This is a genomic window from Faecalibacterium sp. An77 (assembly GCF_002161315.1).
Lineage (GTDB): Bacteria > Bacillota > Clostridia > Oscillospirales > Ruminococcaceae > Faecalibacterium.
Window position 1 is genome coordinate 1 of record NZ_NFHK01000002.1, and the last position, 113,429, is coordinate 113,429.

Here is a 113,429-nt window from a genome sequence, read left to right on the forward strand (position 1 = left end):
TACGGGTTGCAGTGCGAGTGATGCAAGAGACGAATCATTCAGTGCCTCTTGAGAGGCTTGCCGGTATAATGCCCTTCTAGGGCTTACTCAAGCCCCCGGCTTTGCCGGGGGTCATGACTCGCAGACCGCGGCGTCAGGCGCCGGGTCAGTCTTCAGAAAAGGTGTTGATCTGTTCCTGAACCTCTGTGAAAAACCGGGACAGATGGAAACCATCCGCCACCGCATGATGGATGTTCATGGTCAGGGGCATGATCAGACGGCCCTGCTGGAGCTCGTATTTGCCCCAGGTAACGACGGGAGCCAGAAAGGTTCCCTCGTCGAACACATGCACGTCGAAATGGCGGTAATGGACCCACGGCAGACAGGACACATCAAAAAAGTTGGGCGGCTGATGGTCCACAATACCGCGGACATCCCGGTAGGTTTCCTGATCCCGCAGAAAGCGGGCGTGAAACTCCCAAAGATCCTCGCAGAAGGGTGTGACCAGCTTGGTGCATTGCTCGTCGTTTTTGTCAAAAACAGCGTAGCTGGGGGAGATGGAATCCCACCGGATGAGATGTCCCTCCGGGTCCCAGCTGTATTTAAAGTGGTCGTGGGCATTGACAACTTTTGAAACCACCCAGATCATGCAGGGGTAAAACCGCAGCCCGTTTTGTCTGGCGTATTTCACCAGAGGCGTCACGTCCACATCCACCGTCAGGCTCATCACCACCCGCATCCGCTGGATGTAAAACTGGAACAGTTTGCCCCGCTCCCATGCGTTCAGATCAACTCTTTGAAAATTCATATGGATTCTCCTTTGCACCTGTATCGGTAAGTCAAACAGACGTGCAAAGCTGTGGGGATAGAAACGGCTTCCCCATACAAGTCTATCCCGTCAAGCCTTGCATGGAGATGCTGCAATGCAGAGTTTCATTTCATCGCCTCCTTTTCAAGGGATAGATTCATTATAAATGCTGCCGCACGGAATGTAAAGCCTCCGCTATTTGTGTAATTTGCTCAAAATGGGTTTACTTGCCGCGGCGGTGCTGGTAAAATGGAACCAGAAAAAGAACCCCGGACAGGCATCAGAAAGCAGGGAGGCACGCCGGCCCGGGCCTCAGAAGGAGTTGATCTTGCATGATTGAAACCATCCAGCGGGTTGCCATTGCCATCGCGGTGGCGGTCGCGGTGACAGGAGCGGTTCAGGACTGGTCCAAGGATGTTCCGTCGGTGACCACCAATTACTACGAACAGACCCAGACCGGCGGCGCCATCGAGGAGAAGTACACCGCCATGGGAGAATACGACGTCTCCTATACCGATTATCCGGCCCGGGATTTTTTGATTGAGCGGTACGAAGTTTGGTATCCCTCGGCTCTGAAAGAGGAGAGCGGCAAGCAGTGGCCGGTGGTGGTCATGGCCAATGGCACCGGAGTGGCCGCTTCGCGGTATTCGCCGATCTTTCAGCATCTGGCATCCTGGGGCTTTGTGGTGATCGGCAACGAACAGCAGAATTCCTGGAACGGCAGCAGCTCCGACGGCGCTCTGGACCTTCTGGTGGAGCTGAACGAGGATGAAGAAAGCGTCTTTTACCACAAGCTGGACCTGGAATGCGTCGGCGCCGCAGGACATTCCCAAGGCGCCATCGGCGCCATTAATGGCGTGACCAATCAGAAAAACGGCTGGCGGTATAAGGCCCTCTATACAGCCAGCACCCCTTCCAGCCGGTATGCCTCCACACTGAACTGGGAGTACGACGTCTCCAAAATTGAGATTCCCTACTTTATGGCCGCAGGCACCGGCCTTTTGGATGCCGGAGAAGCAGGCGTGCCGGAAGTGGTAGAGGACACCCAGGAGGTTTCCATCTCGCCCCTGTGGTCCCAGGAAGAAAACTACAGCGGCGTCCCGGCATCCACGCCCAAACTGCGGGCCCGCCGTACCGGCGCCGACCACGCCGAGATGCTGCCCTGGGGTGACGGCTACATGACCGCCTGGTTTATGTACTGGCTGCAGGGGGACACCGAGGCCGGCAAAGCCTTCTTTGGGGAGGACGCCGAAATCCTGTCCAATCCCTGCTGGCAGGACATCGAAAAAAATCTTTGACCCCGGCAAACCGCGCCTGGCCGTTCTTTTGGACGGCCGGGCTTTTTTGCGGTCAAAATTTTGGATTGACAATTCCCTTGCAGATTGGTAGACTAAATACGCATTCCATGCGGGAGTGGCGGAATGGCAGACGCGCTGGTTTTAGGCACCAGTTCCGAAAGAGTGAGAGTTCGACCCTCTTCTCCCGCACCATACAAAGACCCCCGGTCCCTTTCCAGCAGGAGAGGAACCGGGGTTTTGTTTTTGGACAAAGACTATTTAGGCTGTGCCGCACGCCGGGTCATTTTGGTCATCATTTTGCCGATATATAAAGGGTGACGATAGGAAAAAGTGATTTGAAGGGACTGTAATGCAGAGTGACAAATCACAAACTTTTTTGACCAAAGATGATCGGCCAGGCCGTATCCTACTTTTTGTGCGTCGGCCTTGAATTCTTTCGGGACCGGCAAACCAGCCGCTGAGGCAGTATTTGTCAAAGGCGGATGGAACAGATGAAAAGAGATACCGAAATCGGCGTTTTCAATTTCCAGACATTTGGCCAGCGATTCAATTGCACCTTTTGAGGAGGCATAAGGAGATATGTTTTCAAAACCTGTAACTCCCACACCGGAACTTGTAAAAATGATGCAGCCTTTTTTAGCCTGACGCATATAGGGCAAAACGGATTTTGCAAGCCGCAGAGCACCGAAGAAATTGATATCCATAACCTTTTGATAAATGGAGTAATCGCTGTCCGGTTCGCTCTGAAATGTACAGAGGCAAGCATTGTGGATGGCAGCATCTATATTTCCAAAAACATGGATAGCCTGATCCACTCCCTTTTGAATGCTGGACAAATCCTGCGCATCCGCTGTCACAGGTAAAAGTGTTTTGGGGTAATCCTTTTGTAAATGTTTTAGATTCTTCACATTGACATCCAGAACAGTTACAGAGTGTCCCTGCTCTAAAAGTCGTTTTACCATATAGTACCCAATTCCTTGGTTAGCACCTACAATGAGAACGTTGGCCAACAAAAGTCCTCCTCTCAAATAGCGTTTATGGGATGTACGTCAAATGGAAAAGCGCTTCAAACCGAGGATTGTTTTTTGAAGATAAGCGCCATCGATATAATAATAGCAAAGTGCTGTCAGGAAGTCTATGTATTTCGCAGATCAAAGATCTGTCGAAACAGCAATTCCTTGGAAAGACATTTCCTGTTAAAACAATTGATCTCGAACAAAAACAGGCCACCCTGCGGGATGGCCTGTCTTGCGTTTCGGAGACAAATCGGAGAATTATTGTGCGTTGAAGACGTACCGATCCAGACGGTCAAAAGCCTCCTGAATGCGGGAGAAGGGGAGAGCCAGATTCATCCGCACCGAGCAGGGCCCATGGAACATCCGCCCGTCCTGAATGGCGACACCCACCGCCCAGGCCGCTTTTTCTACGTCGTCGATGGTTTTGCCATGGGCGCTGCACCAGTCGGTGCAGTCCACAAAGAGCATGTAGGTGCCCTCGGGCTTGCTGACGGTGACGCCCTGGAAGTGGTCCCGGATATAGTCACAGGCGTAGTTGATGTTGTTGGACAGGACCTGGCACAGCTCATCCACCCAGACATAGCCCTCCGGCTTGTAGGCGCCGATCAGGGCGTGCATGGAGAGAACGTTCATGTCGTTGTAATGGCACTTGGAGCTTTTGGCCACGCAGCGATCCCGAAGATAGCTGTTGTAGATGATGTGGTAGCTGCCGACCAGACCGGCCAGGTTGAAGGTCTTGCTGGGGGCATAGAGGGCGATGGTGCGGTTGCGGGCGTCCTCGCTGACGCTCTGGGTGGGGATATGCTTGTGCCCGTTCAGAAGGATGTCGGACCAAATCTCGTCCGAAATGACCACACAGTCGTTGGCCTTGTAGACCTCCATGGCCTTTTCCAGCTCCCAGCGCTCCCAGACGCGGCCGCAGGGGTTGTGGGGGCTGCAGAGGATGGCGGTGTGGATGTGGTACTTTTTCAATTTGCGGTCCATGTCCTCGTAGTCCATCCGCCAGACGCCCTGTTCGTCCTTGACCAGGGGGGTATGAACAATTTTGTAGCCGTTGTTGGTGAGGGACTTGGTGAACCCAATGTAGGTGGGGCTGTGGACCAGAACCGGGTCGCCGGGGGCGGTGCAGCAGGTCAGAGCGCTGACCACGCCGCCCAGAACGCCGTTTTCGTAGCCGATGCACTCCCGGGTCAGCAGGGCAGGGTCACAGCCGTTGCGGGTGACCTGCCACCGGATGATGGAGTCGTAGTATTCATCGCTGGGCGAAAAGTAACCGAATGCGGGGTGCTGGGCCCGCTGGATGATGGCCTCGGTGACGGTGGGCACCGTGGGGAAGTTCATGTCGGCAACCCACATGGGAATGGCGTCAAATCCTTCGCCGGGAGCCTCGGGAGCAAAACCGGGGTTGCGGCCCAGGCTGTCCACCGCGATGGCATCCTTGCCGTGCCGCTCCAGAATCGAAGTGAAATCGTACTGCATGTCAAATCGTCTCCTTTGGTGATGCTTTTGGGCGTTTGGTATCAGTGTAGCACACTGTGCCCGGCGGGTCAATGCCGCCTCTTGAGCGGGCGGGGCATGATATTCCGCGGCCCGGCGGCGCATACTATAGCGTATCGCAATTCAGGTCGCTTTTTGTTCCGGCATGGATGAAAAAACGGCTTTCCGCGTACAATCAAGATGTTTCAATTTCTTCTGCAAGGAGGCGGAAATATGGCAAGCCGTGGCCGCACCCTCAAGTATCTGGCCGCCGCGCTGCTGGCGGCGTTTTGTTTGGCCTTTGCCCGCACCGACACCACCGAAAAAAGCATGGTCCGCGCCATCCTGCTGGAGCAGGGGGAGACAGACTGGACCGTCGGCCTTCTCTACCAGGCCCCCGAGGCCTCGGCGGATTCCTCTGAGGTATCGGATGGCATCGGTTTTGCGGCGGCCCAGGGACCCAACCTGGAACGTGCCCTGAACAATGCCGCCTCCCTTTTGCCGCTGGACGCCAATTTCCGCCTGTGCGACTATCTGCTGTTGCTGCCGGGCAGCAGCTGGCAGACCATCAGCGAATACGAATCCCTGGTGCTGACCCGCCAGTGCGGCCGGACCAGCGCCCTGATGGCTGCCTGCGATTTTACCTGTGAGGATCTGTCGGAAGCCACCGAGGAGAGCGGCGAACTGCTGACCGCCCTGCTGCAGACCCTGAAACAGGCCCAGCGTTCCTCACCGCGTCTGTATGAAACCCGGACCGACGGGGGCCTGCTGCTGCCTCTCCTGGCAGTGGAGGAAGATGTGCTTTCCGTCCAGCCGGAGGGATGGTTTCTCTCCCAGACCGAGCAGACTCAGTGGGACGCCCAGAAAACGGCGGTTTACCGCCTCCTGACAGGCCGGAGCGAGGAATTCACCTTTTGGATGGGGGAGCACCCCTTGACGCTGCGCCGGCCGCTGCTGAGTGTGGCGGTGGAAGGTGACGGCAGCTTTGCTGTCCGGCTGGACTGCCAGACAACGTCTGACAGCGCCGACCCCACTCAGGAGGAACTGGCCCAGCTGGGAACCCTGTGCACTCAGCTTTTGCAGGAGCGATGGCAGGCCGGGCAGGACCTGATTGGTCTGGGGGCCTGTGCCGCTCTGCGGGACGGCAGCGCGGCCCGTCTGGCCCCAACAAAAAACGCCTGCCCGCAGCTGCGGACAGACGTTGCCGTTTATTGAGGTTTGGATTCAAAGGTGATCGTGACGGTGGTACCCTGGCCCAGCTCGCTATCCAGCGTGATGCGGGCCCCGTGGATGCGGGCAATCTGCTTGACGATGGCCAGACCTAGGCCGGTGCCGCCGGTGGCTTTGCTGCGGCTCTTGTCTACCCGATAGAACCGCTCAAAGACGCTGGCCTGTGCCTCCTTGGGAATGCCGATGCCGTTGTCCTGAACCATGAGGTAGGGACAGCCTTCCTCGTTGTGGCCGGTCTTTAAGAGGACCCGGCCGCCCGGCTGATTGTACCGGATGGCGTTGTCGCACAGGTTCTGGCACAGTTCCTCCAGCAGGTTGGGGGAGCCGACGACCTGAACCCCTTCGCCCTGTACGTTCAGGGTGACGTAGGCGCGGCGGGCGTTCATCTTGAGCCGGTCGGTGCATTCCTTGGCGAGGACCGACAGGTCCACCGGCTCCATGACAGGGGAGTCATGGGTGCCGCCGGAGGAATCCAGGTGGGACAGCTGAATGATGTCGTTCACAAGGCGGATCATCCGGCTGGCCTCGCTGTGGATTTTCTGCCCGAAAGAAACGATGTCCTCGGGACGGGCCAGCCCGGTCTCGATCATTTCCGCATAGCCCGAAATACTGGTCAAAGGCGTCTTGAGTTCGTGGCTGACGTTGGCGGTGAACTCCTGGCGCATTTTTTCGTTGCTCTCCCGCACGGCGCGGTCAGAACAGATGGCGTCCGCAAAGGGAACCAGCTCAGTATAGGGAACGTTTTCCTGGATGCGGTCCAGATCGTGGGCCATATTCAGCATGGGGCGGACCAGGCGGCGGGTGAGAACCCTTGCCAGCAAAACCCCGATGCCCAGAATCACCAGACAGCTGAACAGAATGGCCGGCAGCGCTTCATTGTACAGGGTCCAGATGGTCTGGGCATCCTGGCCGATGCGCAGGACGTTGCCGTCCTGCAGGAGAACTGCATAGTAGTAGGTCTCATAGCCGGTGGTAGCCGAGTCGCGGATGTCCTTTCCCTTGCCGGACGAAAAGGCCTGCTGGACCTCGGGGCGGGAGAGATGGTTTTCCATCTCCTCCTGCTCGTCGGCGTCGGTGGACTCATAGAGGACGGTGCCGTCGGGGGAAATCAGGGTGATGCGGACGCGGTCATAGGCGAAGTTGCTCAGGCTCTGGGTGTCGTGTTCGTACTGGGACACCAGGATGGCGGATTCGTTTTCCAGAGCCCTCCAGGCCTGCATGGTGAAAGCGCGGTGAAAGACAAAGATGCAGACCGCCGCCGCCAGCACCACGCCCATCAGCCCCATGGTATAGAGCCGGCGGCTGATGGTTTCCTCCATGCTGCGGGTTTTCATTCCTCGCTGCCCTCCTCGCTGTCGGCCAGCTTATAGCCGACCTTGCGGACGGTGAGAATGTAGCTGCCCGCGCTGCCCAGCTTTTTGCGCAGGGTGCGGATGTGCATGTCCACCGTCCGGCTTTCCACCGAAATGTCGGTGCCCCACACCACCTGCAGGATGGTCTCGCGGGTCACCACCAGATTGGTGTTTTCCAGCAGCAGACGCAGCAGGCTGTACTCCTTGTAGGTCAGATCCACCGGGGTGTCGCCCACCGTGACGCTGTGGCGGGCGTTGTCCAGCAGCAGCTCGTGGAAGGAGTAGACGTTGGGTTTGGCCGGCGGAGCCGAGCGGCGGAGCGCCGCCCGCACCCGGCTGAGAAATTCCATGATGCCGAAGGGCTTGGTGATATAGTCGTCTGCGCCGCAGTCCAGACCGCGGACGGTGTCCAGCTCGCTGGACTTGGCCGTCACCATGATGATGGGCAGCTGGCGCAGGGTGGGGGAGTTGCGCAGCTTCTTCAGGATGGAGAAGCCGTCCTCCCCCGGCAGCATGACATCCAGAATGACCAGCTCCGGCTCCGAGGTTTTCATGGCGTGCCAAAAGGCCTCCGGTTCCTCGAAGGAACGTACATCGTATCCGCTGGACTGGAGTGCATACTGTTCCAGTTCCCGGATGGATGCGTCATCCTCTACAATATAGATCATGCGTTGCCTTCCTCCTTTTGGGCCTTGTCAGCCTCTGCAGATTTCTTTTCAGCAGCAGCTTCGTTGGACCCAGGGAAGGAATAACGTGCACGGTAGCGGTCGACTCTGCGCTGGAACGCTTCGCTCTCCTCGGCGGCGCGGTTGTGCCGCAGATCCGACAGATAAGCGTGGGTGTCAAAGCTGTCCTGCGCGACCTCGATCTGGGCCACGGCGATGTTGCTGCAGTGTGCGCTGATGCGGGAATAGCTGGTCAGCAGGTCATCCAGCACAAAACCATAGGTGATGGAGCAGCTGCCGGCCTGCAGACGGGCGATGTGGCGGGCCTTGATGGCGCGGACCAGCTCGTTGACCACCGACTCCATCGGTTCCACCTTGCTGGCCAGGTGCAGGTCGCCCTGACGGAAAGCCTCGGTGGTGCGGTTCAGCAGATCCTGCACCACATCCTCCAGGACGCTCAGTTCCTCCTGGGCGTCCACCGAGAAGGTGATGGACTTATCGTGGATTTCCTGGGCGGAGTTCAGCAGGTTGATGGAGTAGTCGCTGATCCGCTCAAAGTCGCTGATGGTGTGCAGCAGGGTATTGACCTGCTGGCTGTCGTCGTGGTTGAGCTCGTAGCTGGACAGTTTGACCAGATAGGTGCCCAGCGCGTCCTCGTAGTTGTCCACCTGCTTTTCTTCTTCCTTGACCTTCTGGGCCAGGGTGGCGTCCCACTTGCGGGTCAGGCTCATGGCCTGCAGCACGCCGATGCGGGCGGTCTCGGCCATCTTGGAGGTGACGGAACGGGCCTGGTCAGCTGCCACAGAGGGGGTGTTCAGCAGACGCTCGTCCAGCAGGGTGAAGCGCTCCTTCTTCTCGTCGTCGGGGATGGTCAGGTAAGCCAGACGCTCCAGCAGACTGGTGAAGGGGAGCAGCAGGGCGGTGGCGCCCAGGTTGAAGGCGGAGTGAACCACAGCGATGCCCCAGGGCTCGATCACGTCACCGATGAAGGAGAACTGGAACACGGCATTCAGGCCGTAGAACGCCACCAGGAAGACCACCACGCCGATGATGTTGAAGTACAGGTGGACGATGGCGGCACGGCGGGCGTTCTTGTTGGTGCCCACCGAAGAAATCAGGGCCGTAGCACAGGTGCCGATGTTCTGGCCCATGATGATGGGGATGGCGCTGCCAAAGGTGATGACGCCGGTGGAGCTGAGAGCCTGCAGAATACCGACGCTGGCGCTGGAACTCTGGATGACGGCGGTGACCAGTGTGCCCACCAGAACACCCAGGATGGGGTTGGAGAAGCGGACAAACAGCTCGGTGAACCAGGGCTCATTCTCCAGCGGAGCGACCGAGTCGGACATGGCGGTCATGCCGGTCATCAGGATGGCGAAGCCCACCAGGATGCCGCCGATGCCCTTCTTGCGCTCGCCGCCGAACATGAACATCAGGATGCCGATGAACGCCAGCAGGGGGCTGAAGGTGGAGGGTTTCAGCATCTGGACCAGCAGGCTGTCGCCCTCCAGGCCGGTCAAGCTGAGAATCCAGCTGGTGACAGTGGTGCCCACGTTGCTGCCCATGATAATGCCGATGGCCTGGTGCAGCTCCATGATGCCGCTGTTGACGAAGCCGACCACCATGACGGTGGTGGCGCTGGAACTCTGGATGACGGCGGTGACCACCAGGCCCAACAGGAAGCCCTTGACAGGGTTGTCCGTCAGGCGGCTGAGAATTTTCTGCAGCTGGCTGCCAGCCTGCCGCTCAAGGGATTTGCCCATCAAATCCATTCCGTAGAGGAACAGAGCCAGGCCGCCAAGGAGAGAAAATAGATTTGTGATTGTCATACATATCCTCGTTTCTGCGGTGTGTCCGGTTCTCAAGGAAAAGCAGCGCACGTATCATCCAACTGGCCTGCGCGGTGCTCAGCATTGAGATGTTTCTTACAAGAATTTTACTTGTACTTGATTTAAGTATAGTGCGGCAATGTAAAATGTGAAATCGGCAATATGTAAAATCTACGTAAAGGCCAGTTTACATAAAGCGATGGTTCACGTCCGCCTTCAACAGTATACAAGAGAATGGGCTCAGACGCAATAAGACAAAAATGACCTTGTGGGAATTGTAATCCCAACCGGTTTTGATTATAATATAAAAAATGGGAAATTTGCGCACAGCCTGCAAGTCCCGACCGAAACGGACGGCTGCCGGACGCAGCCGGTCACAGGGAGGAAATAAGGATGGAAAATTTTACCGTATCACTCGCCAAACTGTCCGAGCGGGTCAATATGGAGGTGGTCTACAGCCCCCGGGATCTGAGCGAAATCAACGTTGAGATCGCCGAGGTCAACCGCCCGGGCCTGTTCCTGGCGGGGTACTATGAGTACTTTGACAACCTGCGTCTGCAGATCATGGGTCTGGCCGAGATGAACTTTCTGTCGGTCCAGACGCCCGACCGCCGCTATGAGGCCCTGGACCATCTGTTCGGCCAGATGCCGCCGGCGGTGATTGTCTCCCGCAGCGATGAGCTGACCCCGTTCCCCGAGATGCTGGAGCTGGCTCAGAAGTATAAGGTTGCGCTGCTGCGCTCCAACGAGGCCACCTGCGTTCTGATGGGCAGCCTCATCAGCTATCTGAACATGGAGCTGGCCCCCCGCATCACCCGGCACGGCGTTCTGGTGGAAGTGTACGGCGAGGGCATCCTGATCCTGGGCGACAGCGGCATCGGCAAGAGCGAGCTGGCCATCGAGCTGGTCAAGCGGGGCCACCGTCTGGTGGCCGACGACGCCGTCGAGCTGCGCAAGGTTTCCAACCGTCAGATCATGGGCACCGCCCCCGAGAATATCCGCCACTTCATCGAGCTGCGTGGCATCGGCATCGTCAACGTCGCCCGCGTGTACGGCGTGGGCGCCGTCAAGGTCACCGAGACGGTGGACCTGGTGGTCCAGCTGGAAGCCTGGGACCCCACCAAAAACTATCAGCGCACCGGTCTGGAGACCGAGTACTATGAGATTCTGGGGGTCAAAATCCCCAGCACGGCCATTCCGGTTTCTCCCGGACGCAACCTGGCCGTGGTGCTGGAGACAGCCGCCATCAACAACCGCCAGAAGAAGATGGGTTACAATGCAGCCAAGGAGCTGCTGATCCGTCTGGGTCTGGACGATACGGTAGACTGAGAGGGCAGAGCCTTGGAACAGAACACCATCGACGCATTGAGAGCAGGGCTGGACGCAGCCAGCGTTCCCTATCAGGAACAGGAGCCGCTGTCCGCCCATACCACCTTTAAAATCGGCGGCCCGGCAGCTTTTTTCATCCGGCCCACCCGGGAAGAAGAGCTGTGCAAAGCCGTCACCCTGTGCAAATCCCTGTCGGTGCCCTGCTATATTCTGGGCAACGGCAGCAACATCCTCTTTGGGGATAAGGGCTGGAACGGCGCCGTCATCTGCCTGGCCGGCATGAAGGGCGAAATCCAGCAGGAAGGAGACACCCTGCGGGCTCCGGCCGGCATGCCTTTGAGCATGCTCTGCATGGCGGCCCTGCAGGCCGGGCTCACCGGTCTGGAATTTGCCTACGGCATCCCCGGTACCGTGGGCGGCGCCGTGTATATGAACGCCGGCGCCTATGGCGGAGAGATGAAGGACGTTCTGGTCTCGGTGCGGCACCTGACCGCCGAGGGCGAGATCGTGGAGACTCCCGCCGCCGGGCTGGATTTGAGCTATCGCCACAGTATCTTTGAGGACAACGGGGACTGCATCCTCTCGGCCCAGGTGCGGCTGACGCCGGGTGATCCCCAGAAAATCAGCGACCAGATGAACGAACTGATGGGCCGACGCCGCGACAAGCAGCCCCTGGATAAACCCAGCGCAGGCAGTACCTTCAAGCGCCCGGTGGGCGCTTTTGCGGGCGCGCTGATCGAACAGTGCGGGCTGCGGGGCCACCGCCACGGCGGGGCCGCCATCAGCGAGAAGCACTGCGGCTTTGTGGTGAATCTGGGCGGGGCCACCTGCGCCGATGTGCTGGCCCTCTGCCAGGAAGTCCAGACCATTGTGAGGGAACAAACCGGTTTTACTCTGGAAAAGGAGATCCGGGTTGTAGAATGTTGAAGGAAGTAGGGGAGCGGTTATGGAGCTGTTGATTGTAAGCGGACTTTCGGGGGCGGGCAAATCCGTCTCGATGAATGCGCTGGAGGATATCGGGTATTTCTGTATGGACAATATCCCGGCCTGGCTGCTGCCGAAAATCGTGGCATTTTCCCGGGCCGGCGACAGCCAGCTGGACCGGGTGGCCATCTCGATGGACGTGCGGGGCTGCCGCACCCGGGAGGAAATCCGGGAGGCGCTGGCCCAGCTGGACCTGCAGCAGACGCCCTATAAAATCCTCTTCCTGGATGCCTCGGACGAGGTCCTCTGCCGCCGCTACAAAGAGACACGCCGCCGCCACCCCATCAGCCAGGCGGAGGATATCCCCACCACCGAGGCCCTGGCCCGGGAACGGGAAATCCTGCAGCCTCTGCTGGACCGTGCCGACTACGTCATCGACTCCACTTTGCTGTCCACCGCCCAGAACAAGGAGCGGATCTGCGATCTGTTCCTGCCGGGCGGCGGGGCCAAGGCCGCCATGCGTCTGAACGTCATGTCCTTTGGGTTCAAGTTCGGCCTGCCGGGAGAGGCAGACCTGGTGCTGGACGTGCGCTGCCTGCCCAACCCTTTCTATGTGCCGGGCCTCAAGCATAAAACCGGCATGGACCAGGAAGTGGTGGACTATGTGATGCAGTTTGCCGAGTCCAGGGAGCTTTTGAAGCGGATTGAATACCTGCTGGATTACGCCATCCCCCTGTATGTCAAGGAAGGCAAGAGCGAGCTGACCATTGCAGTGGGGTGCACCGGCGGCAAACACCGCTCCATCACCTTTGCCCGCAAGATCGCCGAATACTGCGAACAGCTGGGCTACGCCGTCAGCATTCAGCACCGGGACGCCGCCCGGTAAACCTATTACAAAAAGGAAGGAACAGAGCATGAGCTTTGCCTCCGAGGCCAGATGCGAGATCGCCGGGCGGGAGCTCACCGGAGAAAATACCGTTCGGGCGGCCTGCTATGGGCTGGCCTGCTTTGCAAAACATTTTGATGCCAGGGGCCTGGTGATCCAGACCGAACAGGCCGAGACCGCCGACTATGCCCGGCAGTGCTTTGCACGCTGCGGCATCCGCGGTGAGGTCCGCAGCCGGGATCACGCCAGCGGCCCCATGTATGAGTTCAGCATCAGCCAGCCGGAACAGGTGGGCCAGATGCACGCCCTTTTCGGGACCAATGGCAATGAGACAAGCCTCCAGATTGACCCGGCCCTGATCCGCAGCCCCAAGAGCGTCAGCGCCTATGTAGGGGCTGCATTTCTCTGCTGCGGCACCGTCACCGATCCCCAGAAAGGCTATCATCTCGAATTTACCACCCCGCGCACCAATCTGGCGCGGGATTTTGAAGCTCTGCTGGCAGAGCATGAGTTTGCCCCCCGGCGCAGCCGCCGCAAAGGGGTCAACGTCGTTTATCTCAAGGCCTGCGCCAACATTCAGTCCCTGCTGGTTTTCATGGGGGCAGAAAAGGCCGCCGGCCTGATGAACACCGAGCGGGCCGTCAAGTCGGTCCGCAATCAGGTCAACCGCTACACCAACTGCGAGACCGCCAACCTGGGCAAGATGGTGCGGGCCAACGCCTCGGCCATCAAGGCGCTGCGGTATCTTCAGGAGCAGGATGCTCTGGAGACTCTGCCTGAGCCGCTGCGGGAAACCGCCGTCAAGCGGCTTCAGTACCCGGAGCTGTCTCTGGCGGCCCTGTGCGAAACATTTGAGCCGCGGCCCAGCAAATCGGGCCTGGCCCACCGGCTGAAACGCCTGGAGGCGATGTCGGCTGACCTGCGGGCCCGGAAAGAGGGGGGAAATCCACACCGTGAGTGAATCCACCGCCGCACAGCGCGGCTTTGTGCACCTGCATCTTCACACCGAATACAGCCTGCTGGACGGCGCCTGCCGGATTGACCAGCTGATGGACCGGGTCAAGGAATGCGGCCAGACTGCCGTCGCCTGCACCGACCACGGCGTTATGTACGGCTGCGTGCAGTTTTACAAGGCCGCCAAAAAGGCCGGCATTCAGCCCATCATCGGGTGCGAGGTCTATGTGGCCACCCGCACCCGGTTTGACAAGGTCAACAAGATCGACGGCAACAACCATCTGATCCTGCTGTGCAAGAATGAAACCGGCTACAAAAATCTCATCAAGATGGTGTCGGCCGCCTTCACCGAGGGCTTTTACTCCAAGCCCCGGGTGGACAAGCAGCTGCTGGAACAGTACCATGAGGGCTTGATCTGCCTGTCGGCCTGTCTGGCGGGCGAAATCCCCCAGGCCCTACTGGCAGGGGACTATGAGCGGGCCAAATCCGCCGCCCTCTGGTACAACGACCTGTTTGGACAGGGGAACTACTACATCGAGCTGCAGGACCACGGCCTGGCCCAGGACGAAACCGTCCTGCCCCAGCTGATCCAGCTGGCCCGGGATACCGGCATCCCCATGGCGGCCACCAACGACGCCCACTACCTCCGCAAGGAGGATGCCCGGGTTCAGGAGATCCTGCTGTGCATCCAGACCGGCAAGACCATCCAGGACGCCGACAAGATGGAGTTTCAGACCGACGAGTTCTACGTCAAAACCACCGATGAGATGTACGATCTCTTTTCGATGGTGCCGGAGGCCTGCGCCAATACCGTCAAAATCGCTGAGCAGTGCCAGTTTGATTTTGACTTTGGCCACACCAAGATTCCATACTATAAGGCCCCCGACGGGATGGACAACCAGGCTTACTTTGAAAAACTCTGCTGGGAAGGTCTAGAACGCCGGTACGGCCCTGATGTTCCCGAGGCCAACAAGGAGCGTCTGGCCTATGAAATCGGCGTCATCCGCTCCATGGGCTACACCAACTACTACCTGATCGTCTTTGACTATATCAATTTCGCCAAGAGCCAGAATATCCCGGTGGGACCGGGACGTGGTTCGGGCGCCGGCAGCATCGCGGCCTACTGCGTGGGAATCACCGACATCGACCCCATCCGGTATAATCTGATTTTCGAGCGGTTCCTCAACCCCGAACGAGTCAGCATGCCGGACTTCGACGTGGATTTCTGCTACGAGCGCCGCCAGGAGGTCATTGATTACGTCAACCGGAAATACGGCTCGGACCATGTGGCGCAGATTGTCACCTTCGGTACCATGGCCGCCCGCAACGCCATTCGGGACGTGGGACGGGTGATGGGCCTGCCGTACCAGAATGTGGATACGGTGGCCAAGCAGGTCCCCATGGAACTCAAGATGACCCTGAAACGGGCTCTGGAGGTTTCCAGCGAGCTGAAAAAGATGTACGACGCCGACCCTCAGGTCAAGGAACTGATCGATACCGCCGCCAAGGTGGAAGGCATGCCGCGGCACGCCTCCACCCACGCCGCCGGCGTGGTCATTACTCCGGAGCCGGTGGACTACTATCTGCCTCTGGCCACCAACGACGGTCTGCCAGTCACCCAGTTCAACATGACCGAAATCGAGGAGCTGGGCCTGCTCAAGATGGACTTTCTGGGTTTGCGCACCCTGACGGTTATCCGGGACGCGGAAACTGCTGTCCAGAGGAAAGAGCCCGGCTTCACCATGGCTCATCTGGACTACGACGATAAGGAGACCTATCAGATGCTGGGCCGCGGTGAGACCGAGGGCGTGTTCCAGCTGGAATCTTCGGGCATGCGTCAGGTCCTGATGGGCCTGCAGCCGGAGAACCTGGAAGACGTCATCGCTCTCATCAGCCTGTACCGGCCCGGTCCCATGGACTCTATCCCCACGTACCTGCGCAACCGCCACGAGCCGGACAAGATCAGCTACAAAACGCCCCAGCTGGCCCACATCCTGGACGTCACCAACGGGTGCATCGTCTATCAGGAACAGGTCATGCAGATTTTCCGGGAGCTGGCGGGCTTCTCCTTCGGCCAGGCCGACAACGTCCGCCGGGCCATGAGCAAAAAGAAGCACGACGTCATGGAGGCTGAGCGGGAACATTTTGTCCATGGATGCACCGAGCCGGGGCACGAGTGTCCGGGCTGCGTGGCCAACGGCATTTCGGAGCAGGTGGCCAATGAGATCTACGACGAAATGTCCAGCTTCGCGTCCTACGCCTTCAACAAGAGCCATGCGGCCTGCTATGCCTATGTGGCGTACCAGACCGCCTACCTCAAGTGCCATTATCCGGCCGAGTTCATGGCGGCCCTGCTGACCAGCGTTCTGGACAACACCGACAAGGTCATCGAGTACACCGCCGAGTGTTCCCGGCTGGGTATCCGGGTTCTGCCGCCGGATATCAATATTTCGGGCGGCGGCTTCACCGCCGACGGCACCGGCCAGATTCGCTTTGGCCTCAATGCCGTCAAGAACGTGGGCCGCAACCTGATCGAGAACGTGGTCCGGGAGAGGGAAGGGAAACCATTCTCCAGCCTCTACGATTTCTGCAAGCGGATGCACGGCAACGAACTGAACCGCCGGGCCGTGGAGTGCCTCATCAAGGCGGGTGCCTTTGACTGCATGGGCGCCACCCGCCGCAGCCAGGTGGAAGCGGTGGAGGGCATCCTGAAAAGCGTCGAGAACGACGCCCGCCGGAATCTGGAAGGCCAGCTGGACCTGTTCGCGGTTATGGCCGGCGGAGAAGAGCCGGTCTCGGATGGCTATGAGCTGCAGAACCTGCCTGAATATCCCCACGGCGACCTGCTTAAAATGGAGAAGGAGGTCAGCGGACTGTACCTTTCGGGTCATCCGCTGGACGCCTACCGGGAGCAGTCGGCCCGGTACGCCTCCCACAGCATCAAGATGCTGACAGGGGAGGACGCCCATCAGCTGGACAACACCAAGGTGCGTATCGTCTGTACCGTGGTCAAAAACCGGATGATGACCACCAAGAACAACTCCATGATGGCCTTTACCAGTGTGGAGGACCTGACCGGCACGCTGGAAGTCATCGTGTTCCCGCGGGTGCTGGACACCTTCCGGGATTCTCTGCAGGAAAACGCCGTCGTGGTCATCGACGGCCGGCTGTCGGTGCGGGAGGACGAACCCGCCAAGCTGATGGCCGAGTCCATCATCCCCATCGACCGGTACAACCCGGCCGCACCGGAGGACTATCACCCCGATCCCGTCAAGGAAGCGCCCCGGCGGCTGTATATCCGTTTGCCGTCCCGCAGCAGCCGGGAATACGACAAGGTCATCAACCTGCTCGAAATCTTTGACGGAAATATTCCGGTTATTTTGTATTTATGCGACACCCAAAAAAAGCTCGCTGTACCGCGCCGGCTGTACACGTCGGGGCATCCGCTGCTTTACCGGGAGCTGGAACGGCTGCTGGGCAAGGGAAATGTTGCAACAAAATAACATGTATGTGAGTGAATCGAGACGGGTGCACTGTTTTCAAACTGGACAAAATGTGCTATAATGTCTGTAATACGGCACAGGCCCATGGGTCTTTGCTGCACATCGGCCGGGACGGCAGGGTCCCGGCTGAGGCAGACTTCCCCCTCAAAAGGGCAGGGAAGGAGCCACTGGGAATGAGAAGGATTGAAACATTTATAAAAGGGAAAAGGCATATGTGAATGGGAGGATTTCCACTATGGAGAGACAGATCAAATCCATTGGCGTACTGACCAGCGGCGGCGACGCACCTGGCATGAATGCAGCGGTGCGTGCAGTCGTTCGTACTGGCATCCACAAAGGTTACCGTATGATCGGCATTCAGCGCGGCTACAACGGCCTGCTGAACGGCGAGTGCTACGAGATGAACCTGCGCAGTGTCTCGAATATCATTCAGGACGGCGGTACGATCCTGTATACGGCCCGCTGCCTGGAGTTCAAGACCAAGGAAGGTCAGGACAAGGGCGCAGCCAAGTGCCGTGAGCTGGGCATCGATGCCCTGGTTGTCATTGGCGGCGACGGCTCCTACCGCGGCGCCCGTGCGCTGGCTCACCGCGGCATCCCGATGATCGGCCTGCCCGGCACCATCGACAACGATATCGCCTGCACCGACTACACCGTCGGCTACGACACCGCCATGAACACCGCCATGGAGATGATCGACAAGCTGCGCGACACCACCCAGAGCCATGACCGCTGCAGCGTTGTCGAGGTTATGGGCCGCAACGCCGGCTACATTGCTCTGAATGTGGCCATTGCTTCGGGCGCTATGGCTGTGCTGCTGCCGGAGTACGAGTTCGATATGCAGCGGGACATTCTGGACCGCATCGAGATGACCAAGAAGACCGGCAAGAATCACTTCATTATCATTGTTGCCGAGGGCGTCGGCCATGCACAGGAGATCGCCAACGAGATCCAGGCCCGCACCGGCATCGATTCCCGCGCCACCATTCTGGGCCACGTGCAGCGCGGCGGTTCGCCCACCCTGCGTGACCGCGTGAATGCTTCGGCCATGGGCTATCGCGCCGTCTGCCTGATCGAAGAGGGCAAGTTCAACCGCATCGTCGGTATGCGCGGCGAGACTCTGGTGGACTACCCTGTGGACGAAGCTCTGGAGATGACCAAGTCTCTCGACCCCGTCCTGATCGACGTCTGCAACACCATTTCGATCTGATTTCTGAATCAGACCCAGCGTTACATTGACTGCAGCGCACCGCGGCAGGTTCATCCTGCCCGGTGCGCTGTATTTTTTTTGCCCACCGGCAGAATCGAGTCTAAAAACGCACGTACCAACGCACTATAAAATGACGATAATACGTTTTGTATATTGTCGAGAGATTTACAGTCAACTGCACGGGGCTGTCATCCGTCCTTTTTCTTGAAATGATAATATTGTGCTATGAACAAGAATTCTAACGGAGTGCGGACATTTTTTGCAGTTTGAGACGGAACGGGCGACACTTTTTGTCGTTTGTTTTTGCCTGTCGGTCGTTTTCATGAAACGCAATTTGTGGTATGATGTGGATGTGCCCCGGCGTTTCCCGGGGACCCCACCAAAGGTAGGAGAGAAACTATGTTGGAACTGGAACAAGCAAAAAAGCGCGCCGAAGAACTGCGCGCGATCATCGAGTACAATAACCGGTTATATTACGACCAGGATGCCCCCGAGCTGGAAGACTTCCAGTATGACGCCCTGACCCGTGAGCTGCGCCAGCTGGAGGCGGATTTCCCCCAACTGGTCACCCCGGATTCCCCCACCCAGCACGTGGGCGGCACCCCCAGCGGGCGGTTCGCCAAGGTCACCCACGCCGTCAAAATGGAAAGCCTTCTGGACGCGTTCAGCTTTGATGAACTGAGGGACTTTGACCGCCGCGTCCGGGACGCAGGCGTGGAACCGGAGTATGTAGTGGAAATCAAGATCGACGGCTTGTCCTGCAGCCTGGAATACGAGAACGGCCAGCTGGTGCGGGCTTCCACCCGGGGCGACGGCGTGGTGGGCGAGGACGTCACCGAGAACGTCAAGGCCATCCGCAGCATCCCCAAGACCCTGAAAGGCGCGCCGGAGTATCTGGAAGTCCGCGGCGAAGTCTATATGCCCCATGCTGCTTTCCAGAAGCTGTGCGAGGAGCAGGAGCTGCAGGGAGGCTCTCCGTTCAAAAATCCCCGCAACGCGGCCGCCGGTTCGCTGCGCCAGAAGGACCCCAAAATCACCGGCAGCCGGGGGCTGTCCATCTTTATATTTAATGTACAGCAGATCCGGGGCGCCGAGCTGACCACCCATGCCGGAAGCCTGGACTACCTCAAGAGCCTGGGTCTGCCGGTCTCGCCCCGCTACCATCTGGTCCACACCATCGAGGAGGCCATTGCTGAGATCGAGCAGATCGGCCAGGGCCGCGCCGGGCTGGATTTCGATATGGACGGCGCTGTGATTAAGGTAAACGACTTTGCCCAGCGGACCCAGCTGGGTTCCACCGCCAAATTCCCGCGGTGGGCCATCGCCTTCAAGTATCCCCCCGAGGTGAAGGAGACCCGCCTGCTGGACATTGAGGTGGCGGTGGGCCGCACCGGCGTGCTGACCCCCACCGCATCCTTTGAGCCGGTGTTCCTGGCCGGAACCACCGTGGCCCGGGCCACCCTCCACAATGAGGAATTCATCCGTCAGTTTGGCCTGTGCATCGGCGACACCATCCAGGTGCGCAAGGCAGGGGACATCATCCCTGAGGTGATTGGAGTCACCGCCCACGCCGAGGGCGCTCAGCCCTATCAGATGCCCACCGTCTGCCCCTCCTGCGGCGCGCCGGTGGTTCATCTGGCCGATGAAGCGGCCCTGCGGTGTGTCAACCCCGAATGCCCGGCCCAGTCCCTGCGGAACCTGATCCACTTTGCGTCCCGGGACGCCATGGACATCGACGGACTGGGCGTGGCGGTCTGCACCCAGCTGGTGGACCGCGGCCTGGTCCGGTCGGCGGCAGACCTCTACACCCTCACCAAAGAGCAGCTGCTGACCCTGGACAAGTTCAAGGACAAGAGCGCCGATAACCTCCTGCGGGCCATTTCCCACTCCAAGGAGAACAATCTGGACAAACTGCTCTTTGGCCTGGGCATCCGCAACATCGGCTATAAGGCCGCGGCCCTGCTGGCCGAACGGTTCGGCAGCATGGACACCATCCGGCAGGCCGACCTGGAAGCTCTGTGCACCATCGACGGCTTTGGCGAAATTATGGCCCAGAGCGTGGTGGAGTTTTTTGCCAAGGACGGCACCGAGGACCTGATCCGCCGCCTGGCAGAACAGGGAGTCAACATGACCTGGAAAGGGGAAACCCGCACCGACCGTCTGGCGGGCAAAACCTTTGTGGTGACCGGCACCCTGTCCAGCCTTTCCCGCAAGGAGGCCGAGGCCCTGATCGTGAAGAACGGCGGCAAAGCCAGCGGCAGCGTGTCCAAAAAGACAGCCTATGTGGTGGCCGGCGAGGCGGCCGGCAGCAAACTGGACAAGGCCAACGCCCTGGGCATCCCGGTGCTGAACGAGGAGGAATTCCTCGCCATGATGGAACAGGAGTGAGCGCAACCCGAGCTGATGGAACAGAAAGATAAACCGGCGGGCCAAAATTCCCAAAATATGGCAATTTTTGCTGTTGAATAGACTGGTAAAATATGGTAAAATCTATGGTGCAAGGACGGGGTGCATCTGATTCGCCGAAACGGCCAGGGAATGCTCGAAAAAGCGCTTGCTGCAATGCTTTTGTGGAAAAGACGCCGGTGCAAGGCCTCTCATGCGCCCCTTGGAGTGATACCGCGAACTTCCGGCCGCTGTGTCGGCAGCGGCGGGCTTGACTGGGTTCATTTTACGCATGGGAGGAGAACAATCATGGACAAGATTAAGTTTTTGATGTCAGACACCGGAGCAGAGGTCACCCCTCTGTGCCGCGAGGCGCTGGAGCAGAAAGGCGTGGACGTGACCGTGGTGGAAAAGGATGGCAGCAAGGTTCTGCAGAAGATGCTTTCCATCCGGCCCAACGTGGTGCTTCTGGACGCTTTTATGCCCGGGCTGGATGCTCTGACCATCAAGCAGCGGTATAATGCCGCAGGGGAGTGGCACACGTCCTTTTTTGTCACCGGCGCCTTCCAGAGCGAAGAAATGGTCCAGGAACTGCTGGACGAAGGGTTCTCCTATTATTTTGTGAAGCCCTTTGACGAGAGCGTCCTGGTGAGCCGCGTGCTGAAAGCCGCGGCCAAGCCGGAGCAGCGCTCTCCCTTTACCACCGCCGACAGCGACGAGGTGACGGTCACCGAGATCCTCCATCAGATCGGCGTCCCCGCCCACATCAAGGGCTACCAATATCTGCGGGAAGCCATCCTGATGGCGGTGGACACGCCGGATTACATCAACGCCGTCACCAAGCGGCTGTACCCCGATATCGCCCAGAAGAACGCCACCACCGCCAGCCGGGTGGAGCGCGCCATCCGCCACGCCATCGAAGTGGCCTGGGACCGCGGCGACGTGGATACCCTCAACCGCTATTTTGGTTATACCATCCACAATATGCGGGGCAAGCCCACCAACAGTGAATTCATCGCCATGATTGCCGACAAAATCCGTCTGGACAAAAAACAGCGGATTGGCTGAACCTATCCTCACTCTGCATCCCCCAGCGCAGCAGAAGCGGACTGTCCGAACCAAAGGCAGCCCGCTTTTGCCGCGTCCGGGGCAGAAAGCGGGGAAAAGGCGAAATTTTATGGAGAACAAGGGCATTTTCCTCTTGCATTTTCTGAATTCCGTGCTATAATACTATAGCAATCGTTCCGAAGGCCGCTCGACGGGGTAGCCGAAATTGAAGGTTGTGATGGGCACATACATGGAATATGGCCCCTATTTGTCAGAACCAGAAATGAGGTGAATCGTATGAAACAGGGTATCCATCCCAACTACGTTGACTGCACCATCACCTGTGCGTGCGGCAATGTGATCCAGACCCGCTCTACCAAGCCCGAGATCCACGTTGAAGTTTGCTCCAAGTGCCATCCTTTCTACACTGGTAAGCAGAAGCTGGTTGATACCGGCGGACGTGTGGACCGCTTCAATCGTCGTTTTGGCCGCAAGTAATTTATATTTTGCAGCTGCTGCACCGCTCTCCCAACCGGAGAGCGGTGTTTTTTATTGTCACATAAGGGAATTTACACCACTCTGCCTTATTTTGAACACATTTGCATCCTATAGTATGTATGATTCCAAACAAACTGAAAGGAGCATTTGCCAGTGATCGAAGTGTCGCATCTGACCAGGGAGTACAGCGGCCGTCCGGCGGTGAGTGATTTGTCCTTCACCGTGGAGGACGGACAGGTTTATGGCCTGCTGGGTCCCAATGGAGCGGGAAAATCGACCATTATGAACATCATCACCGGGTACCTTGCCGCCACCAGCGGGACGGTAACGGTGGACGGACACCCATTGCCTGAGGAGGCCGACGCAGCCAAAGCCTGCATCGGCTATCTGCCCGAGACGCCGCCGCTCTACCCCGAAATGACGGTGCGGGAATATCTGACCTTTGCCGCCGAGCTGAAAGGGGTCAAGCGGGCCGAGCGCACCGCCCAGGCGGAAAAGGCCGCCCGCCGCACCGGCCTGACCGACGTGATGCCCCGGCTGATCCGCAACCTGTCCAAAGGCTATCGCCAGCGGGTGGGCATTGCCCAGGCACTGCTGGGCCACCCCAAGGTGATTATTCTGGACGAGCCGACGGTGGGTCTGGACCCGGCGCAGGTCATTGAGATCCGCCGCCTGATCCAGGAACTGGGGCAGGGGCACACGGTGATCCTGTCCAGCCATATCCTCAGCGAGGTGCAGGCCGTCTGCTCTCAGGTGCTGATCCTCTCCCATGGCCGCCTGGTGGCGGAGGGCACGCCCCAGGAGCTGAGCGCCCAGCTGAGCCCCCACGGCGTCCTGCACGCCACGGCGCTGGGCAGCCGGGAGGCGGTGGCCGCCGCAGTGCGGGCCGTGAAGGGGATTCAGTCGGTGGACATTGAGGAGGAAAGCGGCGGGGAGGTTACCTTCACCGCCCGCAGCGGCTCAGGCGAAGATCTGCGGGCTGCGGTCAGCCAGGCGCTGGCCGCCGCGGGCTGCGCCGTCCTGAATCTGACCGCCGAGACCCGCAGCCTGGAGGACGTGTTCCTCGAGCTGACCGAATTTGAACAGGCGGACACCGCCGGCCAGACCGAAGGGGAGGAGGAGTAAGATGACGGCTATATTCAAACGGGAATTCCGCAGCAGCTTCTCCGGCATGATGGGCTGGCTGCTGACCGCCTTTCTCACCGGCACTTCGGCGCTCTATTTCTTTGCCAATAACCTGGGGTTTGGCCTGACCGACTTTGGCTACTATACCCTGTACCAGACGGTTTTTGTGCTGCTGGTGTATGTGCCGGTGCTGGCCATGCGCAGCTTTGCCGAGGAAAAACACAGCCGCACCGATCAGCTTCTTTTGACCAGTCCGGTGTCGGTCTGGGGGATTGTTCTGGGCAAATATCTGGCCATGTGCGCCGTCTTCGCACTGCCCTGCCTGATGGATGCCCTGTTGATCGGGGTTCTGCGGGCGCTGGGCTCCACCAACACCGCCCTTCTGTCCAATTTCTCCAGCCTGCTCTGCTATTATCTGCTGGGCTGTACGGCCATTGCCATCTGTGAATTCCTCTCCAGCCTGACCGAAAACCAGATCATCGCCGCGGTGATGGGATTCGGCGCTCTGTTGCTGGCCTACCTGATGCCAGGCCTGCGCAGCCTGTTCAATGCGGGCAGCGTCATGGCTCTGGTGGTCTTTACGGTGCTGGCTGCCGCGGTTTCGCTCTGGGCCGGCCTGCGCAGCCGCAGCCTCACGCTGGGATGTTTCCTGTTCGCCGCTCTGGCGGCCTGCATCTCGGTGCTGTTCACCGTCCGCAGCGCCTGGCTCACCGAGGCTTTCAGCTCGGTGCTGGGGGCTCTGGCCCTGTTCTCTCCCTTTGAGGACTTTGTCAATGGCAGCTTCTCGCTGCCGTCTCTGGTGTATTACATCAGCGTGGCAGGGCTGTTCCTCTTATTTACGGCGCAGGGCATTGAAAAGCGCCGCTGGAACTGAAAGGAGGCCCGACGATGAACAAAGAATCCAAACTGCGCCGCCTTTTTGCCGCACCGGCGGACGGCGGGCGTATCTTCCGCAATGGCCTGTACTCCACCGCCATCCTGGCGGCAGCCGTGGTGCTGGTGATCCTCATCAATCTGATTGTCCAGGCCATCCCCACCACATATACCGAGTTCGACCTGTCTGAGGGCGGTCTGTACACCCTGAGTGATACTTCCGTCCAGGTGGCGGAGGGCCTGACCCAGGATGTAACCATCTACTATCTGTGTGAAACCGGCAGCGAAGATGCCATCATCACCCGGCTGCTGGACCAGTACGCAGCTTCCAGCAGCCACATTCACTGGGAACAGAAGGACCCCGCCCTGTATCCCACCTTTGCCGCTCAGTATGGGGCCGAACAGGTCTCGGGCGGCAGCCTGATCCTGGACGCCGGCACCGGCAGCGATGTGCTGGACGCGGTGGACTTTTACGTCTACGACTACTCCGACTATTACAATTATAGTGTCCGCTTTGACGGCGAACAGCAGATCACCTCGTCGCTGTACCGCCTGACCAGCGGGGAAGCCAGCCAGGCCTACTACACCACCAACCACGGGGAACGGGCTCTGTCGGACACCCTGGTGGATGCCCTGGAGGCCCAGAACATCCAGCCTCAGGAGGTGAACCTGTTGAGCAGCACCATTCCCGAGGACTGCGACCTTCTCATCATCAACTGTCCCGCCAGCGATTTCACCGGCCCGGAGGGCGCGGTGGATGAAATCGGCATGCTGGAGGAATATCTGGCCGCCGGCGGCAAGGTTCTGCTCACCACCGACGCCTACTACAGCACCCCCAACCTGGATGCGGTTATGGCCGAGTTTGGACTGTCCCGGGTGGACGGCCTGATTGTGGAAGGGGATGCCAACCACAGCCTGTACGGCTACAGCTATTATCTGCTGCCCGATTACGCCATCACCACCGAGAGCACCGCCCTGGATGGCCTGGACACCAGCGCCTACCTGCTGCTGCAGATGGCCCAGGGCATCCAGATCACCCAGAACGACAGCGTCACCGCCGAGCCTCTGCTGACCACTTCCTCGGCCGCCTACAGCAAGACGGCGGGCTATGAGATGACCACCACCGACAAGGAGGAGGGCGACATCGACGGACCCTTCAACCTGGCGGTGTGGGCCCAGAACGACACCACCGGCGCTCAGGTGATTTGGGTGGGCTGCTCCAACATGGATGACGACACTTTGTATATGAGTGTTCCAGGCAACTGTGATTTCCTGGTGGGCTGCGCTGCCTCTCTGACCGGCCAGTCCAGCGACATTCTGATTGACGCCAAGGCGCTGGAGGCCGACCAGCTGACCATCCCGGCCGGCACGGCCACCGTGGTGGGTCTGGTGTTCCTGCTGGCGGTTCCGGCAGGTCTGCTGATCGCCGGCGCAGTGGTCACCATCCGACGCAGAAGAAGATAAGGGAGGGGACTGCATGAAAGCCAAACAGCGCACCCTGCTGATCTTGCTGGTTCTGGTGGTGCTGGCGGGCGCCGCCCTGGCCCTGCTGACCCGCTCCAACCAGAAAGCGGAACAGGCCGCCAGCGAGGCCGAGGCCGGAACCATCCCGCTGTCCTCCTTTGCGGTGGACAGCCTGACCGAAATCCAATACACCTACCAGGGCGAGACCGTTTCGCTGCTCTACGACGGAGAAACCTGGACCCTGGCCAACGACCCGGACTACCATCTGGATCAGACCAAGTGCAACACCATGGCCGCCGCTCTGGCTGACCTGAATGCCAAACGCCAGCTGGATGCCCAGACCGGGGAAGATTACGGTATGGAGGTTCCTCTGGTCACCGTCACGGTGATAGCAGGCGGAGAGACCAACACTTTCACCTTTGGGGATACCAACACCATCACCGGGGACATTTACGTCCAGAAGGAAGGGGACAGCGCCGTCTACACGGCGGCCTCCTCCAAGGTGAGCTGCTTTGAATACGGCAAGGAGGAACTATTCGGAGCCTTCAACCCGGCGGGCATCACTTCCAGCAGCCTGGAAACCATCGACTACACCTATTCCGGCGGCGGGGAGAGTTTCTCGGTCCAGCTCAAGGCTGTGTCGGTGGCCGCTGACGCGGCCAGCTCTGCCAGCGAAGCCGCAGACAGCGCGGCCGACAGTGAGACCTACACCACCGCCTGGCGCCTGGCCGATGAGACTGAAACCGCCCTCAATGAGGAGGCGGTCAACGGGATTCTGTCGGCCCTGAGCGGCTATGTGTCGGGGCAGATCACCGGCGCCGAACCGGCAGATTATGGCTTTGATGCCCCGCTGGTCACCGTCACCGCCTCCGATGGAGAAACCACTTACCAGGTCACCTATGCCTCCGGAACCGACGGCTGTTATATGATGACGGAAGGGGACAGCTCCATCTATAAAGTGGACCTCACCGTCCCCGAGGCCTTCCACTATACGGCGGAACAGCTGAAGGCCGCCTCGTAAAAAGCAAGTAAAATTTCATTTTTTCAGTCAGCCCGAGCGCCGCCAGCGCCCGGGCTTTTTCAATGCCTGCGTTCATTTCAGGGATTCGTCAAAGTTCGGCCGGTTTGGAAACCTTGTTTTGCGAATTGACATTTTCTGCACGATTGTTTAAGATAGACACAGTATGCCGTCTGTGTTCTGCGGCCGGCGTGCGACGCATTGATTCCATGCAAGGGGAGGACTCATCTGGAAAATGGATAATTCTGTAATCGTATCCCTGCGTGACATCGTAGTGGACTTTGACGGCCAGCGCATCCTGAACGGATTGAACCTGGACATTCACGACAAGGAATTTGTGACGCTGCTGGGCTCGTCGGGCTGCGGCAAAACCACCACACTGCGGCTGATCGCCGGCTTTTTGGAGCCCAATGCAGGCCAAATCATCCTGCACGGCAAAAACATCACCGGCGTGCCGCCCTACCGGCGGCCGGTGAATACGGTGTTCCAAAAGTACGCCCTGTTCCCGCATCTGAACGTGTTTGAGAACGTGGCCTTCGGCCTGCGGCTCAAACATATGGACGAGGACACCATCCGCATCAAGGTGCGGGACATGCTGGAAGTGGTGGGCCTGAAAGGTTTTGAACGGCGCAGCATCTCCCAGATGTCGGGCGGCCAGCAGCAGCGCGTGGCCATTGCCCGCAGCCTGGTCAACGAGCCCGAAATCCTTCTGCTGGACGAGCCTCTGGGCGCGCTGGACCTCAAGCTGCGCAAAGAGATGCAGCTGGAGCTGAAACGTCTGCAGCGGGAAATGAACATCACCTTTATTTATGTCACCCACGACCAGGAAGAAGCCCTGACCATGTCGGACACCGTGGTGGTCATGAACGGCGGCGTTATCCAGCAGGTGGGCACCCCCGAGGAAATCTACAACGAGCCCAAGAACGCTTTTGTGGCCGACTTCATCGGCGATTCCAACATCATTGACGGCGTCATGCACCGGGACTTCCTGGTCTCCTTTGCCGGAGTGCAGTTCCCCTGCGTGGACCGCGGCTTCAAGCCCGAACAGAGTGTCCAGGTGGTGGTCCGTCCCGAGGACATCGAGGTGGTCTCCCCGATGGAAGGCCAGCTGACCGGCGTGGTGGACGACGTGATTTTCAAGGGCGTTCACTTCGAGATGCATGTGGACTGCGACGGCCGGGAATGGCTGATCCATTCCACCCGCGCCTGCACCCCCGGCGAGCGGATCGGCATGTGCATCGGCCCCAATGAGATCCATATTATGGCACGGTCGGAGGGGTGAAGGGAATGAAAGGATATGATAAACGGCTTGCCGCCCCGTACCTGGTGTGGATGGCGCTGTTCACGGTCATTCCGCTGCTGATTGTCTGCTACTACGCCCTCACCGACGCCGAAGGCCGCTTCACCCTGGCCAATCTGGTTTCGGTCAGCGGATACGGTTCGGTGTTTGCCCGCAGCCTGCTGTTGGCCATGATTGCCACCGTCATCTGCCTGGTGATTGCCTTCCCGGTGGGATACTTTCTGTCACGCCTGCGGGTGAACAAACAGCGGATCATGCAGATGCTGGTGATGCTGCCCATGTGGATGAACTTCCTGCTGCGGACGTACGCCTGGATGGGCCTGCTGAGCATCAACGGCCCCATCAACACCCTGCTGGGCCTGTTTGGTCTGGGACCCTTCAATATGCTCAACACCGCAGGGGCCGTCGTCCTGGGCATGGTCTATAACTATGTGCCCTATATGATCCTGCCCCTGTACACCAGCATGACCAAGATCGACCAGAGCATCGTGGAGGCCGCCCAGGACCTGGGCGCCAACACCACCCAGACCCTGTTCCGGGTCCTGATCCCCATGAGCGTGCCTGGCATCTGCACCGGCATCACCATGGTGTTTGTCCCGGCGGTGTCCACCTTCGTCATCAGCCGAATGCTGGGCGGCGGCGCCAACCTGCTGATCGGCGACCTGATCGAGATGCAGTTCCTGGGCAACAGCTACAACCTGAATGTAGGTTCGGCCATGAGCCTGGTGCTGATGATTATTGTCCTGCTCTGCATGAGCTTTACTTCCAGCTTTGACGAAGACGAAATGGAGGGGGTGTCCTGATGAAAACCAAACATCTCCGCCTGATGCAGCGGACCTATGTCATCCTGTTTTTCGGGTTCATGTACCTGCCCATTGCCTACATGATCCTGTTCAGCTTCAACGAGAGCAAGGGCTACGCCCTCTTTACCGGATTTACCACCAAATGGTATGCCAGCCTGCTGACCAACTCCTCCATCCTGCGGGCCCTGGTGGTCTCGCTGGAGGTGGCGCTGGTCTCGGCTGTGGTGGCCACAGTGCTGGGCACCGCGGCGTCCCTGGGCATTGCCGGCATGAACCGCACCTCCCGGCTGGTGATCACCAACATCACCTATATCCCGGTGGTCAACCCCGAAATCATCACCGGTATCTCTCTGATGCTGCTGTTTGTGGCGTATCAGCGGTTTGCAGCAGGGGTGTCCTGGCTGCCGGATACCATCATGGGCATGCCCACCCTGTTGATTGCCCATGTGGCCTTCAACGTGCCTTACGTCATCTTCAACGTCAGCCCCAAGCTGCGCCAGCTGGACATCCATCTGTATGAGGCGGCTCTGGATCTGGGCTGTGACCCCAAGCAGGCCTTTTTCAAGGTGATTCTGCCCGAGATCAGCCCCGCCATCCTGTCCTCCTTCCTGATCTGCCTGACCTACTCCATCGACGACTTCATGATCTCCTATTTCAACTGCGGCACCGTCGAGACCCTGCCCATCGCCATCTACTCCATGACCCGCCGCAAGGTCAGCCCCGAGATCTACGCCCTGTCCACCATCATGTTCGGGGCCATCCTGGCCGTGATTCTGCTGTCCAATGTGCTGGAAGGCCGCCGCTACAAGCGGGACCTGAACGCACAGCAGCAGATGTGAGGGGAGGGGACAAGATGAAACGTCTGTTTGCATTTGTGTCCGCCCTGGCGCTGGCCGCAGCCTGCACCGGAACCGCACTGGCTGCGGAACCCATCCAGGTCAACGAGGACATCAGCGTCTCCGGGGACTACGACTGGACCCGGTTCGCCGGCCAGAACGTCACCCTGAACGTCTACAACTGGGGCGAGTATATCTCCAACGGGGCGGACGACAGCGTGGATGTGGTGGCCGCCTTTGAGGAGCTGACCGGCATCCATGTGAACTACACTACCTTTGATTCCAACGAGTCGATGTACGCCAAGCTCAAGTCGGGCGCGGCCAGCTATGATGTGGTGATTCCCTCCGACTACATGGTGGCCAAAATGATTGAGGAGGACATGCTGCTGCCTCTGGACTACAGCAACATCCCCAACTTCGAGCTGATCGACGAGCAGTACCGCAACCCCGACTACGACCCCGAAAACGCCTATACCGTTCCCTATATGCTCTGCACCACCGGCATCATCTACAACACCACCATGGTGAATGAAGCCCCCACCGGCTGGGCCGACCTGTGGGACGAACAGTACGCCGGCAATATCCTGATGTTCAACAACAGCCGGGATGCCTACGCCATCGCAGCTTTCAAAGAGGGCAAGAGCATCAATCCCGCCACCACCCAGGAGGTGGACGAGGTGATGGAGCAGCTCAAAGCCCAGAAACCCCTGGTCCAGGCCTACGTGATGGACGAAATCTTTGACAAGATGATTGGCGGCGAGGCCGCCATCGGCGTATACTATTCGGGTGACGCCATCACCATGATCGATGACAACCCCGACCTGGCCTGGGTTTTCCCGGAGGAGGGCAGCGTGCTGTCGGTGGACTGCATGTGCATTCCATCCACCAGCCAGAACCAGGAAGCCGCCGAAATGTTCATCAACTTCATGTGTGAGGTGGACGTAGGCGCCGCCAACGCCGAATACATCGGCTACACCACCCCCAGCACCGCCGTATGGGAACAGCTGGACGAAGAGCTGAAGTACAGCGAGATCGCCTATCCCTCGGAGGAAGTGGCCGCCAAAGAGCAGGTCTTTACCGCCCTGAGCGAGGAAGTGAACAGCGAGCTGGACGTGAAGTGGAGCGAGATGAAGAGCTACGACGAGGGCGGCAGCGGCTATCTGTTCCTGCTGTTGCTGCTGGCCATGGTTTTGCTGGCCTGCTTCAATATCTGGCGCAAGATGCGCCGCAAAGCGCGGAACATGTACTGAATCCATTTCCCGGACCGGAAAGGAGCACACGATGGGATACCCGATTTATTACACCGAACAGATCACCCTGGACGAAGGGGACGTGGACTACCGCGGTCTGATGAAACCGTCGGCGCTGCTGCGCTGTGCCGAGCATATGGCCACCGCCCACGCCTGGAGCCTGGGCATGGACAAGGCCTTTTACAGTGCGCGGCACATGGTCTATCTGGTGGGCCGCCAGGCCTTTCAGTTCTACAAGGTGCCTGCCATGCGGGACACTTTGACCCTGACCACCTATCCTGAACAGAACCGCCGTGCCGTCAACAAACGGGTCATGGTGGTCTGCAACGAGAAGGGGGAAGAGGTGGCCCGGGTGGACACCCGCTGGACGCTGGTGGACACTGACTCCAGCAAAATCCTGCGCCATATCCCCGAGGATATGGAGAGCCGCTGGAACCCCCAGGTGGACTGGGAACTGCCCCAGCAGGTCCCCAAAGCGCCGGAACTCATTTCGGCAGGGGTACGCCGGGCCGGCTACTCCCTGTGCGACACCAACCGTCACATCAACAACGCCGCCTATCTGGATGTGGTGTGTGATACCCTGCCCCAGGAAGTCATCGAACAGGGTCCCATGCAGTATGCTGTCATCAAGTACCATCGCCAGGTGCCCTTTGGGGAGGAGATGGAGCTGTTTTACGGCCAGGCCCGCGGAGAAGGGGAGGTCCCCGGCTGGTACGTCACCGGTCGTCGGGAAGGAAAAGCAGCCTTTGAACTGTTCTGTCACTTTTAAAAAGAAAAGCCGAAACAAAATTTCGAGCAAATTACAAAAAAGTTACAAAAAGGTATTGCAAATTGGAGACAAAAGAGTTACAATACAGTTACAGCAGAGAGCCGATACGGCGACTGTGAAATCTTTTTCTTCTTGCTTTTGAGGTGTCGGGCGCAGTCAACCCCTCCTCCGGCTGTTCTCCTTCTCAGCTGTCTGGCTGCGCCACACAGGCGATACCTCACTTCGTGTGCAAAAAAGTCCGTCTCGTAAGAGACGGGCTTTTTTGTTTCCCATGCTGTGCAGACAAGGGGCTAAGTTGCATCTTCTTCATGCGTTGACTATGCAAAGTGACTGTTTTTTGCAATCGCATTCTGCAAAACTTTGTCGCACGGATATTTTGTATTCCAGCCTCAAATGTGGTATAGTATAGCCAAGTATCATTCCCGGCGTTGCGCAAAACACGTGTGGCCGCAGCGTCTCACAGGTGGCATAGAAAAGGAGATTGGATCATGGCATATTTTTATGAAGAACCCTCCCGTACTTTCGGCGAATATCTGCTGGTACCCGGCTATTCATCGGCTGAGAATGTGCCTACCGCAGTGAGTCTCAAGACCCCGCTGGTGAAATACCGCAAAGGGGAAGAGGAGTGCCCGCTCGAAATGAACATCCCGATGGTCAGCGCCATCATGCAGTCCGTCTCGGGCGAAAAGCTGGCCATTGCTCTGGCCCGTCAGGGCGGTGTGTCCTTCATCTACGGCTCGCAGAGCATCGAGGATGAGGCCGCTATGGTCCACCGCGTCAAGATGTACAAGGCTGGCTACGTTGTGTCGGACTCCAACCTGTCCCCCGAGGCTACCCTCCACGATGTACTGGAGCTGAAGGCCCGCACCGGCCATTCCACCATCGCCATCACCGATGACGGCACCGCCAACGGCAAGCTGCTGGGCATCGTGGCATCCCGCGACTACCGCATCAACCACACCCCCGACGACGCACCGGTTACCACCTTCATGACCCCCATGAGCAAGCTGGTTACCGCTCCCGAGAACACCTCTCTGCATGACTGCAACAACATCATCTGGGACAACAAGATCAACACCCTGCCCCTGGTGGATGCTGAGGGCCATCTGAAGTACTTTGTGTTCCGCAAGGACTACAACTCCCACAAGGAGAACGCCAACGAGCTGCTGGACGCCCGCAAGAGCTATGTGGTGGGCGCCGGCATCAACACCCGCGACTATGCCCAGCGGGTGCCCGCTCTGGTGGAAGCCGGTGTGGACGTGCTGTGCATTGACTCTTCCGAGGGCTTCTCGGAGTGGCAGAGCCGCACCCTGCGCTGGATTCGCGAGAACTACGGCGACAAGGTGAAGGTGGGCGCAGGCAACGTGGTGGACCGCGACGGTTTCCGCTTCCTGGCTGAGGCCGGCGCAGACTTCGTCAAGATCGGCATCGGCGGCGGCTCCATCTGCATCACCCGCGAGACCAAGGGCATTGGCCGCGGCCAGGCCACCGCAGTCATCGAGGTTGCCAAGGCCCGCGATGAGTACTACAAGGAGACCGGCATCTATATTCCCATCTGCTCCGACGGCGGCATCGTCCACGACTACCACATCACCCTGGCTCTGGCCATGGGCGCTGACTTCGTGATGCTGGGCCGCTACTTCGCCCGCTTTGACGAGAGCCCCTCCAACCGCGTCCGCATCAACGGCCAGTACATGAAGGAGTACTGGGGCGAAGGTTCCAACCGCGCCCGCAACTGGCAGCGGTACGACCTGGGCGGCGCCACCAAGCTGTCCTTTGAGGAAGGCGTGGACAGCTATGTGCCTTACGCCGGTCCTCTGGCCGATGGCGTCCAGACCACTCTGTACAAGGTCAAGAGCACCATGTGCAACTGCGGCGCTCTGTCCATCCCCGAGCTGCAGGAGAAGGCCAAGCTGACCGTCGTTTCCTCCACCTCCATCGTGGAGGGCGGCAGCCACGACGTTCTGCTCAAGAACTCCACCCCCAACATCATGAACGGCTGATTGCAACTCTGAGCCCCCGGTGAAAGCCGGGGGCTTTTTTGCGTTCCCAATGTATAAAATCAGCGGATATTTCTTGACCATGCTGCACATTGCAAACCAAAACAGCTGTGTTATAATTTAAATAAAGGACAAGGGTGGAGAATGGCCATAAACAAGCTTGAGCAGCCTTTTTTGGCGGCAGTCAATCGGAATCAACCAACCCTTTTTCATAGAAGAAAAGAGGAATGCTCCATGATGACCGCTATGATTGAATTGCTTGTGATAGGCGCTATAGCTGTTTTGATTGTCGTGCGTCTGGTGCAGTTTATTGTGAATGCAGTTCGTGCATCTCGCTCCAAGTGACCCGATCCTGGCCGGCGGCGTGTGGCTGCCGGCCTTTTGTTTGTCCTGTTGGCCGAACAAAGGTGACATCAGTCAAGACAGATTGCGTGGATTTGACCTGAATTTTGCAAAAAGAACTTGCACCCCGGGGCAAATGATGCTATCATATCGTTAATACCCAGACCCAGCCCCGCACGCAAAAAGGGGCAAACGGATGTTTTTTGCTACAAGAAGAGGGGAACACTCTATGGAAAATAAAGTCGAAGTCATCCCGTATATTCCCGATGAAGATTACGATAACCCCGCCATGGTGGTGGACTTTTATGAGTTCACCATGGCCAACTGCCTGTTTCTGAACGGCTACAAGGACACCAGGCTGGTTTTTGATATGTTCTTCCGCAAGAACCCGGACCAGCAGGGATATTCCATCAGCGCCGGCCAGCGGAAGCTGACCCGCTTCCTGCTCAACTACCACTTCAACGCCCAGGACATCTGGTGGCTGCGGACCAAGGGAATGAGCGAGGAGTTCTGTGACTACCTGCGGACCTACCGCTGGCAGGGCGATATGTACGCTCTGCCCGAGGGCACCGTCTGTTACCCCAACGTTCAGATGGTCCGGATCGAGTGCGACATGGTGGGCGCCATCCTGATCGAGACCTACCTGCTGCAGACCATCAACTTCCACAGCCTGATTGCCACCAAGGCCACCCGCGTGGTGGGCCTGAACACCCACACTCCCCGCAGCGTCATGGAGTTCGGCACCCGCCGCGCCCAGGGCGAGAGCGCCGGCAACGACGGCGCCTATGCGGCGGTTCTGGGCGGCTGCGTGGGCACCGCCAACTGTCTGGCCGAGATGAAGTACGGCGCAGAGGTCAAGGCCGTGGGTACGGTGGCACACAGCTTCATTGAGTTTTTCCCCACCGAGTTCGACGCCTTCAAGGCCTTTGCCGACACCTATCCCGACTCGGTCAGCCTGCTGCTGGACACCTATAATATTATGGAGAGCGGCCTGCCCAATCTCATCAAGCTGGACGACTACCTGATCGAGAAGTACCCCGACGATCCCAACAAGCGGGTAAAGTCGGCCCGGATTGACTCGGGCGACCTGGCCCGCGGTTCCAAGCGTCTGCGCAAGGCGCTGGACGCTGCCGGCAAGCCCTATATCAAGCTGGTGGCCTCCAACGCCCTGGACGAAAAGAAGATCGCCAACATGGAGCTGTATGAGCACGCCCACTTTGACTCCTACGGCGTCGGCGAGAACCTCATCACCTCGGCGTCCGACCCCGTGTTCGGCGGCGTGTACAAGCTGGTGGCGGTCAAGCAGCCGGACGGCAGCTATCAGCCCAAGATGAAGTGCTCCGACAGCGTCAGCAAGGCCATCATCCCGGGCAAAAAGATGCCCTGGCGTCTGTATGACGCCAACGGCCAGGCCCAGTGCGACCTGATCGCCATGGACGGGGAAGTGATCGAGGCCGGCAAGCCCATCACCATGGTCAACCTGGACCCCGATGCGGTGGAGCGGACCATCACCTTTACGCCGACGGCCGTCAAGCCGCTGCTGGTGCCCCACATTCTCAACGGCCAGCTGGCCATTGAGCTGCCCTCCATCAGCGAGCGCCGGGAATATGTGGCCCGCCAGCTCACCAATGAGGTTTGGGAGAGCGAGCTGCGCCTGGAGTGCCCCCACAAGCACTACGTCAACATGACCCCCGCCGTGGCCGAGTGCCGCGACAAGATGTACGCCGAACTGCATGGCGGCCGCGTTTAATGGATTTTAGTTGACAAAAAGCCGGTCCTATTGTATTATATAGTTCGTCTGGAGCTGCCGCATGGATTCCGTGCGGCAGCTTGTTGGGCCGCTGTGGTGAAATTGGCAGACACGAGGGACTTAAAATCCCTTTCTGGAGACAGAGTACGGGTTCGACCCCCGTCGGCGGCACTGCGAAAGAGCGTTCGGACTGTTCCGGGCGCTCTTTCTTTTTGAAAAGAGCACTTGATTTTTGATGCGGATTCAGGTATCTTTTCTCTGGCCTTCCGGGCCTATTTCCGTCCGGCCCTTTGCCGGACTGCACAGGAGGTACAACTACTATGAACCGTTCCATCCCCACCGGCGGCCGCTATGCGCTGCTGGATGAGCTGCGGGGCCTCTGTCTGATCAGCATGATGGTCTATCACGCCATGTGGGATCTGATTTTTCTGTTTGGCCTGTCTGCGGATTGGTTTCTGGGCCTCCCGGGATATCTCTGGCAGCAGATCACCAGCTGGATTTTCATTTTGCTGTCCGGGTTCTGCGTGCCCCTGGGCCACAGAACCATCCGCCGCGGCGCAGAGGTATTTGGGGCCGGGCTGCTGGTCACCCTGGTGACCTGGGCTTTGATGCCCTCCGATCTGGTGGTTTTTGGCGTCTTGACCTTTCTGGGTTCCGCCATGCTTCTTACCGGTTTGCTCTGCCCGGCGCTGGATAAAGTGCCGGCGCTGGCCGGCCTGGCCATATGCGGGGTTCTGTTTTTCCTGACCCGGGACATCAACCAGGGCTTTTTCGGATTTGAGGGAATCACCCTGGCGGCGGTGCCTTCCGGCTGGTACGCCAATTTCGGCACCGCTTTTCTGGGGTTCCCGCATCTGGAATTTTACTCCACCGACTATTTCTCTCTGTTCCCGTGGCTGTTTCTGTACTGGATCGGCTTTTTCCTCCACAAGGCAGTGGGGCGGGAGAGGATGGAACCCCTGCGCCGCTCGGTCTGCCCGCCGCTGGGCTGGGCGGGCCGTCACTCGCTGCTGCTCTATCTGCTGCATCAGCCGGTGATCTATGGCCTGATGATGGCAGGGACCTTCCTTTTGTGAGAAAAAGTCCCTTGACAACCAATCTGGAACATGGTATTCTTTTTGCGCAGGTTATTATCAACTAACCTCATCCCTTCGGCGCTGGACAGCCAGCGCTTTTTGCAGGGGAGAGAATTAGTTATAACTAACTATTTTATACCGTAATCTACTGTCAAGGAAAGAAGGTCTGAACACAATGAACAAGGTTGCAATCATTTACTGGAGCGCTACAGGAAACACTGAGATCATGGCCAACTGCATCGCGGAAGGCGCAGGCGCCAGCGGCACCATTCTCTCCTGTGCCGATGTCACCCCGGCCGCGCTGGAAGGGTATCATGTTCTGGCGTTCGGCTGCCCGGCCATGGGGGCCGAACAGCTGGAGGAGAGCGAGTTCGAGCCCATGTTCTCCTCGGTGGAGGGGTGCCTGAACGGCCGGAAAGTGGCCCTGTTCGGTTCCTATGGCTGGGGTGACGGCCAGTGGATGCGGGACTGGTGCGACCGCGTCAAAGGGGACGGCGCAGTCCTGTTCCAGGAAGAGGGGCTGATCTGCAACGAGACCCCCGACAGCGACGTTCAGGATGCCTGCCGCAAGCTGGGGGCCGACCTGGCCGCCTGGTAAAAATCCCCAGACCCCACGCTTTGTATAAGCTTCTCTCTTTGCGGGCATACTGCTTGCGAAGAGAGGTGATAAACATGGAGAACAAAGGTGTTATCTGCGATGTCAGCGAGTGCATGTACAACGTGGACTGCTGCAAGTGCAATCTGCCCCAGATTAAGGTGACCGAGCACTGCGCCTCGGGCAGCTGCAACCAGCAGACCGAGACCCCGCACTTCTGCCAGAACTACCAGAAGAAGTAACTCCATCTGAAAAAGCTCCCCCGCCGCGCATCCTCTCAGGGTGTGCGGCAGGGGAGCTTTGTTTTGGTTTTCAGCGCAAAGTTACGTTGCAGGTGGCAAGACTGCGAACCAGGGTGTCCACGCTGTCTTTCATCTGAATGCTGTTCATGCCCAGCTGGAAGGCGGTTTGGACATTGGCCCGGCTGTCATCAATGAAGATGCACTCGCTGGCCACCAGCTGATACTTTTTCAGCAGCTCCTTGTAGATCCGGGGGTCCGGCTTGTTGATGTGGACTTCACAGGAAGCCACGCCGCCGTCAAAAAGACCTTCCAGACCGCGGCTCATCAGCAGAGCCAGGGTGTCCTCGGGGATGTTGCTCAGGTAGTAGACGCAGTAGCCGTGGTTTTTCAGGCGGCGCACCAGCTCCACCATCCGGCGGCGCAGGCGGAGGATGGAAGTCCAGTTTTCCAGCACTTCCTGCACCTCAAAGCCGCAGTGTTCGGCCTGGGCGGCGGCCAGCATGGCCTGATTGCCCTCGTAGCGGGAGCACAGGCCGGCGTCCAGCTTCTTCCAGGTCTCGCTGCCGAAGGTCAGCCGGTAGACCTTGTCCTCGGTAGAGCTGTTGCAAAAGCGATCCAGCAGAAAGTCCTTGGGGCTGAAGTCCACCATGACACCGCCCAGATCAAAAATAACATTTTTATACATAATCTTAGCTCCTGATCCGGCCCGGAAGCCGGATTCAATACACATTTTTCTTTGTACTGCATAGTATAACACATCGGGGCCAGTGATTTCCACTGGTTTTTCCTGCGAAGCGCAGCGACAGCCCGCGCCCTGTGCTGTCCGGTACAGGACGGGCCGAAAGGGGGAGCGTACCGTGACATTCCGTGAACTGAGCAAAAAAGAAGTGGTCCAGCTCAAAGAAGGGGCCTGCCTGGGCAAGATTGACGATATGGTCATCGACCCCGAACACGCCAGAATTGAAAAGCTCCTGATGCTGGGCCGGCCCAAGCTGTTTGGGCTTTTGGGCCGCGGTGAAACTTTGGTGATCGAGTGGGACGAGATTGAGAAGATCGGCGCCGACGCCCTTCTGGTCAGCACCGAACTGCCGGAGGACAACGGGCAGGAGGATAAAAAACAGGGCCTTCTGGAACGGCTTCTGGGCAAATAATCGCCGGTCAAGATGGAAAATTTCACAAGAATATGAGTAGACTTTAGGTCAAATTGCGCTATAATAGGATTCGGATTCGCTGCGGGCCGGGTGCCCGCACCGAAAGAAAAACAGGAAGTGGAGTTCGTATGAAATACAAACAACAGACGACAGCTTCCCTGGGCGTATTGATCGCCCGGGGGATTTTTCCGTTTGCGGCATCCCTGATCTTTTTGGTTTTGACCGAGTGGGTGGCGCGGGGCGAGCTGACAGGGGAGACCTGGGCAGAATATATCCAGCCTCATCTGGAGTCCTATCTGCTGTCCTGGCTGTTCCTGTTTCTGATCTGGATGGTGGTGGACACCGTCACCCGTCTGGCCCCGCTGGCCACTTTTTTGTCCGGGTGCACCGGTCTGGTGCCTGCAACGGTCAACTTTTATACCCTGCAGCTGCGGGGTGAACCTTTTCTCCCGTGGGACCTGACCCAGGTGGAGGAGGCCGCCGGCGTGGCGGCCGCTGCCGGCCTGAAGGTTCAGACCAGCATGATCTGTTCCGGCGTTCTGCTGGCGGCGCTGACGGTGCTGGCGTTTTTTCTCTACCGCAAGCGCGACAAAATGGTTTTGCCGGTGCGGCTGGTCAGCGTGGCCGCTTCGCTGGCGGCCCTGCTGACCCTGATCTTCGGGATTTACCTGCAGCCGGCGGCCACCCAGTGGTTCGGCATTTATTCCGACGCCTGGATGCAGGACCGCTACTACCGCTGGTACGGGGTCATCACCGGGTTTATGACCAACCTCACCAACCTGGAAATCAATGCCCCCGAGGACTACACCGAGGAGGCTGTCAACGCGCTGCTGGACGATGTGGAGGCCGCTCAACACATTGAGACCGGCCCCAATTATCCCACCAGCTATGGGGCTACCACCGACCCCGCCCAGGTGGAAAAGACTCCTACCATTATTTATGTGATGGATGAGTCCTATTGGGATGTGAGCGAGCTGGAGCAATATGGCGTCACCTTTGATACCGATGTCTCGCCCAATCTCCACGCCCTGCAGCAGACCAGTGCCTATGGCAAGGTGTACAGCCCCAGCTTTGGCGGCGGCACCTGTGACGTGGAGTTTGAGGCCCTGACCGGTTATTCGGTGGGCTTTCTGCCCTCGGGCTGCAAGCCCTATCAGCAGCACGTCACCAAACCCATGTTTGCCCTGCCTTCCTATCTCAAGAGCCAGGGCTATCAGACCGCGGCGGTCCACTGCTACTATGCCAAGTACTGGAGCCGCAACACCGCTTATCCCAACCTGGGATTCGATGATTTCATCAGCCTGGAGGATATGCGCGGGGTGGACAAGGTGCGGAGCTACTACTGGCCGGGCGGCCTGGTCACCGACGCATCCATGGGGGAACAGATCATCCAGGAGTACGAGCGTCTGAAAGAATCCTCGGACGCGCCGGTTTTCCTCCATGCCGTCACCATGCAGAACCACACCAACTACAACGCGGCCAATTATCCAGATGAGGAACGGGTCCACGTCACCAGTGCGCCGGCCGGCCTCAAACAGAGCACCATTGGTGCTTTGGAGGACTTCGCCACCGGCGTCCGGGATGCGGACGCTTTGCTGGGCCAGCTGGTGAGCTATTTCTCCCAGGTGGACGAGCCGGTGATCTTGGTTTTCTGGGGCGACCACTACAACCCCATTGATTCGGGCTACGATGTGTACACCCAGACCGGCTATGCCAGCGCCGACAGCTCCGACCCGGCCCTCCATCAGACCACACTGCTGATGTGGTCCAATTACAGCAATGCCCAGGTGGACCTGGGCACCATCGCCGCCTATGAGGTGTCGCCGGTGATGATGGATGTTTTCGGGCTGGAACAGCCCCTCTATTTCCAGTACCTGAACCGGCAGCTCCGCTATGGATACCGCAGCTGCACCGGCGGCAAAACCATCCTCTGGAACGGCACGGTGGCCGACAGCCTGACCCCGCAGCAGGAGCGCTGGCGGAACAATCACTGGCTGCTGCAATACGACCTGATGTTCGGGGAAGGCTATGCTTTGGACCGAATGGGAATCTCTCTGGAAGAAAACGAGTAAAAACCGCCCCGGAATGCGAAAATTGGTCTTGCATCCAGGCCCGAGCTGTGCTATTATATTTAAGGTGTGTCCGGTCAAACGGGCCGGTGCGCCGATCAACCATCACACACGCATCACTATGCCCTTTTGTGCTTCTTCGGAAGTGGAGGGCAGTCTGCCGCCCTGTACCATGCGGGGAGGGCAGATCACGGTGTGCGGAGGTCAAAACAATTTGGAGGTAATTTATCATGGCAGTCATTTCTATGAAGCAGCTTCTCGAAGCAGGCGTGCACTTCGGTCACCAGACCCGCCGCTGGAACCCCAAGATGGCGAAGTATATCTTCACCGAGCGCAACGGCATCTATATCATCGACCTGCAGAAGACCGTCAAGAAGCTGGACGAGGCTTACAACTACGTGAAGGAAGTCGCAGCTGAGGGCGGCGAGATCCTGTTCGTCGGCACCAAGAAGCAGGCTCAGGAGTCCATCCGTGACGAGGCCAACCGCTGCGGCATGCACTACGTCAATGCTCGCTGGCTGGGCGGCATGCTGACCAACTTCCGTACCATCCGCAAGCGCATCGACCGCATGGAGCAGCTGAAGAAGATGCAGGAGAACGGCACCTTCGAGCTGCTGCCCAAGAAGGAAGTCGCTAAGCTGGAGCTGGAGATGGAGAAGCTGGACAAGTACCTGGGCGGCGTGAAGAACATGAAGACCCTGCCCAAGGCTCTGTTCATCGTTGACCCCCACAAGGAGCGCATCGCTGTCTCCGAGGCTCGCAAGCTGCACATCCCCATCATTGCCATCGTTGATACCAACTGCAACCCCGACGAGATCGACTGGGTCATCCCCGGCAACGACGACGCTATCCGCGCTGTCAAGCTGATTGCCGGCGCTATGGCTGACGCCGTTCTGGAGGGCAAGCAGGGCAACCAGGAGGCTGTTCCCGCTGAGGAAGCTGCCAACGCCTGATTTCTCCGGCACCAACAGGCAACGATAGAATAGGAGAGGATTACAATGGCTATTTCTGCAAAGGACGTTATGGAACTGCGCAAGCAGACCGACTGCGGCATGATGGAGTGCAAGAAGGCTCTGACCGATGCCAACGGCGATTTCGCCAAGGCTGTCGAGCTGCTGCGTGAGCGCGGCCTGGCCACTGCTGCCAAGAAGGCCGGCCGTGTGGCCGCCGAGGGCATGGTCTACGCTGATTACTGCTCTGAGTGCAAGGTCGGCGTGGTCATCGAGGTCAACGCTGAGACCGACTTCGTCGCCAAGAACGAGAAGTTTGTCGAGTTCGTCAAGGAAGCAGCCAAGGTCATCATGCAGCAGAACCCCGCTGACATCGATGCTCTGATGAACTGCAAGATGGGCGACACCACCGTGGACGACGCTCTGAAGCAGCTGATCCTGGTCATCAAGGAGAACATCAAGGTTCGCCGTTTCGTCCGTTACGAGGGCCCCTGCGCAGCTTATGTGCACGGCGGCGGCACCCACGCTGTTCTGGTCAACTTCGAGACTTCCGATGAGATCGCTGCAAAGCCCGAGTTCACCGCTTACGGTAAGGACATCGCTATGCAGATCGCTGCTGCCAACCCCAGCTACCTGGACGAGGCCAGCGTTCCCGCTGAGGTCATCGACAAGGAGAAGGAGATCATGCTGGTCCAGATGTCCAGCGATCCCAAGAACGCCAACAAGCCTGAGGCTGTCAAGATCAAGATGATCGAGGGCAAGCTGAAGAAGTACTACAAGGAGAACTGCCTGGTTGACCAGGAGTTCGTCAAGGACGGCGACCTGTCTGTTGCTCAGTACACCGCTAAGGTGGCCAAGGAGCTGGGCGGCGACATCAAGATCGTCAAGTTCGCCCGCTTCCAGAAGGGCGAGGGCCTGGAGAAGCGTTCCGACGACTTCGCAGCTGAAGTCGCCAGCATGGTGAAGTAAGCGTTTTTGCGCCATTCACCCACAACCAAACCCCGTCGGGGGCGCTGCCTGTCACAGGGCAGCGCCCTCTTTTTGCGTTCTCCTGGCAGAAAAGATCCTTCGACCTCTTGACTTTTACGCTTTCCCATGCTAAAGTGGAGGGACAATGACGCCGCAGGAAAATACAGGAGGCCGTCCCATGACAGACAAAAATCCCAGACGTAACGCCCTGACCGACTCGCTCTTTGATGCGATTCTGAGCCTTCGGGACAGGGAAGAGTGCTATCGCTTTTTTGATGACTTGTGCACCGTGAAGGAAATTTCCGACATGTCCCAGCGGCTGGAGGCTGCCAAGCTCCTGCTGGAGGGCAAGACCTACGAGCAGATCGTCAAGTCGGCGGAGATCAGCACCGCCACCATCAGCCGGATCAACCGCTGCATTCAGTACGGAGCCGGCGGCTATCAGACCATCATTGAGCGGATGCAGAAGCCGGAACAGGAAGAAACCTGACCTTCTGCACACATGGCAGGTCGGCGGCATAGACTGGCGTATCCAAAACAGATGAAAGGGAGGATATCCGCTATGACCACCATCAATACCACTTGCCCCAAGATCGAGGCCCATTCGCTGCATCAGGTTGTTCTGGACCTGTTCGAGAGCATCGCCATGCAGGAGAGCGCCCTGAGCTACATCCTCTGCGCCGAGAGCCAGAAGATGAAGACCGCCCTCAATATGGATGGCATCGACCTGTGCAAGCTGCTGGAGATCAACGACTCTGCCACCAACATGGTCCACGCCGTGGCCAACCTGGAGCTGGTGCTCAAGGATAAGCTGGAGTTCGTCACCAACAACCTGTCTTATGACGGTGAGGGCTGCTGCACCGACAACAACAACCCCATCTGCTGATGACGCTGCTCTGAAGCCAAACGTTCCCTTTGCAGCCCGTCCCATCGCCTGGGACGGGCGTTTTGCGTTGCTTTTCGCGGGGACAAGCTGTTTTTGCGGCCGGACTTGTTTAGGATATAAATGGAAAATTCGTTAAATCATCACCCTGGAATTGCCCATTGGGGCAAATTGTGCTATACTACCTACTGTATATCCATCACAATAGAAGGAGGAGCGCCGTTTGTTATCCTACGATGCTGTCCTGTTTGATGTGGACGGAACCCTGCTGGATTCCGCCCCGGGTATTCTTTTCACGCTGCGGGAGGTCTTCCACACCATGGGGACGGACATCACCGGCGTGGACCTGATGCGTTATGTAGGTCCGCCTCTGCGCAAGACCTTTGCCGAGTATTACACCGACGAAGCCGAGATTGAGCGGGCCACAGAGCTTTACCGGAGCAGCTATGCTGTCCGGGGATGTCATATGTGCAAGCCTTACCCCGGCGCAGCCGATATGCTGCGCCGCCTCAAGGCTGCGGGCCTGACCCTCTGCACAGCCACATCCAAACCCACCCAGGTTGTAACCCCGATCCTGGAAGAACAGGGGCTGGCGCCTCTGCTGGACCTGATCGCCGGTGCATCCATGGACAAGAGCCGCGACACCAAAACGCAGGTGGTGCAGTATGTGCTGGACCAGCCTCTGCTCCAGGGCAAACGCGCCCTGATGGTGGGCGACCGGCACGACGATATGCGGGGTGCAGCCGCCTGTGGGCTGGACGCCGCCGCCGTGCTGTATGGTTACGGCAGCAGGGAAGAGCTGGCGCCGTTTGGCCCCAAGCTCTATGCTGAAAGCTGCCAACAACTGACCGACCTCCTGTTGGGAGAGTCGCTCTGACGGAGAAGATGGGGAAGTTATCATGAGTCGAAATTCACAGTCTATGACACCGATCCAGAAACAGGCAATTCTTGTATGTGCTGTGTGTGCGCTGGCCATTTTGATTACGGCCAGCGTCACCTATGTACTCCTTTCCACCCGGGGCGGAGATTCCGCCAGCTCGATTCCTCAGGTCGAGGAGCCGGACGATCTGGCCAACCACTATCAGGTGGACACCCAGTCCTCCGCTCTGCTGACCGAGACGGCAGACGCCGGAGAGGCCTACCTCAATGACACCCTGTTCCTGGGCGATTCCAACACCGTTCGTCTGTACAACAACGGCCTGATCACCCTTCAGCAGTTCTGTGCCAAGGAGGGCATCGGCATCCAGAGCGCCCTCTCGGAGGAGCTGGTCACCTTTAAGGGGACCGATCAGCGCTATACCATGGCCCAGGCCGTGGCGATGATGAAGCCCCGCCGTGTGGTCATCACCCTGGGCACCAACGACAACGCCATGGAAGTGGAGACCTTCATCGGCTATTATTCGCAGCTGATTCAGGATATCCAGGCCAGCTATCCTTATACCGATATCATTGTCAACACCATTCCGCCGGTCCCCCAGGACCACTCCAACTACCCCTCCATCTCGCAGCAGAAGATCGATGACTTCAACATGGCTCTTCTGACCATGTGCGAGAACCTGGGCGTCAAGTTCCTCAACAGCGCCGAGGTGCTGAAGGATCCCTCCACCGGTTTTGGTCTGGACGACTACTATATCGGCGGCGATATCCACCTCAAGAGCAGCGGCCTGAAGGCAGTTCTGAACTACCTGACCACCCACGCTTATGAGACCGAGGACCGCCGTCCCGATACCAGCAACATTCCCACCCGTACCCTGGAGTACACCAGCAATCCCAGCGATCCGGTTGCGTCCAGCTCTTCCGAGGCGGCCGACGGCGAGACCTTTGAGGCCCGCTACCGCATTGACCAGACCGGCGGCACCCTGACCAGCGGCGATTCCTCCGGCCAGACCTCTCTGCTCTTCAATGTGTCTGCGGATGAGTCTGTCACCGTGACGGCTGTCCCGGCCGAGGGCTACTTCTTCGTCAACTGGAGCGATGGCGTCACCAGCCGCACCCGTACCGACAGCGGCTTCAAGCAGAATCTGGATGTGACCGCTGTGTTCTCCCGCGCCTCGGTGGAAATCTCCGGGCAGGGCTCCGGCATCTTCGGGATGAACTACACCCTGAAAGCCAAGCTGAGCGGCCAGTATGCCAAGGCCGAAAACCTGCGCTGGTATGTCAACGGCGTTGAATCGGAGGATGCCGCAGGCAAGACCTCCATCACCTTCATTGTGGACCCCGTCCTGGCCAACCAGACCTACAGCGTCTACGCTGTCCTGACCTACAACGACAGCCAGGTGGTCAGCAACACCCTGAACATTTCCTTCGACAGCGGCGTGAGCTCGAGTTCCAGCTCCAGCAGCTCTTCCAGCTCGTCGAGCTCGTCCTCCAGTTCTTCTGGTTCTTCGTCCAGCTCGTCCGGGTCCTCCAGCTCGTCGTCTGAGCCCTCGGAGGAGGCTTCCGCTTCTTCGTCCACCAGCTCGAGCTCCAGTTCCAGCTCCAGCAGTTCTTCGTCGAGCAGCTCCTCTTCTTCCAGCAGTTCGTCCAGCTCCGGCAGCAGTTCGAGCTCTACTAGCTCCAGCTCCAGTTCCAACTCTGGTTCAAGCTCCGGTTCCAGCTCGACTTCGAACTCCAGCTCCAATTCCAGCAGCAAGCCTTCCTCCAGCAGTTCCTCGTCCAGCTCCCAGGCAAGCTCGGTCAATGACGATCCCGAGGCCCCGCGGCCCGGTTCGTCCTCCAGCAGCTCCGCCTCCCAGGGCGACAGTTCGGATTCTTCCGGCAGCGTGCTGGGTGAAGTGATGGACGGCCTGTTCCGGGTGGACTGATTCCACAGGCACCTCCTGGCTCCTGCCTGCATAGGCTGAGGTATATCCGGATGGCGTCCCCGCAAGGGTGTACAGCCATCCCCAAAGCCCTGTAGGAGAGGAGGAACCCCAAGGATGCAGCAGGAAGATTTTGTCGTCAGCAAGCCTGGCTTCGGCAATGTGACCGACGGCAGCGTCGATTTCTATGAGATGGAGTGGGAAATTGTAGATCCCGGCCCCATCGAGGATGATGGCTGCGGCTGTGGCGGCGAGACACCCGTGGATCGCCGCTGCATTGACAACCGGCCCCAGCAGACCGACGATGCGGGCGGGTACGCGATGGTAAACGAGTGATACGACAGGGCCAGCTCTGCGTAAACGGGGCTGGCTTTGCCTTGTAAAAGACATTTGAAAGAGAGGGAAGACGTATGGCAAAATACTACTGCATTTTGTTCGATGCAGACAACACCCTGCTGGACTTTGATGCGGCCGAGAGCAAGGCTCTGGCCGAAACCCTGGCCCAGTACAACATTGAGCCTTCCAACGAAAACGTACAAAAGTACCGCGAAATCAACGAGGGCCTCTGGCGTCAGCTGGAAAAAGGCCAGATCCGCCGCGACAAGCTGATGAATGAGCGTTTTACCCGCTTTTTGAAGGAGATCGGCGCAGCCGGCAACGGCGCAGAGATGAACCGCTATTATCTCAATCAGCTGTCCACCCATCCCGACCTGATGCCGGGCAGCGTTTTGGATGTGCTGCATGAGCTGGCGGAGGTGTCCACCCTGGCCATCGTCACCAACGGCTTTGACAAAGTCCAGAGCCGCCGTGTGAAGGAGTCCGGCGTGGCGGCTTTCATGGAGGAAGTCTTTGTGTCCGAGCGGTCGGACAGCGAAAAGCCCAACCGCAAGATTTTTGATACCGCCCTCAAAACCCTGGGGGTGGAGAATCGTGAGCACGTGCTGGTGGTGGGCGACAGCCTGACCAGCGATATCCAGGGCGGCATCAATGCCGGGCTGGATACCTGCTGGCTCAACCGGGCCCATGCGGAAAATCCGGGCCAGGTCAGCCCGACCTATGAGATCGACGCCCTGGAGCAGCTCTATCCCATTGTCATGGAACCGGATGAGCTGGCCCGCGTGGGGCAGAAAAACCGGCGTCATCAGGTCTGAGGTTTCTGAACACAGAACCCCCGGACCCCGACGCAGAGTGTGGGGAAGAAAAACGATGTTGATGAATCTGGAACATATCGGCAAGACGTTTGGGGAGAAGATCGTGCTGGAGAACGTGACGGCCAGTGTCGAGCGGGAAGACCGCATCGGCATCGTGGGCCAGAACGGCGCCGGCAAGACCACCCTTCTCAAAATCCTGACCGGTGAATACACCGACTATAACGGCGAGTTCAGCCTGACTCACGGCGTCACCCTGGGGTATCTGGCCCAGAACGCCAAGCTGGACAACACCCTGGATGTCTACGGCGAGATGCGCTCCACCTTTGCGCCGGTGCTGGACGCCATGGCGCAGATGCAGATTGTGGAGAAAAAGATGGCCGTCAACCAGACGGACCCGGCCCTGCTGGAGCAGCACGCCGCCCTTCAGGCGGTGGTGGACGCCGCCGACGGCTACCACATGGATGTAAACATCAAGAAGGTGCTGGGCGGCATGGGCTTTCCTCAGGACACCTGGGGGAAGAACGTGGGGGTCCTGTCGGGCGGCGAGCTGACCCGTCTGCGGATCGCAAAGCTGCTGCTGGAAAAGCCCGACATCCTGATCCTGGATGAGCCCACCAACCACCTGGATTTCACCACCATGGAGTGGCTGGAAAATTACCTGAAAGGTTATTCCGGCGCGGTGCTGGTGGTCAGCCATGACCGCTATTTCCTGGACAACGTCTGTACCAAGATCTGGGAAGTCTCGGGCCACAGCATGACCACCTATAAGGGCAACTTCTCGGCCTATCTGCCTCAGAAGGAGGCTGCCGACGCCCTGCGCCAGAAGCAGCACGACGCCGACGTAGCCCTGGCGGAGAAACTGCAGGACTATATCGACCGGAACCTGGTGCGGGCCTCCACCACCAAAATGGCCCAGAGCCGCCGCAAACAGCTGGAAAAGCTGGAGATCACCGAAGCGCCCAAAGACGAAACCAACAAGCTGAATTTCCGCTTTGAGTACGACGTGGAGCCCTGGAACGAGCTGGTCATCCTGAAAAACCTGACCATCCGCATCGGGGACCGGGTTCTGCTGGAACCCTTTACCTATACCGTCTGCCGCGGCCAGCGTCTGGTGATTGCCGGCCCCAACGGCGCAGGCAAGTCCACCCTGATGCAGGTGCTGGACGGCCGCCGGCGGCCCTCGGGCGGCATGGTCCGTCTGGGCACCGGTGCACGGCCCAGCATCTTTGAACAGCAGCAGCACCGAGCCGGCGCAGGCCGGGTGATCGACGCCATCTGGGACAAATACCCCCAGATGACCGAGCTGGAAGTCCGCAGCCACCTGGCGCGGCTGGGCTTTCGGGGGGAGAACGTCTTTAAGGACTGCGCTTCTCTGTCGGGCGGCGAGCTGGCCCGCCTCCGCTTTGCGGAGATCGTGCTGGAGCGGCCCAATCTGCTGTTCCTGGACGAGCCCACCAACCACCTGGATATCTACACCCGCGAGAACCTGACCGAGGCCCTGATGGCCTATACCGGCACCCTGCTGCTGGTCACCCATGACCGTCACCTGATGAACAGTCTGGCCTGCCCCATCCTCTACCTGGAGGACGGCAAAGCCACCCTCTATCCCAGCTACGACGCCCTGATGGGCCGTGCCGCCCCGGCTGCGCAAGTCCAGGAAAAGGCCGACACCGTGAAAGTCGGCTACGGCAAAGAGCAGCGCCGCCGCCGTGCCGAGCTGCGGGCCAAGATCAAGGCCTGTGAAGAGGAGATGGAGAAGTGCGGTGCCCGCGAGGTGGAGCTGGACAACGAAATCAACTCGCCGGAGGTCTACAACGATCCCCAGCTGCTGCGCCAGAAGAGCGACGAGCTGGAAGATCTGCGTTTCCATCAGGAGGAGCTCTTTGCCGCCTGGGAGGCCGCCGTCGAGGAGCAGGAGCAGTATGAACGTTCGCTTGAATCAACCGAGAGCAGCGGGGACTGATGCCCCGCAGGAGGCAGCCCATGCGCAGGCAGGAGAGAAGTAAAGCCAAACAGATTGCCCTTTCGGGGATGCTCTTTGCCCTGGCCATGGCCCTTTCTTTCGCCGAGGGCACTCTCACCATCCCGGGCCTGCTGCCCGGCATGAAGCTGGGCCTGGCCAACGTGGTGGTGATGTACGCCCTGCTGTTCATGGGCCCCAAACAGGCCCTGATTCTGGATCTGCTCAAGGCGCTGTTTGTCTTTCTGGTTTCAGGTCCCACGGCGGGATTCCTCTCCCTGTGCGGCGGCCTGCTGTCGCTGCTGGTGATGTGGCTGCTGTACGATGTGCTGCCGCTGCGTCCCACCTGGTTCATCCTGTCGGTCTGCGGCGCCTTCGCTCACAATGTAGGCCAGCTGCTGGGGGCGGGAGTGATTATTTCCTCCTCCATGTCCCTCTACTATGCACCGGTGATGCTGGTGCTGGGCCTGGCGATGGGAGCCCTGACGGCCCTGATTCTGCGGGCCCTGTTGCCGGCACTGGACAAGCTGGGCTATAATATAAGGGAACGGAAGCAAGGATAAAGAAGGCTGCGGCAGATGGAAAAACTTTGCGGCCCCGCTTCGCTGGCAAAAGCAGTGGGACCCATTGCAACCGCCGCCGCAACCCGTTATAATACAGGGACAAGGCAGCGCACTGCTGCCAAACCCTGCAACCCTGCAAAAGAACAAAAGGCTGTGCCCATTGTCAAACCGGGGCACAGCTTTGGGAGGTTCACAATGTCTGAGAAAGTAACGATCAAGGTGGAGCGGCAGACGCTTCATCTTCCTGCCATTGCCCTGCGCGGGCTGGTGGTCTTCCCAAACAACCTGGTTCACTTTGAAGTGGGCCGTGAAAAGAGCATCGCCGCCATTGAGTGGGCGATGAGCAACAATTCCAATGTATTTCTGGTCGCCCAGAAACGGATGGACACCGACGAGCCCACCCACGACGACCTGTTTACTTATGGCGTGGTGGCCGAAATCAAGCAGATTCTGCGGGTTTCGGACGACCTGGTCCGGGTTCTGGTGGAGGGCAAGTACCGCGCCAAGATGATCGACCTGGACAGTGACGGCAAGTTCCTGCTGGCAGCAGTCCAGCAGGCTCCGGTCCGCGGCGCCAAGGAGGAGAACGCTCTCCAGACCGACGCCCTGGTCCGCACCCTCAAGAGCGTTTTTGACGAGTATCTGTCCCTGAACCAGCGTCTGGCCAAGGATGTGGTGTTCGCCATCGTTTCCAACGACGACCCCGTTTTTTTGAGCGAATATGTCCCCGCCAACCTGCTGCTCCGCTATGAGGACAAGCAGGCGGTGATGGATGAAAACACCCTGACCGGCCGTCTGGAAAAGCTGATCGAGCTGCTGCGCCGGGAGTGCCAGGTCATGCAGATCGAAAAAGAGATCTCGGACAAGGTCAATGAGTCCATGGACAAAAACCAGCGGGACTACTACCTCCACGAGCAGCTGAACATCATCAGCAGCGAGCTGGGGGAAGGGGATGACACCCACGCTGAGGCCGACGAGTACCGCCGCCGGATCACCGAGCTCCATCTGGAACCCGACAGCGAGAAAAAGCTGCTGAAAGAGGTGGACCGTCTGGCCAAGATGCAGGGCAGCAACCAGGAGGCAACCGTCATCCGTACCTACCTGGACACCTGCCTGGATCTGCCCTGGAACACCTTCACCGAGGACGACCTGGACATCGTCAAGGCCCAGCAGATTCTGGACCACGACCACTATGGCCTGAAAAAGGTCAAGGACCGGATTCTGGAGCTGCTGGCCGTCCGTAAGCTGGCCCCCGACGTCAAGGCTCAGATCATCTGCCTGGTGGGCCCTCCGGGCGTGGGCAAAACCAGCATCGCCCGGTCCATTGCCTCCTGCCTGAACCGCAAGTATGTCCGCCTGAGCCTGGGCGGCGTGCGGGATGAGGCAGAAATCCGCGGCCACCGCCGCACCTACATCGGCGCCATGCCGGGCAAGATCATCAGCGCCATGATCACCGCCAAGAGCCAGAATCCCCTGATCCTGTTGGACGAGATCGACAAGCTGGCCGGTGATTTCCGCGGCGATCCGGCGGCTGCCCTGCTGGAAGCTCTGGACCCCGAGCAGAACAACACCTTCAAGGATCATTTCCTGGATATTCCCTATGACCTGAGCCACGTTCTGTTCATCACCACCGCCAACGACCTGGGCAGCATTCCCGGCCCGCTGCGGGACCGTATGGACGTCATCGAGCTGCCCAGCTACACCCGCGTGGAGAAGTACAACATTGCCCGCCGCCATCTGCTGCCCAAGCAGCTGGAGCTCTGCGGCCTGACCGGCAAGGTGACCCTGTCCCAGGGCGCGCTGTACGGCATCATCGACGGCTACACCCGGGAAGCAGGCGTCCGCAGCCTGGAGCGCACCATTACCAGCGTCCTGCGCAAATGTGCCCGCAAGATTGCCGCAGGGGAGACCGAGAGCGTCTCGGTGACCACCTCTATGCTGGAGGAACTGCTGGGACCCCGGATGGTCAAGCCGGAGTTCCTCAATCGGGACAATGCCGTGGGCATCGCCAACGGCCTGGCCTGGACCAGTGTGGGCGGCGAGACTTTGCCCATTGAGGTACAGGTCATTGAGGACGGCTCGGGCAAGATCACCGTCACCGGTTCTCTGGGCGACGTGATGAAGGAGAGTGCCCAGCTGGCCATCACCTACGCCCGGGTTCACGCTGCGGAGTACGGCATCGACACCGAGAAGCTCAAGAAGTGCGACCTGCACATTCACGCCCCCGAGGGCGCCATTCCCAAGGACGGGCCTTCGGCCGGCGTCACCCTGACCACGGCTCTGATTTCCTGTCTGTCCGGCCGGCCGGTGCGGGGCGATGTGGCCATGACCGGCGAGATCACCCTGCACGGCAACGTGCTGGCCATCGGCGGCCTGCGTGAAAAGAGCATGGCAGCCTACCGCGAGGGGATGAAGCTGGTGCTGATCCCCAAGGACAACGAGAGCGACCTGTACGATGTGGACGACGAGGTCAAGGAGAATATCCAGTTCATGCCGGTTTCCAACCTGAAACAGGTGTTGGATACCGCACTGCTCAAGACCCCTCAGCCCATGCCCGCACGGCGCACCCGCGCCCGCAAAACCAAAACCCCGGACGCCATCCTGCCGCCGGCGGACAAAACGCCGCAGCCGGGAGTCGTCTGCTGAACCAGACCGGATGAGGAGAGAATATGAACTACAACAAAGCGGACTTTCTGGCCAGCTATGGCATTTCGAGCCAGCTGCCTGCCAGTGACCGGCCGGAGATCAGCTTTTCGGGCCGGTCCAATGTGGGCAAATCCAGCTTGATCAACAAGCTCTGCAACCGCAAAAACCTGGCCCGTGTGTCCAGTACGCCGGGCAAAACCGCCACCATCAACTTCTATGGGGTGGATAACTGCTACTTTGTGGACCTGCCCGGGTACGGCTACGCCAAGGTCAGCAACGCCGACCGCCAGCGCTGGGACGAGCTGATCAACAGCTATTTTGATGCAGCCCGCCATCATACCCTGCTGGTCCAGCTGATCGACTGCCGCCACGACATCAGCGCCGACGATGCCCAGATGCTGCGGTATCTGCACTATCATCGGATTCCCTATGTGGTGGCCCTGACCAAGGGTGACAAGCTGAAAAAGAGCCAGATGGAGTCGACCCGCCAGGCCTTTGAAAAGATCTGTCTGGCCTATGGCTGCCAGGCGGTGGTCCTGACCAGCGCCGAGAGCGGCAGCGGCATTCCTGAGCTGCAGGCAATTCTGGACGCCGCCGTGACCGGCGCTCTGGCGGATGGGGAGCAGACCGATGGCGTATAACGAGTTTGCCTATTTTTACGACTCCTTCAACGAGGACGCCGACTACGAAACCCTGTACCGGCACGTCCGGCAGGAGCTGGAAAACCACGGCATCTGGGACGGCATTCTGGCTGACCTGGGCTGCGGCACCGGAGAACTGACCCTCATGCTGGCCCAGGCCGGTTATGAAATGATCGCCATTGATCAGTCGGAAGAAATGCTCTGTGTGGTCCGGGACAAGGCCGACCAGCTGGAGCTCACCAATCATCTGCTGCTGCTCCAGCAGGATCTGTGCAGCCTGGATCTGTACGGCACCATCCGGGGCGCGGTGTCCACCTTTGACACCTTCAACCATCTGCCGTCGCTGGATGCCGCCATTGCCAATGCCGCCTTTTTCATGGAGAAGGGCGGGGTGCTGCTGTTCGACATGAACACCCCCTACAAGCATCAAAACGTTCTGGGCAACAACACCTTCACCTTCGAAGGGGAGGACGCCGGCTGTGTCTGGTGCAACCAGATCGAGGACGGCGGCAAACGGGTCCGGATTTCTCTGGATATTGACGACCGCGAAAACGGCGAATCCTTCCATGAGGAATTCTGCGAGTACACCTACGAGCTGGCCGAGATCCGCGCTGCGCTGGAGCGGCACGGCTTCACTTTGGAGTCGGTCTGCGATGGGGAGACCTTCGGCCCCCTGACCGAGACCAGTGAACGGTACTTTTTCTGCGCGGTCAAAAACTACACACAGCTGGAGGGAGAAGAATGTCTGAACTGATTCGCGGCCTCTCTGAAAACGGAGGCGTTGTATTTTGCGGCATAGATTCGACGGATATTGTCTGTAAAGCAGAACAGCTTCACAAGACCAGCGCCACCTGCAGCGCCGCACTGGGCCGTCTTTTGACGGGCGCATCCCTGATGGGCGCCATGCTCAAGGACAGCCGGGACAGCATCACCCTGCGGGTGAATGGCGGCGGCCCTGCCGGCCTGGTGATTGCCTGCACCGATGGCACCGGCAACGTCAAGGGCTGCATCGACCACCCCCTGGTGGAGCTGCCGCCCCGGGCCGACGGCCACCTGGATGTGGGCGGTGCTGTGGGCAAAGACGGCGTCCTCACCGTCATCCGGGACAACAAGCTTCAGAAGGAGCCCACGGTAGGCCAGGTGCCGCTGGTGTCGGGCGAAATCGCCGAGGACCTGACGGCGTACTATGCCTACAGTGAGCAGATCCCCACCGTCTGCGCTCTGGGTGTTCTGGTGGACCCGGACCTCACCATCCACTGTGCGGGCGGGTATATGGTGCAGCTGCTGCCCGGCGCCACCGACGCCGAGATCACTCAGCTGGAGCAGAACATTGCCGCCATGCCCTCGGTGACCGAGATGCTGCGCGCCGGCGCCACCCCCAAGGACATGATGGAAAAAGCTCTGGCAGGCTTTGCACCGTCGGTTCTGGATACCCGCCAGGTGTCCTATCGCTGTGACTGCAGCGAGGAGCGCACCAAGGCCATGCTGCTCAGCCTGGGCCGCAAGGAGCTGGAAAAGCTTCGGGACGAGGACCCCCACTGCGAAGTGGTGTGCCACTTCTGCCACAGCAAGTACAACTTTGAGCTGAACCAGCTTTTGAAGGATCTGCCGGAGACCTCCGAGGCCGCCCCTGAGGAAGCACAGTAAACCCCATACATAAGAAAACGGCTGACCCCGCTGCAGAGCACGGGCCGGCCGTTTTTGTGTGCGATATTATCCCTCTACAATATTGTCCAGCAGGGTATAGGTGACGGCATAGTGCAGCTGATGCGCTTTTCGTTCTACCGTTTCCTGCTGGGCCACAATTTCAGCCCCCGGCCACTCCTCTTCCAGTTCCTGCAGGCAATGCAGCCGGGCCATGGCCAACGCCAGATCATCCGAATAGTTCACCGGCCGGGTCCGCCGTTGATAGCGGATGGTTTCCTCCACTGCTATGGGCAGCGGTAGGCCCCCCAGCTCCATCTGAATGTGACGGGTGATTTCCACATCGTTGGAGGTCGGCCCTACCAGTCCGCCGTCCAGCCCGGGAAGGGTCAGATGAAATCCCCCGCAGGACAGGCGAAGCTTGGTATGGGTTCGGCCGGTCAGAAGGGGCACTTCCTCCGTCAGAGACTGGTCGTATTGGGCGCTCCACTCAAACCGGGCCATCACCACGCCGGCAGCCGGGGCAAAAATGGGTGTTCCGTCCCGTTCGGTGCGGCTTGTACCGATGAGCGGCTGACCCGTTTCCACCTGCTGGCCTGGCACCACCAGAGCGGTGCCGCTTTTCAAATTGACCTCAGTCACAACGCCGCCAATCCGGGCGCAGAGGGTTTGCAGCTTGCCTGAAAAGATGGCGGGCACCTGTTTGGCGGCTGCGGCCTCCACTTCCAGACGGCCGCCGAAGAAATTGAGGCTTGCCCAGGAGAATTCGCCGCTCTTTAAAAGTGCGTATTCGCCCACGGTCAGGAGATCCTGGGTCACACGGACGCCGGGTTCCAGGCCGGTTTCCTCCCGCAGAACCAGTGCCGCCCGGGCCTGCTGCCCGGCGGTCAGGCTGCCATAGTCCACCGACCAGATCAGTCCCCGGCTCCAGAGCAGAAGCGGCACAAAAAACACCAGTCCAGCCCACAGTCCTTTCCGGCGAAACAGGGGCCTCAGATGGAAAAATAGTCCTTTCCGCCGCCGTACCTGCAAACGCACTCTGTGCCGCCGGGCCAGTGCGGCCAGTTTTTGATAGCGCCAGGCCGCGCAGCGTCCCGAAAAGCCGCCGGGCTGGGGACAGATGCGGGACAGATGTATACCTGCCTGGGCTGCATCGTTCAACAGACCCTCGGTGTCGCCGCTGAGGGCGGTGAACACAACCCCCGCCCAGAGCTGTACAACCTCCATCCAGCCGCCTCCTTTTATCCATCGATGCTATCGGTAAAATCTGTCCTTACAAACCGCCCCTGCAGGGTGATCCGGTGCGCCGCCAGTGAGAGAATCCGCATCTGATCCCCATAGACGGTGAAGGTGCCGCCGTACAGTTCCAGACAGAGTTTACTCTCATCGTAGGTGCGAATCCGCCGGAAATGCTCAATTTCCATCTGGGTCCCGGTCATGTAGACGGATGGACGGCGGTACATCCCGGCGGGGGGCTGGCCAAACAGCAGCTTGAGCCAGCTCTGCGGCGTAAGCCGTCTTTTGCGTTGTTTTGACACCTTTTCCCCTCCTGTTTGCGGCCCGTGCAGTCGGCAACGCCGCGCCGCTTGGGCCGGTATGGCCCGCCGCTTCTGTCCATATATATGGAAACAGGGGGGCTGCTTATGCGCTATTTGCAAAGGACGTTGTTTGTGTGCATCGCTCTGCTGACCGGCATTCTGCCTTTTTGGGCGCCTGAGGCCTGTGCACAGGCGCTTCGGGAGGGGCTGGCCCTCTGTGGAGGGCCGCTGCTGCTTTCACTGTTTCCCTTTCTGATTGTTTCCACGCTGCTGGTCCGCAGCGGCGGGGGAGATCTGCTGGGGACATTGCTTCGCCCGGCGGCCTGGCTGGCCGGGGCAAACGCCTCCTGTGCCGGGGGCGTGCTGCTGATGGGCTTTACCGGCGGATTTGCGCCGGCTGCCAATGCGGCAGCCCAGGCTGTCCGTGCTGGCCGATTATCTCCGCAGCAGGCCGCCTGTCTGCTGCCTGCCTGTATCTGCTCGGGGCCATCCTTTGTCATTTTGACGGTGGGCCAGGGAATGCTGGGCAGCACCGGACTGGGGATTCGGCTGTTTATGGTACAGGCTCTGGCCGGGTGGATCTCGGCGGTCATCCTTTGCCGTGTGCATCCTCCTGCGGCCCAGAACTCAAATGTCATGGTTTCGGCCCCGGCTGCGATGCCGCCGCTTCGGCTGGATGCCGTCATTGCCGATGCCGCCATAACCTATTGCAAGCTGTGCGGGTTCATCCTCTATTTTCGCCTGATGACCGGGGGACTGGGGGCCATGTGGCCCAAGATTAGCCTGCCTGCCGCCATGGTTTTGGAGGTCTGTTCGGGCTGCGATCTGGCTTCCCGCGCCGGACGCTGGGCCAGCTGGCTGTGCTGTGCAGCCATCAGCCTGCAGGGGACGTCGGTTCTTTTGCAGGTACGCACCATCTGCCCGGTGGAAGTCTCTTTCCGCCCACTTTTGACCGCCCGGCTGCTCCATCTGCCCTTGTCGTTGCTGCTGTTCCGGCTGAGCCTCTGGCTGCCTGGAGGGAATGTCTCCGCCGGGGCGGTTCCCCATACCGCACCTGTGGTCCTGCGGCGGGTTCCGCCGGACTGTGCCGTGCTGGTCTTTCTGGGCTGCTGCCTGCTGGCCTGCCAGCTCTGCCGCGCCGTTCCGGAAACATAAAAATCCCCGGAACCGCTTGATGCGATTCCGGGGACATTCTATGGAGCTACTGATCCGATTCGAACGGACGACCTGCTCATTACGAGTGAGCTGCTCTACCGGCTGAGCCACAGTAGCACGCTGCGCCATCTGCAACGCAAGTTATTTTAGCATAAAAACCGGTCAGTGTCAAGGGATTGCGCCCGCAGCGGGCCGGACCTGCATTCAGTGGGGACAGGCTCGGCCTCCACATGAAAAAGCGCTTCAATGTGCGCAAATAATTTTGTACAGTTTTCACAGTTTCCACTGCAAAGTTTTGGTGATATAATAAATACAAGAACCATTTTGGGTCGAACCCGGCGGACACACAGCCTGTGCCGCGCCGGATGCATCGGGAGGAATCACATGGCTGAAAAAAGTATCGAACTGGACAGTGTAGAGATTGCCGCCGCAGTGTTTGGAAACTGCGACTGCAACATTCGTCTGCTGGAGAAGGAGTTTTCTGTCACGGCCACCTGCCGGGGCACCATGCTGCGCCTGTCGGGCGAGGATCAGAACGTGGCGGCCGCAGCCCGCGCCGTCGAGGGAATGCTGCTCCTGATCGAGAACCACACGCCATTGGAGGATCAGACCGTCCACTACTGCATGAGCCTGGCCCACGACGGCGAGGAGAAACGGGTGCGGGAGCTGACCGAAGATTTTGTGGCGGTCACCGTCAAGGGCCGGCCCATCCGTCCCAAGACGCTGGGGCAGAAGGAGTATCTGGCGGCCATCCGCACCCATCCCATCACCTTTGGCGTAGGCCCTGCCGGCACCGGCAAGACCTATCTGGCGGTGGCAATGGCGGTCAAGGCGTTCAAAGCCAAGGATGTCTCCCGGATTATCCTGACCCGTCCCGCCGTGGAAGCCGGAGAGAAGCTGGGCTTTCTGCCCGGCGACCTGCAGCAGAAGGTAGACCCATATCTGCGGCCCCTCTACGACGGCTTGTTTGATATGCTGGGAGCCGAGACCTTTGAGCGTCTGGTGGAAAAGCAGCTGATCGAGGTGGCCCCGCTGGCCTATATGCGCGGCCGGACGCTGGATGATTCCTTCATCATTCTGGACGAAGCGCAGAACACCACCCCCGAACAGATGAAAATGTTTCTGACACGTATGGGCACCGGTTCAAAAGTCGTGGTGACAGGCGACGTGACCCAGATCGACCTGCCCGACCACACGCGCAGCGGCCTGGTGGATGCGCTGCAGGTGCTCAAGAACATTTCCGGCATTGCACAGTGTTACTTCAATGAAAAAGACGTGGTGCGTCACCGCCTGGTGCAGGAGATCATCAAGGCTTATGAATCCGCCGCACATCCCGCCAAGCGGTGAGCCCTCAGCGTCTTATAAAAGAAAGGAGCGGACCTAGATGTCCAACAAAGTACTGATTACCAACGAGCAGAAAACGGTCAAAGTCCCGTCCGGCCTGCGGATTCTGATCCGTCGGGCCTGCAACGCAGTGCTCGAATACGAGCATTTTGAGGGCCCCGCTGAGATCAGCGTAACCTTTGTCGATAATGCGGCCATTGCCGAGCTGAACAACCAGTATCGCAACAAGCCGATGCCCACCGACGTGCTCAGCTTCCCTCTGGGGTCGGACGGCCAGTATGACATCAACGAGACCAACGGCTGCAAGATGCTGGGAGATATCGTCATCAGCATGGAGCGGGCCATGGAACAGGCCAACCTCTACGGCCACTCCCTCCAGCGGGAGGTGGCCTTCCTGACGGTGCACTCGATGCTTCACCTGCTGGGCTACGACCACGAGAACGGCGGCCTGGAGGCTGTGCGGATGCGGGAGCGGGAAGAAGCCGTCCTGCTCCAGCTGGGCCTGCCCCGGACGGTGAGCTACACCGAATAAGCGGCGTTCGTTTTGGGATATTTGGGATAACGGAAAGAGAGAATGACCCTTGAATCACACGGATAAAAATGCAATCGAATCGACCATCCACTACGATACTTCCTCGGTATTTGTGGCCGTCATCGGACGGCCCAACGTGGGCAAGTCCAGCCTGACCAATCTGCTGGTGGGAGAAAAGGTGGCCATTGTCACCTCCAAACCCCAGACCACCCGTACCCGGATCACCGGCGTCATCACCCGCGGGCCCCTGCAGTATGTCCTCCTGGACACCCCCGGCGTCCACAAAGCCAAAAACAAGCTGGGCAAGCGGATGGACAAGACAGCCAGCGATTCGGTGGGCGATGTGGATGTGTCCATGATGCTGTTTGAGCCCCATCCCGGCCTGAACGAGTCGGAACAGATGCTGATTGATGCGCTGCGCCGCAGCGGTCCCGCCATTGCAGTCATCAACAAGATCGACCTGGTCAAAGACCCGGCGGAGCTGGAAGCCCGCAAGGCTGAACTGGAAGCCCTGGGCGTCTTTGATGCGGTGTGCACCGTCAGCGTCCGGGACAACAAGAACTGTGAGGACCTGTTTGACCTGCTGGCCCGCTATGCGGTGGAGGGCCCCCATTACTTTGAGGACGATGCTTACACCGATATGCCCGAGAAAGAGCTGGTGGCCGAATTGATCCGGGAAAAAGCCCTGCTGTTCATGCGGGACGAGATTCCCCACGGCCTGGCCGTGGTGGTGGAGCGCTTCAAGGAGCGCCCCGGCACCGCCCTGGTGGACATTGATGTGAACATCTACTGTGAACGGGAGAGCCACAAGGGCATGGTGATCGGCAAAGGCGGCGCCATGCTCAAAAAGATCGCCAGCGCAGCCCGGGTGGACTGCGAAGAATTCCTGGGCTGCCGGGTCAACCTGCAGTGCTGGGTCAAGGTGAAGCCCGACTGGCGGGACAATGAGTTTTTGCTGAACAGCTTCGGATTCCGTCAGGACCAGAACCGGAAGTAAACGCCTGCCAGAACAGGACAGATTTCCCGGGGATAAGGGGTTAAGATGGGGTCAACACTGAAACCGAAGGCGAGGTGCTGACACATGGATGCTGAAAGCTGCTGGAAGGCGTTTGCCTCGACGGGAAAAATCGATCACTATCTGGACTACAAGCGGGCTGCGGGCGAAAAACCTGCAGAGGAAACATACAATGGACGATTTTGTCATCAAGGGCCTGGTCATGCAGGAGATCGAATACGGCGAGTCGGACCGGATTCTCAAGATTCTGACCGCTGAAAAAGGTCTGATTACCGCATTTGCCAAAAACAGCATGCGGCTGACCAGCCATCTCTTTGCGGCCTGCGGACAGCTCTGTTATTCCGAGTTTGTCCTGCGGCCCGGCCGCAACACCGAAGAAAAAATGTACACCGTGGTGGAAGCGGGCTATGAGACCGACTTCCGGGACATAGGCTACAGTTTTGAGGCCCAGGGGGTCGCCATGTACATGGTGGAGTTCACCATGGCCCTCTCCCTGGTGGAGCAGCCGGCCGAAAAAGAGCTGAAACTCCTGATGAACTGCCTGTACAAGATCTGTCAGAAAAAGACCGATCCCAAAATCGTCAAGGCCGTGTTTGAGCTGCGGATGACCAGTGAGTGCGGGTTTATGCCCCAGCTGCTGGCCTGCCGGAGCTGCGGCGCCTACGACGGCGACCGCTTTTGCCTGGACGCAGAGGATGGCTGCCTGCTCTGTGGAGACTGCGCAGCCAAGGAAAACAAAACCTGTAACCTGGATAAGGGAGCACTGTTTGCGGTGCGGTACATCTGTCTGATTGAGGACAAGAAACTGTTTGGATTTCGGATTTCCGCCAACAGTGCCCGGCTTTTGTACAATGTGGCGGAGCAGTATGCTCTGGCCCACATGGACAAATCGCTGAACTCCCTGAAATTTTTGCGGTCCCTTTCGGCCTGGGACCCGGACCTACAGCCTAAAAAGGATTGAATCAATGGAGACAAGTTACTTAAAAACACTGGAATTAAATAAAATCATCGAACGGGCCGCCGCCGGCTGTGTCTGCAAAGAGGCCAGAGCCAAAATGCTGGAGCTGACCCCGCAGTGCGACCCCGACGAAGTCCGCTTTATGCTGGATCAGACCGACGCCATCAATACGCTGCTCATCAAGAACGGTTCGCCCCGCTTTGGCGGCGTGGAAGGGGTCAGCGAGCTGGCCACCCGCGCGGTCAAGGGCGGCGTGCTGTCCATGGGTGAGCTGCTGCTGGTGGCGGGCGCCCTGCGCAACTTTCAGAACCTGAGCACCTGGTACGGTTCCACCGATCACGATGCTCTGACCACCGACGACCTGTTCTACGCACTGGCACCGCAGCCCGGCCTGGAACAGCAGATTTCCGACGCCATCATTGCGCCGGATACCATGGCGGACACTGCGTCCCACACGCTGAACGAACTGCGGAAAAAGATCCGCGCCACCGAAAACTCCATCCGTGACCGTCTGGACAGCCTGGTCCACAACATGGAGTCCTCCAAGTACTTACAGGAGGCCGTGGTTTCCATCCGCAACGGGCGCTATGTCGTCCCGGTCAAGAGCGAGTACCGCGGCGAAATCAGCGGCATCATCCACGACGTTTCCTCCACCGGCGCCACCGTCTTTGTGGAGCCCCAGGCCGTCGTGGAAGCCAATGCCCGCATTCTGCAGTACCGCGCCCAGGAAGCCCAGGAAATCGAGCGGATTCTGACGGCCTTTACCAGTCAGGTGGCCGCCATTGAGCCTCAGTTCCAGTACAGCTACAAAGCCATGCTGGAAATCGACATCCTGCTTGCCAAGGCGCGGATGGCCATTGAAATGAAGGCCTTCAAGCCCTCGGTCAGCTATGAGAGCACCTTCTCGCTGATTCGGGCTCGGCACCCTCTGATCGACCCGGCCAAGTGCGTGCCGGTCAACATCGCGCTGGGGCAGGATTATGACTCTCTCATCATCACTGGCCCCAACACCGGCGGCAAGACTGTTACCCTCAAGACGGCCGGCCTGCTGTGCGCCATGGCTCAGTGCGGTTTCCTGATCCCGGCGGACGAGCGCAGCGAAGTCTGTGTGTTCCAGGAGTATCTGGTGGACATCGGCGACGAACAGAGCATCGAGCAGAGCCTGTCCACCTTCTCGGGTCACATGACCAAAATCACCGGCATTCTGGAACTGGCCGGTCCCGGCACTCTGGTGCTTCTGGACGAGCTGGGCGCCGGCACCGATCCGGCGGAAGGCGCCGCCCTGGCTGTGGCCATCATTGAAGAACTGCGCCGCCGGGGTGTCCTGCTGATGGCCACCACCCACTATGCGGAGCTGAAAGTCTTTGCGCTGGAAACGCCCGGTGTAGTCAATGCCAGCTGTGAGTTTGACCTGGAAACGCTGCGGCCCACCTATAAGCTGAGCGTCGGCGTACCCGGCAAATCCAACGCGTTCCTCATCAGCGAAAAACTGGGCATTCCGGAGCGGGTCATCGAGGCCGCCCAGCAGCATCTGTCGGCGGACGACAAGTGTCTGGATGCAGTGCTGGGCCAGCTGGATGATCTGAAACTCCAGCTGAAAGCCAGCCAGGACGAGGTGGAGAGTCTCCGCCATGAGGCGGCCCATCAGCTGGAAGCCGCCCAGAAAAAGAAAGAGGAACTGATCCGTCAGGGCGAAAACGAGCTGGAAGCCGCCCGTGCCAAGGCCCGCGCCCTGGCACAGCAGGTGGAAAACGAGGCCTACCGCCTCACCGATGAGCTGCGCCAGCTCCAGAAAGACGAGAAGATGAGCGCCCAGCAACGTGCCCAGCGCGCCCGGGAGATCGCCAAAAAGGAGTCGGCCAAACTGTTTTCCAATTCGGATGTGGTGCACAACCCGGTGCGGGAGTTTGTCCCCCTCAAGGAAGTGCGGGTAGGGCAGGAAGTCTGCATTGCCGAGCTGGGCCAGCTGGCCACCGTTCTGGCTCTGCCGGATCGAAACGGAGACGTTCTGGTCCGGGCCGGCATCATCAAAACCAAAGTGCCCCTCAAGGGGCTCAAGCAGCCGGACAAGATGGAAAAGGCTCCCGCTGCACCCAAGACCAAAGCCCAGCAGCGCTATACCCGCCAGACCGGCGACGGCAGCCGCGCTGCAGGCGGCCATGTGGAACGAGTCCGCCGGGACGCCAAGATGGAGTGCAACCTGCTTGGTCTGACCGTGGACGAAGCCATCCAGGAGGCAGATTCCTTCATCGACCGCGCCATCCTGAACGGTCAGTCCACTGTCTATCTGATCCATGGCAACGGCACCGGCGCGCTGCGCAACGCCATCCAGAAGCATCTGCGCGGACATCGGATGGTCAAGAGCTTCCGCCTGGGCCGCTATGGCGAAGGTGAAAGCGGCGTGACGGTGGTCGAGCTGAAATAAACACCAAACCGGACCTGTAAAAAGAAGGGAACAGCCGCCCGGCTGCAATGTGCGGGCGGTTTGTTTCGTTTTATTGGATGAAGTAAAAATCGGAAGGTACAAAAACAGATGCAAAAGCGGCGAAAAGGCACAAAATCCAGACATGGGAAAAAGGGAGCGATGCGCTGGCAGCTGGCTGCCGCGGCCCTTGTTCTTGTCCTGCTTCTCGGCAAAGCCTGCCAGGCAGGTCTTGAATGGATGAATGCCCAAAACGCCATTCGGGAAGCCAGCGCTACGGAAGAACCGGGGGAGGACTTCCGCCCGGATGTAGGAGAACCGCCTTACACGGTGGCTGTGGATGCCGGTCATGGCGGGGATGATCCCGGCGCCACCGGTCTGATCGTGGAAAAGGATATGACGGCCGCCACCGCTGAAGCTCTGATGGCCTGGCTGCAGGCCGACTCCAACTACATACCGGTGACCACCCGGGACAGTTACGACGTCACCGCCACCCCCATGGAACGAGCCGAGCGCTCCAACCGTCAGCATCCGGATTTGCTTTTGTCCATTCATGGCAACTCTGCCGCCACCGAAGCCAGCGGGTTTGAGTGTTATCCCATTACGCCGGGCCGGACCTGGCATCGGGAGAGTGTGTATTTCGCCCGGCAGCTGGCCGCCGGCATGGAAAATGCCGGGAGCTCTCTGCGGGGACAGCGCGGCATCCGTTACATCTACTACGAAAACGGCGTCAAGGTCCTGGCAGAAGCCAACGACCTCCGGGTCCGGGAAGAGGAGACCTTCACCCTTTTGGAGGAATCCAACTGCCCGGCGGTATTGGCAGAGCAGTGCTTCATCACCAGCGCCGAGGACGTGGATCTCTTTGGAGACGAGGATGGCTGCCAGCGGACGGCCCGTGTCTATTACGAGGCCATCTGCGCTTACTTTGGCACCCAGCCGCTGACTTCTCTTGGAGAGTAAATAGAAACCTTTCGGGCCGCTCGGGTCAAAACGCAGGAAACGTTTTGCCGGGCGGTCTTTTTCTTTTCAGCGCGTCCGTATGATCCCCGGCGGCGCAGTGTTTTGATCCACTGAAAAAGCCGTTACGAATATTCGCCATTTTTTGAATTGGGTGTATAAAAAGTGAAAGGATTTGTATCCCATACCTTGACAAGTAAAAAAAACATGGTACAATGATGGCAAAGCGTGTACCGATGTACACACAAATAGATTAGGCCGGGTGCCCTTTTGGGCTGCCTAAAGCTCATCGGACAGGGCTGGCCGCTGCCGCGTGTGGCGTAAAGCGCCACAACATTATTGAACGGGTGGGTCACCCGGAAATTTTATAAGTTGGTCACTTTTTATAACCTCGTGCGGACGCACACCACTTGTGAAACGTCAATAAGAGCAGCAGAACCGCCCCTCGATCTATTTGCTGAAGTTCTCTTCCAAAAGGCATGGCCGGACATTGCAGAATGTCGTCTCCTCTGTGTGATGAGGAGTCAGGCCGCCTCGACTGTATCTCACAGGCAGTGTGCCCGAAAGGGTGCGCTGCCTTTTTTGCTGCAGTCAGAAATGTCTTTCCGCCGGAGCATGGTTCCGTTTCAGACCATGCGCAGGAGAATCCGGCGGCCCGTCCGGGATGGGAGCAGACTTCCGCTTGACTCAAAACCTGAAAAAGAGAGGGATGTTATTTGAACCGGGATCGTCAAAAAAGAGCGCCCATCTATGAGGCGCTGGAAAAGTTCCGCCGGCAGCGGGTCGTCCCGTTCGATGTGCCGGGCCATAAGCGCGGCCGCGGAAACCCCGAGCTGGTCGAACTGCTGGGGGAGCGATGTGTCGGCATCGATGTCAACTCCATGAAACCTCTGGATAACCTGTGTCATCCGGTTTCGGTCATCAAGGAGGCAGAGGAACTGGCCGCCGACGCATTCGGCGCGGCCCACGCCTTCCTGATGGTGGGCGGTACCACCAGCAGTGTCCAGAGCATGGTCCTGACAGCCTGCAAGCCGGGGGACAAGATCATACTGCCCCGCAATGTCCACAAGAGCGCCATCAACGCCCTGGTTCTGTGCGGCGCGGTGCCTGTCTATATTGATCCCAAGGTGGATACCGATCTGGGCATCCCTCTGGGTATGGAAGTGGAAGATGTGCGGGCCGCCATTGAGGCCAACCCCGACGCCGTGGCCATTTTTGTCAATAACCCCACCTATTACGGCATCTGCTCCGACCTGCGCAGTCTGGTGGATCTGGCTCACTCTCACAATATGCTGGCTCTGGTGGATGAAGCTCACGGCACCCATCTGTATTTCAATCCCAGTCTGCCTCTCAGCGGCATGGCAGCCGGGGCCGATATGGCCGCCGTTTCCATGCACAAGTCGGGCGGCAGTCTGACCCAGAGTTCGCTTCTGCTCTGCGGACCCGGGGTCAATGCGGGATATGTGAGCAACATCATCAACCTGACCCAGACCACCAGTGCATCCTATCTGCTGATGTCCAGTCTGGATATCAGCCGGCGCAATCTGGCCATGCGGGGCAGAGAGAGTTTCGCCCGCGTGATTGATATGGCCGAGTACGCCCGGCGGGAAATCAACGCCATCGGCGATTACTACGCTTTCGGCTCCGAGATGATCAACGGCGGCAGCATTTACGACTTTGACGTCACCAAGCTGGCTGTCAATACCCGCGGCATCGGTCTGACCGGCATTGAGGTTTATGACCTGCTCCGGGATGAGTATGACATCCAGATTGAGTTTGGCGACCTGTCCAACATTCTGGCCTATATCTCCATCGGCGACCGCATTCAGGATATTGAGCGTCTGGTGGGTGCTCTGGCGGATATCCGCCGCCTCTACTCCAAGCCCCGCAGCGATCTTTTCACGGCGGAGTACATCACGCCGCAGGTAAAGGCTACTCCCCAGCAGGCGTTCTATTCGCCCAAGGAGAGCCTACCTCTGCGGGAGACCGCCGGCCGGATCTGCACAGAGTTCGTCATGTGCTATCCTCCGGGAATTCCCATCCTGGCTCCCGGCGAAGTGATTACCCCGGAAATCATTGATTACATCGAGTTCGCAAAGGCCAAGGGCTGCTCCATGCAGGGCCCGGCCAGCGAGGATATCTCGGAACTGAACGTTTTGGTATAACGGATTAAAAAGAAGGAGGGAGTCTCTTGCAGGAAATGGATTACTGGTTTGGCGAACTGCATACCGCCAACGTCAAAACCTCCATTCGGGTGGACCGGCAGCTCTACAGCGGAACAAGCGACTTTCAGCGGATCGATGTCTTTGACTCGCCGGAGTTCGGACGGTTCCTGACTTCGGACGGCAGCGTGATCTTCTCGGAGAAAGACGAGTTCACCTACGACGAGATGATCGTCCATGTCCCTATGGCCGTTCACCCCGATGTCAAGCGGGTTCTGGTCATCGGCGGCGGAGACGGCGGCGTAGCCCGCGAGCTGTCATATTACCAGGAGATCGAAGTCATCGATGTGGTGGAACCGGACAAGATGTTTGTGGATGTCTGCCGCAAATATTTCCCCGACAATGCCTGCGGCCTGGATGATATCCGTGTCCGTGTCTATTACGAAGACGGCCTGCGGTTTCTGCGGGGCAAAGAGGATGAATACGACCTGATCATCAACGACTGTACCGATCCTCTGGGCCATGCAGCCGGCCTGTTCACCAAGGAATTCTACGGCAGCTGCTATAAAGCCCTCCACGAGGACGGTATCATGGTGTATCAGCATGGCAGCCCCTTCTTTGACGAAGATGAGGAAACCTGCCGCGCCATGCATAAGCGGGCTTACCGCTCGTTCCCCATCAGCCGGGTGTATCAGGCACACATCCCGACCTGCCCGGCGGGGTACTGGCTTTTTGGCTTTGCCAGCAAAAAGTATCACCCCATCAAGGACTTTGACCCCAAGCGCTGGAACAAGCGAGGGATCAAGACCTGGTATTATACCACCCACCTCCATCGTGGAGCCTTCATGCTTCCGCGCTATGTGGAGGACCTTCTGAAGGAAGAAGAAGACTGAAAACAGACAAAATCAAGAAACGGATTGTATTTGAAAGGAGCTATTTCCATGAGCAAACTGCTTGTCATTGGCTGCGGCGGCGTCGCCTCGGTTGCGATCCAGAAGTGCTGCCAGAACCATGAGACTTTCACTGAGCTGTGCATTGCCAGCCGCACCGTCTCCAAGTGCGACGCCCTGAAGGCCAAGCTGGAGGCCGTCGGCACCCCCGTCAAGATCACCACCATGACCGTCAACGCCGACGACGTGGAGGACATCAAGCGGGTGATTGAGGCTTACAAGCCTGAGCTGGTTCTGAATGTGGCTCTGCCTTACCAGGATCTGACCATCATGGACGCCTGCCTGGCCTGCGGCGTTCACTATGTGGATACCGCCAACTACGAGCCGGAAAACACCGACGATCCCGTCTGGCGCGCCATCTACGAGAAGCGCTGCAAGGAAGAGGGCTTCACCGCATACTTCGACTACAGCTGGCAGTGGGCTTATGCCAAGAAGTTTGAGGAGGCCGGCCTGACCGCCATCCTCGGCTCTGGTTTCGACCCGGGTGTCACCAGCGTCTTCACCGCCTATGCTCTGAAGCACTATTTCGATGAGATTCACACCATCGACATCCTGGACTGCAACGGCGGCGACCACGGCTATCCCTTCGCCACCAACTTCAACCCCGAGATCAATCTGCGTGAAGTTTCGGCCAACGGCAGCTACTGGGAGAACGGCCACTGGGTGGAGACCAAGCCCATGGAGATCAAGCGGGAATACGACTTCCCCCAGGTGGGCAAAAAGGACATGTACCTGCTCCACCACGAGGAGATCGAGAGTCTGGCCAAGAACGTCCCCGGCGTCAAGCGGATTCGCTTCTTCATGACCTTCGGCCAGAGCTATCTGACCCACATGAAGTGTCTGGAGAACGTGGGCATGCTCTCCACCAGCCCCATCCAGTTTGAGGGCCGCGAGATTGTGCCCATCCAGTTCCTGAAGGCTCTGCTGCCCGATCCCGCATCCCTGGGCCCCCGCACCGTCGGCAAGACCAACATCGGCTGCATCTACACCGGCGTCAAGGACGGCAAGGAGCGCACCATCTATATCTACAATGTCTGCGATCACCAGGAGTGCTACAAGGAGCTGGGCAGCCAGGCCATCAGCTACACCACCGGTGTTCCGGCCATGATCGGCACTGCTCTGGTAGCCAACGGCCAGTGGCGTCAGCCCGGTGTCCACAACCTGGAGGAGATGGACCCCGATCCCTTTATGGAGATGCTGAACCAGTACGGCCTGCCCTGGGTTGTGGATGAGCATCCTGTGACGGTGGAATGATGGAGCATTTGAAACGGCAGGAACCCGGGCTGCAGACACCGGTTTATGTGGTGGACGAGGCAGCTCTGGTTCACAACCTGGAAATTCTGCAGGGTGTACAGCAGCGTACAGGCTGCCACATTCTGCTGGCCCAGAAAGCTTTCTCCATGTTTCGGGTTTATCCGCTGATTGGGCAGTATCTGGCAGGCGCCACCGCCAGCGGCCTCTTTGAGGCACGGTTGGCCCACGAAGAGATGCCCGGCAAGGAAAACCATGTTTTCTGCCCGGCCTATACCCCGGAAGAAATGGAAGAGATTGTACAGATCTGCGATCATATCAGCTTTAATTCGCTCGCTCAGCTGGAGGCACACCGTCCGGTCTGGGAAAAGGCGGGTGTCAGCGTCGGCCTGCGGGTCAACCCGGAGCACTCCACCCAGGAAGGCCACGCCATCTACGATCCCTGTGCACCGGGCAGCCGGCTGGGTATCCGCCGGCAAAATCTTCCGGACCAGCTGCCCAAAGGGGTAGAGGGATTGCATTTCCACACCCTGTGTGAACAGGACGCTGCCCCTCTGGTGGAGACCTTTGCCGCCTTTGAGGAAAAGTTCGGGCAGTATCTGCCGGGACTGAAGTGGATCAATCTGGGCGGCGGGCACCACATCACGCGCCCGGGCTATGACATTGCCGCCCTGGAACAGCTGATCCTTTCCATCCGGGAAAAGTACGGCCTGGAAGTTTATCTGGAACCAGGGGAGGCCATCGCCCTTTCGGCCGGCACCCTGATTACCACCGTGCTGGACATTGTGCAGGCCACCGATATGCCCGTCCTGATTCTGGATACCTCGGCGGCTTGTCACATGCCCGACGTGCTGGAAATGCCCTATCGTCCGCCCCTGTACGACAGCGGACTGCCGGGCGAAAAGGCATGTACCTGCCTTCTGGCATCCCGGACCTGCCTGGCCGGAGATGTCATCGGCGAATACAGCTTTGATTCCTGCCCCCAGATTGGGGACAGGCTGGTTTTTGGCGATATGGCGATTTATTCCATGGTGAAAAACAACACCTTCAATGGAATGCCGCTGCCGGATATTGCGCTGCGCCATCTGGATGGCAGCTGCGAGGTAGTGCGCCATTTCGGCTATCAGGATTTCAAAACGCGTCTGTCCTGACGCGGTCCAAAGGAGTTTTCTATGTACAGAATGCCGGCTGAATACGAGCCGCACCGCGCAACACTGATGATCTGGCCGGTACGCCCGGGCAGCTGGGGAAAAGATCCCCAGGCTGCACAGGACGCCTTTGTGCGGGTCTTTGAAGCCATCACCCAGAGTGAAGATCTTTATCTCTTGGCTGATCCGGACCATTTGGAACAGGCCCGCGCTGCAGTGGCGCATCTGGATCGGGTGCACCTGATCTGTATGGATTCCAATGACGCCTGGGCGCGGGATGTTGGGCCTACCTTCGTCAAAAATGACAGGGGAGAGCTCAAGGGCATCAGCTGGAGCTTCAACGCCTGGGGCGGTACGGTTGATGGCCTCTATGCCGACTGGCAAAAAGACGACGCCATTGCGTCCGCCTTCTGTCAGGAACTGGGTTTGCCCTGGGACGATGCGGCTCCGTTTGTACTGGAGGGCGGCAGCATTCATACCGACGGCGAGGGGACCGCTCTCGTCACCGAGAGCTGCCTGCTTTCGGCCGGGCGGAATCCGTCTATGAGCCGTGAGGAAATCGAGGCAGAACTTTGCCGCCGTCTGGGTGTCGATAAAGTGTTGTGGCTGCCGCGGGGCATTTACAACGACGAGACCAACGAGCACGTGGACAATGTGTGCGCTTTTGTCGCCCCTGGCGAGGTAGTTCTGGCCTGGACCGACAACGAATCCGACCCGCAGTACCCGCTTTCTGCCGCAGACCTGGCTTATCTGCAGAGTGCAACCGATGCCAAAGGGCGGTCTTTAAAGATCCACAAACTGCCCATCCCGGATCATCCCATCCTCTGCAGCGAAGAGGACTGCGCATCCTATTCGTTTGAACCGGGCGAGGACATTCGCGAGCCAGGGGAGCGCCTGGCGGCCAGCTATGTGAATTTCTATTTCACCAACGGTGCCGTTCTGGTTCCTCAGTTCGGGGGCGAAAACGCCGCCAGCGACGCCCGCGCCTGCAAGATCCTGCAGCAGCTTTGCCCGAACCGTCAGGTTATCGGCCTGCCTGCGCGGGAAATTCTGCAGGGTGGGGGAAACATCCACTGCATTACACAGCAGATTCCGCTGTAAAAGGAGGGAATATCCATGCCACAGACCACTGTTGCGGCCATTCAGATGACCTGCTGCGCCGATCCGGCCCAGAACATCGCACACGCCGAGGAACTGGTGCGTCAGGCCGCCGCCAAAGGGGCACAGATTGTTCTGCTGCCTGAATTGTTCGAGCGGCCTTACTTCTGCCAGGAGCGCCGCTATGAATACTACGATTATGCGCTGCCCATGGAAGAAAATCCAGCGATTCAGCGTTTTTCTGAGGTGTGCCGTGAACTGGAGCTGGTGATGCCCATCAGCTTTTACGAAAAGGACGGCACACGCCTGTTCAACAGCGTCGCCATGCTGGACGCAGACGGCAGCATCCTGGGGATTTATCGAAAGACTCACATCCCGGACGACCACTATTATCAGGAGAAATTTTATTTTACCCCCGGAAACACCGATTTTCAGGTGTTCGATACACAGTATGGCCGGGTAGGCATGGGCATCTGCTGGGATCAGTGGTTCCCGGAGACAGCCCGCTGCCTGGCTCTGGCCGGGGCTGACATCATCTTGTATCCAACGGCAATCGGCAGTGAACCCATCCTGGATGTGGACAGTGCCGGTCACTGGCAGCGGACCATGCAGGGACATTCGGCAGCCAACATTATGCCGGTCGCTGCGGCAAACCGCTACGGAACCGAAGTGGTCACGCCGTGCAGGGAAAATGGCGGCCAGCAGAGTGCACTGCGGTTTTACGGTACCAGCTTCTTGACGGATGAAACGGGAGCTGTCATTCAGCAGGCCGGCCGGGACGAAGACGCCGTTCTGACTGCGAGCTATGACTTTGCGGCCATTCGGCAGGCCCGTCTGGAATGGGGCTTGTTCCGGGACCGCCGGCCTGAGTGTTACGGAGCCATTTGTGATCTGGATTGATGGCAGTCCAGTTCAAACCTGCATCCTTATCATAGAATAAGGTTTTTGAAACGCATCCCAAAATCTGTGCGGGGCACAGGTGAGGGGTGCGTTTTTTGTTGGCTGGCGTTCTGGACGAAAACAGCCGGAAATGCTAAATCGGCTCAAAAGAACCCAAGAGAGAAGAGCCCTTTTTGCCTGTATATAAATTTCGTATAATGTAGGTTATACGAAAAACGGGGAAGTGAAAAAGCCCTTTTAAGCCGCTTTTGGGTCTTTCGGCCGGTTTTGGCGCCGCCAGCCGGCCGGACCGGTTCAAACTGGTTCAAATCGCATTTTTCCAAAATATGCTGATTTTATGATTTTTTAAATAAAAACAGACTCCAGATTTTGCTCTGGAGTCTGCGTGGTTCTTTTTATGGCCAGCCCAGCTTCAAGCTAGCCGGCCATCTGTTTTTCATTCAGTACACTCGGTTCATCACGGTGTGCAGTGCATCATGAATGGATTCTTTTAGATTCGCTGCAAATTGCTCTGCGCAAATCGGTTATAAACTGAGCCTGCTGCTTTTTCAGGTATCCTTTCACAAACGGCTTCATCCAGACCTTCTTCACCGATACGTACTCTGTGAAGTCCACCACCGTCGCCAAGCCTCGCTGCCGGAATCTTCCAACCCAGCGGCCATGCAGATTGGTGTTGTCCATCTCCAGTTCCCAAAGCTGCCCCGGTTTTGCCCTTATGATTGTGAATTTTGTGACATATCCGTCTGCTGTGTATTCCAGAAAAGCTTCCGGGCCAAGGATTTGCACGCGGCTTAGATCAGTCCGCCACCTTGGATATTCGCTTGCTGTTGTCACAACGCTCCACGCCTTGTGTACATCACAAGGAAGAACAGATTTTAAATTTGATACCGTCATTTTTTCTATCCATCATCAAGTCGTCAACATTCAAACCTTCAGACCCTAGGCTCAGAATTTCTCTTTAACCCGATCCAAATCTTCCTGGTCAATCCATTCTTCAATAAAGCCGCAGGTGCAGCAAACATAGCGATGGACCGGCGCTGTCGAAAAAATCGACAAGCCCAGCGGAATGTAATTCCCGGAACCATAAGCGCCCGCTTTGCCTGGAACGCGGACAATCTCATGGCTGCCGCATTTGGGACAGGTATGGGTATTCTTCATTGTATCATCCGCCTTTCCACCGGTGCATCGTCATCTTTTTTGATAGCAAAGGATCTCTGGATCTGAACCGTTGGGGCCATATTCAGACACCAGAAGGTATTTTTCATCAGCAACCACTCCATAACAGCGGTTACTGCCCGGGATTTCAACCTGGTTTCCGAAATAGATATTCTGGTCTGTCAGCAGTTTGACGGTTTCCCCATTCGGCAGCGGATACGCCAGATTGACATAAAAGCCATTCAGCAAATACAGATCCTTCACAGCCAATCCAGGAATCCCCAGCGCCTGAATCTCCCGAATCAGAGACTGTCTCAGATTCTGATAGGCATCAAAGCCCGAATCCTGAATGCATTTTGCTGCGACGCAAACACCACCGAAGGGATGGCCGCCTGTCTCCTGACAGCCGCCGCAATCCGTTTTTCTTGGACAGGCTTCACAGCAGTCCGAACCACAAATGGACTTCATAGGAGTTCCTTTCCATTCTCAAGGAATTTTATACCTTCAGTTCAAGATATGCCTTGCGGACGTACCAGACCACAGCGGCGGTCATTGCAGCAACCACAATTTCCGTCAGTGCGATGGAAACATTCGACAGCAAAACCGCTGCAAAATCCACCACAAAATGTGCTCCAAAGGCGGCCCAATACCACCGGCCATTCTTTTCCTTGACAGCACGGTAGATCAAAACCGACAGCGCAATCTGCAAACAGACCGCCACAATCCGCTCAAACCCAGCAGCAAAAAAGAGCAAAGCCGGCGTCTCCCAGAGTGCAGACAGTCCCTGAATGGCTGTCTGGCGGGTTGCTTCATCCAGACCTTCCAGAACGCCGTTCATGGAGCCGCTGTTGATCATGGTGGAGTTGACCAGGTTGTTGATGGATGCCAGACCCAGCAGGAGGATCGCTTCAATTCCTCCATGGCCCACACCATACATCAGCGCATTTTCTTTGGTGAGATAGTTACGCATGACAAATTTCATGCCCAGGTACCGCCCGGTTTCCTCAAAGGCCGCCGCCATCAGAGCACCATACAGCGCATAGAGAAAAGGATTCCCGGTGATCAGGTCTCCGGTCGCCTGGAAAACCATCGAATGCACCATGCTTTCCAGCGTCAGCGCAAAGATCACGAACACCAGCAGGCCGGTGCCGAAACTAAAGAAAGCCGCCTTCTTTTTGCGCCACAGGTAGATAAAAAGACCGATCGGCAGGCCAAAAGCCGCCACCAACGAAAACATCATGCCGACAACGTTGCCGACTGGTACAGGTTGCAGTTCCATTTCCGTTTACCTCCTTGAATGTCAACCACATCGCAGTGAACGATTAACTTTTAGCTTAATCGTTAATCGTTGACTGCATTATAACAGGCCTCTGTCCTTCTGTCAACGCCATGGAACAGAGGTCTGTGCAAACCGGTTTTTCTTACTGCTGCTTGTCCGGGTCGTCTGTTTCCTCCTTGAAATCCTCTGTCATGGATGGGAGAATCTCAGGCAGCGCCTCCCCTGTCCACTCCCCTGTTGGCTGCATCTCTTCTTGGATACCAGTTTCCTCTTGAGGGACTTCTGTTTTCAGAGCTTCGGCAGATTTGGGATTCTTCACAGCCCCCAGCGGGTTGGCTTCAATGGCAGCACGCACCTGTGCATCCTGCAGATGGGTATAGATCTGGGTGGTGCCCACATTGCTGTGACCCAAAAGCTCTTTCAAGGTCAAAACATCCACCATGCCGGTCTGATACATCAGGGTGGCGGCAGTATGGCGCAGCTTATGGGTTGAGTATCCCTTCAGCCCCGCCGCTTTCATGGCGCCGGTAATCAGCTGTTCCACCCGCCGGTTGGAGATGCGGTCTTTGCGCCGCCGGGTGATGAAGACGGCCGGTTCTTTGGGCGAAAGCCCCTCAACCGCTCCCCTCTTTTGCAGATAGAGATCCAGTGCATCGATGCAGGCGTCGTTCAGATAAACCATCCGCTCCTTATGGCCCTTGCCAAAGAGGCGTATCTGACGCCCGGCCAAATCGATGTCCTCCATATTCATCCCCACCAGCTCCGACAAACGCATTCCGCAGTTCAGGAACAAAACCGTCATGCAGTAATCCCGTTCCGGGAAATCGCTGAGAGTTCGGGTAGCTTCCAGAAGATCCCGCGCCTGCTCTGCAGTCAGATACTTGGGCAGAACCTTATCCAGTTTCGGAGGGCTGACTGCTGCGGTGGGATCGTTTTCCAGACGGCTGGCGTGGTTGACCATAAAATCATAAAACCCATGAAGACTGGCCAGCCGCCGGGCGGTGGAAGATTTCTTGTTGCCGCAGGTCTGGTTCAGATAATAGAGATACTCATATATATCTTCCTTGGTGACACTGCCCCAAAAAGCGGTATCCAGTCCTTTGGGGTCAATCTCCTGCACAGGAGCGTCCTCTGATACAAGGCCTTTCCTCTGCTTCATGAATTTGCTGAAATTCCGCAGGTCGCAATAGTAGTTGAAGGCCGTGTTGGGGCTTTTGCCTGCAATTACCTCCAGATACCGCACGTAATCCACAATATCCTGCGAGGCATCCTGAAAGGGTTTGTGCTTGGATGGATTTTTCTCGTCCAAATAAATCGACATAACCGTCCTCGTGTTTCTATGTATTCGCCCTCATAAAAGGGCTAACGCTTTAGAGTGCAAGGGCTTTCTTCAAAAAGGCAACCACCCGTCTGCGGTATTCCCCGACAATGACGCTGTCGCCGGACAGGTCTTCATCCTCATCGTCTACGAAATAGCGCATGGTCCGGCAGTCCAGAGACAGAGAGTCCAATGGCCATCCAGGCTGCCGTTTGGGAGAAGGACAATCTACCATATAGAAAGCGGAGTCTTTTACGTCTTCGCTGCTTCCCATGAATGACTCGATCTTTCCCCTGTTATAAACAGCAATTCCGTCCAGATAATAGGCCAGGACCTTTCCTCCCAGCGCGTGAACCAAATCTGCATAATGGGTGATCATCTCCTCGTCGTTCAGACGATGGCCCCCGCCGGGCGTCCGGACATGGAGTCCCGGCTGACGCGGATCATCCAAAGGAAGCCCATCAAAGTATAATCCCGCATCGTTGCAAATGACACGATCAAAGTAGGCTCCATAAAACTTCGCCTTGAGGATGGCGTTTTCCTCCGGGGTGTTCCCTATCTCCTCGGGTTCTTGGTCGATCTGCAAATCCCGCAAGGTATAAAACGTAATGTCACAGCCGCTGAGCAGAGCCTTAAACCGTTCCACTTTGGATGGGTTGGTGGTACCAATTAATACTTCCACATCGTTTCTCCATTCTGTTCCGGTATCTCGTTTCGCGGGTCACCCCTGGCCGATATTCAGCGCTGCAATGGCATCGGATACATAGGCCGCGCCGATCAGTTTCAGGCCCGGATAATCGGCGGGGCTGAGGTGCCGCAGGCTGTGTCTCGGGATCACTGCCTGTTCAAATCCGATACGCTCCGCCTCATGCAGGCGCTGTTCCAGATTGGGCACACTGCGCACCTCGCCGCCGAGGCCCACTTCGCCAATGGCGATCAGCTTATCGCTGACCGGCTTATCCAGCAGAGACGAAATCAGACTCAAGCAGACCGCCAGGTCACAGGAGGTATCCCGCAGGGCAATGCCGCCCACGATATTGATATAGACATCCAGATTCCCGAAGAAATACCCTGCCCGCCGTTCCAGCACAGCCAGAAGCAGATTGATGCGGTTGTAGTCGTAACCGGTGCAGGCCCGCCGGGGCGACGGGAATGTGGTTTTTGCTGCCAATGCCTGGATTTCACTCAGGATAGGCCGGGTTCCTTCCATGGTACAGGCCACACAGTTTCCCGACACACCCAAAGGCCGCCCTTCCAGAAGCATCTGAGAGGGATTGGCGATCTCGGTCAGTCCCTTGCCGGTCATATCGAACATACCCAGCTCATTGGTGGAACCATAGCGGTTTTTGGCCGCCCGCAGAATGCGATACGGCAGCATCTTGTCCCCTTCAAAGTAGAGAACCGTATCCACAATGTGCTCCATCACCTTGGGTCCGGCAATGGCACCGTCCTTGTTGACGTGGCCCACCAGGAACATGGGGATCTCCTGCTTTTTGGCCACTGCCAGCAGACGGGCGGTACTCTCCTTGACCTGGCTGACGGTACCCGACGAAGAAGAGATGTCCACGCACCGCATGGTCTGGATGGAGTCAATCACCACCAGGTCCGGTTTTTCCTTTTCAATCAGGCCGCAGATTTCATCCACGTCGTTTTCCGCCGCCAGATAGATGTTGTCCTGGGCGATGTTCAGCCGGGCGGCGCGGAGCTTCACCTGCCGGACCGATTCCTCGCCGGTGATATACAGAACCGTATACCGGTCCGAAATCGCCCCGCAGAGCTGAAGGAGCATGGTAGATTTGCCCACGCCCGGCTCACCGCTCAACAGAACCACTCCGCCCAGCACGATGCCGCCGCCCAGCACCCGGTCCAGCTCAGTGATTCCGGTGACAATCCGGCTTTTCTCCTCGGTGGTGCTGATCTCCGAAAGGCGCTTGGCGGTCAGGGTGGTGACGCCTTCCTGGCGGGGCGCGGCCTTGGCCGCTCCGCCGCCCGCTTTGGGCGCCTCTGCAATGACATCTTCGCTCATGGTATTCCAGCTGCCGCAGCTGGGGCATCGGCCCATCCAGCGGGGGCTTGTCTCACCGCAGTTGGAGCAGACATAGACGGTTTTCAGTTTGGGCTCTTTCATCTTACAACTTCTCCTGACTCTTTTTACGTTATAATACCACGGCATGGGCAGACCTGCAAGCTCAGCCAGCCAGGTGATTTCCCACTTGATGAGCTAGGCAGGCCAAGGCTGTCGATACACCGCAAATCGGCACAAACAAAACATTTAAAACCAGGTACTGCCCCAGCAGACGCCGCGCACCGGACCCCGCCGCAAGGTTCTTTCTTCCAAAGGCGGCGCGCTGCAGCCGGCCGCTGACTCCCAGCGCCGATGCACCGAACAGGCACAGGCAAGTCACGGCGGCAGCGGTGGGAATTCCTGTGATAAACAGGCCAAACAAAGCGCTCTGCCATCCTGATTCCAAGAACAGGCGCAGCTCAATGACTCCCATTCCCATCCCAAAGAGCATGGCAAAGAGGTAAATCATCACCGGGCCAATGGCGGACAGACCCAGCATCAGCAAAATGGTCGCGCCCCCGGCCACGGTCAAATATTCTGCCCCGAACAGTGTCCAGATCGCCTTTGGCTCGTCCAACGTGAAAAGTCCCGACCAGTTATCCAGATAGACCGACAGCGCATCCAGTTCGCCGCTGCGGCTGAGTCCCAGGACCACCCCCGACAGCAGTGCGCCGAAGAGATACGACGCCGCCAGGGCGACGCAGTCCCGGGAAAGTTTTTTGCCCCGCATCCCGGCGGGACGTTCTGCCCGGCGGGGCAAGTCCACCACCGGATGCGAACTTTTTTCAGGCACAGGCTCCATTGTTTGGGGCTTCTGCGGCGTGGAGGCAGAAGATTCCACCTGAGCCGGTATGGCGAGCGATTTTTCGGCTGATTCCTGATAGACCCACATACAACTTGTCCTCCCGTCCGAAGCCGGCCGATTGGACCGGCCCCGGAGTTTTCTCTGTGTACAGCTGCGTTCAGTGATGACGTTTCTTCCCGGTGCAAAGCGTTCCCGCATAACCGCCCAGAGCTCCCATCAAAACCAGAAGCCCCAGCCGCACCAGCTGTTCCGTATCGGGTGTGCTGTCGTTGGACAGCTGAAGTCCCAGCAAAGTCACGGCATACAGGATGCCCAGCATTCCGCCCCAGAGCAGTCCCCGGCTTTTTTGAAGCAGAGCCAGCAGCCAGCTGCCCAGAAAACTCCCTGCGCAGATGGCCGCTGTAGCCAGTGGGCCGGCTGCGGACAGCCCCAGGCCGCGTGCCACCATCAGCGATGCAAACGCCGCCCCGCAGCCGACGGCGGCCGCGCAGCCCACCGCAAAAGCAGCCACCAAATGAATGGGTGCAGACAAACGAATGGTATTTCCAGACATAAAAACGCGCCTCCCTGCACTACTCTATGCAGGAAGGCGCGCTGGATATGCTTGGGAACTTATTTCTTGGAGGAAGTGGCGGGAGCGTTGTCCATGTTCAGCTTTTCCACCGAGCCGATGGCGGTCTTGGTGAAGCGAATCTTGACGCGGTCGCTGCCGGTTTCCAGGACGAAGGTGTCGTCCTTGATGGCAACAACGCGGCCAATGACACCGCCGATGGTGGTCACCTGATCACCGATCTCAAGGCTGTTGCGCATGGCGGCGTCCTTCTTCTCCTGCTTCTTCTGGGGACGGTAGATCATGAAGTAGAGCAGAACCACCATCAGTGCGAGGGTAAAAAACAAGCTGAGATAGCTTTCTGTGCCGGTCATTGTAAAATTCTCCTCTCGAATTTCGTTTATCGTTATTATACCGGTTTATACGTCTGGATGCAAGGCCAAAAGCGCAAATCGTGCAAAAAAGCACCAGCTCTTTTAGATACGGGTATCCAGCAGCTTGACATACTTGTCGTGGAACTGGGTAAAGGTGCCGGCGTCCAGCTCATCCCGGATGCGTTCCATCAGGTGATTGTAGAACCAGAGGTTGTGCATGACAGCCAGACGCATGCCCAGCAGTTCCTCCGCCTTGAACAGGTGGCGGATATAGGCGCGGGAATAATTCCGGCAGGCCGGGCAGCCGCAGGCCGGGTCGATGGGGCGCTCGTCCCGCTCATATTTGGCGTTCTTGATGTTGATGATGCCGCCCCAGGTGTTCAGATGGCCGTGACGGGCGTTGCGGCTGGGCATCACGCAGTCAAACAGATCCACGCCGCGGGAGACCGCCTCAATGATGTTGCCGGGGGTGCCCACTCCCATCAGGTAGCGGATCTTGTCCTTGGGCATATAGGGCTCCACCTTGCTGATGATGTCGTACATCACCTCGGCCGGTTCACCCACAGCCAGGCCGCCGATGGCGTAGCCGTCCAGGTTCATGTCGGCGATCTGCTTCATGTGCTCCACCCGCAGATCCGGGAAGGTGCAGCCCTGGTTGATGCCGAACAGCAGCTGGTCCGGATTGACCGCCTTGCCTTCATGCTTGAGGCGGGCCATCTCGGCCTGGCAGCGGGCCAGCCAGCGGACGGTCCGGTCGCAGCTGGCCTTGGAGTAGGCGTGCTGGGCCGGGTTCTCGACACACTCATCAAAAGCCATGGCGATGGTGGAGCCCAGATTGGCCTGAATCCGCATGCTCTCCTCCGGCCCCATGAAGATCCGGTGGCCGTCCAGATGGGAGGCAAAGGTGACGCCTTCCTCGGTGATCTTGCGGAGCTTGGCCAGGCTGAACACCTGGAATCCGCCGCTGTCGGTCAGGATGGGGCCGTTCCAGCGGGTGAACTTATGCAGGCCGCCCAGATCGGCCACCAGCTGGTCCCCCGGACGCAGATGCAGGTGGTAGGTGTTGCAGAGCATGACCTGTGCGCCGATCTGTTTCAGATCGTGAGCGGACAGGCCGCCCTTGATGGCGCCGGCCGTGGCTACGTTCTGGAAAGCGGGGGTCTGAACGGTGCCGTGAACGGTGCGGAACTCGCCCCGCCGGGCGGCGTGCTCTTGTTTCAAGAGACGGAATGTGGTGAGTGATGCCATGTGTTGTAATTCCTTTCTTATGCGCAGAGAACAGCTGCGCGCTCCTGCAGGCAGTGCTGCATCAGATGCATACTGAAATATTATACCTTCTGCGCGGCTTTTTTTCAACTGCAGAGCCGGCATTTTTGCATGTTTTTCCCATTTGGGTGATGCCCCTGTTTTACCATGAAAAAGGGCTGGCAAATCCGCCGCCTTTCTCTTATAATAGAGCCGTACAAACGCCATACAACAGGGAGGGTACATCCAATGACCGAACGCGAAAAGATGCACACCACCGACTTGTATCTGCCGGGTGATCCCGACATTGTCAAAGAGCAGACCGCCTGTCTGGATAAGCTCTACGACTTCAATCAGACCCGTCCCACCGAAATGGAGAAGCGCACCGCCATGCTGCGGGAGATGTTCGCCGAAATCGGCGAGGACTGCTACATCGAGCCGCCGCTCCACGCCAACTTTGGCGGGCGCTATGTCCACTTTGGCCGGAATGTCTACGCCAACTTCAACCTGACTCTGGTGGACGACACCCATATTTATGTAGGCGACTACACCATGCTGGCTCCCAACGTGGTACTGGCCACCGCCGGGCATCCCATTCTCCCCCAGCTGCGGGAAAAGAGTTATCAGTATAATGCCCCGGTCCGCATCGGCCGAAACTGCTGGCTGGGCGCCGGGGTCATCGTTCTGCCCGGCGTCACTATCGGAGACAACACCGTTGTGGGCGCAGGCGGCGTGGTCACCAAGGACCTGCCCGCCAACGTTCTTGCGGTAGGCACGCCCTGTCGCGTCGTGCGTGAGATCGGCGAACACGACCGGACCTACTATTTCCAGAATCGCACCATCGACCCCGCCCTGCTGAAGGATCTCTGAGCAAAACAAAAACCCGGGCGCATCGGCGTCCGGGTCAAGGATGGACTAAATTAAAGAATCAGCATGGCGTCGCCAAAGGAGAAGAAGCGGTACTTCTCCTCCACAGCCACCTTGTAGGCAGCCATGGTCTTGTCGTAGCCATAGAAGGCCGAAACCAGCATGATGAGGGTACTCTCGGGCAGATGGAAATTGGTGATGAGGCCGTCAATGCAGTGGAACTCCACACCCGGGTACAGGAAAATGCTGGTGTTTCCGCTGCAGGGCTTGATCTCGCCATATTTGGCAGCCACCGCCTCCAGAGTGCGGCAGCTGGTGGTACCTACAGCAATCACCCGATGCCCGGCGGCTTTGGTCTCCTGAATCCGGCGGGCGGTCTCCTCGCTGATGGAGTACCATTCACTGTGCATCTTGTGGTCGGTGATCTCGTCCTCCTGAACGGGGCGGAACGTCCCCAGGCCCACGTGCAGGGTTACCTCGGCAATGCCCACCCCCTTGGCGCGGAGAGCATCCATCAGCTCCGGGGTGAAGTGCAGGCCGGCGGTGGGAGCCGCCGCGCTGCCCAGTTCCTTGGCATAGACGGTCTGGTACTGGCTCTGGTCCTCCAGCTGTTTGGTGATATAGGGCGGCAGAGGCATCTTGCCAAATTCGTCCAGTTTTTCGTAGAGGGTCTCGGTGTCATAGTGGAAGGTAACCAGCTTGTTGCCGTCCTCCATGGTCTCGTCCACCGTGGCCGTCAGGGTGCCATCTCCAAAGGTAATGACGTTGCCGGGGTGCATCCGCTTGCCGGGTTTTGCCAGGCACTCCCACTGATCTCCCTTGACCTGGCGCAGGAGCAAAAGCTCACAAACTGCGCCGGTGGGCTGCTTTACGCCCACAATTCGGGCCGGAAGAACCTTGGAATTGTTCACGACCAGCAAGTCCCCCGGCATAAGATAATCCGGGAGGTCATGGAATATACGGTGCTCCATGGCGTCATTATCCCGGTGGAGAACCAGCAGCCGGGCTGCGTCCCGGGGACTGACAGGCTCCTGGGCAATGAGCTCTTTGGGTAAATCGTACCAAAAATCTTTTTTCAACATGGGATGTATTCGCCTTTCCAGTGGGTTGACACGGAAGCCGTATCAATGATATCATAAGTTTTATACAACTGGTCTTTATTATATTGCAACACAATCCGGTTTGCAAGCCGCCGAGGCATCTAATTCGGCAAATGAAGCAAAATTTCGATCCGGGTTTGAAAGGAAAGGTGCTTGGAAATGAATAAGCAGTCTTATAAGGTAGGCATCGTTGGTGCCACCGGTATGGTCGGCCAGCGGTTTGTGACGCTGCTGGAGAATCATCCCTGGTTCAAATTGACCGTTGTAGCGGCATCCGGCCGCAGCGCGGGCAAAACCTATGAGGACGCCGTGGGCAGCCGCTGGGCCATGACCTGCCCCATGCCCGAAAGCGTCAAGAAGATGGTCGTTCAGGACGCCTCGGAAGTTGAGAAGATCGCCAGCCAGGTGGACTTCATCTTCTGCGCCGTCAACATGCCCAAGAACGAGATCAAGGCACTGGAGGAGGCCTGCGCCAAGGCCGAGTGCCCTGTGGTCTCCAACAACAGCGCCAACCGCGGCACCCCCGACGTGCCCATGGTGGTGCCTGAGATCAACGCCGACCACATCGAGATCATTCCCGCCCAGCGCAAGCGTCTGGGCACCAAGCGCGGCTTCATCGCTGTCAAGTCCAACTGCAGCCTGCAGAGCTATGTGCCCGCCTTCCATCCCCTGATGAAGGACTTCGGCGTCAGCAAGGCGCTGGTCTGCACCTATCAGGCCATTTCGGGCGCCGGCAAAACCTTCGACCGGATGCCGGAGATCATCGACAACGTGATCCCCTACATTGGCGGCGAGGAGGAAAAGAGCGAGCAGGAGCCCCTCAAGCTGTGGGGCCACATTGAAGGCGACCGGATCGTCAACGCCGAAAAGCCTGTCATCACCGCTCAGTGCTTCCGTGTGCCCGTCTCGGACGGCCACACCGCCGCAGTCTTTGTCAGCTTTGAGAAGAAGCCCACCAAGGAGCAGATCCTGGAGGCATGGAAGAACTTCCGCGGCCCCGCTCAGGAGCTCAACCTGCCCAGCGCACCCAAGCAGTTCCTGCACTACTTCGAGGAGAACGACCGTCCCCAGCCCAAGCTAGACCGCGACACCGAGCACGGCATGGCTGTCTGCATCGGCCGCCTGCGTGAGGACACCCTCTTCGATTACAAGTTCGCCTGCATGAGCCACAACACCCTGCGCGGTGCTGCCGGCGGCGGCGTGCTGCTGGCCGAGCTGCTGGCCGCCAAGGGCTATCTCGACTAAATGCAAATTCATTTTTCATAACTGCAAAAGGAGAGCCTTGTTATGATGAAGAAGCCTGTTTTTACAGGTGCGGGTGTGGCCATCATCACACCCATGCACCAGGACGGCAGCATCAACTTTGAGGTGCTGGGGCAGATCCTGGAGGATCAGATTGCCCGCGGCACCGACGCCATTGTAATCTGCGGCACCACCGGCGAATGCTCCACCCTCATCGATCAGGAGCAGCTGTCTGCCATCAAGTTCACGGTGGACACCGTGGCCCATCGCGTGCCTGTGATTGCAGGCGCAGGCTCCAATGATACCGCTCACGGCTGCGCACTGGCAGCCGGGGCCGCCGCCTGCGGCGCAGATGCCCTGCTGATGGTCACCCCCTATTACAACAAGACCAGCCAGGCCGGCCTGGTGACCCACTTCACCGCCATGGCAGAGGCTGGCGGCATTCCGGTGATTGTCTACAACGTGCCTTCCCGCACTGGTGTCAACATCAAGCCGGAGACCGCCAAGAAGCTCAGCGAGCATCCTCTCATCAACGGCATCAAGGAAGCATCAGGCAACATCTCTCAGGTGGCCCAGATTGCCGCCCTCTGTGGGGATTCTCTGAACATCTACTCGGGCAACGACGATCAGGTCCTGCCTCTGCTGTCTCTGGGCGGCAAGGGCGTTATCAGCGTTGTGTCCAATGTGGCCCCCACGCTGGTGCACGATTGCTGCCAGGCCTGGTTCGACGGCGATACCGACAAGGCTCGCCGCCTCCAGCTGGAGATTCTGCCTCTGTGCGACGCCATGTTCTGTGACGTCAACCCCATCCCGGTCAAGTACGCCATGAACCTGCTGGGCTGGCAGGCCGGCGCATGCCGTCTGCCCCTGGTGGAGCCCGGCGATGCTCAGAAAGTCAAGATTGTGCAGGCTCTGCGTGAGCACGGTCTGCTGTCATAACAAACGCAGCGAATGCCCGGAGAGTCTATGGAGTCCCGGGCATTCGCCTCATCAAACAGAAAGGAATCACGAAATATGACGGATATTGTCATTCAAGGCATCGGCGGCCGGATGGGCCATGTCCTCTGCGATATGATTGCCCAGCGGGAGGACTGCCGCGTGGTAGCGGGCATCGACCTGCACGCCGGCGAGCAGAACGGCATCCCTGTGGTCAGCAATCCCGAGGATTTGGCCGGCCGCGGCGATGTCATCATCGACTTCAGCTCCCCCGCCGCGGTGGAGAAAATTCTCCCCTACTGCGAGGCCCACAAGGTGCCCATCGTTCTGTGCACCACCGGCATGTCGGATGAACTGAATCTGAAGATTGTCCAGCTGTCCCGCAGTGTCCCCGTCTTTAAGAGCGCCAATATGTCCCTGGGCATCAACCTGCTGGCCGAGCTGTGCAAGCGGGCATCCGCCATCCTGGGCAGCGCTTACGACGTGGAAATCGTTGAGCAGCATCATCACAACAAGCTGGACGCTCCCAGCGGCACCGCTCTGATGCTGGCCGACGCCATCAACGAGGAGAACAACGGCGCCTATCACTATGTCTACGACCGCTCGTCGGTACGGGCCAAGCGCGATCCCATGGAAATCGGGATCAGCTCGGTGCGCGGCGGCAGCATCGTGGGCGATCACGAGGTGCTGTTCTGCGGGCCGGATGAAGTCATCACCCTCAAGCACACCGCCTATTCCCGCAGCGTGTTTGCCAACGGCGCCATCAATGCGGCGATCTACCTGGCCAAGAAGGAGCCGGGCCTGTACAATATGAGCGATCTGATCTCTGAGCGCTGATGGCCCGGCGGCTTCGGCCGCACAAGCCGGAAGCTTTTCCGGCAGGAGAACAAGACCATGAGCAATCATTCTTCCAGACCTTCCAAAGGGCAGCACGTCCCTCACTCCACAGCATCTTCCCGCAGCCGCCTTCCCTATTGGTGTGTCCTGGTAGCCCTCCTGGCGGCTTTGGGGTTCTGTTTTGGGTTCGGCGGCTTTCAATCGGATGCCCCCACCACGACCGAACCGGAAGCTTCCAGCATTCTGCCTCCGGAGCCAGAGCCGGAACCCGAGCCCCAGCCCGTGGTGCAGACGGTGGACTTCTCCGCCACAGGCGACAACCTGATCCACGCAAAAATCTATCAGCAAGCCGCTGAGCGGGCGGTGGGCGATGCGCAGTACAGCTTCGACTACTGCTACCAGAACCTGGTCCCCTTCTACAGCGGCTACGATGTGAACTGGATCAATCAGGAAACTCTCTGCACCGATGAGCTGGAGCCCTCCACGTATCCCTGCTTCTCCACTCCGGGCGACTGTGCCCGAGCGTTGTACCGGGCAGGTATTCGGGTGTTCAGTCTCTCCAACAACCACACCTATGACAAAGGCACCAGCGGCATTGCCGCAACCCTCCGGTTTTGGGCATCCACGCCGGATGATGTGGTGACCACCGGTCTGTGGCGGGGCGAGGCGGACTACGGCTACATCCCGGTGCACACGGTGAACGGCATTACCATTGCCTATCTGTCCTACACCGAGCACACCAACGGCATCCCCCGCAAGGATTCCATGGAGGCCAACATCATCTACACCAACCAGACCGATGTCATTGAGCAGCAGGTCAAGAAGGCTGCCGAGCTGGCAGACTTTGTGGTGGTAGGCACCCACTGGGGTGTTGAGGACAGCCACACCGTCACCGAGGCGCAGCAGACTCTGGCCCAGCAGCTGGCGGACTGGGGCGCCGATGTGGTGGTAGGCACCCATCCCCATGTGGTGCAGAATGCAGAGTGGCGGACTGCGGCCGACGGACGCCCGGTCTTTGTGGCCTACTCTCTGGGCAACTTCCTCAGCACCCAGAGCAAAAAGGACCAGCTGATCGGCACCATCCTCACCCTGCGGTTCCAAAAGACCACCGATCCCGACGGCACCGTCACCCTGGAACTGCTGGACCCTAAGCTTCACCCCACCGTCACCCACTACGGGCCCAGCAAATCCGAGGTCCGCGCCTACCTCTATCGGGATTATACCCCTGAGTTGGCCAATGCCCACGGCGTACGGGCCAACTACAGCGACTTCAACTACGATTACATCCGAGCTACCGTAGAAAAGTACATTGATCCGGCGTTTTTGGATTTCACCTAAACGCATCACACCTGTGTAAAGCACAATCACTTTACGCCTCTTTGCAGGCAGAATGGAGCGTAATTATGTATGGAGTATCGAAAATCAGCGTCGAGCCCGGCGTCATGATGATTAGTGTGCAGGATGCAGCATTCAGCGCTGACAGCCTGGCACGGTATCTCAAGATTTTTGCGGACATCGGCATCGTCGTGGACATGATCAGCCAGAGCGCCCCTCACGGCACCCAGCTGGATTTCAGCTTCACGGCCTCCAGCAATGACCTTCCTCTGGTGATGAAGGCCATTTCCACCGCACAGCTGACCCCTGGCTCCAAGGCCGCTCCCCTCATCAGCGTGGGCTATTCCAAGCTGAATCTGTTCGGCGAGGAGATGGTCACCAGCTGCGGCGTGGCCGCGCGGGCTCTGAGCGCCCTGGCCTCTGCCGGCATTGAGGTGCATCTGATCACCACCAGCGATCTGGATATTTCTCTGCTGGTCCGCAGTGAAAACGAGGACGCCGCCTATGAGGCTCTGCGCCAGGCCTACGAGCTGTAAAACAGTCGCCGGCTTGTCAATGGTTGATTTTTACAAAAAAATCCACATTCTTTTAGGCTGATTCACGAAATCTAAATCTTATGGCCTTTTCTGCTGTAAATCACTGAAAAATGTGGTAGAATTGCATATGAAATAAGCTGTTTTCCGGATGAATTATATCATCCATACAGCAAATCTGGCAATGATAAGGAGAAAAGCTTTATGGGATTCTTTTCCAATCTGTTCCACAAAAAAGAGGCTGCACCCGCACCCGCTGCAAAACCCGCCGCACCTGCCGGCGATAAGATCATCTACTCTCCCCTGGAAGGTGAAATGCGCATTCTGAGCGAGATCGATGACCCCGTCTTCTCCAGCGAAGCTCTGGGCAAGGGCTGCGCCATCGAGCCCTCCAAGGGCGAAGTGGTGGCTCCTTTTGACGGCACCATCGAGCAGGTCGCCGAGACCAGCCACGCTGTGGGCATGATGGGCGACAACGGCATCGAAATTCTGATCCATGTGGGCATGGACACCGTCGAGCTCAAGGGCAAGGGCTATGAGCCCAAGGTCAAGGTCGGCGACAAGGTCAAGAAGGGTCAGCTGCTGCTGAAGTTTGATATGGCTGCCATCTCGGCCGCAGGCTACAAGCTGACCACTCCGGTGGTTGTCACCAACACCGATGACTTCACCAGCGTCGAGCCCATCGCAACCGGCAAGGTTACCCAGGGACAGGATGTTGTCCTGGTTAAATAAGGCTTCCTTGTGGTGTAGGGATCTTTCATTGTGGAGGCGGGGCTTTTCGGAGCCCCGCTTCCCGCATGTCATCCCCTGTTCATAGGTTCCAACAAGCGGCGTCTCCCCTGCCCATCTGCGGCCGGGGCAAGGCGCCGCTTCTTTTCGTGCTGCAAATATGAAAAAGAGGAATCCATCCTGCACTTTTGAGGCACAGGACAGATTCCTCTTTTATGATTTTTATGGTCGCGGCAGCTTACACTTACAGGGTGATCTTGTGGTAGACCTTCTTGCCCTTCTTGATCACCAGGCCCTCGGCCAGCTGATCGGAAGTGAAGCTGGCGGTGGGAGCAGCCACCTTCTCGCCGTTGACCAGGACACCGCCCTGGGTCACCAGACGGCGGGCCTCGCCATTGGAGGCGGCCAGACCGGCCTTGACCATCAGGGTCAGGATGCCGATGCTGCCGTCGGTCAGGTCCTCAGCCGAGAGAACGGTGGTGGGCATATGCTCGGTGTCGGCGGCGTTGCCGCTGAACAGAGCACGGGCTGCATCCTGGGCCTTCTCGGCTTCTTCCTTGCCGTGGACCATGCTGGTCAGCTCATAGGCCAGGATCTCCTTGGCCTCGTTCAGCTTCTGATCCTTCCAGGTGCTCATCTCATCGATCTGCTCCAGCGGCAGGAAGGTCAGCATGCGGATGCACTTCATGACATCTGCATCGCCCACATTCCGCCAGTACTGGTAGAACTCGAAGGGACTGGTCTTGTTGGGATCCAGCCAGACGGCATTACCGGCGGTCTTGCCCATCTTCTTGCCCTGAGAGTCGGTCAGCAGGGTGATGGTCATGGCGTAGGCGTCCTTGCCCAGCTTGCGGCGGATCAGCTCGGTGCCGCCCAGCATGTTGCTCCACTGATCATCGCCGCCAAACTGCATGTTGCAGCCGTAGTGCTGGAACATGTAGTAGAAGTCGTAGCTCTGCATGATCATGTAGTTGAATTCCAGGAAGGATAGGCCTTTCTCCATGCGCTGCTTGTAGCACTCAGCACGCAGCATGTTGTTCACCGAGAAGCAGGCGCCCACCTCACGCAGCAGCTCAATGTAGTTCAGCTTGAGCAGCCAGTCGGCATTGTTCAGCATCAGGGCCTTGCCCTCGCTGAAATCAATGAAGCGCTCCATCTGCTTTTTGAAGCAGGCAGCGTTGTGGTCGATGTCCTCTTTGGTCAGCATCTTGCGCATATCGGTGCGGCCCGAGGGGTCGCCGATCATGGTGGTGCCGCCGCCGATCAGAGCGATGGGCTTGTTGCCGGCCATCTGCAGACGCTTCATCAGGGTCAGGGCCATAAAGTGGCCAGCGGTCAGGCTATCGGCGGTGCAGTCAAAGCCGATGTAGAACGTGGCTTTGCCCTCGTTGATGACGTCGATGATCTCCTCATCGGTGATCTGGGCCACCAGGCCGCGGGCCTTCAGTTCGTCGTAGAGTTTCATGAAAACATACCTCCTGTGTCTCACTTCGGGCAGAGGGCAAAAAGAAACACCCTCCGCCAACCTTAAAATTGGCAGAGGGCGAGAAATTCGCGGTACCACCTCTGTTTGCTGCCCCCTCACGGATGACAGCCTCACAAGTGCAACCCCCTCAGAGTATAGGAGTACACTCTGCGTCTATAACGCTCGCACGCGGCGGGGCCTACTGAGATAACATCTGTTCAGCCTGCAGCTCCGGGAGGTAGTTCGCCTGCGGCTCTGCACGCCCCTTTCACCAACCGGGGCCTCTCTGGGCAGAGCGCATCAGGGTACTTGTTCCCATCAACGCCTTTACAAGTGTTAATTGTAAAGGAACTATCCGCAAATGTCAAGAGGTAAAATGACCGTTTTGTTTTTTGAGCACAAACAAAAAGAGTGACCCTCCCAAAGGGGCCACTCATTGGCTTCCATTTTCCTTCTTATACGGGCGCGCGGGAATCCCTCATTTTGCTTCCTGCTCCGCCAAGGCCAGCATCTCCCGGGCGTTGGCGCGGGAAAGTTCGGTCACATGGTCGCCCGAGATCAGATGGGCCAGGGCGTCCACCCTGCCCTCAATATCCAGAGGCATCACCTGGGTATAGGCCCGATCCCCTTCCACCCGCTTTTGAATCAGCATATGGCAGTCAGCCAAAGCTGCGATCTGCGCGGTATGGGTGATGCAGAGAATTTGATGGCCTTTGGCACTTTGCCGCAGAACCTGTCCAATTTTTCCTGCCGCCTTGCCCGAGACGCCGCTGTCAATCTCATCGTAAATGACGGTAGGAACGGCATCCCGGTCAGCCAGAGCATTTTTGATGGCCAGGGTGATGCGGCTCAGCTCACCGCCCGATGCAATCTTGGACAAAGGCTTGGGCGGCTCACCGGGGTTGGTGGCAATGTAAAACTCAAGGCTGTCCTGGCCGTGGCTGGCCAGCGGCCCCCGGCTATGGCGGAGGCTCAGCCGGACCCCCGGCATGTTCAAAAAGTCCAGAGTATCCGAAATGCGGCGGTTCAAATCTTCAAAGGCCCGCAGGCGGGTCTGGGTCAAAATTTCGGCCGCCTCCCGTGCCAGACCATAAAGCCGCAGCTTCTCGGCCTGAAGGCGCTGGTGGTGTTCCTCGGAGAACTGGATGCGTTCCAGCTCCTCCCGCGCCTTTTCTCCAAAGGCCAGAACATCCTCCACCGTGTCGCCATATTTCCGTTTGAGCTTATAGATCAGATCCAGTCGCTGCTCGATTTCATCCAACTCACCGTCGTTGCTCTCGTAGTCCTCCAGGCGGGAGGCCAGATCGGCGGACAGATCCTTGGCGGTATAATACAAATCCAACAGCTGGCCGGCCCCATCTGCCAGACTTTCGTCCAGCTGAGCGGCCGTGTCCATGGCATTGGAGGCTTCTCCCAGCAGGTCCACCCCGCCGGCGGCCTCATCACCGCCCGAAAGGGCGGCATAAGCCCGGGCAATCTGTTCCCGAATGGTGGACGCATTGGCCAGAACCTTCCGGCGGCTTTCAAGGCTTTCCTCCTCGCCGGCAGTCAGAGCCGCGTCGTCAATTTCATTGACCTGATACTGGAGCAGATCGGTCTTGCGGCGCTTTTCCTCCTCATCGGTGATGAGGCTGTCCAGCTCCCGCTTGACGGCGATCAGCTCCTTGTAAATTTTGTAATAGTTCTGAAACTCGGTGCGGTTCTGGGCGTAATCGTCCAAAATTCCCTCGTGGTGCGCCGGGTTGAGCAGGCCCACTGAGTCATGCTGGCCGTTGATGTTAATCAGCCCGCCGCACAGTTCCCGCAGGATGGCCGCCGTGGCGGGCATCCCGTTGATGCGGCAATTGCTCTTTCCATCGGCTGTGATTTCACGGGTCAGGAGCAGTTCTTCACTGCGCTCATACCCCGCTTTTTCCAGGCTGTCCTGGACGGCGGCAGGCACCTCCTCAAAGGCTGCGCGGATTACCGCCTTGGAGGCTCCGGACCGCACCAGCTCCCGGGAGGTTCGATTGCCCAGGATGGCGTTGATGGAATCGATCAGGATTGACTTGCCTGCGCCGGTCTCGCCGGTCAGCACGTTCAGCCCTTTTTCAAAGTGGACATCGGCCTTCTGGATGACGGCCACATTTTCAATCTGCAAGCTGCTCAGCATTTCAATGCCTCATCTTCCACTTTTACTTGCGCACAATATAGCGTTCCAGCTCGGCGCTGATGTTTTTGGCGTCCCGTTCGGAGCGGACCAGCACCAAAAACGTGTCGTCACCCGAAAGCGACCCCACCACATTTTTCCACTGCATCGAGTCGAACACCTGGCAGGCCGCATTGGCCATACCGGAGTAGCACTTAATCATCACAATATGGCCGGCATAGTCCACCTGCAGCACCGACTCCCGGAAAATGGTCTCAAAGCGCTCCTGCACTTTGGGGTCATACCGGTCGCTGTGGCTGGACACATAGCGGTATCCCTCGTCGGTGGCAGCCTTCACCAGGCACAGTTCCCGAATATCCCGGGAAATGGTGGCCTGGGTCACCTCATAGCCCTCTTTGTTCAGGTACTCCTGCAGTTCTTCCTGACGGCTGATGGGATGTTCACGGATCAGCCGAAGAATGGCCTGCAGCCGTTCCGTTCTGGTTTTTGTATCTTCCTGCGGTTTGCGGCTCATGGGAATTCCGCCTCCTTCTCATTTACCTACCATAGACTTTTCAAACGGTTCAAAATCAACTTCCGGCGGGAATTTCTGCACTTGGAATGCATCAGAGCCTGGGCAAGGTCAACACAGCTCCCCGCCCGGGCCCTTTCCTCTCAAAAACACCCGCAAAACCAACCCTCACATAAACTGTGAGCGTTTTCGTTCCGATCTGCAGCTTTAAAGCTGTCTGTTATCTCCTGCTGCGCAGTTTCTGGTCGATGGCCTGGAACTGTTCCGCCTTGCTGAACGTCACCAGCTGAATGACCTGATCCGACAGGCGGACCATGGCGGTCGCTCCTGCCCGGAGTGGGTAATTGTTGTCGCCGTCGCAGCTGATAAACACCTCATGATCGGCCACCTGCCCCACACAAATGTGGATTTTGCGCTCCTGTGCAAAGACCATGGCGGGGGTGGCCAGACTGTGGGGGCAGATGGGGGTGACCACAATGCCCTTGGTCTGGGAATCCAGAATGGGCCCGCCGGCAGCCAGAGAATAGGCCGTGGACCCGGTGGGGGTTGCCACGATGACGCCGTCGCCCCGGAAGTGTTCCACCAGAATGTCGTCGCAGTAAACGCTGAAATCAATGGCCTGCTGCAGACGGCCTTTGGTCACCACCACGTCGTTCAGGGCGTGGCCCTCCCAGGTCTCGTCCCCCAGCACCCGCACATACAGAAGCATCCGGGTGTCCAGGTTGAAGTGCCCATGAGCCACCGCGCTGAGCTTGGCCTCCAGCTCGTCCACCTCGCAGGTAGCCAGGAAGCCGCACCGGCCCAGGTTGATGCCCAGGATGGGCTTGTGATAGTTCAGGGTCTGGTTGGCTACCTGGAGAATGGTGCCGTCGCCGCCGATGGTCAGGATGACATCGGTATTTTCCAGGCATTCCGCAAAAGGCAGATACTGCACACCGGCAATGTTGCAGCTGGGGCGGAGCTCCTGATCCATCAGGACGGCGGCGCCGTGGGTCTGAAGAATCTGAGCCGCCCGCAGAGCGACTTCTCCGGCCGAGCTTTTGCCGGTGTTGGGGGCAATGTAAACCGTCATAGGGTCCCACCTCCTGGTTGGGGCTGCCGTAAAAATCGGTCAGCGGTCGAGGGTTTGGTGGCTGGCCGCCACCACAGCGGCGGCAGCCTCCTCGTCCAATGTACAGGGTTCTGTGCTCTTTTCCACAAACATCAGATACTCGATGTTGCCCTCGGGTCCCTTCACCGGGCTGAAGTCCAGGCCGCGCACCGCGAAGCCGTTGGCGGCGGCATAGCCCATGGCGTTGAGGAGGACCTCTTTGTGGGTGGCGGGATCACGGACAACGCCGTTCTTGCCCACCTTTTCCCGGCCGGCTTCAAACTGCGGCTTTACCAGGCAGACGCCCATGGCGTCCGGCGTGGTGACCGCCTGCGCCACCGGGAAGATATGGTGCAGGGAGATGAAAGACACATCCACACTGAAAAACTCCACCGGCTCCTCCAGCTGGTCGGGCGTCACATTGCGGATGTTGGTCCGCTCCATATTGACCACCCGGGGATCGGTCCGGAGGCTCCAGGCCAGCTGGCCATAGCCCACGTCCACCGCATACACCTTGGAGGCACCGTTCTGCAGCATGCAGTCGGTGAAGCCGCCGGTGGATGCGCCGATGTCCATACACACCTTGCCCTTGGGGCTGAGGGGGAACACCTGCATGGCCTTTTCCAGCTTGAGGCCGCCGCGGCTCACATAGCCGATATCATGGCCCCGCACTTCCACCACGGCGTCCTCTTTCACCATGTCGCCGGCTTTGTCTGCCTTCTGGCCATTCACATAGACCACGCCGGCCATAATCATCGCTTTGGCGCGCTCCCGGCTCTGGATCAGGCCGTGCTGCACCAGATATTGGTCCAATCGAGTTTTCAAGATTACTGCTCCTTTTTCTCTGTCAGGGCTTTCTCCACATCCTGAACCAGGTGTTCTTCGTCAAGGCCCAGGATCTTTTTCATCTGGGGAACGGTGGCATGGGTCAGCTTGTTGTTATCCACCGCCCGGTGGATAAAGGTGCCATGCCATCCGCGTTCCGCGAGGCAGGACACCAGCTGTTCCCCGATGCTGCCGCGCTGGACGCACTCTTCTGCAAACAGAATCACGCCAAATCGTTCGATATCATGCAGAAAATCATCTGTAAAGGGGAATATCTTTACAAGCTTGCAGACGCTGCAGGGAATGCCACGCGCCTCCAAATGGCTGCCGGCGGCCAGGACATCCTCCACTTCGCTGCCATAGCTGACCAGAACGGCCCGGGCCTCCGGCGAGTTGATCAGGAAATCATACTCCCGGCCGGTGCAGCCATACTGTGCCAGAACGTCCGCTTCCCCGCCCCGGGGATATCGGATGGCCTGGGGGCCGGTGAAATCCTGGCCCAGCAGTTTGATCAGCCAATAGCGCAGCTCAGCGTAATTGGAAGGCGAATAGGTGGGAATGCCAATCTGGCTCAGGAAAGCCGGGTCGTAAACACCCTGATGGGTCTCCCCGTCCGCCGGCACCAGGCCGGCCCGGTCAATGGCAAAGAGAACCTTGACCTTCAGCAGTTCCACATCGTGGATGATCTGGTCATAGGCCCGCTGCAAGAAGGTGGAGTAAATGGCTGCCACCGGGATCATCCCCTGGCTGGCAAGGCCAGCCGCAAAGGTGATCTCATGCTGTTCCGCCATGCCCACATCAAAGAAGCGATTCGGATACGCATGGCCAAAGAACTGCAGCCCGGTGCCATACTTCATGGCTGCGGTGATGGCGCAGATTTTGGAGTTAGCTGCGGCTGCTTCACACAGGGCCTTTCCGAAAATGGTGGAGAAGGATGCCGGTGCAGCCACCTCGGGGTCCGGAATGACGCCCGGTTTGGCCCCGGAAACGCCATGGTATTCACCGGGGTTCTCTTCCGCCGGCTGGTAGCCCTTCCCTTTTGTGGTGACCACATGGAGGAAAAGCGGCCCTGAGCGGACCATGATGTTCCGCATGGTCTGTTCCAGTTCCCGGACGTTGTGGCCATCCAGAGGGCCCAGGTACTGGAACCCCATGTCCTCAAACATGGTGGAATCGTACATGGACCGCCGGATGATGGTTTTTGTCCGGCGCAGGAATGCCCGCAGGGGCGGCCCCACCACCGGGATCTCACTGAGGGTATCACTCAAATGGCGGTTCATCCGGAAATACTTGGGATTGGCCCGCAGGTGGGTCAGATACCGGGCCATTGCCCCCACGTTTTTGGAGATGGACATCTTGTTGTCGTTCAGGATGACCATCAGGTTGTTCAGGGAGGCAATGTTATTCATTCCCTCGTAGACCATGCCGCCGGTGAAAGCGCCGTCTCCGATGACGGCCACCACCCAGCCCGGCTCACCCTTGAGCTTTTTGGCCCAGGCCATACCTATTGCCAGGGAAAGCGCGGTATTGCCGTGGCCCGCGATGAAGGAATCGTGGACGCTCTCCCGAGGATTGGGAAAGCCGGAAATCCCATCCAGCTGCCGCAGATGGGCAAAGCCGGCCTTGCGGCCGGTAAGAAGCTTATGAGTATAGCACTGATGCCCTACATCAAAGACAATTTTGTCCTGGGGCGAGTTGAGCGCCCGATGCAGGGCCACCGTCAGCTCAATGGTGCCGAGATTTGAGGCAAGGTGCCCGCCGGTGCGCAGAACGCTGTCCACCAGGAAGCAGCGGATCTCCTCGCACAGTTGGACCACCTGCGTCTCACTCAGCTGTTTGACGTCCTCCGGACCTGTAATCGCATCCAGCAGAGGTGTATCCATCCTATCGTCACCTAACTCTCTGTTGTTTCCATTAACCGACCATCACGGACAGCGGATACAAAAAACCCACAACTGCCCCGACGATCATGCCTGCGTAGACCTGCAGGGGGGTGTGGCCCACCATTTCCTTCAGGTGCATGTTCTGCAGGAAGGGAGAATGGCGCTCGCCCTCCTCCAGCCACATCTCGATGATGTTGTTCAGGACTTTGGCCTGCTCGCCGGTCTCATGACGGACGCCCATGGCGTCGTGCATGGTGATGATGGCGATCACGCATGCAATGGCAAACAGAGAGGAGTGCACCCCCTCGATCCGGCCGGTGGCCACCACCATGGCACAGACCGTCGCGCTGTGGGCGCTGGGCATGCCGCCGTCCCCTACCATACGCTCCAGCTGCAGTTTGCCTGCCAAAATAGAGCTGATGGTGGTTTTCAGCAGCTGGGCTGTCAGCCAGCCCAGAATCGAGACGGTCAGGATCTCATTCCAAGACAAAATGTTTCGAATCAATTCCATCGTCCGCTTCCCTTCTTTTCCTAAATCATTTTTTCTGCAGCAAAAATCAGCTGCGCCGCTCCAGCATGGCTACTGCCAGCTGTTCCAGGAACGCTGCCTTTTCGCCAAAGGCCGTATGTACGGCCTCGCATGTGTCCTGATTGACCTGTTGTGCCAGAGTCATGGCGCCGTCCGCGCCATAGAGGGTCACAAAGGTCGTCTTGCCGTTGGCCTGGTCACTGCCGGCCGGTTTGCCCAGCTGCTCAGTGGTGGCGGTGGCATCCAGGATATCATCGATGATCTGGAACACCAGCCCCAGGCCAAACGCATACTGTTCCAGCGCCTCCCGCTGGGCAGCGTCGGCGCCGGCTGCTGCGGCGCCCATCTGGACGGCCGCATTGATGAGGGCGCCGGTCTTGTTGCGGTGGATCTGAAGCAGCTGGCTCTCGGTGGTGTCCAGAACCTCATACTTCAAATCCAGCTCCTGGCCGTAGACCATGCCGCGGCTGCCTGCACCAGCTCCCAGAGCCCAGGTCGCCTGGATGCAGACCTCCGGCGAGGCGGGAGCCTGCGCCACCGCCTCAAAGGCCTCAGTCAAAAGAACATCTCCGGCCAGCAGCGCCGTCGCCTCTCCAAACGCCTTGTGGCAGGAAGGGCGACCGCGGCGCAGGTCGTCGTCGTCCATGCAGGGCAGATCGTCATGGATCAGAGAATAGCAGTGCAGCATCTCCACCGCGGCGGCAAACTGTTCCGCCGCTGCATCGTCGCCGCCCAGCATATCGCAGACACTGAGCACCAGCACTGCCCGCACCCGTTTGCCGCCGCCCATCAGGCTGTAGCGGGCTGCCTGGCAAACCTGCGACTCGGCCGGCAAATACCGCCGGCAGGCGTCCTCCAGCGCCCGTTTCGCCCGGGCTAGGTAAGCATCATACTGCTCCTGGTAATTCATGTCTGTTCCTCCACGTCTCTTTCCACATCCAGCCCGTTCTGGGCCTTTTCCGCGGCCGCCAGCCGGCCGTCTATCTCGTCGATCTGCAGGGATACCTTGCCCAGCGTCCGGCTGCAGTATTCCACCAGGCCGGCAGCCTCGGCATAGAGTTTCACCGAGTCGGCCAGGGTGGTTTCTTCGCTCTGCATCTTGGCAAGGATATCTTCCAGTCGGGACATGCCTTCTTCAAATGTTTTGGGTGCTTTCATCGGTTTCCTCCACTGCTGTGACAAGGCATTGGGCCCGGCGATGGGCGGTGATGAGCTGAATGGTCTCCCCTTCCACCAGCTGGTCCGCCGGACGGATTTTGCCATCCGCGCCGGCCACCATTCCGTAGCCACGGGCCAACACCTGATAAGGACTCAAAGATGCGGTCAGCTGGACCGCGTGGGCCAGCTGACGGTTTTTGTCCTTCCAGCATATGCGGCTGTTGGTGCGCAGTGCCTCACCCAATGCCGCAAGATCTGTTTTACCTGCGTACAGTTTTCGCCGCGGCAAGTCACCGGCCAGGGCATCTGCACAGTCTTTGCATTTAGTATAGCATATTTCCCGGCGTTTTTGCATATTTTTATGCATATTTCTTTGGATTTCCCACAAATGCCGCTTCTGCTCCTCCCGGTCGGGCACAGCAAGCTCGGCGGCAGCCGAGGGCGTCGGGGCGCGGCAATCGGCCACAAAGTCCAAAATGGTGTAGTCAATCTCGTGGCCGATGGCACTGATAAGGGGAGTCTTGCAGCGGTAAGCTGCCCGGGCGATGACCTCGGCATTGAACACCCACAGGTCCTCCCGGCTGCCGCCGCCCCGGGCCACCAGGATCTCATCCACGCCCAACCGGTCCAGCCGGCCGATGGCAGCGGCAATTTCCTCCGCCGCCTCAAATCCCTGGACATTCACCGGGCAGAGAATCAGCCGCACCGCAGGCCACCGGCGGCCAATGACGTTTTTGATGTCCTGCAGCGCGGCGCCGGTCCGGCTGGTGACAAGGCCGATCCGCTCCGGGAACGCCGGCAGCGGCTTTTTGTGTTCCGGGGCAAAAAGACCTTCGGCCTGCAGCTTGGCCTTGAGCTGTTCCAAAGCCAGCTGGGCCTCCCCGATTCCATCGGGAAACATGGCGTTGACATAGACCTGAAAGGCACCGTCCCGCTCATACAGGGTCACGCGGCAGCGGACCACCACCCGCATTCCCTCCTGGGGTCGAAAAGCCAGCCGCTGGGCGTCCGAGCGGAACATCACCGCCTTGACGCTGCACTGGCCGTCCCGCAGAGAAAAATAGCAGTGGCCGCTCTTGGCGTTCTGGACAAAATTGGCGATCTCGCCCCGGAGGGCGAGGTCATAGAGTATGTCGTTGCGGTCCAGCAGGGTTTTCACATAGCGATTCAGGGCGGTGACGGTGATTACTTCAGCCATAAACCAGCCTCCCGGGCGGCGAGCATGGACACGCCCATGGCGTTGTCGCTTGCAAACTGAGCCGGCACAAACATCACAGCCGGCAGGCGTCTCTGGACCCATTCCCGAATGATCCCGCTGCTCATAACGCCGCCGGCGCAGACCACCGGCAGGTCGGGATAGACCTTCAGGGCGGCACGGGTCATTTTGACCACCGTATCGGCCACGCAGAGCAGGCAGTACTTGCAGACATAGGCCGGGCTGCGGCCCTGGTCCAGCAGGGCGGTGCACTGGTTTTCCAGCCCCGAAAGGCTGCATGTCATCCCCTTGACGGAAGATTTCGGTTTGATTTCCTCCTCACAAGAGGCCGCCAGCCGGGACACCTCGGCCCCGGCCGGAAACGCAAACCCCAATTTCACCCCCAGGCGGTCCACCGCCTGGCCTGCATACAGGTCACTGCTGGAGCCCAAAAGCTCAATCTGCCGGACCTGGTCGCAGAGGAGCAGATCGGTGGTGCCCCCCGAAATATGGAACAGCAGCACTTTTTGGTCGAACAGTTCCGCCCCTTTCGCGGCGAACAGCGCCGCGGCAGCATGGCCCTGCTGGTGGGTGGTGCGAATCAGGGGAATGTCCCGGGCCAGGGCAAAGGCCTGCCCGGCATTGACCCCCGCCAGAAAACAGGGCATATAGCTGCCCTCCACCGGGCGGGGCTTTTCGGAGACGCCCACCGCAGAAATTTGGGTCAGGTCAAATTCCGTTCCCAGTTCTGCCAGCATTCCGGGCAGGGCGGCGGTGTGATGAAAGAGTGCGTCGCTCTGGCGCAGCCCCAGCTGGCCCTCTTTCACCGGCAAAAAACGCTTTTTTGCGCAAACAACCTCCCCGGCTGTATCAAAAACAGCCAGAGAGGTCGCATAGTTGCTGGTATCAATGCCCAGTGTATAGCTCACGACTTTGCAGGCTCCTCCTGTGCGTCGATGTCCTCATCGACAAGGCCGGACTCACGGGCAACGCTGCCCAGCAGGCCATTGACGAACTGATAGTCCTCTTCTGCGCCGTATTTCTTGGTGAGCTCCACCGCCTCGTTGATGGCAACGCTGGGCTTGTGCTCCTCACCATACAGCATCTCGGCAATTGCCAGGCGCAGGATGGTGATGCTCACCCGGGGAATGCGCTCCATGGCCCAGCCCCGCAGATGATCCCGGATCAGGTCATCCACTTCGGCCGAGTGGTCATAGTAGGTGCGCAGCAGGCAGGCGCCAAAGGCATCCACCGGATGCTCCTCATCATTTTCACGGTTGGCTTCCAGCGCCTCATCAAGGGGCAGCTCGCCGAACGTCTGAGAAAAGGCCAGCAGGAACGCATTCTCGCGGGCCTGGCGGCGAGGCATCAGATTTTCCATAGTATTCCTCTCACAACATCAAAGTCCTCTCTGCAGGACGCACCTGCAGAGAGGCCGGTTTTTCTGGTTTGATTCTATTTTGGGGTTATTCAGCGGCTGCGTCCGCCTGCTCGGCGGCAAGGCCTGCAATGATCAGGTTGACCCGGCTGACCGTGACCCGCGTCATGTTCTGGACGGCGTTCTTCACGTTCTTCTGGACCTTTTCGGCCATGACCGGAACGCAGGTGCCAAAGCGGACGATCAGGTTCAGGGTGATGTCCGCCGTGCCTTCCCGCATTTCCACCGTGACCGGCGACTGAATGTTGACGATCTCCAGCAGCTCCTTGGCCTTTTTGCTCTGCTGTCTGCCGCAGGAAACATCAGCCACCCCGTCAATCTCCATTGCTGCACAGCGGGCGATCTTGGCGATGACGTCGGTAGAAATCTGAAGGCTCCCGCCCATAAGATCCATGTTCTGCATATCCATTCTACGGTCCTCCGTTCATTCCGGCTCGATTGAATGCTGTTGCTTGTGTCAGGCTACTGCACACCCCGGCCTTTGTTTTGTTCTGCCCCGCACCACAGCTTTCGCCGCGGCTCCCGGCGCCAGCCGGCATCCCGCCTGCTGGGCGCTGTCCGGATTTTGGGGGCAATGAACCATTCTGCAGTTATTATACCATCCTTTTTTCATTTTCACAACACTCAGACCATCAAAAATGTATTTTGAAATTGGACTGACTGCCAAAAGCTTCTCTTTATGCCGGTCTGTATCGCGCTGGAACGTGCCCTTTCGGCAGAAAGGTGATTTTTACTTCACCTCCACCACCGTGATGTTCTGGGCGGTCACGTTGCTCTTGCTCATGACGATATCCCGGATCTGTGCCACCTGGGCCGCTGTCAGAGCCTCCCCCGAGGTCATCACCGTCAGATCGGCCCGCCCCGACTGGAGGAAGCACAGGCAATCGGCAAAGCCTTTGGCCTTGATGAGGGTCTCGATCTCATTTTCAGCATTGATGTCCTCCAGATTGGCAGTCATCTGTGCGGTGTACTCCGCCTTCTCGGCGTCGGACAGGGAGGAATTTTTGAGGGTCTTTTGGATGGTGTCCAGGGCCTCGTCATGGGCCTTTTCCCGCTTGAGGCGGGCTTCATCAAAGAACTGGCTGCCAGTGTCGTTGGCCACGCTGACCAGCTGGGCCTCGCCATAATTTTTGTTGGCAGCCGATGCGGCCTCGGCCTCAGTGAGCAGAGCGTCGGTCACCTGCCCCGAGCTGGAGGACGAAGAATCCGACGCCGCCGACGATGCGGAGGAGGTGGCCGCGGCGGCGGTCTCCACCGCCAAGGTGTCCATATCGGTCCGGGCATACTGCCAGTTCAGGTAACAGGCCACCGCCAGCGCGGCAGCCAGCGTCACAGCAGTGGCACGGCGGGTATTTTTAGCCATACTTCTCATACAATGGTTCCTCCCTCAGGTTTGTTGCAGTTTTCGCATTTGCAGAAGAATATGCAGGCATCACCGGGGCAATACCGGCGCGGGATATTTGTGCTCAAAATGTACTAGCTGCGCTGCTCCACGCAGATCCGGTTGGACGGCACATCCAGCAGTGCGGAAACCAGCGCGGTGATCCGCGCTTCCACCCCCACGTCGCCTCCTCCGTCACAGACAACCGCCACACCGCAGACGGTGGGCAGATAGACCGTCTCCTCCAGAGCGGTGCCGTCCTCCAGCAGGACGTGGGTCTGCTGGCTTTGGTCCCCGCCGGTCTGGGTATCCGTTGCATAGATCCTCTCCTCCCCGCTTTCCAGTGTAATCATGACGGTAGTCTCGCCTGCCCCGTTGATCTGTTCGATCAGGGCGGCCAGCTGGTTTTCCAGGCTGGCCCGGTAGGAGTCCGCGGTCTGCACCGTCTCCCTTCCGGGCGGGGCGGCGGGACCGTCGGACGCGGGCCACAACTCGCTCAGCAGGATCAGCAGCATGGCAGCGATCCCCAGTAGGACAGCCAGAGAGGCGGCCCGGGGCTTTTCTCTTGCCCCTTTCATCCAGCCTGTCAAACGTTCCTGCAGGGCCATTGCGTTCACCCTCCTTCCGCCTGTCCGGTCCAGGCAATGGCTTCCGTCCCGGTTTCCAGCGTGTTGCAGAGCAGCTCCTGCACGGCAGTGCGGTCCTGCGGGGTGGTCCCGGCGGGGGCGGACACTTCCGCCCGCACCACCTGTACACCGGTCTGTGTGGACGCCAGCACAATATCCAGAGTCACAGCCAGACCGGTCTCCTCCGCAATCTGTGCTTCCAACTGGTCAGCAAGGCTGCGCTGGGTCTGCTGCAGGACAACATCCTCCATGGTGCCAAAGCTCGCGGCCGGCACATCGGGCGGCGCAAAGGAGGCCACCCCGGCCCGAATGCTGGGCAGGGCATGAAAAAGGGCTACTAGAATATATAGCCCCGCCGCGGCCTTTATGCACTGGCGGCCCCAGACGTCTCCCAGCAGCCGGCCCACCAGCTCGGCGCAGATGCAGGCGGTGCAAAACACCGCCACCGCTGTCTTGAGCTGCTGCATCTCAGCCACCTCCCACCATAAACAGCAGCGCTGTTCCCAGCACTGCAATCCCAAAAACAAGGGCTGTGGCCGCCGCCAGCCCCTGCACGGCCTCCCGCAGGCAGTTGAACAGGGCGGCACAGCGGCCGATCCCTGCCGCGCTGCACAGCATCTCACAGCCAAAGAGCAGCACCGCATGGACCATCAGAATCATGTACAAAGGCAGGAACTCTGCCGCCAGAAAAGCGATGGCCGCAAAGCCCAGCCCGCTCTTGAGCAGCTGGATGCCGCTCAGGACGGTGCTGGCGGCGTCACTGAGGCTCTGGCCGATGATGGGCACCGTGCCGGTCAGCAGCTGCCCCAGCTGTTGACTGGTCCGATCCAGCTGACAAGTAAAAATCCTTTGCAGGCCTAAAAGCGCTCCAAAAGCCCGTCCAGCCCAACTCAGCCCTTTGCGGAACAGTCTCCCCACCCCGCGGCAGGCAGCGGACAGCGCCGCCTCGGTACTGATGCAGCAGGCCGTACTCAGGGCCAGATAACAGTGCAGAAGGGGCGGCACCCAGCTGCAAAGAAGCTGGGTCAGCAGGCACAATCCGGAGAGAAAGAGCCCTCCCGCCGCGGCGGCCGCGGTGGCCTCTCCCCCCGCCAGCAAGACTCCCTCGTAAACCGGCACAAATCCCAGCAGGAAGACCCGCCAGCTGTCCAGCTTTTCACAGACCGTTTCTGCCAGCGCAGCCAGAGCCGTCCAGCACAGCAGTGCGCTGCCTCCCGCAGCGGCCAGGTCCAGCAGATCGGCCTTGTCCTCCCCCAGAAAAAAGGATATAAGCATCACCAGCAGCAGAAACAGAAAAACCTGGGCATAGCTGCCCACCGAGTCCCGCACAGTCCGCATCATATCCCCCGGAAGAAGCCGGCGCACCGCGTCCAGCGGGTCCTCCACAAAATCCTCCATCTCCACAGGGGCGTCGTCCAGATAGGGCTGCCAGCTCTCACTGCCCGGCAGCAAGGCCTGTCCGTCCTGTGTCCCGGCCGCCCGGGCCGCCGCCGGAGAACCAACCACCATCATCACTGCCAACGCCCCGGCAAGGATGGTGCGTTTCAACCGGTCAATTCCCATATCATTCCACAGACCTCCTCCAGCAGGGGCCAGAGCGCCGCCAGGGTCAGCACCCGGCCCGCAAACGCCGTACACCAGGCCAGGACCTCAGCTTCGGCCTCCTTGCAGATGGTGCAGGCATAATCGGTCAGGAGCAGGACGCCTGCACAGCGCAGCAAACTGGAAAACGCTATCCCATCCACCCGTCCGGCCAGGGCCGTCAGCCCTGCAATCATCCCCTGCAAAAAGAATACAAGGCGTCCCAGAATCACCACGCCTGCCGCCAGCGACAGCAGCATGGCAAAGGCGGGGGCCTGCCTGCACAGCAGGCCATACAGGAGCGCCGCGGCAACCGCCAGGCCCAGAGTGGGCAGCAGACTCTCCATCATTGCCGCAGCCCTAGAGGGCAAAGAGGGACTTGATGGTCACAAACAGGTCGCTGATCTGCTGCACCAGCATGGACAAAACCACCACCAATCCGGCCAGGGTGGTCATCATGGCCTGATCCTCCCGGCCCGAACGGATCAGCAGCTGGTTGAGGACCGCTACAATGATCCCTATGGCGGCTATCTTAAACACGAGGTCGATCTCCAAGCCCTTCATCTCCTTTTCGTTTGCCGTTTCCTTTACAGCACCAACAGCCCCAGCATCGCCCCCACCGCCAGGCCCAGCCGCCGGTCCAGGCTGGCGGAACGCTGTTCCTCCTCCCTGGCCTGGTTCAGGAAACCATCAAAGCGTTCCCGGTAATAGTCCAGACGGGCGCACTCCTGTTTGGCGTCGGCATGGCCCAGACCGCCAAAACAGGCGGCAAAACAGGCGGCTTCCTCTTCCCGAAGGGTGGAGGGCGGCTGCATCTGTCCAAAGCCTTCTGCATCGCGAAAAACCTTCTCCAGCGGACCGCCGGGGCTGCACCCTGCCGCGAGAACGGCATAAAGCCGGTTCAGGTCGGTACGGCGATAGGCAATTTCCTGTCGAAGGCGGGTCAGCAGTTCCAAGACCGCTTCCAGTGCGCGCCTCCGGGCGGTGAGCTTCTGCCGCCGGGCCTCCCCCACACAGAATCCTCCCACCGTCAAAAGTACGGCCGCCGTCAGGCGAAACACCGCGCCGCTCATAAGGCATACACCCCGGCAATCTGTCCCGGGGCTTGTCTGCCTGCCAGCTGGACGATGGCCCGCAGCATCTTCTGTTCCTTCATGTAAGTCACCTGGGGACGGCAGAGAGCTTCTTCCAGACTGGAGGCGTGGAGGCTGGCTATGTAATCCACGCCGCTGAAAAAGCCCTGTTCCAGGCCGCGCACTTCTTCCATGCCGCCCAGCTCATCCAGCAGAATAACCTGCGGCGCCAAGGTGCGCAATGCCATCTGAACCGCCTGTTCCTTGGGCAGGCCCGCCACAAAATCCACCGGCGGCCGGCTGATGTTTTGCGCCGCTGGCCAGAGTTCCTCCCGCTCATCAATCACCGAAACAGCTTTTCCCAGCCCCGCCAAAAAGGAAGCGATGCTCCGCAGCAGAGTGGTTTTGCCGCTGTCCGGTTCGCCGGACACCAGCAGACCGGTGAAATGCCCGTTCAGCATCTGGGTGAGCTGGGACGGCAGAACAGCCTGTTTGATCCGGGCAATCCGAATGTTGAGGGAATGCACCTCCTGCAACACCACCCCTTCCTGGGGATGAGAGAGATACCGCCCTCCCACGCCCACCCGATGCCCGCCGGGCAGCGTCAGATAGCCCTCGGCCAGCTCATTTTGATGGGTATGAACCGAACCCCCGCAGAGCGTATAGAGAATTTCCTCCATCTGGGCCTGGGTGGGACGCAGGTTTTGCAGCCCGGACGGGCAGCCGGACAGCTGCTGAGCCGGGCAGAGAGCTCCCCCGATGTTCAGCCAGACCGGACAGCCTACCCGCAGGCGCACCTCATGCACCCGGCCCGCCATCTCTGGTCTGACTGCGCCCAGCGGCTCCGCCAAATAGCCGGGCAGAGCCTTTACAGCCTGTTTGTATGCTTCCATGGTGTTTTCCTCCCCGGCGCGCCTTTGGCCGCCGCCCCGGTCTGTCCGGGTTACCACACTATATGGGACAGCCTGTCTGTTTAGAACTGCGTGTCCATCCCCAGCAAAAAAGACCGCCGAGCCGCAAAAGGCTTGGACGGTCTTGGATATGTCAGTCTCAATCGGCCAGCTGTTCGGCCTGGCTCAGCATGGTCTCTGCAAAAATGGCGTAGCCGCGGGTGGGATCGTTCACCAGAACATGGGTTACCGCCCCCACCAGACGGCCATTCTGGATGATGGGGCTGCCGCTCATTCCCTGAACGATGCCGCCGGTTTCAGACAAAAGGTCCGGATCGGTCACATGAATCACCATATTGCGGACCGACTCGGCATCGGAGACCTTTTCAATCTCCACGTCATAGAGCTTGGCGGTCTGGCCCAGGGTGGTGGTCAGAATCTGGGCCGGGCCGGTGACCACTTCCTGTGCAAAGGCCACTTCCATCTCCTGCCCTGCAAAGGCAGAGCGGGTTTCACCATAGACGCCGTTCTCGCCATTGATGGCAATGGTGCCCACAGCATGGCTGCCAATGAACTTGCCTTTCAGCTCGCCGGGGCTGCCGGCGGTGCCAATGGTGCAGCCTACAATCTCACAGGGGACAATTTCGCCGCTGCGCAGAGCAATGCTCTGGCCGGTATCTCCATCGCTGATGGAGTGGCCCAGACCGGCGAACACCTCATTTTCCTCATCAATAAAGGTCAGGGTGCCCACGCCGGCGGAAGAATCCCGCACCCACATGCCGGCACGCCATTCCCCTGCCAGCGAATCCCAGCATGGGGTGAGGGTAGTCTGCTGCTGTTCGCCGTTTCGGACATAGACCACCCGAACCGGCTGGCCGGCAGCCGCCTCCAGGGCAGCTTTCACCTGGTCGTTGCTCTCCGTATTGGTGTCCCCTATGCAGATCACCCGGTCACCCAGCCGCAGGCCCGCCTCTTTGGAGGGGTTGACCGGTGTGCCATTGGCGTCTGTGATGTCGGTAAAGCCCACCACGAGAGCTCCCTCCGAGAACATCTTCACTCCGAAGGGGGTGCCGCAGACGGTGACGGTCCGCCGGGGCGTGATGACCGCCTGTACGGTTTTGACCGGGAATACCCCCCCAATGGACAGGGTGGTCTGATAGCTGCCCACCGTCTGGGTGCTGACAACGTTCCGGGTGCTGCCGCTGCCCAAGGGCTCAATATAGGCAAAACGGGGCAACTGCAGAGCCTGCCCCGGTTCCAGAAGAATGTGATCGGGGAGGCTGTTGTACAGCCAGCCCAAAGCGACCGCCGATGCGGCCAGCAGATAGGCGGCACAAGTGCGCCGAATCCGGCGGCCTGCCCCGGCCTTGGAATTACTTTTCTTTCTCACGTTTGTGCTCCCTTGTTTTGATTCCTGATGCAGGCATTCTTTTCCATTCCGCTGTTGCGCTGCCAAAGCGTGCGCAGCACAAAAGCCAACAGACAAATCCTCCACAGAGCCGCCGCCAGCCACAGCAACAGCAGCAGCGCATCCAAACGGGAAAAATACCCCAGTGCCCAGGCCCGCAGCAACTCCAGACCGGAATAGTCCGGCCCGGCAGCCTGACCCAACACCAGTTCCAGCACAAAAGCATAGCCGGCCTGTACGGCATAACTCCAGAACGGCAGCAGGGCGCCGCGGCGCACCTTTTTCCCCTGGCAAAGGAGAGGCAGGGCAAAGTATTCCGGGTAAATCAAGATTTTGGGCCAGCCGTCCGCCCACAGCGAGGGGTCCTCTGCCCCAAAGAGCCGGTGCCAGTACATTTGGTCCCAGAGACCCGCCAGACAGGCCAGAATCCCGGCGGCCAGCAGCCACCAGATGGCCCGGGCCGAGCGGTCCAGGGCGCTGCCGTTCATCTGCCATGAAACCAACAGCAGAACCGGCAGCACAGCGATCAGGGCGTTGGAACCAAAATGTTCCCGGCAGACGATCTGCGCAGCAGCTATGGTGCGGCCGGTCTCCAGGGCAAACCAGGCAAAAAAGCCCCACCCTGCCAGCTTGGGCAAAAAGCCCTGACCGCTGAACAGATCAAACTTTTCAGCCAGAGCCGCAAACAGCCCTGCGGCGGCGGCCAGCCCCGCCGTACTCAAAAATCCCAGCAAAAGAATGCTGCGGGCCCCATAGGCCCCGGCGGAGCTGTAGAAACATTCGGCCAGGGATGCCGTTACCAGGCCCAGCCCCAGCGCAGAAAGAGAGAATCCTCTGTCTTGTTCCTGCTGCATCTCATCCCCTCCTCTGCCAGATGTTGAAGGGCTGGCGGGACATCTGCCGGTAGTCCCGCCGGATTACGCCATCGTCGGCCAGCGGTTTATGAGGGAACGGATGCTGTGCCAGATAAGGCACCCCCATGGCCGCCACTTCCGACAGACTGAACAGAAACACCAGAAAAACTCCCGCCAGTCCCACCGGACCAGCCAGCCCGGCGGCCGTCACAACCATCAGCCGCAGCAAGGTGGCCGGTTCATAGAGGGACGGGGTGATGAACAGCGCCACCGACGTGATGCAGGCGGTCAGGATGACCGGCGTACTCATCAGCCCGGCGGCCACGGCGGCGTCCCCTATAATCAGGGCCGCCACCAGGCTGACCGAATGGCCCAGCGACTGTGGCATCCGCAGGCCGGCCTCCCGGATGAGCTCCAGAATCAGAATCACCATCACCATCTCGGCAAACAGAGGCAGCGGCGTCCCCTGTTCGGCGGCGGCAATCTTGGAGAGGAGCTGGGGCGGGATCAATTCGGGCAGGTAGACCGCCAGGCAGACAAAGATCCCCGGCAGAAAAATGGTCAGGTAAAAGGACACGTATTTCAAAATGCGGATGAAGGAGGAGAAAAACGCCGTGGTGGCGTAATCATCCAGGCACTCGAAATTTTCTGCAAAGAGGGCCGGGAGAACCATGGCCGACGGGCTGCCGTTGACCAAAATCAGGATTTTTCCCTCGCAGAGCTTGGCGGCCGCCACAGCGGGCCGTTCAGTGTAGCTGACCGGGGTGAACAGCCGGTAGCGCACCGGCAGCAGCCATGGCACAAAGTAACTGGAATCCAAAAGCAGCTCGGGCCTGGCCTCCTTCAGAATCTCCCGCACCCTGGCCACCATCTGGGCGTCCGCCTTATCCCGCTGATAGCACAGGGCGTATTCGGTTTTCATGGTGGTGTCCGCCTGGGCCACCTCCATCACCAGGTTTTCGCTGCGGATCAGACGCCGCAGCAGGCTCAGATTGATTCGCAGCAGGTCCGAGAATCCCTCCCGGCTGCCGCGGAGATTTCCCTCCCCGGAGGGCTCCCCCACCGAGCGAAATTTCAGGTTCTGAACCGCAAAGGCCATCCCCTGTTCGCACCCGTCCAGCAGCAAAACCGCAAATCCCGCCGTCATCCGCATGATGACATCGTCCAGGGTCCGCGCCGGGGTACTCTCGGCCGGCAGATCGGAATGGTGCATCAGGTAATCGTACACCTGCTGGCCGGGGGCCGGGTTCTCCTCAAAATCGGTAAACTGATCCTCTCGGTTGACTGCGTCCAGCAGCAGGGTCCACAGGGACGAAAGGCTTCCCATGCCATCAAACAAAAGGATGGCCGCCGGACAGCCGCAGATGCTGATCTGCTTTGCATAATAATCGGCTGAGGCGCCAAACATGGTATTAAGCGCCGCCAGGTTCTCGCTGAGTTTTGTCGTGAGCTGCTGCATCCCTACAGTTTCACCGTCCTTTTCTGATTGCAAACCCAGTATGCCCGAAAGGCCCTGGATTCATACTCCCCCATTCCCACCCAAAAGGAGGACTGTTCCCTTTGAAGCTGCTGATCTTCCGCACCTTGTTGATTTATCTGTGCGTTCTGTTTGCCATGCGTTTGATGGGCAAGCGCCAACTGGGCGAATTGCAGCCCGAGGAGCTTGTCTCCACCATGTTGATCTCCAACCTTGCCTCCATTTCCATCGAGTCGGAGGAGGTGCCCATTACCGCCAGTCTGGTCCCTCTGTTTCTCATTGCGCTGCTGGAGCTGCTGAGCTCGGTGCTCAGCTTCTACAGTCAGGGCTTTTCCAATCTGGTGGCCGGCCGGCCCAAAACCGTCATTCAGAACGGCCGGATTGACCAGCAGGCTCTGCGGATGCTTCGTCTGTCCGCCGCCGATCTGTTGGAAGCTCTGCGCGCCAAGGACATTTACGACCCGCGGGATGTCTCCTACGCCATTGTGGAGACCAACGGCACCTTATCGGTGGCCCTCAAGCCGTCCAGGGAACCGGCCACCCTCTCGGACCTGGGCATTGCCGTCCAGCGGGCACAGGCCACCATCCCCTTTGTGGTGGACGGGCAGGTGCTGGCCGACAATTTACAGTTTTGCGGCAAGGACATGGACTGGCTGGAGCGCACCGCTACAGCCAACACCCTGATGGTCAGCGAAATTCTGCTTTTGCTGGGCAATGACACCGAGGACTACTTTCTGCTGCGAAAAGAAAAAGGCGCCCCTGCCAAGGGCGCCCAGTGACAAAGGAGCTGATACCATGAAACGGATCTGGCTGTGTCTTGGGATCACGCTGGGAATTTTCATATTGATGGGCTACAGCACCTTCAAAGTGCGGGCCTTTGCGGACCAGGTAACCGTCCAGGTGGAGGCCGCCGTCACCGCCCTGGGTCAGGACGATCTGCCTGCTGCCCATCAGGCGGTACTGGACGGGGCCGCCCTCTGCGAGGACATGCGCCGGAGCAGCGTCCTCTTTCTGCGCACCGAGGATTTCATCGAGCTGGAATCCAGCCTGCGGGTGGCCGCCAGCTATCTGGCCGAGGGTTCCCGGGAGGAAGCGCTGGGCGAACTGGGCCGGGCGGCTTTTCAGGCCGAGAGCATCGACTGGCTCACCCGGCGCTGGCTCTGAGTCCGCTTTTCTCCCCCGCTGACAGCAAAACAGCCCGGATGCGAAATTGCATCCGGGCTGTTTAAGGGTTTATGGAGTGGTTGGCCAGAGACTCAGGGCTTGCGGTCCTTCATCAGTTCTTCCAGCTCTGCAAAGAAGCTCTCCACATCCGCAAAGCGGCGGTAAACTGAAGCGAAGCGGACGTAGGCCACCTCGTCGATTTTTTTCAGCTCCTGCATGGCCAGTTCGCCGATCTGGACGCTGCTGACCTCCCGGTCATAGCCGTTGAGCAGGGTCTGCTCGATGTTGCTCACGGCCTGTTCCAGCTGTTCATAGCTGACCGGCCGCTGGGCACAGGATCGGAGCATCCCGTTCAGAACCTTCTGGCGGTCAAAGAGCTCCCGCGAGTTGTTCTTTTTGATGACCATCAGGGGCAGCGTCTCGACAGCCTCGTAGGTGGTGAACCGCTTGTGGCAGGCCAGGCACTCGCGACGGCGGCGAATCCGCTCGCCGTCTTCGGTGGGGCGGGAATCAATGACCTTGGACTCCTCGCCGCCGCAATAGGGGCATTTCATATCGTGTCCTCCATGTTGTCAAAGTGGTCCGGCCAGCCTGGCCAGCCGCCTGCAAATCAATTCTTGCGGCTGTCCTTCCGGCCGATCCAGGTAACCCAGGCCGAGGTGGAAACGCACAGCGAAGTATAAACGCCGCTGATCATACCCACCATCAGGGGGAATGCAAAGGTGAAGATACTGTCCAGGCCATAGAGCACCGAGACAATGCACATGACCGACAGGGCTGCCACCGTGGTGATGGTGGTCATCAGGGTGCGGCGGAGAGACTGGTTCAGAGACTGGTTCACCAGCTCACCGAAGGAGACCTTCTTGCCCAGGAGCTTCCGGTTCTCACGGATACGGTCGTAGATGACGATGGTATCGTTGACCGAGTAGCCCAAGATGGTCAGCAGGGCGGCAATGAAGTTGCCGTCCAGCGCCACACGCAGCACCACAAACACGCCGAAGATCACCATCAGGTCGTTCAGCAGGGCCAGGATGGCCATGGCGCCGCCGGTCAGGCCGCCGATGTTCTTGAATCGGAAAGCGATATAGATCAGGATCAGGGCCAGGGCAAAGACCACAGCCACCAGGCTCTTCTGCAGGAAGCGGGCGCCCATGGCGGGGCTGACGTTGCTCAGAGAGAGCTGGGCGAAATTGTTATCGGGGAAGCTCTCGGTCAGGTTGTCCAGCAGGCCGGCCACCTGTTCGGTGGTGACGGTCTCGCGGCCGGGCATCGAGATCTTGAGGGTATCCTCACCGGTGGCCACATTCTCGCCGGTCTGAATGGTCAGGCTGCTGCTGTCCAGAGCGGTCTGGGCAATCTGCTTGACCTCAGACAGGTCGGGGGTGCCCTCATAGCTCAGGGTAATCATGGCGCCGCCGGTGAACTCGGTATCCATCTTGACACCCAGCACCGCAGCACACAGGACGATCACTGCCATCAGGCAGGCGGAGAAGGTCAGGAATGCCTTGCGCTTGCCCACAAAGTCGATCTGCTTGCGCTCCTTGGGCTGCTTGTCTGCGCCGTAGAGCCAGGGGTTCTGCAGGGCCTTGATGGAGGCCGCACCGGCGATCATCACGCGGGTGCAGAACACGCCGAACACAAAGTTCAGCAGAACACCGGTGAGCAGCGTATA

Annotated in this window: 111 protein-coding genes, 3 tRNA genes and 1 other annotated feature (1 of these 115 running past the window's edge); of the genes, 66 read left to right on the forward strand and 48 right to left on the reverse strand. The window is 58.9% G+C overall.

Annotation, left to right across the window (positions count from 1 at the left end; genetic code table 11):
- Positions 1-145 precede the first annotated feature (145 nt).
- Positions 146-787 (reverse strand): CatA-like O-acetyltransferase, encoded by a 642-nt coding sequence (locus tag B5G28_RS01055; RefSeq protein WP_242967421.1) that lies wholly within the window; start codon positions 785-787, stop codon positions 146-148.
- A 332-nt stretch (positions 788-1,119) separates the two neighbouring features.
- On the opposite strand from B5G28_RS01055, the gene B5G28_RS01060 reads away from it, so the two are divergent.
- Both B5G28_RS01060 and B5G28_RS01065 read left to right on the forward strand, forming a co-directional pair.
- Positions 1,120-2,085 (forward strand): hypothetical protein, encoded by a 966-nt coding sequence (locus B5G28_RS01060; RefSeq protein ID WP_087245579.1) that lies wholly within the window; start codon positions 1,120-1,122, stop codon positions 2,083-2,085.
- A 109-nt stretch (positions 2,086-2,194) separates the two neighbouring features.
- Positions 2,195-2,277 (forward strand) — tRNA-Leu (locus tag B5G28_RS01065).
- A gap of 62 nt (positions 2,278-2,339) precedes the next feature.
- Here B5G28_RS01065 and B5G28_RS01070 read toward each other — a convergent pair.
- Positions 2,340-3,095 (reverse strand): SDR family NAD(P)-dependent oxidoreductase, encoded by a 756-nt coding sequence (locus B5G28_RS01070; protein ID WP_087245581.1) that lies wholly within the window; start codon positions 3,093-3,095, stop codon positions 2,340-2,342.
- Between the two features lie 264 nt (positions 3,096-3,359).
- Complete coding sequence (locus B5G28_RS01075) at positions 3,360-4,580, reverse strand: aminotransferase class I/II-fold pyridoxal phosphate-dependent enzyme (RefSeq protein ID WP_087245583.1); 1,221 nt, start codon at positions 4,578-4,580, stop codon at positions 3,360-3,362.
- Positions 4,581-4,811: 231 nt separating this feature from the next.
- Here B5G28_RS01075 and B5G28_RS01080 point away from each other — a divergent pair, with 231 nt between their 5' ends.
- Positions 4,812-5,792 (forward strand): hypothetical protein, encoded by a 981-nt coding sequence (locus tag B5G28_RS01080; protein WP_087245585.1) that lies wholly within the window; start codon positions 4,812-4,814, stop codon positions 5,790-5,792.
- Here B5G28_RS01080 and B5G28_RS01085 read toward each other — a convergent pair.
- From B5G28_RS01085 to B5G28_RS01095, 3 genes are read right to left on the reverse strand one after another with little or no spacing between them, the layout of a single operon-like run.
- Positions 5,786-7,141, reverse strand: a complete 1,356-nt coding sequence (locus B5G28_RS01085; protein ID WP_087245587.1) for an ATP-binding protein — start codon at positions 7,139-7,141, stop codon at positions 5,786-5,788. The genes B5G28_RS01080 and B5G28_RS01085 overlap by 7 nt on opposite strands.
- Positions 7,138-7,827, reverse strand: a complete 690-nt coding sequence (locus B5G28_RS01090) for a response regulator transcription factor (protein WP_087245589.1) — start codon at positions 7,825-7,827, stop codon at positions 7,138-7,140. The genes B5G28_RS01085 and B5G28_RS01090 overlap by 4 nt, the downstream gene beginning before the upstream one ends.
- The gene (locus B5G28_RS01095) at positions 7,824-9,653 is read right to left on the reverse strand and encodes a Na/Pi cotransporter family protein (RefSeq protein ID WP_087245591.1); all 1,830 of its coding nucleotides are present in this window, start codon (positions 9,651-9,653) and stop codon (positions 7,824-7,826) included. The genes B5G28_RS01090 and B5G28_RS01095 overlap by 4 nt, the downstream gene beginning before the upstream one ends.
- Before the next feature lie 393 nt (positions 9,654-10,046).
- On the opposite strand from B5G28_RS01095, the gene hprK reads away from it, so the two are divergent.
- From hprK to B5G28_RS01215, 25 genes are all read left to right on the forward strand, one after another.
- On the forward strand, positions 10,047-10,982 hold the full coding sequence (hprK, locus tag B5G28_RS01100) for an HPr(Ser) kinase/phosphatase (protein WP_087245593.1): 936 nt from the start codon (positions 10,047-10,049) through the stop codon (positions 10,980-10,982).
- Between the two features lie 12 nt (positions 10,983-10,994).
- The gene (murB, locus tag B5G28_RS01105) at positions 10,995-11,909 is read left to right on the forward strand and encodes a UDP-N-acetylmuramate dehydrogenase (protein WP_343215533.1); all 915 of its coding nucleotides are present in this window, start codon (positions 10,995-10,997) and stop codon (positions 11,907-11,909) included.
- A gap of 19 nt (positions 11,910-11,928) precedes the next feature.
- Entirely contained in the window at positions 11,929-12,792 is an 864-nt protein-coding gene (rapZ, locus tag B5G28_RS01110; RefSeq protein ID WP_087245595.1) for an RNase adapter RapZ, read from the forward strand.
- Positions 12,793-12,820: 28 nt separating this feature from the next.
- Complete coding sequence (whiA, locus tag B5G28_RS01115) at positions 12,821-13,753, forward strand: DNA-binding protein WhiA (protein WP_087245597.1); 933 nt, start codon at positions 12,821-12,823, stop codon at positions 13,751-13,753.
- Complete coding sequence (locus tag B5G28_RS01120) at positions 13,746-17,249, forward strand: DNA polymerase III subunit alpha (RefSeq protein ID WP_087245599.1); 3,504 nt, start codon at positions 13,746-13,748, stop codon at positions 17,247-17,249. Before whiA ends, B5G28_RS01120 begins: the two co-directional genes overlap by 8 nt.
- A gap of 235 nt (positions 17,250-17,484) precedes the next feature.
- Positions 17,485-18,459, forward strand: coding sequence for a 6-phosphofructokinase (gene pfkA / locus B5G28_RS01125; protein ID WP_087245600.1), 975 nt, complete (start codon positions 17,485-17,487; stop codon positions 18,457-18,459).
- Between the two features lie 399 nt (positions 18,460-18,858).
- Positions 18,859-20,847 carry an NAD-dependent DNA ligase LigA gene (ligA, locus tag B5G28_RS01130; RefSeq protein ID WP_087245602.1) on the forward strand — a complete coding sequence of 663 codons (1,989 nt, stop codon included), beginning with the start codon at positions 18,859-18,861 and terminating at the stop codon, positions 20,845-20,847.
- A 306-nt stretch (positions 20,848-21,153) separates the two neighbouring features.
- Complete coding sequence (gene spo0A / locus B5G28_RS01135) at positions 21,154-21,912, forward strand: sporulation transcription factor Spo0A (protein WP_087245604.1); 759 nt, start codon at positions 21,154-21,156, stop codon at positions 21,910-21,912.
- A 276-nt stretch (positions 21,913-22,188) separates the two neighbouring features.
- Positions 22,189-22,389, forward strand: coding sequence for a 50S ribosomal protein L31 (gene rpmE, locus B5G28_RS01140; RefSeq protein ID WP_087245606.1), 201 nt, complete (start codon positions 22,189-22,191; stop codon positions 22,387-22,389).
- Between the two features lie 153 nt (positions 22,390-22,542).
- Complete coding sequence (locus B5G28_RS01145; RefSeq protein ID WP_087245608.1) at positions 22,543-23,514, forward strand: ABC transporter ATP-binding protein; 972 nt, start codon at positions 22,543-22,545, stop codon at positions 23,512-23,514.
- Position 23,515: 1 nt separating this feature from the next.
- Positions 23,516-24,388: an ABC transporter permease subunit gene (locus tag B5G28_RS01150; RefSeq protein ID WP_087245610.1), complete on the forward strand. Its 873-nt coding sequence runs from the start codon at positions 23,516-23,518 to the stop codon at positions 24,386-24,388.
- Positions 24,389-24,402: 14 nt separating this feature from the next.
- Positions 24,403-25,851 carry a Gldg family protein gene (locus B5G28_RS01155; RefSeq protein ID WP_087245612.1) on the forward strand — a complete coding sequence of 483 codons (1,449 nt, stop codon included), beginning with the start codon at positions 24,403-24,405 and terminating at the stop codon, positions 25,849-25,851.
- A 13-nt stretch (positions 25,852-25,864) separates the two neighbouring features.
- Entirely contained in the window at positions 25,865-26,872 is a 1,008-nt protein-coding gene (locus tag B5G28_RS01160; RefSeq protein WP_087245614.1) for a DUF4340 domain-containing protein, read from the forward strand.
- Between the two features lie 232 nt (positions 26,873-27,104).
- On the forward strand, positions 27,105-28,151 hold the full coding sequence (locus B5G28_RS01165; RefSeq protein ID WP_087245616.1) for an ABC transporter ATP-binding protein: 1,047 nt from the start codon (positions 27,105-27,107) through the stop codon (positions 28,149-28,151).
- 5 nt (positions 28,152-28,156) lie between these two features.
- Complete coding sequence (locus tag B5G28_RS01170; protein ID WP_087245618.1) at positions 28,157-28,972, forward strand: ABC transporter permease; 816 nt, start codon at positions 28,157-28,159, stop codon at positions 28,970-28,972.
- Positions 28,972-29,811 (forward strand): ABC transporter permease, encoded by an 840-nt coding sequence (locus B5G28_RS01175; RefSeq protein ID WP_087245620.1) that lies wholly within the window; start codon positions 28,972-28,974, stop codon positions 29,809-29,811. Before B5G28_RS01170 ends, B5G28_RS01175 begins: the two co-directional genes overlap by 1 nt.
- Positions 29,812-29,825: 14 nt before the next feature.
- A complete protein-coding gene (locus B5G28_RS01180; protein WP_087245622.1) occupies positions 29,826-31,058 on the forward strand; it encodes a spermidine/putrescine ABC transporter substrate-binding protein in 1,233 nt (410 codons plus the stop codon).
- 31 nt (positions 31,059-31,089) lie between these two features.
- Entirely contained in the window at positions 31,090-31,827 is a 738-nt protein-coding gene (locus B5G28_RS01185; RefSeq protein WP_087245624.1) for an acyl-ACP thioesterase domain-containing protein, read from the forward strand.
- 488 nt (positions 31,828-32,315) lie between these two features.
- Positions 32,316-33,830: an IMP dehydrogenase gene (locus tag B5G28_RS01190; RefSeq protein ID WP_087245626.1), complete on the forward strand. Its 1,515-nt coding sequence runs from the start codon at positions 32,316-32,318 to the stop codon at positions 33,828-33,830.
- Between the two features lie 141 nt (positions 33,831-33,971).
- Positions 33,972-34,172: a hypothetical protein gene (locus B5G28_RS14360; protein WP_144265464.1), complete on the forward strand. Its 201-nt coding sequence runs from the start codon at positions 33,972-33,974 to the stop codon at positions 34,170-34,172.
- Between the two features lie 226 nt (positions 34,173-34,398).
- The gene (locus B5G28_RS01195) at positions 34,399-35,919 is read left to right on the forward strand and encodes a nicotinate phosphoribosyltransferase (RefSeq protein WP_087245628.1); all 1,521 of its coding nucleotides are present in this window, start codon (positions 34,399-34,401) and stop codon (positions 35,917-35,919) included.
- 87 nt (positions 35,920-36,006) lie between these two features.
- Positions 36,007-36,090: transfer RNA gene (locus tag B5G28_RS01200), tRNA-Leu, on the forward strand.
- Between the two features lie 149 nt (positions 36,091-36,239).
- On the forward strand, positions 36,240-36,995 hold the full coding sequence (locus B5G28_RS01205; protein WP_087245630.1) for a heparan-alpha-glucosaminide N-acetyltransferase domain-containing protein: 756 nt from the start codon (positions 36,240-36,242) through the stop codon (positions 36,993-36,995).
- A 175-nt stretch (positions 36,996-37,170) separates the two neighbouring features.
- Positions 37,171-37,593, forward strand: coding sequence for a flavodoxin (locus tag B5G28_RS01210; RefSeq protein WP_087245632.1), 423 nt, complete (start codon positions 37,171-37,173; stop codon positions 37,591-37,593).
- Between the two features lie 74 nt (positions 37,594-37,667).
- Positions 37,668-37,832: a DUF1540 domain-containing protein gene (locus B5G28_RS01215; RefSeq protein WP_087245634.1), complete on the forward strand. Its 165-nt coding sequence runs from the start codon at positions 37,668-37,670 to the stop codon at positions 37,830-37,832.
- A gap of 70 nt (positions 37,833-37,902) precedes the next feature.
- Here B5G28_RS01215 and B5G28_RS01220 read toward each other — a convergent pair whose 3' ends face one another.
- On the reverse strand, positions 37,903-38,517 hold the full coding sequence (locus B5G28_RS01220; protein ID WP_087245636.1) for an HAD family phosphatase: 615 nt from the start codon (positions 38,515-38,517) through the stop codon (positions 37,903-37,905).
- 172 nt (positions 38,518-38,689) lie between these two features.
- Here B5G28_RS01220 and B5G28_RS01225 point away from each other — a divergent pair, with 172 nt between their 5' ends.
- The 16 genes from B5G28_RS01225 (at position 38,690) to hslO (ending at position 55,263) form a co-directional block, all read left to right on the forward strand.
- The gene (locus B5G28_RS01225) at positions 38,690-38,983 is read left to right on the forward strand and encodes a YlmC/YmxH family sporulation protein (protein ID WP_087245638.1); all 294 of its coding nucleotides are present in this window, start codon (positions 38,690-38,692) and stop codon (positions 38,981-38,983) included.
- A 128-nt stretch (positions 38,984-39,111) separates the two neighbouring features.
- Positions 39,112-41,055: an LTA synthase family protein gene (locus tag B5G28_RS01230; RefSeq protein ID WP_087245640.1), complete on the forward strand. Its 1,944-nt coding sequence runs from the start codon at positions 39,112-39,114 to the stop codon at positions 41,053-41,055.
- Between the two features lie 227 nt (positions 41,056-41,282).
- Complete coding sequence (rpsB, locus tag B5G28_RS01235; RefSeq protein ID WP_087245642.1) at positions 41,283-42,005, forward strand: 30S ribosomal protein S2; 723 nt, start codon at positions 41,283-41,285, stop codon at positions 42,003-42,005.
- Positions 42,006-42,050: 45 nt separating this feature from the next.
- Positions 42,051-42,971 (forward strand): translation elongation factor Ts, encoded by a 921-nt coding sequence (gene tsf, locus B5G28_RS01240; protein ID WP_087245644.1) that lies wholly within the window; start codon positions 42,051-42,053, stop codon positions 42,969-42,971.
- A gap of 178 nt (positions 42,972-43,149) precedes the next feature.
- Positions 43,150-43,461 carry a YerC/YecD family TrpR-related protein gene (locus B5G28_RS01245; RefSeq protein WP_087245646.1) on the forward strand — a complete coding sequence of 104 codons (312 nt, stop codon included), beginning with the start codon at positions 43,150-43,152 and terminating at the stop codon, positions 43,459-43,461.
- 72 nt (positions 43,462-43,533) lie between these two features.
- Positions 43,534-43,857, forward strand: a complete 324-nt coding sequence (locus B5G28_RS01250; RefSeq protein WP_087245648.1) for a hypothetical protein — start codon at positions 43,534-43,536, stop codon at positions 43,855-43,857.
- Between the two features lie 220 nt (positions 43,858-44,077).
- Positions 44,078-44,731 carry an HAD hydrolase-like protein gene (locus B5G28_RS01255; RefSeq protein ID WP_087245650.1) on the forward strand — a complete coding sequence of 218 codons (654 nt, stop codon included), beginning with the start codon at positions 44,078-44,080 and terminating at the stop codon, positions 44,729-44,731.
- Positions 44,732-44,753: 22 nt separating this feature from the next.
- The gene (locus B5G28_RS01260; protein WP_242967422.1) at positions 44,754-46,658 is read left to right on the forward strand and encodes an SGNH/GDSL hydrolase family protein; all 1,905 of its coding nucleotides are present in this window, start codon (positions 44,754-44,756) and stop codon (positions 46,656-46,658) included.
- Between the two features lie 114 nt (positions 46,659-46,772).
- Positions 46,773-46,991, forward strand: coding sequence for a hypothetical protein (locus B5G28_RS01265; protein WP_087245654.1), 219 nt, complete (start codon positions 46,773-46,775; stop codon positions 46,989-46,991).
- Positions 46,992-47,065: 74 nt separating this feature from the next.
- A complete protein-coding gene (locus tag B5G28_RS01270) occupies positions 47,066-47,806 on the forward strand; it encodes a YjjG family noncanonical pyrimidine nucleotidase (RefSeq protein WP_087245656.1) in 741 nt (246 codons plus the stop codon).
- A gap of 55 nt (positions 47,807-47,861) precedes the next feature.
- Positions 47,862-49,769: an ABC-F family ATP-binding cassette domain-containing protein gene (locus tag B5G28_RS01275; protein ID WP_087245658.1), complete on the forward strand. Its 1,908-nt coding sequence runs from the start codon at positions 47,862-47,864 to the stop codon at positions 49,767-49,769.
- Between the two features lie 20 nt (positions 49,770-49,789).
- A complete protein-coding gene (locus tag B5G28_RS01280) occupies positions 49,790-50,329 on the forward strand; it encodes a Gx transporter family protein (protein ID WP_087245660.1) in 540 nt (179 codons plus the stop codon).
- Positions 50,330-50,524: 195 nt separating this feature from the next.
- Complete coding sequence (gene lon / locus B5G28_RS01285) at positions 50,525-52,975, forward strand: endopeptidase La (RefSeq protein WP_087245662.1); 2,451 nt, start codon at positions 50,525-50,527, stop codon at positions 52,973-52,975.
- A 23-nt stretch (positions 52,976-52,998) separates the two neighbouring features.
- Positions 52,999-53,616 carry a ribosome biogenesis GTP-binding protein YihA/YsxC gene (gene yihA, locus B5G28_RS01290; RefSeq protein ID WP_087245664.1) on the forward strand — a complete coding sequence of 206 codons (618 nt, stop codon included), beginning with the start codon at positions 52,999-53,001 and terminating at the stop codon, positions 53,614-53,616.
- Positions 53,606-54,370, forward strand: coding sequence for a class I SAM-dependent methyltransferase (locus tag B5G28_RS01295; protein ID WP_087245666.1), 765 nt, complete (start codon positions 53,606-53,608; stop codon positions 54,368-54,370). The genes yihA and B5G28_RS01295 overlap by 11 nt, the downstream gene beginning before the upstream one ends.
- Positions 54,358-55,263 carry an Hsp33 family molecular chaperone HslO gene (gene hslO, locus B5G28_RS01300; RefSeq protein WP_087245668.1) on the forward strand — a complete coding sequence of 302 codons (906 nt, stop codon included), beginning with the start codon at positions 54,358-54,360 and terminating at the stop codon, positions 55,261-55,263. Before B5G28_RS01295 ends, hslO begins: the two co-directional genes overlap by 13 nt.
- 66 nt (positions 55,264-55,329) lie before the next feature.
- Here the strand turns inward: hslO and B5G28_RS01305 are convergent, their stop codons facing one another.
- Positions 55,330-56,487 carry a sporulation protein YqfD gene (locus tag B5G28_RS01305; RefSeq protein WP_087245670.1) on the reverse strand — a complete coding sequence of 386 codons (1,158 nt, stop codon included), beginning with the start codon at positions 56,485-56,487 and terminating at the stop codon, positions 55,330-55,332.
- A gap of 14 nt (positions 56,488-56,501) precedes the next feature.
- Positions 56,502-56,798 carry a YabP/YqfC family sporulation protein gene (locus tag B5G28_RS01310; protein WP_242967423.1) on the reverse strand — a complete coding sequence of 99 codons (297 nt, stop codon included), beginning with the start codon at positions 56,796-56,798 and terminating at the stop codon, positions 56,502-56,504.
- A gap of 105 nt (positions 56,799-56,903) precedes the next feature.
- Between B5G28_RS01310 and B5G28_RS01315 the strand changes: the two genes are divergently transcribed.
- Positions 56,904-57,953 (forward strand): hypothetical protein, encoded by a 1,050-nt coding sequence (locus B5G28_RS01315; protein WP_087245672.1) that lies wholly within the window; start codon positions 56,904-56,906, stop codon positions 57,951-57,953.
- A gap of 41 nt (positions 57,954-57,994) precedes the next feature.
- Here the strand turns inward: B5G28_RS01315 and B5G28_RS01320 are convergent.
- Positions 57,995-58,070 (reverse strand) — tRNA-Thr (locus B5G28_RS01320).
- Between the two features lie 267 nt (positions 58,071-58,337).
- Between B5G28_RS01320 and B5G28_RS01325 the strand changes: the two genes are divergently transcribed.
- The 12 genes from B5G28_RS01325 (at position 58,338) to aguB (ending at position 72,690) form a co-directional block, all read left to right on the forward strand.
- The gene (locus B5G28_RS01325; RefSeq protein WP_087245674.1) at positions 58,338-59,300 is read left to right on the forward strand and encodes a PhoH family protein; all 963 of its coding nucleotides are present in this window, start codon (positions 58,338-58,340) and stop codon (positions 59,298-59,300) included.
- Between the two features lie 37 nt (positions 59,301-59,337).
- Positions 59,338-59,829 carry an rRNA maturation RNase YbeY gene (gene ybeY / locus B5G28_RS01330; RefSeq protein WP_087245676.1) on the forward strand — a complete coding sequence of 164 codons (492 nt, stop codon included), beginning with the start codon at positions 59,338-59,340 and terminating at the stop codon, positions 59,827-59,829.
- A 112-nt stretch (positions 59,830-59,941) separates the two neighbouring features.
- Positions 59,942-60,826, forward strand: a complete 885-nt coding sequence (era, locus tag B5G28_RS01335; protein ID WP_087245899.1) for a GTPase Era — start codon at positions 59,942-59,944, stop codon at positions 60,824-60,826.
- Between the two features lie 190 nt (positions 60,827-61,016).
- The gene (recO, locus tag B5G28_RS01340) at positions 61,017-61,805 is read left to right on the forward strand and encodes a DNA repair protein RecO (protein WP_087245678.1); all 789 of its coding nucleotides are present in this window, start codon (positions 61,017-61,019) and stop codon (positions 61,803-61,805) included.
- A 4-nt stretch (positions 61,806-61,809) separates the two neighbouring features.
- The gene (locus B5G28_RS01345) at positions 61,810-64,227 is read left to right on the forward strand and encodes an endonuclease MutS2 (RefSeq protein ID WP_087245680.1); all 2,418 of its coding nucleotides are present in this window, start codon (positions 61,810-61,812) and stop codon (positions 64,225-64,227) included.
- 237 nt (positions 64,228-64,464) lie between these two features.
- Entirely contained in the window at positions 64,465-65,184 is a 720-nt protein-coding gene (locus B5G28_RS01350) for an N-acetylmuramoyl-L-alanine amidase (protein ID WP_087245901.1), read from the forward strand.
- A 713-nt stretch (positions 65,185-65,897) separates the two neighbouring features.
- Entirely contained in the window at positions 65,898-67,346 is a 1,449-nt protein-coding gene (locus tag B5G28_RS01355; RefSeq protein WP_087245682.1) for an aminotransferase class I/II-fold pyridoxal phosphate-dependent enzyme, read from the forward strand.
- 35 nt (positions 67,347-67,381) lie between these two features.
- Positions 67,382-68,236, forward strand: a complete 855-nt coding sequence (gene speE / locus B5G28_RS01360; protein ID WP_087245903.1) for a polyamine aminopropyltransferase — start codon at positions 67,382-67,384, stop codon at positions 68,234-68,236.
- Between the two features lie 48 nt (positions 68,237-68,284).
- Complete coding sequence (locus B5G28_RS01365; protein ID WP_087245684.1) at positions 68,285-69,547, forward strand: saccharopine dehydrogenase family protein; 1,263 nt, start codon at positions 68,285-68,287, stop codon at positions 69,545-69,547.
- A complete protein-coding gene (gene nspC / locus B5G28_RS01370; protein WP_087245686.1) occupies positions 69,544-70,695 on the forward strand; it encodes a carboxynorspermidine decarboxylase in 1,152 nt (383 codons plus the stop codon). Before B5G28_RS01365 ends, nspC begins: the two co-directional genes overlap by 4 nt.
- A 21-nt stretch (positions 70,696-70,716) precedes the next feature.
- Entirely contained in the window at positions 70,717-71,793 is a 1,077-nt protein-coding gene (gene aguA / locus B5G28_RS01375) for an agmatine deiminase (RefSeq protein ID WP_087245688.1), read from the forward strand.
- A gap of 15 nt (positions 71,794-71,808) precedes the next feature.
- The gene (gene aguB, locus B5G28_RS01380; protein ID WP_087245690.1) at positions 71,809-72,690 is read left to right on the forward strand and encodes an N-carbamoylputrescine amidase; all 882 of its coding nucleotides are present in this window, start codon (positions 71,809-71,811) and stop codon (positions 72,688-72,690) included.
- Between the two features lie 474 nt (positions 72,691-73,164).
- Here the strand turns inward: aguB and B5G28_RS01385 are convergent, their stop codons facing one another.
- The 11 genes from B5G28_RS01385 to tgt all read right to left on the reverse strand — a co-directional run bounded on the left by B5G28_RS01385 (position 73,165) and on the right by tgt (position 81,484).
- A complete protein-coding gene (locus B5G28_RS01385; protein ID WP_087245693.1) occupies positions 73,165-73,584 on the reverse strand; it encodes an SRPBCC family protein in 420 nt (139 codons plus the stop codon).
- 51 nt (positions 73,585-73,635) lie between these two features.
- Complete coding sequence (locus tag B5G28_RS01390) at positions 73,636-73,848, reverse strand: hypothetical protein (RefSeq protein ID WP_087245695.1); 213 nt, start codon at positions 73,846-73,848, stop codon at positions 73,636-73,638.
- Between the two features lie 30 nt (positions 73,849-73,878).
- Positions 73,879-74,313 carry a hypothetical protein gene (locus B5G28_RS01395; RefSeq protein WP_087245697.1) on the reverse strand — a complete coding sequence of 145 codons (435 nt, stop codon included), beginning with the start codon at positions 74,311-74,313 and terminating at the stop codon, positions 73,879-73,881.
- Positions 74,314-74,341: 28 nt separating this feature from the next.
- Positions 74,342-75,124 carry a YhfC family glutamic-type intramembrane protease gene (locus B5G28_RS01400; protein ID WP_087245699.1) on the reverse strand — a complete coding sequence of 261 codons (783 nt, stop codon included), beginning with the start codon at positions 75,122-75,124 and terminating at the stop codon, positions 74,342-74,344.
- Between the two features lie 142 nt (positions 75,125-75,266).
- Positions 75,267-76,445 (reverse strand): tyrosine-type recombinase/integrase, encoded by a 1,179-nt coding sequence (locus B5G28_RS01405; protein WP_087245701.1) that lies wholly within the window; start codon positions 76,443-76,445, stop codon positions 75,267-75,269.
- A gap of 49 nt (positions 76,446-76,494) precedes the next feature.
- Complete coding sequence (locus B5G28_RS01410) at positions 76,495-77,124, reverse strand: non-canonical purine NTP pyrophosphatase (RefSeq protein WP_087245703.1); 630 nt, start codon at positions 77,122-77,124, stop codon at positions 76,495-76,497.
- 39 nt (positions 77,125-77,163) lie between these two features.
- Positions 77,164-78,570 (reverse strand): DNA repair protein RadA, encoded by a 1,407-nt coding sequence (radA, locus tag B5G28_RS01415; protein ID WP_087245705.1) that lies wholly within the window; start codon positions 78,568-78,570, stop codon positions 77,164-77,166.
- 61 nt (positions 78,571-78,631) lie between these two features.
- Positions 78,632-79,399, reverse strand: a complete 768-nt coding sequence (locus tag B5G28_RS01420; RefSeq protein ID WP_087245707.1) for a hypothetical protein — start codon at positions 79,397-79,399, stop codon at positions 78,632-78,634.
- 70 nt (positions 79,400-79,469) lie between these two features.
- Positions 79,470-79,865, reverse strand: a complete 396-nt coding sequence (locus tag B5G28_RS01425; protein WP_087245709.1) for a TIGR04086 family membrane protein — start codon at positions 79,863-79,865, stop codon at positions 79,470-79,472.
- A 59-nt stretch (positions 79,866-79,924) separates the two neighbouring features.
- Positions 79,925-80,236, reverse strand: coding sequence for a preprotein translocase subunit YajC (yajC, locus tag B5G28_RS01430; protein ID WP_087245711.1), 312 nt, complete (start codon positions 80,234-80,236; stop codon positions 79,925-79,927).
- 102 nt (positions 80,237-80,338) lie between these two features.
- Positions 80,339-81,484, reverse strand: coding sequence for a tRNA guanosine(34) transglycosylase Tgt (tgt, locus tag B5G28_RS01435; RefSeq protein ID WP_087245713.1), 1,146 nt, complete (start codon positions 81,482-81,484; stop codon positions 80,339-80,341).
- 246 nt (positions 81,485-81,730) lie between these two features.
- Here tgt and B5G28_RS01440 point away from each other — a divergent pair, with 246 nt between their 5' ends.
- Positions 81,731-82,351 (forward strand): sugar O-acetyltransferase, encoded by a 621-nt coding sequence (locus tag B5G28_RS01440; RefSeq protein ID WP_087245715.1) that lies wholly within the window; start codon positions 81,731-81,733, stop codon positions 82,349-82,351.
- A 50-nt stretch (positions 82,352-82,401) separates the two neighbouring features.
- Here the strand turns inward: B5G28_RS01440 and queA are convergent, their stop codons facing one another.
- On the reverse strand, positions 82,402-83,430 hold the full coding sequence (gene queA, locus B5G28_RS01445; RefSeq protein WP_087245717.1) for a tRNA preQ1(34) S-adenosylmethionine ribosyltransferase-isomerase QueA: 1,029 nt from the start codon (positions 83,428-83,430) through the stop codon (positions 82,402-82,404).
- 177 nt (positions 83,431-83,607) lie between these two features.
- Between queA and asd the strand changes: the two genes are divergently transcribed.
- The 6 genes from asd to B5G28_RS01475 all read left to right on the forward strand — a co-directional run bounded on the left by asd (position 83,608) and on the right by B5G28_RS01475 (position 89,063).
- Positions 83,608-84,693 carry an aspartate-semialdehyde dehydrogenase gene (gene asd, locus B5G28_RS01450; RefSeq protein WP_087245719.1) on the forward strand — a complete coding sequence of 362 codons (1,086 nt, stop codon included), beginning with the start codon at positions 83,608-83,610 and terminating at the stop codon, positions 84,691-84,693.
- A gap of 45 nt (positions 84,694-84,738) precedes the next feature.
- Positions 84,739-85,629, forward strand: a complete 891-nt coding sequence (gene dapA, locus B5G28_RS01455; RefSeq protein ID WP_087245905.1) for a 4-hydroxy-tetrahydrodipicolinate synthase — start codon at positions 84,739-84,741, stop codon at positions 85,627-85,629.
- A gap of 75 nt (positions 85,630-85,704) precedes the next feature.
- Positions 85,705-86,463 carry a 4-hydroxy-tetrahydrodipicolinate reductase gene (gene dapB / locus B5G28_RS01460; protein ID WP_087245721.1) on the forward strand — a complete coding sequence of 253 codons (759 nt, stop codon included), beginning with the start codon at positions 85,705-85,707 and terminating at the stop codon, positions 86,461-86,463.
- 57 nt (positions 86,464-86,520) lie between these two features.
- Entirely contained in the window at positions 86,521-87,801 is a 1,281-nt protein-coding gene (locus tag B5G28_RS01465) for a CapA family protein (protein WP_087245723.1), read from the forward strand.
- 65 nt (positions 87,802-87,866) lie between these two features.
- Complete coding sequence (locus B5G28_RS01470; RefSeq protein WP_087245725.1) at positions 87,867-88,334, forward strand: ACT domain-containing protein; 468 nt, start codon at positions 87,867-87,869, stop codon at positions 88,332-88,334.
- A gap of 201 nt (positions 88,335-88,535) precedes the next feature.
- Positions 88,536-89,063 (forward strand): PTS glucose transporter subunit IIA, encoded by a 528-nt coding sequence (locus B5G28_RS01475; protein WP_087245727.1) that lies wholly within the window; start codon positions 88,536-88,538, stop codon positions 89,061-89,063.
- A 241-nt stretch (positions 89,064-89,304) separates the two neighbouring features.
- On the opposite strand, the gene tyrS is transcribed toward B5G28_RS01475, so the two are convergent.
- From tyrS to B5G28_RS01590, 24 genes are all read right to left on the reverse strand, one after another.
- Positions 89,305-90,525 carry a tyrosine--tRNA ligase gene (gene tyrS, locus B5G28_RS01480; protein ID WP_087245729.1) on the reverse strand — a complete coding sequence of 407 codons (1,221 nt, stop codon included), beginning with the start codon at positions 90,523-90,525 and terminating at the stop codon, positions 89,305-89,307.
- Between the two features lie 71 nt (positions 90,526-90,596).
- Positions 90,597-90,856 (reverse strand) — a binding site (T-box leader).
- Between the two features lie 147 nt (positions 90,857-91,003).
- Complete coding sequence (gene recN, locus B5G28_RS01485; protein WP_087245731.1) at positions 91,004-92,677, reverse strand: DNA repair protein RecN; 1,674 nt, start codon at positions 92,675-92,677, stop codon at positions 91,004-91,006.
- Positions 92,678-92,699: 22 nt separating this feature from the next.
- Positions 92,700-93,188 (reverse strand): arginine repressor, encoded by a 489-nt coding sequence (locus B5G28_RS01490; protein ID WP_087245733.1) that lies wholly within the window; start codon positions 93,186-93,188, stop codon positions 92,700-92,702.
- A 217-nt stretch (positions 93,189-93,405) separates the two neighbouring features.
- Positions 93,406-94,257, reverse strand: coding sequence for an NAD(+)/NADH kinase (locus tag B5G28_RS01495; RefSeq protein WP_087245735.1), 852 nt, complete (start codon positions 94,255-94,257; stop codon positions 93,406-93,408).
- Positions 94,258-94,296: 39 nt separating this feature from the next.
- Positions 94,297-95,100: a TlyA family RNA methyltransferase gene (locus B5G28_RS01500; RefSeq protein ID WP_087245737.1), complete on the reverse strand. Its 804-nt coding sequence runs from the start codon at positions 95,098-95,100 to the stop codon at positions 94,297-94,299.
- 2 nt (positions 95,101-95,102) lie between these two features.
- Positions 95,103-96,983 carry a 1-deoxy-D-xylulose-5-phosphate synthase gene (dxs, locus tag B5G28_RS01505; RefSeq protein WP_087245739.1) on the reverse strand — a complete coding sequence of 627 codons (1,881 nt, stop codon included), beginning with the start codon at positions 96,981-96,983 and terminating at the stop codon, positions 95,103-95,105.
- Positions 96,984-97,014: 31 nt separating this feature from the next.
- The gene (locus tag B5G28_RS01510) at positions 97,015-97,494 is read right to left on the reverse strand and encodes a divergent PAP2 family protein (RefSeq protein WP_087245741.1); all 480 of its coding nucleotides are present in this window, start codon (positions 97,492-97,494) and stop codon (positions 97,015-97,017) included.
- A gap of 46 nt (positions 97,495-97,540) precedes the next feature.
- Complete coding sequence (locus B5G28_RS01515; RefSeq protein WP_087245743.1) at positions 97,541-98,422, reverse strand: polyprenyl synthetase family protein; 882 nt, start codon at positions 98,420-98,422, stop codon at positions 97,541-97,543.
- Positions 98,419-98,670, reverse strand: a complete 252-nt coding sequence (gene xseB / locus B5G28_RS01520; RefSeq protein ID WP_242956699.1) for an exodeoxyribonuclease VII small subunit — start codon at positions 98,668-98,670, stop codon at positions 98,419-98,421. The genes B5G28_RS01515 and xseB overlap by 4 nt, the downstream gene beginning before the upstream one ends.
- Positions 98,648-99,868: an exodeoxyribonuclease VII large subunit gene (gene xseA / locus B5G28_RS01525; protein ID WP_087245745.1), complete on the reverse strand. Its 1,221-nt coding sequence runs from the start codon at positions 99,866-99,868 to the stop codon at positions 98,648-98,650. Before xseA ends, xseB begins: the two co-directional genes overlap by 23 nt.
- Complete coding sequence (locus tag B5G28_RS01530) at positions 99,856-100,794, reverse strand: glycoprotease (RefSeq protein WP_087245747.1); 939 nt, start codon at positions 100,792-100,794, stop codon at positions 99,856-99,858. The genes xseA and B5G28_RS01530 overlap by 13 nt, the downstream gene beginning before the upstream one ends.
- The gene (gene nusB / locus B5G28_RS01535; protein WP_087245749.1) at positions 100,791-101,246 is read right to left on the reverse strand and encodes a transcription antitermination factor NusB; all 456 of its coding nucleotides are present in this window, start codon (positions 101,244-101,246) and stop codon (positions 100,791-100,793) included. The genes B5G28_RS01530 and nusB overlap by 4 nt, the downstream gene beginning before the upstream one ends.
- 85 nt (positions 101,247-101,331) lie before the next feature.
- Positions 101,332-101,712 (reverse strand): Asp23/Gls24 family envelope stress response protein, encoded by a 381-nt coding sequence (locus B5G28_RS01540; RefSeq protein ID WP_087245751.1) that lies wholly within the window; start codon positions 101,710-101,712, stop codon positions 101,332-101,334.
- Positions 101,713-102,033: 321 nt separating this feature from the next.
- Positions 102,034-102,675, reverse strand: coding sequence for a SpoIIIAH-like family protein (locus B5G28_RS01545; RefSeq protein ID WP_087245753.1), 642 nt, complete (start codon positions 102,673-102,675; stop codon positions 102,034-102,036).
- 104 nt (positions 102,676-102,779) lie between these two features.
- Positions 102,780-103,292, reverse strand: coding sequence for a stage III sporulation protein AG (locus tag B5G28_RS01550; RefSeq protein ID WP_242967425.1), 513 nt, complete (start codon positions 103,290-103,292; stop codon positions 102,780-102,782).
- 5 nt (positions 103,293-103,297) lie between these two features.
- Entirely contained in the window at positions 103,298-103,777 is a 480-nt protein-coding gene (locus B5G28_RS01555; RefSeq protein WP_087245755.1) for a hypothetical protein, read from the reverse strand.
- Between the two features lies 1 nt (position 103,778).
- A complete protein-coding gene (locus B5G28_RS01560; protein ID WP_087245757.1) occupies positions 103,779-104,873 on the reverse strand; it encodes a hypothetical protein in 1,095 nt (364 codons plus the stop codon).
- Entirely contained in the window at positions 104,855-105,241 is a 387-nt protein-coding gene (locus B5G28_RS01565) for a stage III sporulation protein AD (RefSeq protein ID WP_242967426.1), read from the reverse strand. The genes B5G28_RS01560 and B5G28_RS01565 overlap by 19 nt, the downstream gene beginning before the upstream one ends.
- 10 nt (positions 105,242-105,251) lie before the next feature.
- Positions 105,252-105,446: a stage III sporulation protein AC gene (spoIIIAC, locus tag B5G28_RS01570; RefSeq protein WP_087228655.1), complete on the reverse strand. Its 195-nt coding sequence runs from the start codon at positions 105,444-105,446 to the stop codon at positions 105,252-105,254.
- 32 nt (positions 105,447-105,478) lie between these two features.
- The gene (locus tag B5G28_RS01575) at positions 105,479-105,964 is read right to left on the reverse strand and encodes a stage III sporulation protein AB (RefSeq protein ID WP_087245761.1); all 486 of its coding nucleotides are present in this window, start codon (positions 105,962-105,964) and stop codon (positions 105,479-105,481) included.
- Positions 105,961-106,857 carry an ATPase, T2SS/T4P/T4SS family gene (locus B5G28_RS01580; RefSeq protein WP_087245763.1) on the reverse strand — a complete coding sequence of 299 codons (897 nt, stop codon included), beginning with the start codon at positions 106,855-106,857 and terminating at the stop codon, positions 105,961-105,963. The genes B5G28_RS01575 and B5G28_RS01580 overlap by 4 nt, the downstream gene beginning before the upstream one ends.
- Positions 106,858-107,014: 157 nt before the next feature.
- Complete coding sequence (gene spoIVB / locus B5G28_RS01585; RefSeq protein WP_242967427.1) at positions 107,015-108,244, reverse strand: SpoIVB peptidase; 1,230 nt, start codon at positions 108,242-108,244, stop codon at positions 107,015-107,017.
- A complete protein-coding gene (locus B5G28_RS14915; RefSeq protein ID WP_242967428.1) occupies positions 108,241-109,116 on the reverse strand; it encodes a hypothetical protein in 876 nt (291 codons plus the stop codon). The genes spoIVB and B5G28_RS14915 overlap by 4 nt, the downstream gene beginning before the upstream one ends.
- A 1-nt stretch (position 109,117) precedes the next feature.
- Entirely contained in the window at positions 109,118-110,575 is a 1,458-nt protein-coding gene (locus B5G28_RS01590; RefSeq protein WP_087245767.1) for a spore germination protein, read from the reverse strand.
- 101 nt (positions 110,576-110,676) lie between these two features.
- Here B5G28_RS01590 and B5G28_RS01595 point away from each other — a divergent pair, with 101 nt between their 5' ends.
- The gene (locus B5G28_RS01595) at positions 110,677-111,372 is read left to right on the forward strand and encodes a YetF domain-containing protein (protein WP_087245769.1); all 696 of its coding nucleotides are present in this window, start codon (positions 110,677-110,679) and stop codon (positions 111,370-111,372) included.
- A gap of 16 nt (positions 111,373-111,388) precedes the next feature.
- A complete protein-coding gene (locus B5G28_RS01600; RefSeq protein WP_158098833.1) occupies positions 111,389-111,757 on the forward strand; it encodes a DUF4363 family protein in 369 nt (122 codons plus the stop codon).
- 92 nt (positions 111,758-111,849) lie between these two features.
- Here B5G28_RS01600 and nrdR read toward each other — a convergent pair whose 3' ends face one another.
- Complete coding sequence (gene nrdR / locus B5G28_RS01605; protein ID WP_087245772.1) at positions 111,850-112,311, reverse strand: transcriptional regulator NrdR; 462 nt, start codon at positions 112,309-112,311, stop codon at positions 111,850-111,852.
- A 56-nt stretch (positions 112,312-112,367) separates the two neighbouring features.
- Positions 112,368-113,429: the end of a protein translocase subunit SecF gene (secF, locus tag B5G28_RS01610; RefSeq protein ID WP_087245774.1), read on the reverse strand. It continues 1,257 nt past the right edge of the window; only the last 1,062 of its 2,319 coding nucleotides appear in the window; its start codon lies beyond the right edge, outside the window — the gene reads right to left on this strand; it ends in the stop codon at positions 112,368-112,370.

What these genes read in the sequence shown, in the direction of transcription:
- B5G28_RS01470 (WP_087245725.1), top strand. Translation starts at nt 87,867, where the DNA reads ATGTATGGAGTATCGAAAATCAGCGTCGAGCCCGGCGTCATGATGATT.
- dxs (WP_087245739.1), bottom strand. Translation starts at nt 96,983, where the DNA reads ATGGATACACCTCTGCTGGATGCGATTACAGGTCCGGAGGACGTCAAA.
- speE (WP_087245903.1), top strand. Translation starts at nt 67,382, where the DNA reads ATGGATTACTGGTTTGGCGAACTGCATACCGCCAACGTCAAAACCTCC.
- B5G28_RS01195 (WP_087245628.1), top strand. Translation starts at nt 34,399, where the DNA reads ATGGAAAATAAAGTCGAAGTCATCCCGTATATTCCCGATGAAGATTAC.
- B5G28_RS01550 (WP_242967425.1), bottom strand. Translation starts at nt 103,292, where the DNA reads ATGGCCCTGCAGGAACGTTTGACAGGCTGGATGAAAGGGGCAAGAGAA.
- B5G28_RS01215 (WP_087245634.1), top strand. Translation starts at nt 37,668, where the DNA reads ATGGAGAACAAAGGTGTTATCTGCGATGTCAGCGAGTGCATGTACAAC.
- B5G28_RS01350 (WP_087245901.1), top strand. Translation starts at nt 64,465, where the DNA reads ATGAATGCCCAAAACGCCATTCGGGAAGCCAGCGCTACGGAAGAACCG.
- tyrS (WP_087245729.1), bottom strand. Translation starts at nt 90,525, where the DNA reads ATGAAACTCTACGACGAACTGAAGGCCCGCGGCCTGGTGGCCCAGATC.
- dapA (WP_087245905.1), top strand. Translation starts at nt 84,739, where the DNA reads ATGAAGAAGCCTGTTTTTACAGGTGCGGGTGTGGCCATCATCACACCC.
- pfkA (WP_087245600.1), top strand. Translation starts at nt 17,485, where the DNA reads ATGGAGAGACAGATCAAATCCATTGGCGTACTGACCAGCGGCGGCGAC.
- nspC (WP_087245686.1), top strand. Translation starts at nt 69,544, where the DNA reads ATGATGGAGCATTTGAAACGGCAGGAACCCGGGCTGCAGACACCGGTT.
- B5G28_RS01250 (WP_087245648.1), top strand. Translation starts at nt 43,534, where the DNA reads ATGACCACCATCAATACCACTTGCCCCAAGATCGAGGCCCATTCGCTG.
- B5G28_RS01600 (WP_158098833.1), top strand. Translation starts at nt 111,389, where the DNA reads ATGAAACGGATCTGGCTGTGTCTTGGGATCACGCTGGGAATTTTCATA.
- B5G28_RS01325 (WP_087245674.1), top strand. Translation starts at nt 58,338, where the DNA reads ATGGCTGAAAAAAGTATCGAACTGGACAGTGTAGAGATTGCCGCCGCA.
- radA (WP_087245705.1), bottom strand. Translation starts at nt 78,570, where the DNA reads ATGAAAGAGCCCAAACTGAAAACCGTCTATGTCTGCTCCAACTGCGGT.
- B5G28_RS14915 (WP_242967428.1), bottom strand. Translation starts at nt 109,116, where the DNA reads ATGCAGCAGGAACAAGACAGAGGATTCTCTCTTTCTGCGCTGGGGCTG.
- B5G28_RS01210 (WP_087245632.1), top strand. Translation starts at nt 37,171, where the DNA reads ATGAACAAGGTTGCAATCATTTACTGGAGCGCTACAGGAAACACTGAG.
- B5G28_RS01170 (WP_087245618.1), top strand. Translation starts at nt 28,157, where the DNA reads ATGAAAGGATATGATAAACGGCTTGCCGCCCCGTACCTGGTGTGGATG.
- B5G28_RS01495 (WP_087245735.1), bottom strand. Translation starts at nt 94,257, where the DNA reads ATGACGGTTTACATTGCCCCCAACACCGGCAAAAGCTCGGCCGGAGAA.
- B5G28_RS01365 (WP_087245684.1), top strand. Translation starts at nt 68,285, where the DNA reads ATGAGCAAACTGCTTGTCATTGGCTGCGGCGGCGTCGCCTCGGTTGCG.
- B5G28_RS01190 (WP_087245626.1), top strand. Translation starts at nt 32,316, where the DNA reads ATGGCATATTTTTATGAAGAACCCTCCCGTACTTTCGGCGAATATCTG.
- asd (WP_087245719.1), top strand. Translation starts at nt 83,608, where the DNA reads ATGAATAAGCAGTCTTATAAGGTAGGCATCGTTGGTGCCACCGGTATG.
- B5G28_RS01245 (WP_087245646.1), top strand. Translation starts at nt 43,150, where the DNA reads ATGACAGACAAAAATCCCAGACGTAACGCCCTGACCGACTCGCTCTTT.
- B5G28_RS01440 (WP_087245715.1), top strand. Translation starts at nt 81,731, where the DNA reads ATGACCGAACGCGAAAAGATGCACACCACCGACTTGTATCTGCCGGGT.
- B5G28_RS01575 (WP_087245761.1), bottom strand. Translation starts at nt 105,964, where the DNA reads ATGAGCGGCGCGGTGTTTCGCCTGACGGCGGCCGTACTTTTGACGGTG.
- lon (WP_087245662.1), top strand. Translation starts at nt 50,525, where the DNA reads ATGTCTGAGAAAGTAACGATCAAGGTGGAGCGGCAGACGCTTCATCTT.
- B5G28_RS01165 (WP_087245616.1), top strand. Translation starts at nt 27,105, where the DNA reads ATGGATAATTCTGTAATCGTATCCCTGCGTGACATCGTAGTGGACTTT.
- nrdR (WP_087245772.1), bottom strand. Translation starts at nt 112,311, where the DNA reads ATGAAATGCCCCTATTGCGGCGGCGAGGAGTCCAAGGTCATTGATTCC.
- ligA (WP_087245602.1), top strand. Translation starts at nt 18,859, where the DNA reads ATGTTGGAACTGGAACAAGCAAAAAAGCGCGCCGAAGAACTGCGCGCG.
- dapB (WP_087245721.1), top strand. Translation starts at nt 85,705, where the DNA reads ATGACGGATATTGTCATTCAAGGCATCGGCGGCCGGATGGGCCATGTC.
- B5G28_RS01270 (WP_087245656.1), top strand. Translation starts at nt 47,066, where the DNA reads ATGGCAAAATACTACTGCATTTTGTTCGATGCAGACAACACCCTGCTG.
- xseA (WP_087245745.1), bottom strand. Translation starts at nt 99,868, where the DNA reads ATGGCTGAAGTAATCACCGTCACCGCCCTGAATCGCTATGTGAAAACC.
- yajC (WP_087245711.1), bottom strand. Translation starts at nt 80,236, where the DNA reads ATGACCGGCACAGAAAGCTATCTCAGCTTGTTTTTTACCCTCGCACTG.
- xseB (WP_242956699.1), bottom strand. Translation starts at nt 98,670, where the DNA reads ATGAAAGCACCCAAAACATTTGAAGAAGGCATGTCCCGACTGGAAGAT.
- B5G28_RS01180 (WP_087245622.1), top strand. Translation starts at nt 29,826, where the DNA reads ATGAAACGTCTGTTTGCATTTGTGTCCGCCCTGGCGCTGGCCGCAGCC.
- nusB (WP_087245749.1), bottom strand. Translation starts at nt 101,246, where the DNA reads ATGGAAAATCTGATGCCTCGCCGCCAGGCCCGCGAGAATGCGTTCCTG.
- recO (WP_087245678.1), top strand. Translation starts at nt 61,017, where the DNA reads ATGGACGATTTTGTCATCAAGGGCCTGGTCATGCAGGAGATCGAATAC.
- B5G28_RS01155 (WP_087245612.1), top strand. Translation starts at nt 24,403, where the DNA reads ATGAACAAAGAATCCAAACTGCGCCGCCTTTTTGCCGCACCGGCGGAC.
- B5G28_RS01095 (WP_087245591.1), bottom strand. Translation starts at nt 9,653, where the DNA reads ATGACAATCACAAATCTATTTTCTCTCCTTGGCGGCCTGGCTCTGTTC.
- B5G28_RS01580 (WP_087245763.1), bottom strand. Translation starts at nt 106,857, where the DNA reads ATGGAAGCATACAAACAGGCTGTAAAGGCTCTGCCCGGCTATTTGGCG.
- B5G28_RS01390 (WP_087245695.1), bottom strand. Translation starts at nt 73,848, where the DNA reads ATGAAGAATACCCATACCTGTCCCAAATGCGGCAGCCATGAGATTGTC.
- ybeY (WP_087245676.1), top strand. Translation starts at nt 59,338, where the DNA reads ATGTCCAACAAAGTACTGATTACCAACGAGCAGAAAACGGTCAAAGTC.
- B5G28_RS01565 (WP_242967426.1), bottom strand. Translation starts at nt 105,241, where the DNA reads ATGATGGAGAGTCTGCTGCCCACTCTGGGCCTGGCGGTTGCCGCGGCG.
- aguA (WP_087245688.1), top strand. Translation starts at nt 70,717, where the DNA reads ATGTACAGAATGCCGGCTGAATACGAGCCGCACCGCGCAACACTGATG.
- B5G28_RS01405 (WP_087245701.1), bottom strand. Translation starts at nt 76,445, where the DNA reads ATGTCGATTTATTTGGACGAGAAAAATCCATCCAAGCACAAACCCTTT.
- B5G28_RS01060 (WP_087245579.1), top strand. Translation starts at nt 1,120, where the DNA reads ATGATTGAAACCATCCAGCGGGTTGCCATTGCCATCGCGGTGGCGGTC.
- B5G28_RS01490 (WP_087245733.1), bottom strand. Translation starts at nt 93,188, where the DNA reads ATGAGCCGCAAACCGCAGGAAGATACAAAAACCAGAACGGAACGGCTG.
- aguB (WP_087245690.1), top strand. Translation starts at nt 71,809, where the DNA reads ATGCCACAGACCACTGTTGCGGCCATTCAGATGACCTGCTGCGCCGAT.
- B5G28_RS01295 (WP_087245666.1), top strand. Translation starts at nt 53,606, where the DNA reads ATGGCGTATAACGAGTTTGCCTATTTTTACGACTCCTTCAACGAGGAC.
- B5G28_RS01265 (WP_087245654.1), top strand. Translation starts at nt 46,773, where the DNA reads ATGCAGCAGGAAGATTTTGTCGTCAGCAAGCCTGGCTTCGGCAATGTG.
- rpmE (WP_087245606.1), top strand. Translation starts at nt 22,189, where the DNA reads ATGAAACAGGGTATCCATCCCAACTACGTTGACTGCACCATCACCTGT.
- B5G28_RS01510 (WP_087245741.1), bottom strand. Translation starts at nt 97,494, where the DNA reads ATGGAATTGATTCGAAACATTTTGTCTTGGAATGAGATCCTGACCGTC.
- B5G28_RS01080 (WP_087245585.1), top strand. Translation starts at nt 4,812, where the DNA reads ATGGCAAGCCGTGGCCGCACCCTCAAGTATCTGGCCGCCGCGCTGCTG.
- B5G28_RS01560 (WP_087245757.1), bottom strand. Translation starts at nt 104,873, where the DNA reads ATGGGAATTGACCGGTTGAAACGCACCATCCTTGCCGGGGCGTTGGCA.
- B5G28_RS01205 (WP_087245630.1), top strand. Translation starts at nt 36,240, where the DNA reads ATGAACCGTTCCATCCCCACCGGCGGCCGCTATGCGCTGCTGGATGAG.
- B5G28_RS01090 (WP_087245589.1), bottom strand. Translation starts at nt 7,827, where the DNA reads ATGATCTATATTGTAGAGGATGACGCATCCATCCGGGAACTGGAACAG.
- B5G28_RS01345 (WP_087245680.1), top strand. Translation starts at nt 61,810, where the DNA reads ATGGAGACAAGTTACTTAAAAACACTGGAATTAAATAAAATCATCGAA.
- spo0A (WP_087245604.1), top strand. Translation starts at nt 21,154, where the DNA reads ATGGACAAGATTAAGTTTTTGATGTCAGACACCGGAGCAGAGGTCACC.
- B5G28_RS01540 (WP_087245751.1), bottom strand. Translation starts at nt 101,712, where the DNA reads ATGGATATGCAGAACATGGATCTTATGGGCGGGAGCCTTCAGATTTCT.
- B5G28_RS01150 (WP_087245610.1), top strand. Translation starts at nt 23,516, where the DNA reads ATGACGGCTATATTCAAACGGGAATTCCGCAGCAGCTTCTCCGGCATG.
- B5G28_RS01175 (WP_087245620.1), top strand. Translation starts at nt 28,972, where the DNA reads ATGAAAACCAAACATCTCCGCCTGATGCAGCGGACCTATGTCATCCTG.
- recN (WP_087245731.1), bottom strand. Translation starts at nt 92,677, where the DNA reads ATGCTGAGCAGCTTGCAGATTGAAAATGTGGCCGTCATCCAGAAGGCC.
- B5G28_RS01385 (WP_087245693.1), bottom strand. Translation starts at nt 73,584, where the DNA reads ATGACGGTATCAAATTTAAAATCTGTTCTTCCTTGTGATGTACACAAG.
- B5G28_RS01260 (WP_242967422.1), top strand. Translation starts at nt 44,754, where the DNA reads ATGAGTCGAAATTCACAGTCTATGACACCGATCCAGAAACAGGCAATT.
- B5G28_RS01515 (WP_087245743.1), bottom strand. Translation starts at nt 98,422, where the DNA reads ATGAATTACCAGGAGCAGTATGATGCTTACCTAGCCCGGGCGAAACGG.
- hprK (WP_087245593.1), top strand. Translation starts at nt 10,047, where the DNA reads ATGGAAAATTTTACCGTATCACTCGCCAAACTGTCCGAGCGGGTCAAT.
- B5G28_RS01075 (WP_087245583.1), bottom strand. Translation starts at nt 4,580, where the DNA reads ATGCAGTACGATTTCACTTCGATTCTGGAGCGGCACGGCAAGGATGCC.
- queA (WP_087245717.1), bottom strand. Translation starts at nt 83,430, where the DNA reads ATGTTGAAAAAAGATTTTTGGTACGATTTACCCAAAGAGCTCATTGCC.
- hslO (WP_087245668.1), top strand. Translation starts at nt 54,358, where the DNA reads ATGTCTGAACTGATTCGCGGCCTCTCTGAAAACGGAGGCGTTGTATTT.
- B5G28_RS01465 (WP_087245723.1), top strand. Translation starts at nt 86,521, where the DNA reads ATGAGCAATCATTCTTCCAGACCTTCCAAAGGGCAGCACGTCCCTCAC.
- B5G28_RS01420 (WP_087245707.1), bottom strand. Translation starts at nt 79,399, where the DNA reads ATGTGGGTCTATCAGGAATCAGCCGAAAAATCGCTCGCCATACCGGCT.
- B5G28_RS14360 (WP_144265464.1), top strand. Translation starts at nt 33,972, where the DNA reads ATGGCCATAAACAAGCTTGAGCAGCCTTTTTTGGCGGCAGTCAATCGG.
- B5G28_RS01305 (WP_087245670.1), bottom strand. Translation starts at nt 56,487, where the DNA reads ATGGAGGTTGTACAGCTCTGGGCGGGGGTTGTGTTCACCGCCCTCAGC.
- B5G28_RS01315 (WP_087245672.1), top strand. Translation starts at nt 56,904, where the DNA reads ATGCGCTATTTGCAAAGGACGTTGTTTGTGTGCATCGCTCTGCTGACC.
- B5G28_RS01230 (WP_087245640.1), top strand. Translation starts at nt 39,112, where the DNA reads ATGAAATACAAACAACAGACGACAGCTTCCCTGGGCGTATTGATCGCC.
- tgt (WP_087245713.1), bottom strand. Translation starts at nt 81,484, where the DNA reads ATGGCATCACTCACCACATTCCGTCTCTTGAAACAAGAGCACGCCGCC.
- B5G28_RS01220 (WP_087245636.1), bottom strand. Translation starts at nt 38,517, where the DNA reads ATGTATAAAAATGTTATTTTTGATCTGGGCGGTGTCATGGTGGACTTC.
- B5G28_RS01425 (WP_087245709.1), bottom strand. Translation starts at nt 79,865, where the DNA reads ATGTCTGGAAATACCATTCGTTTGTCTGCACCCATTCATTTGGTGGCT.
- B5G28_RS01275 (WP_087245658.1), top strand. Translation starts at nt 47,862, where the DNA reads ATGTTGATGAATCTGGAACATATCGGCAAGACGTTTGGGGAGAAGATC.
- whiA (WP_087245597.1), top strand. Translation starts at nt 12,821, where the DNA reads ATGAGCTTTGCCTCCGAGGCCAGATGCGAGATCGCCGGGCGGGAGCTC.
- B5G28_RS01160 (WP_087245614.1), top strand. Translation starts at nt 25,865, where the DNA reads ATGAAAGCCAAACAGCGCACCCTGCTGATCTTGCTGGTTCTGGTGGTG.
- B5G28_RS01280 (WP_087245660.1), top strand. Translation starts at nt 49,790, where the DNA reads ATGCGCAGGCAGGAGAGAAGTAAAGCCAAACAGATTGCCCTTTCGGGG.
- B5G28_RS01055 (WP_242967421.1), bottom strand. Translation starts at nt 787, where the DNA reads ATGAATTTTCAAAGAGTTGATCTGAACGCATGGGAGCGGGGCAAACTG.
- B5G28_RS01400 (WP_087245699.1), bottom strand. Translation starts at nt 75,124, where the DNA reads ATGGAACTGCAACCTGTACCAGTCGGCAACGTTGTCGGCATGATGTTT.
- B5G28_RS01185 (WP_087245624.1), top strand. Translation starts at nt 31,090, where the DNA reads ATGGGATACCCGATTTATTACACCGAACAGATCACCCTGGACGAAGGG.
- B5G28_RS01395 (WP_087245697.1), bottom strand. Translation starts at nt 74,313, where the DNA reads ATGAAGTCCATTTGTGGTTCGGACTGCTGTGAAGCCTGTCCAAGAAAA.
- rpsB (WP_087245642.1), top strand. Translation starts at nt 41,283, where the DNA reads ATGGCAGTCATTTCTATGAAGCAGCTTCTCGAAGCAGGCGTGCACTTC.
- tsf (WP_087245644.1), top strand. Translation starts at nt 42,051, where the DNA reads ATGGCTATTTCTGCAAAGGACGTTATGGAACTGCGCAAGCAGACCGAC.
- B5G28_RS01555 (WP_087245755.1), bottom strand. Translation starts at nt 103,777, where the DNA reads ATGCAGCAGCTCAAGACAGCGGTGGCGGTGTTTTGCACCGCCTGCATC.
- rapZ (WP_087245595.1), top strand. Translation starts at nt 11,929, where the DNA reads ATGGAGCTGTTGATTGTAAGCGGACTTTCGGGGGCGGGCAAATCCGTC.
- yihA (WP_087245664.1), top strand. Translation starts at nt 52,999, where the DNA reads ATGAACTACAACAAAGCGGACTTTCTGGCCAGCTATGGCATTTCGAGC.
- B5G28_RS01590 (WP_087245767.1), bottom strand. Translation starts at nt 110,575, where the DNA reads ATGCAGCAGCTCACGACAAAACTCAGCGAGAACCTGGCGGCGCTTAAT.
- B5G28_RS01475 (WP_087245727.1), top strand. Translation starts at nt 88,536, where the DNA reads ATGGGATTCTTTTCCAATCTGTTCCACAAAAAAGAGGCTGCACCCGCA.
- B5G28_RS01085 (WP_087245587.1), bottom strand. Translation starts at nt 7,141, where the DNA reads ATGAAAACCCGCAGCATGGAGGAAACCATCAGCCGCCGGCTCTATACC.
- B5G28_RS01545 (WP_087245753.1), bottom strand. Translation starts at nt 102,675, where the DNA reads ATGAGAAGTATGGCTAAAAATACCCGCCGTGCCACTGCTGTGACGCTG.